Here is a 115,343-nt window from a genome sequence, read left to right as displayed (position 1 = left end):
GTGCGCACCGCCAAGAAAAGCCTGACCGAACTGACGCATCGTGAAGAAGCAACGTTTTCCGACCAACCAACCCCGCTAACCAGCGCGAACTGAGGCTCCCTCAGCAGGAATCTGCCTCACCGCCTCGGAGTGATCTCCAGGCGGTTTTTTTATCCGTCGACTCGATAAAAATCTAACGATCGCAAGCCCATAACGCCGCAAACTTTTTCATTGCGAAAAGAGGGTGCGGCTTTTTATTTTGCAAATACAAATACTGCTGCTGATTATTCAGCTTGCTTAACTGCTTATCTTCATAGGTCTCGATAATTTTTTCAGGTGGCAAGTCACAGTAGACATCTCGACGTTTATTACACTCAGCGACAATTTTCTTTTCTTCCTCAAGCATTTTCTCTTTGAGGTTATCGCATTTCTTTTGCATCTCTGCTTTGTATTCTTGCACCGCCTGTTCTTCCATAGGTGAAGACTGCTCAGGGTTAACATACTCAACGTCGGGCTCCATGCGACGATTAATCTGGCGCGCCTCCTCCACTGCCGCCGGCGTCGGCGCGGCTCTGATTTCCACCTCTGTCTGCGCGGAAGCGCCAGGACAAGGCGTTTCCTGAAAAGCGACTTTCCCTTTGGCGTTCACACATTTGTATATCTGCCCGTATCCCAGGCCTGAATACAAAACTGCAAAACATAGCGCCCCCATCCGCGCTGTTCGTTTCCAGCGCAGACCAGATTCTTTGTCAGCCATTACCCTACGCGCCATAAAACTCAATACCTTATTACCGACGACAAATGCGCCATGTTAAAGGGAGAAGTAAAAGCATAACCAGCGACTGCCAACAGGTTTCACAATCCTTGACGCTTCCCGCCAGGAGAGGTCTCTTAGAACGCACCCAGGCTCAGATATTTGATAATGATATTGTCGATGACGTCATGGGATTTCAGATCATCGATCGCTAGATTGATGCGTTCATCCAGCCCTTTGTTGTCTTCGATAACTTTTCTGGACAGAGCGATCACCACGGGGCGATTGACGACTTCATCGACAATCTCAACATCGTTGAAGTAGCCCAGTCTACGCGCCTGATACATAAAGGTTATGTCTTCCGTTATCGCGCAATCTACGCGGCCGTACAGGGTCAGTTTGACCAACTGCTCGGCGCTGTTCACCTCCACCACGCTCTTGAAACGGGTCATATCCAGATTGGGAAAGCGATAGTTGAAGCCTCGCAATACGCCCGCCTGATGACAGTTTTTCAAGGCCCCGCTATGATCAGCGCCTTCCTCCTCCGCTTTCTTTTTGAGCACAAATGCGGATACCGTTGACGTATATAACGGAGCGGAAAGCCACATGGCGTTGAGGGCGTCTTTGTCGTTATAACCGGTGGTGGTAAGCAGACCATCCAAGTGCCCCTGCCCCAGCATCAGCGTTATACGAGGTCGAGGATAGCTTTTCAGCTCGAAATCCACCCCCGCCCGGGTTAACGCCTCATCGACAATCTCATAATCGATCCCTGTCGCTTTGCCGTCCTCCAAGTGATAGACATAGGGCTCAACTTCCTCGGCGACGGCTAAGGCCAGACGTAGATTTTCGGCGCGACTGTCCTGCAGAGACACCCCCGCCAGGATCAGCAGCGCCAAGCTCTCCAGCTTCATCAAGGACATGTGTATACCGCGTTGCAATGACATGACGCCGGACTCGTCCCTGCCAGCCCGCATTAGAATGACCGTGTTTATAAAGAAGATTAGTAAGCCGCCTCGGGCTTGTCCAACGGCGAGTCGGCTCTCCAGACTAATTTGCCCCTTGCTACACGCTGGATATTTTTTACGCCGCAACTACCCTTAGGAAAAGGCGGTCAAGGCCGCCAGAAGCCGGTCCGCGCGCAACCGAGAGCGCTTCGCTATCAACGATAACATTGCGAGCGCCCATGCAAAGAACCAAGCGGAAGTGGTGATAGTAATAGCTGGAGTCACGGCTGGACTCCGGACTGTCTTTATACGGCAAAGTTCATAAGAAAAACTGACGCCTCAAGGAAAGCAGGGTTCCAACAATGAGAATAAAAGAGTCTTGTATCAGTCTTGGCCTCTCAACGCTGTGTATCGTGAGCCCGGCCCACGCCGACAACGACAGAATTCACTTCAACGGATTCGGCACTATCGTCGCCGCCACTACCTTTGACGATGAAAAACCTTATTTTTCCTACGACGACGATCTTAATTTCAAGAACGAGTCCCTGTTCGGCCTGCAGGTGCGTGGCGACATGGGAGAAAACCTCTCCGCCACCGCGCAGATCATTGCTCGCGGCTCGGAAGATCATGACGCCGAGTTCGAGTGGGCCTATGTCACCTACGCCATCGACAATAACTGGACCGTTAAGGCGGGTCGTTTCAGAACGCCTTTTTTCGAATACAGCGACACCATTGATGTCGGCTACGCCTACCACTGGGTCAGGCCACCCAAATTTGTTTACGTACCCCTGTTTAAAAACCTGGATGGTTTGAACATTACTTACGCCTCGCAAATGCGTCAGTTCGACTCTACCCTGAACTTCTTCTATGGCTCGGTGCAAGAGGACATCCCTATCGGTCAGGTGGACCTGAAATTCGTCTATGGCGGCTCCTGGCGCATCGGCGTTGACTGGATCAGCATGCGCTTCTCCTACTTTCGCTCGAAGCTTTCCATACCCGCCATCGCGCCTGGCCTGGACAGTATCCTGCCTCCGGAAGACCCAAGCGCTCCAGCGCCTTCCGGCCCGACAGTGTCAGAGGAAGTCGCCGACGCCATCCGCGCCAATGACGATCGCGGCGCCTTCGGCAGCATCTCTTTGAAAGTGGAATACGATAACTTTTTCGCCGTGGCGGAAGTCACCAGATCGGAAATTGAAGACAGTATCTTCCCTGATCCGCTGGGGTATTACGTCTCCGTCGGCTACACCATGGGCAAGTTCACTCCCCACCTCACTTATGAGGTTTTCGACACCAGTCCGAGAAGAAGTATTCTCGACGGGGTGTCTGAATCCGATCCTGTTTACTCGACATTGGAAGGCATCATTGAAGGCACGGATCAGGACAACAAAGTCATCACGATCGGCGTACGTTATGACTTTCATCACAGCGCTTCACTAAAGTTCGACTTCAGCAAAATAAACTACGACAAGGACGGAGCTAACCGCATCGACACCCAGTTATTCAGCACTGCGATTAGTTTCGTTTTTTAAGGAGCGCCGACATGTTAAGACTCATTACTATCGTGTTTGCTCTCATCTACCCGCTGCTGCAGGCGCAAGCCGTGGAAGCCGAGGTCGCTATCATCGTTAATCCGAAAGCGAATCTTGATCTGAGCAATGAAGATATCCAGAAGCTGTTCATGGCGAAGCAGGCTTTCTTGCCCAACGGAGAAAAAGCCACCATCGTCTCCATCGACAGCTCCTCTGCATTGTTCGAAGAGTTTTGCGCCAAAGTCGTCAACAAAGGCTCGCGCCAGTTCCTCTCCTACTGGTCCCGGCTGATCTTCACCGGTAAAGCCGCTCCCATGATCACCGCCTCCAGCAATCAGGACATCAAAGAGCTGGTGGCGAAGAATCTCAACTACATCGGTTTTATATCCGCCGCGGACTTGGATGAAACGGTGAAGGCGGTAAAAACATACTAAGACTTATTAAAATGGTCGCCCAACACAACGGTGTAAAACCTCTTCCATACCTTGTGGTGGCGCATAATCCATTCTTGGTTTGAGGCGTCCCAATCAATTAATCAGTATGCCGTTCCTTTTAATTTCTTCTTTGACTCGACAGTCTTCCAGCTCAGGAAGGTATACCGCCAATGGACGGTCAAAATCTCTATCCCCCCCGACTTCAATAACGTCTTCGTCTGGGCCAAGATACGAAGCCGTGTCGAACAGCTCAGACCCAGCCACCTCACAAACGGTCCCTGCGGGAGAGGAGCCTCTAAAACGCTCGACAAGTAAGTGCATGTACTTCATTGGCAAGTAGTACCTGCTATCACCAATAAAGCAGACAGGGCCAGTATATTCGGAGCCATCTTCGCCAGTCTTCTTCCCAAGACAAACACACTCTTTCGTTATTTTGTTAAACAAGTAATACACTTCACTCATATCAACTACCTTTTCCCATCCGGATTGAATATTGGCTGTCGAGGCAATAGTTCGCTTCCTTTGTCGTCATAGATCACAATATCGGTATTCTTATATACCTCCAGTTTTTGAACATTTTCTGGGGTATGATTATTTAGAATAGTCTGCCGATTCCCCCAAAATTTTCCCATCCATCGCGCAGCATCTGTGCCTTCAGGAACCTGAACAAATACCAGGCATCCCTCGGCTTGATTCTGTGCGGCATGAGAAATTTCCTTGTCAAAACCACGTGCGGAGGCGGTGCATTTATTCTCGATTTTGAAAACCTCTCCATCCGGTCCTTTCGTAACCAAATCGGCTCCTTTGCCTCCAGGTCCTGCGACAGCTTCCGGAACAAAGCCTTCTGGCACAAACTTATCCAGTATTATCCTTGCGTTTATTTCAGTTAACGGAAACTTTTTATTACTGTCCTCAATTAAACCGCTAATGACCTGACTATAATCGCTTTCATTCGAAACACTTCCAAAGCCAGCGTTATGAGCTTCGACACTTCTTGTTTCACTGGGCTGGCTCGTCCTCAGCGCTTCTCCAGAAGCGCCAGCTGCTTGAGGATTAACGACAGGCGCTTCAGGTGCGACGGGTTTTGGGCTTGATCCAGCCAGGGGAGAAGTACTTCCAGAGACAGATTTATCAACATCCTGGCGCTCATAGGCTGAGACCTGATGTCCTCGATTAGCATTGATTGCATCCATGACCCGGCAAACCTATACATTCATATATATTTGCATAGGCGGGGCCTCACGCGACCGGCTCAGACCACTTTCTCCGGCGCCGGTTTGGCCGCGCTTAACGGTTTGTATACGCTCTCTCGCCAACGCTGCATCCGCCAAAAACTGATTGAGCAGTTCCTCCAGCTTGTTCGCATGCAGGTTCTCAATTTCATGCCGGTAATGAAGGTAAAAAAATCGACCGCCGGGTTTTATCGAAACGCTGCCCAAAAGACACTCAGGTCCAGGAAAGTTCAGCGTCTGACAAAGTTCGTATAAAGAAAGTAAATCGTCGTTCCGTTCCGGCGCTTCATCCAACTCCGCCAGGAACAGCAGCCAGGGGCTGGCCTGTGGCCACTCTATCTGCCATTTGATTCCAGTCTGAGTCTGCGCTCCGCATACACCCTGAGCGTCCAGTTGCAGCCAGCTAAGGCCATTGCGCTCCCCTATATAGCGAAGCTTTTCATTGATATCTTCAAGCATGCGCGCCCTCCCGCACAGTATTCTCATGAGGAGCGCGAGATGGCTGACGCGAGCCATCCCTGCGCCCAATACCATGAGTAACCCAAGTCGGACGATAGTTTCAGCCTGGGTCTGCGTGTTGCTTGCGATACTTGAGCGGCGATTCGTTAAAGTATTTGGCGAAGACCTCATAAAACCGAGTGACGGAGGAAAAGCCGCTGGCGAAAGCGATCTCAATCACCTGGTCCTGAGAGTACAGCAACAATCGGCGGGCATGATTCACTCGTAAGTCAGTCAGATACTCCAGTACGGACATTCCCACTGCTTTCTTAAACACGCTCATGGCGAAATTCTTGTGCAGTCCGACTCCGTCCGCCACATCAGCAATCGTGATGGGCGTTCGATAGTTGCCATTAATAAACTCCACCATGCAATGCGCATGGTGCAAGTGCCGGCTGCGATATTCCCCACAGCCAGCGCCTTGCCCGGACTTACAGGGATTGCGCATGATCATGCGGCGTAGAAACAGGGTGATCTCGTCCAGCACTAAATCCTGCAGCGGTCCATCCAGACACCGCAGCTCCTGCACCCAACGCTCTACCGCATCAAGGGATAGCAAGCCCGTTGCATTAGCGCGATAAGGCGTCCCGCGAATCAGCAAATGTTTGAACATTTCATTCGCGCACATATCCGTGAGTAGAAACAAAGGCAGGCGTAGCTGCAGCAGCAAGGCGTTCTTGTCCGCCGAAACCAGCTGATGCCGGTGTAATGCGGAAAAACAGATGACGTCGCCGCTTTCCAGCTCATACAACTGATCGAGGTAACTCAGCCTCATGGAGCCGGATAGAAGGATATTGATTTCAAGGTGGCAGTGTTGATGTGAGCCTCCCATGATCTCGGGCTCACCAAAGTGAAAACTGACCAGTCCAGAGGCGTCAGTATGCGTATTGGCGTCATGCCTATCGTGAATAGAAGGACTTTTCATTGCTTTCCCCGTGTTATTTTTATTCAGGAATAAGCGAGACTACTCAGCAGTGTCAGACGAACAGCAAATATATTCCATAAAACCAATAATTGGAATAAATTTTCCACACAAGAAAATCTGACTCGAATATTCTATCTGCCTGAATATCTCTTGCTTACTGCGTTCCGGCTGGGGGCATTTTTGCTTTTGTTGTTTTTTTACTTCATTTTTACAGCGCTTCATTCTAACGCCAGCTTGGACAAAAAAACAACAAAGCATCCTATATTTAGCTAACAACTGGTTTGATACTTCATGAAAAGCATAAAAAAGCCGCTTTTCCCTTTCTCAAGTAAAGCGGCCTTTTTGACATTCACATTTCAAAAAAAGAAATAAATATTACCTATATTTCTGACTGTTCCGTCAGATTGACGAAGCGCGCAGCACGCGCAATGTCTCCAGACAGGCATTCAAGGAGTGATAGTCACACTTCGCGCCAGCCTCACTCTTCTTATCTGTAACTTTGGAGTTATCCGCATTAAGAATTCGATACCAGGCGCCATGATCATGGTCGACAAAATGCGTCCAGGAATATTCCCAAAGACGCTCATACCACCGCCAATAGCCTTCGTCTCCTGTCGCCTCGCCCAGCAACGCCGCCGCCGCGAAGCTTTCCGCTTGCACCCAGAAATATTTATCGTCATCGCAAATACTCTGGTCTGGAGCAAAGCCATAATAGAGTCCGCCGTGACGATCATCCCAAGCGGCTTCCATAGCACGATCAAACAGCTCACGCGCTTTAGCAGCCAACCAGGGTAAATCGCTGTGACGGGCGAGCATCAGTAGCAGTTTGGTCCATTCAGTCTGATGGCCCGGCTGAAATCCCCAGGGCTTATAAAGGTTCTTGGGATCGTCTTTGTTGTAGTCCCAATCGATATCCAGGCCCAGGGTAAAGTGCTCCCACACCAGCCCGTCAGACTTTCCTCCTAGCGCCAACACCACCTTCTCCGCCAGCTCAATGGAGCGGGCCAGAAAACGCGAGTCCGAGGTGGCTTCATAGGCGGCGATCATCGCTTCACAGGCGTGCATATTGGCGTTCTGACCGCGATAGTCAGACACCTGACTCCAATCAGCGCTGATTTCATCCGCATAGAGCCCTTGTTGCGGCTGCCAGAAGTGTTTTTCCATCAGGTCCCAGGCTGCATATAAATCCTCGCGCGCCGACTCTTCTCCGGCGCTGACCGCCGAGGCGAACGCCAGAATCAGAAAGGCGTAGCCATAGCAGTACTGCCGTTGGTCTGCGGGTTGGTAGTCCTTGAAAGTCCACACATAACCAGGCGCATCCACACGCTTGTGCGCCTCACGCAGATAAGCCAGTCCGTGTTCGGCCCAGGCCAGCCATTGCGCCCGCTCTTCCTCGTTGCGCGCGTCCAAAAACTGGTGCGCCTGATAAAAGTTGAACGTCATCCGGCAACTGCTGACCAGATGCTTGTCTCCGTGCGCAAACACGCGGCCATCGTCATAATAGTTTTGAAAATAGCCACCCCGCTCGTCACGGCCCGCGCGTAGATAGAAATCCAATATCTCGCGGCTGTGCGCAGTTAAAAAATCCCTGCTTCTGAAATTCATTCACTCAGCTCCCAAAAACGACTGACTTCAGACCAGTCAGGCAACGCAGGAAAAGCCCCTTGCCGACTTACTGTTAATGCGCCGCACTGGGAAGCGAAACGCACCAGCGCGGCGACCTGTGATTGTGAATTGAGCAGCGCCGCCTGGTCGCCGCATTTCGACAGTCCAAACAATATAGCGCCCATAAATGAATCCCCCGCCGCCGTGGTGTCCACCGCCTTCACTGGCGGTGTCGCCTCCTCTCCAGAAAACGCGAGGGAGACATAACGAATAGGCTTTCCGCCGTCCGTCACCAGGATCAACTTCACCCCCTGTTGCAGCCAGCTCTGGCACAGCGCCTCGGAATCAGCGCCTGCAGCGAGATACTCCAGCTCATCCAGAGACAGCTTTAATAAGTGGGAAGAGGCCGCCAAACGAATGATCACTTCTTTATCCGCATGTCCCGACGCCCACAGATTATGGCGCAGATTCACGTCAAAGCTGATGACGCAGCCAGCGTCTTTGGCTCTTTGCAGCGCGCTCTCAGTGACGGCGGCGATCGAGGGCGTCGTGAGGGTGTTAGAGCAATAATGAAAGACGGAAGCGCCCGCAAACCAAGCCGGAGCGACCTGCTCCGCCTGCAAAACCATATCCGCGGAGCCATCTCGATAAAAAGAAAACGTACGCTCGCCCGAGTCGTCCAGCATCACGAACGCCAGGGCGGTTTTCGCCGTCGGATGAAACAGCAGATGGCTGGTGTCCACGCCATAGGCTTGCAGCGCATGAGCCAGAAAACGGCCGAACTCATCTTCTCCCACCTGCCCCGCAAACCTGGCGTCGCCTCCCAGCTTGGCGATGGCTACCGCCACATTGGCCGGTGCGCCGCCAGGAAACTGTTTGAATTTGCGCAGGCGTAGAGGGGCTTCCTCATCCTGTCCGATATTCAGAAAATCAATGAGGGCTTCACCAAAACAAACGACTGTGCTCATAGTTACTAATCCGCTAACTCATTCCGGGGCTAAACATTATAAGTCGAAGTCGGCGACAGATTTATCGCCGAAAATGCCCTGGTTATACACGTCTTCCTCTCAGTCGTCTCCTACCAAAGCGCAACTTTTCCGATACTTTTGCGGCGACTCGCCAAAGTATTTCGCAAACACTTCGTAGAACCGCGTCACGGAGGAAAAACCGCTGGCGTAGGCGATCTGAGTCACCTGCTCCCCAGTGTATTGCAACATACGGCGGGCATGATGCACCCGCAGCGCGGTCAGATACTCTAGAATCGACATTCCCAGGGTTTTCTTGAACAGCGTCATGGCGAAGTTCTTGTGCAGCCCCACATGGCCCGCCACATCGCAAACGCTAATAGACGCATGATAGTTGTCATTGATGAACTGCAGCATCACAGGAATATGCTGGCTGACTTTGAGCCCCGAAACGCCTGAGATCTGTTGATCAGGCGGGGTGTAACAGGCGTCCTTGAACAGACGCCGCAACAGCAGCGTGATTTCATCCAAAATGAGGTCATCCAGGGCGGGGTCACATAACCGCAGTTCCGCCACCCATCGCGCCAACATAGTATCGTCCACCAATCCAGCGCACCGCGCGCGACAGGGAACGCCATGAAACAGTTGCTGTTTCACGCCACAGGAAAGTTGCAGATTGAACAAGGCGAAAAGAGGGAGTCTAAAGCTGTACGCCACGGCGTCATCGCTCACAGCGCCAAACTGATGAAAGTGCAACGCGGAATAACATAAAAGGTCTCCGGCGAACAATTTCATCGTCTGTTGACCATACAGCATCTCAACACTGCCGCGGGTCAGAATAAGAATCTCCAGATGGCAGTGCTGATGCGCAGCCGCCATAGCTTCCGGCTGGTGGCGTTCGCCTTCCAGCTCAAATCCGTACGGATGGCTTTCTCGGCCATAGGATTGACCAATCATCGCTTCACCCCCTAATTATTTTTATTCAGGTAAAGGCATGCCCGGGGCGCAGTCGCCGAGGCAAAGTCTCAGCGAGCGCCATGAGCTTGATATTTTTTAGTGAACGCAAAAACGCCCGGGTCTGATTCGCAGCAGAGGCTCCGGGCTAAAGGCTCTAGCCGATACGGGCCTGGCTCTCGATATCGAAGAAAACGGCTTTGGACAGATCGAGCATCAGGTTCATCTTTTCACCCAGCTTGCCCGCGCTGTCAGGCGCTACCCGACAGCTCACTTCCGTGCCGTTCAGATGAATGTGCATAACGGTGTCCGGTCCGGTAGGCTCAACCATATCAATCTCAGCCTCCAGCACCATAACATCGGCTCTCTCCACTTCATGCGGATTCACCTGAGTCACCCTTTCAGGACGCAGACCCAGAGTCACCTGCTTGCCGACGTAGTAAGTCAGGCAGGCTCCGCGCTCGCCCAGAGGCAGACTGTAAGTGCGACCGTCACGGGTAGTGACTTTCGCCACCAGACCACCGCCTTCGTTTTGGATCTGCACCGGAATGAAGTTCATCGCGGGTGAGCCCATGAAACCGGCAACGAAAATGTTGGCGGGCTCGTCATAGATCTCTTGCGGGGTGCCAAATTGCTGCACGATGCCGTCTTTCATGACCGCGATGCGGTCCGCCAGGGTCATCGCCTCGATCTGGTCGTGCGTTACGTAAACGATGGTGGTGCCCAGATTCTGGTGCAGCTTTTTGATTTCCGTCCGCATTTCCACCCGCAACTTGGCGTCCAGGTTACTCAGCGGTTCGTCGAACAGATAAATCTTGGGTTTGCGCGCCAACGCCCGCCCCATGGCCACACGTTGACGCTGACCACCGGAAAGCTGGGAAGGCTTGCGGTCGAGCAAATGCTCAATTTGCAGCATTTTCGCCACACGCTCTACTTCAGCCGTGCGCTCGTCTTTTGGCACCTTGCGCATTTCCAGACCGAACGAGATGTTGTCGCGTACGTTCATGCTTGGATACAGCGCATAGCTTTGGAACACCATAGCGATGTCGCGATCTTTCGGGCTACGACCGGAAACGTCTTCGCCGCCGATCAAAATAGCGCCGTCAGTGATCTCCTCCAGTCCTGCGATGCTGTTCATCAGCGTGGACTTGCCACAGCCGGACGGACCGACAAGGATCAAAAACTCGCCCTTCTCGATGCTGATGTTTATGCCTTTGAGGACTTCCGTTTTACCGCCGTAGGTCTTACGAACGTTTTGAATTTCTAATGCAGCCATTTAAATTAACCTCGAAACTGTCTTTGTTCTTGTGTGAAAGGCGGCGGCGCGCCTAGCCTTTCACAGACCCGGCGGTCAGTCCTCTGACGAAGTATTTGCCGGCCAGTACGTAAACCAATAGTGTGGGCAGACCCGCGATAATCGCCGCCGCCATGTGCACGTTATATTCCTTCACGCCAGTGGAGGTGTTCACCAGGTTGTTCAGTGCAACGGTAATCGGCTGAGTATCGCCGCTGCCGTAAACCACGCCGAACAAGAAGTCGTTCCAGATCTGCGTGGTCTGCCAGATGATGGTCACCACAATGATCGGGCCGGAAATCGGCAGCAGGATACGCCAGAAAATAGTGAAGAAACCTGCCCCGTCCAGCTGCGCCGCTTTAACCAGCTCACCCGGAATATTGATGTAGAAGTTACGGAAAAACAGGGTCGTAAACGCCATACCGTAAACAATGTGCACGAACACCAAGCCAGCAGTGGTGTTAGCCAGGCCCAATAACCCCAGGGTCTGCGCCATAGGCAGCAACACTACCTGGAACGGAATAAAGCATCCGAACAACAGCAGGCCGAACAACAGCTCGCTTCCGCGGAATTTCCACTTCGTGAATACATAACCGTTCAAGGCGCCCAGGAATGTGGAGATCAGAACCGCCGGCACAACGATTTGCACGGAGTTCCAGAAGTATCCTTCCACGCCTTCACAGCGAACGCCTGTGCAAGCAGTGCTCCAGGCTTTGGACCAAGCGTCAAAGACAAACTCGGTCGGCCAAGAAATCAGGTTGCCGCTACGGATGTCGTCCATTGTTTTGAACGAGGTCAACACCATAACGACCAAGGGCAGCAGGTAAAACAGCGCTGCGGTCAGCAACACGGCGTAGATAAGCCCGCGATTAATACGACTCCAGTTCATAGATGATTGCGCAGTCTGATTAACCATTACGCGACCCTCTCAATTCTGAGTACAGATAGGGAATCAGGATGGCCAATACGCCGCCCAACATCAGCATTGCGCTCGCCGCGCCCAAGCCAATCTGGCTGCGGGTGAATGAGTGCGCGTACATAAAGGTCGCCGGCAAGTCAGTAGAATAGCCAGGGCCGCCGCCTGTCATCGCCGCCACCAAGTCGAAACTCTTGATAGCAATGTGAGACAGAATGATAAAGGCGCTGAAAAACACCGGACGCAGACTCGGCAGAATAATGCGACGATAGATTTTCGGCAGCGTGGCGCCGTCGATTTGAGCCGCTTGAATAATGGAATTATCGATACCGCGCAGCCCCGCCAGGAACATCGCCATCACAAATCCGGATGACTGCCATACGGCGGCGATCACCAGCGTATAAATGGCCATATTCGGGTCGACAATCCAGTCGAAGCTAAAGCTTTCAAACCCTAGATCCCGCACCACTTTTTCCAGACCCAGTCCAGGATTCAGCATCCACTTCCAGGCCGTACCAGTAACGATGAAGGACAACGCCATAGGATACAGATAGACCGTACGGATCGCGCCTTCCTGACGAATCTTCTGGTCCAGCAGTATCGCCAGGGTCACCCCCAGAACCAGGCAGACCAGAATGAACAGTCCACCAAAAATACCCAGGTTGGTGCAAGCCACCAGCCAACGGTCGTTTTCAAACAGCTTTTCGAATTGAAGCAGGCCGACAAAGTCATATGACGGCAGAAAACGCGAATTGGTCATCGACAGGACCGCCGTCCAGATGATGTAGCCATAGATAAAGACCAGCATCATGACGAACGTCGGAGCCAGCACCATTTTTGGCAGCCAGCGCTCCAACCAGGCAAGACCGCCTTTCGCTTTTGCAGTTGCTTCGGGACGATCGTGTGCGCCCATGGATATCGCCCTCATGGTTCCCCTCGTTAAAGGCAAGTTTAGGATAGAGATGGGGGTTGCGCGCGCGAACTGATCTGTTCGCGCGCGCTAAGCCGATTACATTGCTGCTTTTACAGCCTGCGCCAGCTTGTTGACCGCTTCTTTAGCGGACTGACTGTCGTCATTGAAGAAGTTGGTGACGACATCATAGATAGCGCCCTGGATATAGGACGTGGTGGACATGCCATGCGCCATACTGGGCACCAAATCGCCAGTGGAAGCGGCGGCGTTGAAAGCGTCCATAGATGCTTCCGCGCAGCTGTCGAACTTGTCGCGAGCCATGCCGCTACGTACTGGGATAGAGCCTTTGTTCAGGTTAAAGGTTTCCTGGAAAGTCGGCTCCATGATCAGACGCGCCATAGCGTTCTGTGCTTTCACGTTGTCGTCATTGTTCAGCTTGAACATGGCGAAGCTGTCGATGTTAAACGTGAACTGACCGGAAGTGCCGGGAGCAGGCAGACACATGTAGTCAACGCCAGGCTTTTTACCCGCTGCGGTGAATTCGCCTTTGGCCCAGTCGCCCATTACCTGCATCGCGGCTTTGCCGTTGATGACCATGGAAGTGGCGATGTTCCAGTCACGACCGGCTGCATCTTTGTCGATGTATTTACGCATGCTCTTGAAGGTTTCGAAGATCTTAACCATCTTCTCGCTCTTCAGCGTATCAGCGTCGTGCTTAACAAAGGCTTTGTTGTAGAACTCGCTGCCGCCCATGCCCAAAGCGATGGCTTCGAACAGAGTAGCGTCCTGCCATGCCTGACCGCCGTGCGCCAGCGGAATGAAGCCCGCTTTCTGAATGGCGTCGGCCGCTGCAGGGAATTCTTCCCAAGTGGTTGGGATGCCTACGCCCGCTTTACGGAACACGTCTGGGTTGGCCCACAGCCAGTTCACCCGGTGCACGTTTACCGGAACAGCAACGTAGTGGTTTTCGTATTTCATGACGTTGGAAACGACATCTGGGAGCAGTTTGTCCCAGTTCCCGGCTTTGGCGACGGAGTCCAGGTTCGCCAACAGACCGAGGTTCGCCCACTCCTGGATATCCAGCCCTTTGATCTGGGCTGCTGCAGGTGGGTTTCCTGATACGGCTCGTGATTTCAGAACGGTCATGGCGCTTTCCCCGCCACCCCCGGCAACCGCAAAGTCTTTCCAGGTGTGCCCTTCTTTCTCCAACAAGCCTTTCAATACGGCGACAGACGCCGCTTCACCGCCGGAGGTCCACCAGTGGAGCACCTCAACTTCGCCCGCCTGTGCTGAAGTTGCTGCTGCGATGCCAGAAAGAACGATAGGAGCAAGAGCTTTTTTGATTCGTTTCATGACCAAACCTACTGTTTATTGTTGTTTAAATAAAAGGTTCGCCATTCCCGATTGAACAATCCCTGATGGGATATTTTAGGAAGGCTGAAATCCTCTGATTACGCTCAAAGGTTTACTCAGTATAGGGGTGGAAATACGGGGGCGGGGTAAGATAGAGCAACCTAATGTAACAAAACCTTAAAAACCTTGCAGATTCCCAACGGCCACAATTAAGCGGCCATTGGCTGGCAATGGGCCAGATTCAGACTTCCTGATACTGCCTTGGCAGCCAGACTTCCACGACAAAGCCGCCCTGCTCATGGTTTCTGACCTTCAGCCTGCCGCCGTGAGCATGGATAATATTGCGGGCGATGCTCAATCCCAGACCAGATCCGCCCGTGTTACGATTGCGGGACTTTTCTAACCTTACGTAAGGTTCGAAAATGCGATCCTGCTCCATTTCCGGAACTCCCGGACCAAAATCCCGCACCGCTACGTGCACGCCTTCATTCACATCTTCCAGAAATACTTCCGCCTGATGCCCGTAGAACAGCGCATTATCAATAATGTTGCTGAATGCGCGCTTGAGCGCCAACGGCTTACCCCAGAACGGCTGCTCCAACACGCCGGTCAGCACTACTTTCTTGCGCTGCAGATCCGCGCCTTCGCAAATTTGCTGCAATAAATAGTGTAGATCGATATTCACCGGATTTTCATGGACAGTGGTGTCTTTAACGCACTGCAAGGCGCCATGCACCATGTGATCCAGGTCTTCCAGATCCTGAATGAACTTGCCGCGCAGCTGGTCGTCGTCGAGCATTTCCGCCCGTAGTCGCAGACGGGTGATCGGCGTTTTAAGATCATGGGAGATGGCGGAGAACAGCGTTTCCCGATCCTGAATATAACGTTGAATGCGTTCTTGCATGGCGTTAAAGGTGCGCGCCGCCGCCACAACTTCTGTGCTGCCCTCCTCCGGCAACGGAGGCCGTTCGATGTCCTTGCCTAATTCGTCCGCCGCCCGCGATAGCAACTTCAATGGCCGCGTCAGCCAACGTACTACGACAAACAGCGACAGCACCACCAGAACCACGGTGATTCCCATAAACCAAAGGCGCTCGGCGGGCAAATAATCGCCTTCAATCAGGCCATCCGGCGTGGGCAACAGCGTGGCCAGATACAGCCACTCGTCTTTCTCCAAACCTATCTGCACCACCAGGATCGGAGTCTTTTGCGGGTGTAACAACAGGCTGTGATGCCCCCATCCCGGCGGCAGATCCAGCAGACGAATATCATTGTTAAAAACGTGCAGGGACTCGGCGAAAGAGAACTCGGATATAATCTCCACCTGACGGCCCAGCTCTCGTTGCAGGACAGAATCCACTTCCTCTAACACCCAGCGCTTCAGGTCCGTGTCCTGCGTCGGGCTGATATTGATCAACTCACTGTTGAAGGTGACGAAAAAGCGCGAACCGCCCATGCGCCGCAACTGATCGAGGACGATATGGCGGTATTCCACCGGCAGGGATTTAAAGAAGCGCACAGTGGAAGCGATGCTGAACGCCAAGTGATTGGACATACTCAGCACATTTTCCTGATTACGGGTCTTAATCTGCGCCACCCAAATCAAGCTGGACAGCGCCTGCGCAGCCAATACGGCGATGACCAGAACAATCACCATTCGCGACAATAAAGAACGCGGAGCCAAGCCCGCCAATCCTCGGCGAGCGCCTCTTTTAATCCCCATATTCGCGCTCAACCGGAACCGCTAAAACATAACCGGAGCCGCGCACGGTCTTGATAAGAGTGGGATTTTTGGCGTCATCGCCCAGTCGCTGCCGTAACCGGCTCATATGCACGTCGATGCTACGATCCAATGGCGAGCACTCGCGCCCGTGCAGCACGTCGGAAATTTCGTCCCGGCTTAACACTTCATTGCCCTTTTCCAGAAACAGACACAATAAAGTGTAGTCGGCGCCGCTGATGGCGCTCTTGTCGCCGTTAGGTTGCACCAGCATGCGGGATGTAGTGTCCAGCACCAGATTGCCGAAACGATAGATTTTGGGTTGCCCGGAAGGCGTGCTCTGTTTGGGTTGCACCCGACGCAGAATCGCTTTCATCCGCGCCAGCAACTCCCTTGGATTGAAAGGTTTGGCGATATAGTCGTCGGCCCCCATTTCGAGACCGACGATACGATCAGTGTCATCCGCATTGGCGGTCAACATGATGATGGGAACGGTGGACGACTTACGCAGACGCTGACAGATAATAAAGCCATCGTCGCCAGGCAGCATGATGTCCAGAATAATCAGATCCGGTGTCTCGCCCTCCAGCAGCTTGAACAGCGTCTCGCCATCCTCAGCCGGAGATACGTCAAAACCGTTTTTGGAAAGATACTGGCTCAGCAATTGCCGAATTTCCAAATCGTCGTCCACAACGACTATATGCTTGTTTTTGTGGGTCATCGCTGCTTAAAACTTAACCTCGTAAACTGAGCGCGATCATAACACAAATTTATCGCCGGCCCAGTTGTGATTGTACTTGTGTCGCATGTCTCCAGTTGCGGACAGTCATTACTCACTTTTTGGCCATAATCTGTATAATTCGCGCTCTTTTCGTCAAACCAGCCCTTTGCGGAGCTTCCATGTACGTGTTTCTGGATTTCTTTGGTATCGCTGTATTCGCCATTTCCGGCGCGCTTGTCGCCGGACACAAGAAACTGGACGTTTTCGGCGTGCTTGTGGTCGCCCTGGTAACCTGTCTCGGCGGCGGCACTCTGCGCGACCTCGTGTTGAACGCTCACCCTGTCGTCTGGATCGCCAACACAACCTATCTTGGCGTGGGCATTATTTCCGCCCTCGCCACGTTCGTACTGGTCAGGCTCAAACGCATCCCTCTTCATATGCTGGAAGTCTGCGACGCCATTGGACTGGCTTTTTTCACGATCGCCGGCACGCAAAAAGCGCAGGCGCTGGGCCACAGCTTCGAAATTTGCCTGTTGATGGGCATCATGACTGGCGTTGCAGGCGGTGTTTTACGCGATATTATCTGCAACGAAATCCCGCTGATTTTCCATCGCGAAATCTACGCTACGCCAGCCATCGCCGGCTCATTTCTATACCTGACTTTGAGCTACTTCAGCATAGACTCGGATGTCGCCGCGTTGTCAGGAATGGCGGTCACACTGGCGTCACGGCTTGCCGGCGTGTACTTCAATATCAGCTTGCCCGCGTTTCTTTTTTCTGAAGACGAACAGGAAACGCCCAAACCGGAGTAGGCTCAATATGCTCAGGCTTCAGAAAGGCTTGAATCCGCCGCTCCGGCGTATGATTATGCTTTTCTGATCGCTAGCGCATTCAATATCCAAGGAGTATGCCCATGCATGAGTACTGGACTGAGTTTCTTACCGTCGCCCTCGCCCACCTATTGGCTGTCGCCAGCCCCGGACCGGACTTCGCCGTGGTGATGCGCCAAAGCCTGTGTCGAGGACTGAAACCCGCATTATGGACCAGTACGGGGATTGGCTCAGGCATACTTCTACACATCACTTATTCATTATTGGGTATTGGCCTGCTGATTTCTCAGTCCGTGGTCGCCTTCAACGTATTGAAGTGGATTGGCGCCGCTTATTTAATCTGGGTGGGCTTCCAGTGTTTGCGCGCCAAACCTCAAGCGCCATCTGACGAACCGCTGCAACAAACACTGCCTAGTGAGTCCGCATGGCAGGCGTTTCGTCTGGGCTTTTTAACCAACGTGCTTAACCCTAAAGCCACCTTGTTCTTTGTCGCCTTGTTTTCCGTCGTGATCAGCCCGGACACGCCCAAGTGGATTCAGGGTATTTATGGCGGCTGGATGTTCGTGGCCACTACGCTGTGGTTCTGCGGTTTCAGTTTCTTCCTTTCTGGAGAGCGCGTACGCAGAGTATTCCAGCGCTGTTCACACTGGATTGAGCGAGTGATGGGAGTCGTGTTATTTGGTCTCGCGGCCAGACTGTTCGCCGCGACTCGCGACTAAGAGCGCATTAATACTGCGTAAAGTCCGCTAGAAGAAGCACAGAAAGGCGAGCGGGAAATCTCGCCTCTCTGGCCTCGACGCTACTATTAAGCGCCAAGGCGTACACAGAGTTTTTAATTCCTGATTCTTACTTGGCTGGCAACTGTCCATACAGATCAGTCAGCAAACGTTCCGTTTCATCCCAACCAATGCAACCATCCGTGATTGAGACGCCATACTGCAGCGGTCTGTCAGGATGTACTTTCTGAGTTCCTTCTTGCAGATAACTTTCCAGCATGACGCCCATAACCGTGGAGCTACCTGTTTTCAACTGACGCACGACTTCATTCAGCACTTTGGACTGGTTACGGAAATCTTTCCGGCTGTTGTCGTGGCTGCAGTCCACCATCAAACGCACGGGAAGACCATGTTTTTCCAGCGCTTCGCTGTACTCTCTTACGCTATCTTCATCGTAGTTAGGTTTTCCTCTGCCGCCGCGCAGCACTAAGTGAACGTGGGGGTTGCCGAGGGTTTTGCGCATTTGGGGGCGTCCGCAGGTGGACAAGGTGGGGTAACAGTGGGGAGAGCGGCTGGATTGCATGGCTTGTATCGCCACTTCCACTCCGCCGTCCGTTCCGTTCTTGAATCCGACTGCGGAGGTCAGGCCGCTGGCCATCTCTCTGTGCAATTGACTCTCTGTGGTGCGAGCGCCAATCGCTGTCCAGGACACCAAATCCTGCAAGTAGTCCGACACGATCGGACTCAACGCCTCAGTCGCCAAAGGCAGGCCGAGATGCGCCAATTCAACCATCAGCCTTCTGGCTTTGTCCAAGCCGTAAGCCATATGGTGTGAACCGTCCAGCAGAGGATCATACACCAGACCTTTCCAGCCGACGGTAGTGCGAGGCTTTTCTACGTAGGCGCGCATAACGATTTGCATGCGGTCGTCCAATTGCGGCTTCAGTTCAGCCAAGCGGCGGCCGTACTCCAGCACGCCATCGGTGTCGTGTACGGAGCAAGGTCCGACAACGACCAACAGACGCGGGTCATCGCCGTGCACAATATTATTGATGGCTGTCCGCGCATTCTCCAGCTGTGTGGCCAGGTATGCGTTAACAGGATAGCGGTGCCGAAGTTGATTGGCTGAGGGCAGGATATCGCCCATCGGCTGTATTGGTGGCTCCATATGTTTCAATGTCTCGTCGATAACTGCTCTTGCCTTGATTCCCATCGACTTTACGCCGGATTCTTTGACTGTCGCTGCCTGGTTCATTGGTTCTCTCCCGATATTACTCTGTGTCTGCATTCGATTCGTAAGTTAAAGATTCAGTTTTAAAATCAATAACTAAATCGAGACTGACACCACCATCTAGGCAGAAAGCGACCGCACACATCACTATGTTGAAGCGCCGGCGCCGGTTCCCTGTCCTCTTTAGTATACGACTGATTACCCGTCATGACCTTACCCTGTTGATTACCTGTTTGCTTCAATCCAACTGCCAACGACACCTTGTTGATTCGCAGCTTCCAGTCCCGCGAGGGTATAAAAAAAGCCCCGGAGACGTTTGCCTTCGGAGCTTCTTTGAGAGTTCTTCCGGAAGGCAGCTTCGTTAAACGCGCCTTCCTGTAACCTAAGTATGCGGGGGCTCGTTAACGATGGTTATAAAAATAAAACCAAAAATGCCAACCGCTAAAATACGCACGAACGCCAGCAACCGCTGCGTTGCCGGAGAAAGATTTGAAAATGTTGAGAGTGTTGTGCGTATTCATGGAGTAAATACTAACCTGCGGTTTTAACAAAAAGCAACTGCAAACGGGAAAAAAGTTCGAAGGCGCCAATAACGCCTCCCTTTCGACGCCTTACACCACCTGCCCCAACTGCCTTAACTTCTTCTTCAATGACTCGTTTTCCTCCTGCAGCGCCTCCAGACGCGCCTCCAAGTCCGTAATCCTCGCCTTGTAGGCGGAGATGTTGCCAGAGTCAGAAGGAGTCGCCGTTTCTACCGGCTCTATGTCGCTGCTGAACATGTGCATGTAACGCGACTCTCTCTTGCCGGGCTCACGAGGCAACATCGCGACCAGAGGTCCCTGCTTGTGTTCCAGCAGCCGTTTCAGCGTCGCCTCTACAGCCAGGACATCGGTGAACTCCGCCATTCTGCTGGCGCGTGAGCGCAGCTCTCCCGGCGTTTGCGCCCCCCGTAACAGGAGTTCGCATACCACCGCGACTTGCTGCGCATCCAGCTTAAGTTCGCCAAACTCTGTGTTACAGAAACGATGATGGTACTTTTCCACCCTACTTCCATAACTGCTGCCTTTCACCAGGTCCTTACGCTGCAACGCTTCCAGAGTCTGGCGGACAGTCGCTTCGTCCAGTTCCAGCACCGGATGGCGGTTGCTTTTCTGATTACAGGCGTTCACCAGCGCATTCAGCGACAACGGATATTGGTCCGGCGTAGTGATTTCTTTTTCCAGCAACACCCCGACCACACGGGTTTCATATAATGTCAGATCTTTTTTCATTTCCCCTCTCCTTACCCGTTATCGACCACTGATTTCAAATTATTGGTATCCCTGGCTACGTAGATGGGCCAGTAGTATGCGTTTGGCTTCGTTGATTTTCGCCGCCAGATAATTACTGCCGCCGCGATCAGGGTGAAACTTCTGCATCAATCGGCGATGCGCCTCCACGACCTCATCTTCACTCAAATCATGATCCGTCAGGCCAAGCACGTCTTTGGCGTCAGCCAGCGTCATGGCCTCATCATGGGTTGGTACGTTATCCACATCGTCCACGGAGAACTGGGTCCGCCAATGCACGCCATAGACTCGTTCAAAATAGGTCTCCAGAATCTCAATGGAGTCTTGATAATCTCTCACTGCTGAACGATAGAGAGTCGCCAGACTGCTTACGTCCATCGCTTGCAGGTTCTGCCCGGAGTAACGGCCCGCCAGGACGTCTCCATCCATCTTGCCGCTGCGGTGATCCAGCGTCATGCGCAGCAGGCTGGTTTCGATGCTGGATTGCCCATCGCCTCCCGCCACAGAGTCACGTCCGGCGTTGAAAAGTTTGCGCAGCAGGGGCAACCACTGCAAGACGGAAGGAAGACGCTTGAACAGCAACAGGAGCGCCGCAAACAAAGCTGCGATAAAATTCAACCGGCCGGTCACCACCAGCAATAGAATAACGACTCCGCCAATACCCAGTGCGAGATAGGTCAGATTTTTCTTTCTTTTTTCCGGCGGCGCCTGAAATACATGCTGCAGCAGCCAGAAAAAAATTAAAGCCAGCAAAAACCCCAATATCAGTTGCACTTCTCTTTCCTTATTATCGCCGCCATGTCAGGGCGTTTTGGTATCTATTTTCGGCCCGGGGAGTTGTCGCCTCAATTCCAGCAAACGAGGGCCACCTCGACGACTGTAGGCCTCCAATGCAGGCAGGCCGCCACGCGCATACTCGGCAACAGCGCCGAGCAGCTCCTTTAGCTGTTCTGCGCTACCTTCGTCAAATCGACACCAAGCGCCGCCGGAGAGTCTGGCGATATCTTTGTACACTGCTTCCACGCCCGCATCACAGCCTTCCTGAAACATAAAGACCGGCGCGCCGATAATGCCAAGCTCCCCCGCTTGTCTCAATAATCCGGAAGCATCTTCTTCTAACGCATCGCCGACAAACACCAATGCCTGAACTTTGCGTTTCAAAGACTCTGACTTTCCGTGCGCCAGCACTCGGCCAATCTGTGTTTGGCCCGCCATACAATATACGGAGGTCATTGCCCGCACCAAGGCATTTGCGTCAGTCACCCAATCAGAACAATTAAACTCTTTGAGTCCTCGATAATAGACAAACTGTACCTGCAGCCCCGTCGCGTTTCCGACGCTAAGAAACATTTCCGCCTGCAGTTGACTCGCCTGATCCCAGAGCAGCTGACGACTCATCGTGGCGTCGACTGCGAATATAAGACGCCCGCTCCCATGAGTGTGCGCCAAGGGCGTCGTTTTGACCTTTTGCAGAAAGTGCTGGATCGCCTGTTTGCTGGCTGGCGGCGCATTCGGTCTCGCTGGCGTTTTATTCATATCATTGCCTCCGCAAACCGATTCTCTGTTAAATATACTAAAAAGTATTGCAGGTTAAGCGCTTATGCGGCGACGCCAACGGCAAAATTAATGTTATCCCGGACGCTTCACCCACAAACTATTAGAAAACTGGACGGGAAGTCCTTAGAGTACATGCTTTTCTATTTCCAAGCGCCAACGCACCCGGCGACGCCCCAGGCCTGCGCAGTCAGAGTCAGTCTGAGCACACAGCGTCGCGCTTTTCGTCCGGCACATAATTACGAGGTTCAAGGTGATTGTCTATCAAGGTCATGAGGGCGCTTACTCCCATCTGGCGTGTAAGCAAGTATTTCCCGATCGCGAAGCGCGTGCTTGCGGCTCATTTCGCGCAGCCATGGAAGAGGTGGAGCAAGGCAAAGCGGAACTGGCGATGATCCCTCTGGAAAACTCCACCGCAGGACGTGTGGAGGAGATTTACCGCTTGATTCCACAAATGAGCCTGCATATTCAGGAAGAGCACTTCGAAGCCGTAAACCACTGCCTCATGGCGCTTCCTGGGGCGCGTCTGGAAGATCTGTGCGTTGTCGGCTCACATCCCCAGGCGCTGGCGCAATGCGCCGATCACGTTCGCGAGCTGGGACTGAACCCAGTCGCCACGCTGGATACCGCCGGCGCAGCCCTGGAAGTCAGCCAGAGCGGCGATAAAACCAAAGCCGCCATCGCGTCCAGTCTGGCGGCTGAGCTGTACGGGCTGGAGATTCTGAAAGAGAATTTTCAGGATAAAACCGGCAATACCACTCGCTTTATTATCCTTTCCCACGAAAACAGACTCCCTCCCCTTGAGCCAGGAGTGAAGTACATCACCTCCCTGCTCTTCCGGGTGCGCAATATTCCCGCCGCGTTGTACAAGGCCCTGGGCGGGTTCGCCACCAACGGCGTCAATCTGGTGAAACTGGAGAGCTACATGCCGGGCGGCACTTTGAACGCCAGTCAGTTCCATGTGGACATTGAGGGACACATCGACTCGCCGAACATGAAGCTGGCCTTGGAAGAGCTGACTTTCTTCGCCGAGGATATTCGCATGCTGGGCACATATCGGGCTCACTCCATGCGCGCCAGCCGCAGCTTTCACGACTAACGCTCCCGGCCCGGCGCTCGCCTGCGCGACGGGCCATCCATTACTCTTATCAAGGTGATTGAACACATGACACATTCCCTACACGACATTTCAACGTTCGCGGTGGATCTGGCGTTGCAGGCCGGCGAGTTAATGGAAAAAGAGCAGCGCAATGCAGAATATGAAACCAGCTTCAAAAATCACCAGGAGCTGGTGACTTCCGTTGACCTGAAAGTCGATGAGCTGATACACAAACGCATCCGCGCCAACTATCCAGATCACGCCATTTTGTCGGAAGAGAATATGTCCGACATAAGCAAAGTCGGCGACCTCAACGGCCCATTGTGGGTCATCGACCCCATCGACGGCACCGTCAATTTCGCCCACGGCCATTATCAGGTGGCGGTATCCATCGCCTATTTTGAAAGAGGCGAAGCGCAAATCGGCGTGGTGCACTGTCCGTTTCAGAAAGAAACCTTTCACGCTATGCGCGGCCAGTATTCGCTGCGCAATCACAAGCCTATCCAGGTCAGCGGCGCCACCAATTTACGGCAAGCGCTGGTGGCAACCGGCTTTCCTTACGATAAAAGTCGATTGCCGGAGCTGATTCAACGACTACAGGCGGTGATGATGGAGTGCCAGGATATTCGCCGTATCGGCTCGGCGGCGCTGGATATCTGTTGGGTAGCCATGGGACGTCTGGACGCTTACTACGAAACCGTCAGCCCTTGGGACTGCGCAGCAGCGCGCCTGATCGCCCAGGAAGCGGGCGCAAGTTGCGGCAATTTGACAGTGGCGCCGGAAGGCATGCCAGAAGAGTTAAACAGCAAGGATTTGCTCATCGCCAGCCCGGCGTTGTATCAGCCTTTAGCGGACATTCTGCTAAAAACCCTGTAAACCGTCCGCTTTAATGTTCTTTGCCCGCTGGCGGCTCAGCCCCACCAGCGGGTTTCTCGTAATCCCCATCACGCATGGCGCGCATGTACTGATCCCAAATACCCTCGCGCTTTAACTCGCCCAACTGTTTGTTGAAGACTTTCAATAGCTCAGGACTGGTGGGGTTATCTCGCGGAAAAATAAGGTGCAAGGTTTTAGTATGAATTGGTCTGGGGTGGTGGGTCAGTAACTCTTTCTGATGCGGGTACATGTGACGGACCGTGCTGTAGCCGACTTCTTTGTCCTGAGGAAACAGCTTGATGCGTCCCATCAGCAACAACTGCATGTTTTTTTCGTCACTGGCGATACGTTTCACCATCAGTTCGCCGCTACTCTCCGCCTTTTCAAAAGCCTCTCCATAGTAATAGCCGAGTGTGGCGCCGATTGAATATCCTTTCAGATCAGATAGCTGCTCCCACTGAACAGGCACCTCTTTCAGGTGAAAGAACACCTGCTCGCCGCTAACCAAAGGATTGCTGCAATAGAATTCCTGCTCGCGATCCGGTGAGCAGTAGTAAGGCATGGTCGCATCCCAAACGCCATCCTTGACCAGCTGGTATCCCCTCGCCCAGGGAAAATTCTGAAACTTCACCTGATAACCCGCGCGGTTAAAAGCGGTCGTGATGATGTGACCCAAAGCGCCCCAGTATGGCTGAGTCTCACTGACGTAAGGCAGCCATTCACCGGTGGCGATGCGGACCGTTTTACCTTTTTCAGCAGGCGCTTCCGCACCCATAGCCGGTCCGGCGAATCCCAACCACAAAGCAAACACGCTGCATAGCGCAGCGTGCAATCGATAAAAACCCGTCACTGGCGATTTCCAAAAACCTGTATTTGGTTGTACTTATGGCGGGAGAGTGTACCACGCAGCCCATTACATTCTTGTACAATAGTCTCAGTCCGGCCCAAAGTAATCCATAACCCGTTTGTACTACAAACGAACAATAGGAGCGCTTCAGGCTCACTTTAACATAGTTAAAAGAATAGCTGCTTTCAAACGAACAGGTGTTGGGAGATAAAACCCCAGTGCTCATCCCAGCCTTGCAGTGGATCGATGCGGAAGCCGGAACGGATAAAGCGGTGCATGTTCCCTTCGATCAGACTCAGAAAGAGTTGTGCGCTGTCTAGTTGAGTCAACTGGGTGCGTTGACCATGCAGCACGTCCCCATCCCGCAGCATACTGCGAAACTCGGTTTCCAAACGTTCGAAGAAAGAGGCTGCGCGAGCGCGCAATTTATCTTTTTCTCCTTGCAGCGCATCGCCGAGCAACAGGCGGCACATGCCGGGATTGCGTTGTGCGAAGGTCAGGCACAACAAGACAGATTTATTGATTTTCTGGGCGGTGCTGATTTCCTCAGAACGGATCAGCTTGATGCGGGAAAAAATGCTCTCTTCAATAAACTCAAACAATCCCTCGAACATCCTCCCTTTACTGGGGAAGTGCCGATACAAAGCGGCTTCCGAAACGCCGACGGTCTTCGCCAGCTTGGCCGTGGTAATGCGCTCCCCCGGCTCGTCCTGCAGCATTTGCGCGAGGCATTGCAGAATTTGTTCTTTACGATTGTTCCGATCTTTACTCATTTTTCCCAGGTTCTCCTTGGTCAAATACAACACAACCAAACTACGGATCTAGATAGCGCGGTGCGTTGGTTCCCTTATAACGCCCGCTCACGCCTGCCCCATTTCAGGCGTATCGCTTCAGCTCCCCAAATCAGCCATCCCAGAATAAAGGCCATGCCTCCGGTGGGTATGAATCCATTGGGGAAACTGAACTGCAATAAAGTCTTGGCGTACAGTCCGCCACAGAACAAAACCAGCCCTGCGGCGAAAAAGGCCGCCACAATACCATAAGCCTTACGCGACCAAAATCCCCGTGACAGCGCCAGAATGATCAGTCCCATCGCATGGAGCGAGTGGTAGCGCACAGCCGTTTCAAAACTGCCTGTCGCCTCTGGATGAAAATGCGCGACCAAATGCGCGCCGACTGCGCCCATGGCCACTGACAGCCCCATCAGAATCAGGCCGGCCGCCAGAATACCCGAGCCGCCATGTTTATCTTCCTCACGCATGCGCCACCTCTGTCATTTCCATTGTGTCCAGATTGACGGCGCGCAGGGTTCCTCCCCATACGCACCCCGTGTCCAAAGCCACAAACCGGGCCCGTCCGGTATGTCCTTGCAGCGCCGCCCAATGGCCAAACAGGATCGTTGTGTCGTCTTGCCTTGGATAGCTGAACCAGGGCGCATACCCCGGCGGGGCGGTTTCAATCTTTTCTTTGTGCTTGAACTCAAGGCCGCCGTCTGCATCCAGAAAGCGCATGCGCGTGAAATAGTTGGTAATACAGCGCAAACGCTCCAGCCCAGTCAGGTCATCCCGCCAGCAGGCCGGTTCATTGCCGTACATATTTTGAAAGTAGGATTTAGCGTCAGGTCCGCGTAACGCCTGTTGCAATTCCTCCGCCAAGGTTAACGCCTGGGAGACGTCCCATTGCGGCGGCAAGCCGGCATGGCTCATAAAGATATTACGGGCGGAGTCATAGTAGGCGAGCGGATGACGTAACAACCATTGCATCAGCTCCTCGCAGTCCGGCGCTTGCAGGATACTTTGGAAAGTATCTTTGCGTTTTACCTTTTCACCGCCGTAATACACCGCCAGGGCATGCAGGTCGTGATTGCCAAGCACGCTAAGCGAGCTGTCGCCCAGGCTTTTAATGTAACGCAGACATTCCAGAGACTGCGGCCCCCGGTTGATCAGATCCCCGGCAAACCAGAGCGAATCCACTGCGGGATCAAAGCTCAATTTATCCAGTAAGCGTTGTAAGGGCTCAAAACAGCCCTGTATGTCTCCGATTGCATAAGTCGCCATAACCAGGAGTCACATCTGTGTCGTTGTTTAAGGAAGCCCTTTGAACGGCGCAAGAGCGCCTAATGCAGAACGCGGGGCGCGGCGAGTATAAAGCGGGGAATCTCCGCGTTGAACAGATGACCATCGTCAGCCAGCATCTCGTAATGCCCTTCCATCGCGCCAACTTCCGTATCCAGTACGCAGCCGCTGGAATATTCATAGCTCGCGCCCGGCTGAATCACCGGCTGCTGTCCCACCACGCCGTCACCGGTGACTTCCTGCTCCTTGTTGTCGCCATCGATAATCAGCCAACGCCGCCGCAACAGCTGCGCCGCACGCGCGCCTTCATTAAGGATCGTGATGTGGTAAGCGAACACAAAGCGGTTATTGTCCGGGTCGGATTGTGACGCGATAAACTGCGTGCGCACAGTTACCCGAATATCGTACAAAGACGTCTCACTCATCTGCCTGGTCCCTTATGCCCAGCGGATTACACGCTGGCGCTGATATTCTTATGATTCGTTTTCCAGCGGGTGATCATATACATAGTCCGCGATTCTCACAAACTCGGGCAAACCCAGTCGTTCCGGCCGGAGTTGTGGGTCAATGTCCAGCGATTGCAGCGCGTCGACGGTAATCAACTGCTTGAGCGTATTGCGCAGGGTCTTACGGCGCATCGCGAACGCCTGACGCACCACCAAGGTCAGCGTCCCGACATCCTTGCAGACCAGCGGCGGCTCCGTGTAAGGCGTCAATCTGACGATAGCCGACCAGACCTTGGGCGCGGGCTGAAAGGCGCCTGGACCAACGTTAAACAAAGACTCCACTTTGCAGTAATACTGCGCCATGACGCCTAGACGTCCGTACGCGTCCTCGCCCGGCTTCGCAGCCAGACGATCCACCACTTCCTTCTGTAGCATGAAGTACATGTCCTGCACTAACCCACGAAAAGTCAGCAGATGGAAAATCAGCGGCGTGGAAATGTTGTACGGCAGATTGCCGACCAGGCGCATTGGTCGTTCCGGCGTGGCCAGTTGCGTGAAGTCGAATTTCAGCGCATCGGCCTCAATAACATTGAACTGCGGATAATTAAAAAACTTTGTACGCAGAATGGGCGTCAGGTCCCGGTCCAGCTCCACTGCCGTCACGGAACCGCCGCTTTTCAGCAGCTCTTCCGTCAAGGCGCCCAGCCCCGGCCCGATTTCCACCAGATTTTGATCTGGCTTGGGATTAATGGACCGCACGATGCGATCAATGACACCCCGATCATGCAGGAAGTTCTGCCCAAAACGCTTACGCGCCTGATGCCCGATGTTCTCGTTATGCCTTCCCATGAATGTTTCCCCGACTGCGCTCAACCATATTAATTGCGTATTCCAAAGCGGTTTCCAGACTGCCGCCGTCCGCCTTACCCGTCCCGGCAAGATCCAGCGCGGTGCCGTGATCAACGGAAGTACGGATAAAGGGCAGGCCCAGTGTAATGTTCGCGGCGCGCCCGAAGCCCTGGTACTTCAACACCGGTAAACCCTGATCGTGATACATGGCCAGCACGGCGTCGCCCGTCTCCAGGACTTTCGGCGTAAACAGGGTATCCGCCGGCAACGGGCCAATGAGGTTCATCCCCTGGCTCCGTAAACGCTCCAGCGCTGGCTGGATAATGTCAATTTCCTCGCGCCCCATATGACCGCCCTCACCCGCATGGGGATTAAGGCCCGCCACAATGATGCGCGGATCAGCAATGCCGAACTTGTATCGCAGATCTTTGTGCAGGACGGTGATCACCCGCTCCAGGCGTTCGTCCGTAATACTGCGGGCGACCTGCGACAATGGCAGATGGGTTGTAACCAGCGCCACTTTCATGGCGTCCGAGGCCAGCATCATCACTACTTGCGACACATTGCTGAGCTGCTGCAGGTACTCGGTGTGTCCAGAAAAGGCGACGCCAGCGTCATTGATGACACCCTTGTGCACGGGCGCCGTGACCATGGCGTCGAACTCCCGCTGCAGGCAGCCCGTAATGGCCCGACGCAGGGTATTCAATACATATTGGGAGTTGGCGGGATTCAGTTCGCCTTGAGTCACTGGCGCGCCGCATGAGACGGGCGACACCAGCGCAGATCCCGGCTGACGAGCATGAGGCGGACTATCATCCCCCGGCGAATAGATGGCCACTTGCAGCGGCAACCCTAGGCTTTCAGCCCGCTTGAGCAGCACTTCCGGGTCGCACACAAACACCAAATCGGCCGGCCAGCTCTTTTGCGCCAGGGCGACGCAGATATCCGGTCCGATGCCCGCCGGTTCTCCCGGGGTGATCGCTATTTTCAACGTCTGGCTCCTGTCCGTCGCCGTCAGTAGCGCCTCCCTGGGAGAGGAAGCGCAGGGTCAATGTGTTAAAGCTTGAGCTGAATGAATGCTTCGTCGCGAATTTCGTTCAACCAGTTCTGTAACTCTTCTTCATACTTACGGCGATGCAGGACCTGTCTGGCCTGGCTGGCCATCAGCCGGTCGCCGATATCCGCCTCGCGGCGATCCTGCACCTGCAGGATGTGCCAACCAAAAGTGCTCTGGAATGGCTTACTAACAGCGCCGACAGAGGTTTCACGCATCATTTGGTCAAACTCAGGCACCATATCGCCCGGGCTCACCCAGTCCAGGCTGCCGCCAGCGGCTGCGCTGACAGCGTCATCGGAATAGGCCTTGGCCAGTTCTGCGAAATCTTCGCCTGCCTGCACTTTGTCATAGATTTCTTCAATCAGCTTTTTCGCAGCGATTTCGTCGCGCAGCTCATTTTGCTGCACCAGAATATGCCTGACCTTGGACTGCTCAACCACTTTGCTGACGCCGCCGCGCTTTTCCAGCATGGCGACGAAGTGCACGCCGCTGCTGTTGCGAATGGGTTCAGATGTCTGGCCTGGAGCCAGTTTGGGGGCGACGTCGGCAAACAGGGACGGCACCTGATCCGGCTTGCGCCATCCCAGGTCTCCCCCTTCTGTGGCGGTCGACGCGTCGGAATAAGTGACCGCCAGCTGTTTAAAATCCACGCCCTGGTCAAGCTGGCTGCGGATCTTCTCTACCTTGCTCTCCGCCTCTTTGCGCTGAGCTTCAGACGCGTTTTCCGACAAGGCGATCAGGATATGGGCCAGGTGATATTCTTCCGCGCGCTGCTGTTTGGCTGAAGCGGATTTAAGAAAGTCGTTCACCTCTTTCTCTGTCACCCGCACACGGCTATCCACGCTGCGTTGTTGAACGCGGGAGATGATCATTTCGCGGCGGATCTGCTCACGGGCGTTTTGATAGGTCACGCCTTCTTCACTCAGCGCCTGCTGGAACTGATCCAGGGTCATGCCGTTCTGCTTGGCGATATTCTGCATGGTCTGGTTCAGTTGCGAGTCGCTGACCCGGATGCCTCCGCGGTCCGCCATCTGCATCTGGATGCTTTCCAGCACCAGCTGATCCAGCACTTTTTCCTGCAATACCGACTCCGGCGGCAAGGAGGTCTTTTGTTGACGCAATTTGTCCTTGATACGACTGGCGCGGTCTTGCAACTCGGAGTACAGCACGATGTCGTCATTAACCACCGCCACGACGCGATCAAGCTCCTGCACCTGAGCGTGGACCAAACATCCCTGAAGCAGTAACAGCGCACCCAGCGCGTTGAGTACGGCGGATCTGAAATTAAGTCTTAGCGTTTTCATGAAACCCTGTATATCTGAATAAAACTGTACTTTGATCAACTCTGTTCATCGCCGTCCGTCACTACGGCGGGAGGTGGGACCGCTATGCGGCCCTACCATTGATAACGCTCCGTGCGGTAAGTTTCGCGCTCGTTGAAATTGCGCATTTCCTTAGCCATCACATCTTCGAAGCGGCTGCCTATGTTGCCCAGGCCGCGCAATTGGAAGCGCAGAAAGACACCATGATCCATCTCACTGTTTTCGGTATCGTCCGCATCTTTCAGGAAGCTTCTGGCGATAACCTGAAAGCGCCAGCAGCAATCGTTGTATTCTACACCGGCCATAGTACCGATGGTACGGTGGTTGACCAGATCAAAAAACCAGCGACCCAGCACGCTGACGGAATCCGTCACCGGGAAAAGCACGGACACGTCCGACTGTTCCAGATCGTTATGAGTATATCTATGACTCAGGTTAAGCAGCTTGCGATACTCCGGATCATGGAACGCCAACGTGGTGGCTCCTTTCTCAGTCTGACGCTCCTGCCAGTCCCACAGCCCTTCTACTTTGAAATCAAATCTGTCGTTCGGACGCCAGACCAGTTCTCCCGCCCAAGGCGACTCGCTTTCATCACTGAGGCCTTCCGTCCCCAGCCCTACCTGTTGATCCTCATAGTAGAAGATCTGACCAACGCTGGCGCGCAGACGCTCGGCGCCGGTGGCGCGGTCGTTGAAACGGGAGGTGACGCCCAGAGTTAGACGATTGTTATCGCCGATGCGGTCGCCGCCCACGAAGCGGTCTTCTTTGTAAAGCTGGGAATAACTGAAGGTCGCCACGGAGGTATCGAAGTCAGGAATATCGTCCTGGTCCTGCTCCGGGGAGTAGACATAAAACAAACGCGGTTCAAGGCTCTGATTGTACTCGTCGCCGAACAGCGTCAGCGTGCGATCAAAATAAATGCCCGCATCCAGGCTGTAGAAAGGCACGGTTCGGCTGATGGACTCATCCAGCCCGGTAGCGCGCTGCTCCAGCTGATAGTCAGTGTGGTCAAGACGCAGTTTTGGCGTCAGGTAGCCCCAGGTTGTAGACAGAGGCAGCTTGAGACTGGGTTGCGTACGCCAGCGCGCGCCCACCACTTGCTGATCCTTAGCCGGATCGAGGTTTTCGTCGTCACGCCAAAAATAGGTGAACTCCGATTCCAGACCAAACGCCACCGGATCAAAGTCGCGCTCCCAACCAAAAGACAGCTGCGGCAGCAACATATAAGGGCGGTCGTTATCCACGATATCGTCGTCGACCGTCTGATAACCCTGCACGTGGCTCTTGAAACTGTATCCGCCGCCTAAATAAGTGACATCCCAGGAACGCTTGATGTGGGTTTCCTGCTGAATCTCCAAGGTGCGGTTCAAGTCGTTGAGATAGTCTTTGTCACTCACCACATTGTAATCGATCGTGGAACGCCAGTTCTCGCTCACGTCATAACGGTTAGTGAAGTCCAACGCCCAACGACGGCCGCTTTCATCCGGGTTCTCTTTGCTGAACTCGCTATCATGGGCGATATAGCCAAGACGCAGTTCGCTGTACGTGTCTTCTGTCAGCCAGCGCCCTTCCAACTCAGACAGCAAACCACGACCATGCATATATAGAGGCGAATAGGTCGCGTCATAGTCAGGCGCCAAGTTGAAGTAGTAAGGAATGCCGAAAGACATGCCTCGTCCGGTGTTCGACGTACCGATGGTGGGATACAGGAAGCCGCTCTTGCGGCGGTCATCGATAGGAAAGCGCAGATAAGGGAAATACATCACCGGGACATCTTTGACCCGCAATGTCATATGCTTGGCGGTCCCTTCGCCTTGCTCACGATCCAGAATGATCTCGCTGGCGGCGATAGACCAGTCGTTATGCATTGGATCACAGGTGGTATAGCTGCCGTCTTCGATACGCACCAGTTGTGCGTCGGCGCTGCTTATCCGCTCAGCGTCGCCGCGGGCGTGGCGCTGGTGTATCAGGTAACTGGCGTCGGACAGGCTAAAATCTTTGCTGTCCAGGTTGTAGCGGGCCGTATCTCCGTGCAGCAGCAGCCCGGGAGCCCGGGCGGCCTTCAGGCCCTGTAAATCCACTACATTGGTCTGGCGATCCAGCTCGACCTGATCCGCTTCAAGCCACCAGGCGCCTTGCTGCGCTTTGACATTACCTTGCAGACGCATGGCGGATTCGCTGGGTGAGACCAGAGAGTCGGAACGCGCCCTGAGCGCTTCGTTATCAGAAGTAGAGGCAGTAGAAGGAGCATTGACGAAGCCGTACTCCGGCTCAACATAGGTTCCTCTGCATTGAGGCTCCAATGTCGTCATTTGCTGTGGGGTCAGGAACTCACGCATTCGCCAGTCCAGCGTGGCTGCGGACTGCGGTGCGGAATCCGCACGCGAGGACCCTGTCGAAGCCACACCGACCACTCCGGCGAGCATGTAACAATAGCCGGCGCGCAGACGCTTCCGCCCTTCCTTCATAAAACCCCTTGATTCATTTTTGGAAATGCCCGCCGTCCAACGATATCCCCAGATGACGGCAGCTGTAATTTGGAACCGGACATGATAGCGGCGCAGGCAACGCCAGTACAGCCGCAATATTCGTTAAGCCGGCGAGTGTCGCGGCGTCCAACAAAACCTTAAAGATAGCATCCAGATGCATTGTGTTATGCTAATTTCTAAGCAACGGACAAAAACAAACAACCATACGTTTAGGGGGCGCTGTGTCTCAAACCTCACAAACCGCAGGCTTGGTGTTAACCGGCGGTGGAGCGCGAGCAGCTTATCAGGTAGGGGTATTGAAAGCCATTTCCGATCAGTTACCGGATCTTCATTATCCGTTTCCGGTCATTTGCGGCACCTCCGCCGGCGGCATCAACGCAGTAGGCCTCGCCAGCAGCGGCGATATTTTTCGGCACAGCGTCGAACGCCTGGAGAATTTGTGGAGCGAGTTACGCACGGAACAGGTGTATCGCTCCGACTTCTGGGGCATGGCCAAGCGCATGGGGCACTTTGTAAAGTCGTTTCTAAGCGGCGATGATAAAGAGATCCCCGCCTCCATGCTGGATAACGCCCCTCTGCGGGATTTCCTGGCCACACACACGGACTTCAACCGCCTGCGGGAAGCACTCGCCAGCCCGGAAGGCATTCGCGCGGTTTGTCTCACCGCCTGCGGCTATCGCAGCGGCCAAAGCGTCAGCTTTTTCGAAGCGCCGCCTGACGTCCAGGGCTGGCATCTGGGGCAACGGGTTGGCGTGCGTTGTGAGCTGGGAGTCGACCACCTGCTGGCGTCTGCCGCGATCCCGACTATTTTTCCTCCTGTAAAAATCAACCGTGAGTACTTTGGCGACGGAGTGGTCCGCAATATGGCGCCGCTTAGCCCGGCAGTGCATCTGGGGTGTGACCGCATACTGGTCATCGGCGTCAGCGCCAACCGGGTCTGCGCGCCCGTGCGCCGCACAAGCGGCAAATATCCGTCCCTGGCGCAGATCATGGAGCACATGCTGAATGGCGCGTTCATCGACACCATGGAAAATGACATCGACCGCGCCCTCATTATTAATCAGCTGTTGAAACTGGCTCCAGAGGAAAGCTTACGCGAGGCCGGCATCAGCATGCGTCCTCTGGAGATGCTGGTGATTTCCCCCAGCCAGCCTATTGATGAAATCGCCGCCCGGCATGCGGGAGAGTTGCCCAAAGCAGTGCGTCAGTTTCTGGGTCAGGGCAAACCTAATCAGGAGGGCGGCGCCAGCCTCGCCAGCTACCTACTGTTTGAAGGCCCGTTTATGCGGGACCTGATTAAACTCGGCTATCAGGACGCCCAGGCCCATGCCCGGCAGATTGAAAATTTTTTCAGTCAGTAAGCGCCGCCAGTTGCAGCCGCTCGGAAAAGCGGCATAATCTGGAGCCTTTGGCCTGCATGCCCGGTAGCAGTTGTACACCTTTAGAACTTCAAGAGATTCCATGACCCAGCGTCCTGACCTAATCCGCCACTGGCTCGCCACCTACTTCGGCGACGACCAGTTCGACGTCAGCTTTTTATCCGGCGACGCCAGTTTCAGACGTTACTTTCGCGTTACCCGCGAACAACGTGTGTTTGTTTTAATGGACGCCCCTCCGGCGCAGGAAGACTGCCGCCCATTCATCGCCATCGCCCGCAGCTGGCGCGCCGAAGGCATTCGGGTTCCTGAGATTTATGCGGAAAACCTCAAAGACGGCTTCCTATTGCTGGAGGATTTTGGCGACCACCTGTTCGGAAACGCCATCGCAGACGCGCCGGCGTTGCAGGTAGACCAGTTGTATCGACAGGCGATTGACGCCCTGCTTCCTATACAGAAAGCCGCAGACATAGAAGGTTACACGCTCCCCTCTTATGACGAAGCCATGCTGCGCTTTGAAATGAGCATATTCCGCGAGTGGCTGCTGGAGAAAAAACTGGGCTTCAACCTCGACCCCACCGAAACGGAATACCTCGACCACTGCATGAACCGTCTGGTGGAAAGCGCTCTGGAGCAGCCAGTGGTGGTCACTCACCGCGACTACCACTCCCGCAACCTGCTTGTATCCGAGCAGGGAGGTCTGGGGATCATCGATTTTCAGGGCGCAGTCAAAGGCCCCCTGGCTTATGACTTGGCCTCACTGCTGAGAGATTGCTACGTCAAATGGCCCAGTGAAAAAGTGGAGGCTTGGAGCCGCTATTATTACGACCAAGTCGATCCCGCTTTATTAAATGGCGCGGATTTCGCCACCTTCACCCGCTGGTTTGACTGGATTGGCGTGCAACGCCACCTGAAGGCCGCCGGTCTTTTCGCCCGCCTCTCACTTCGAGACGGCAAACATGGCTATCTGGCCGATATCCCGCGCACGCTCAACTATATAATTGAGGTGGCGAGCAAATACGACGAGTTCACCGAAATCAACGAATGGATCCAGGAGCGTCTGGTTCCCGCTGTCAGACTACTGGAAAGCAACCCGGAGGTTGTTCTATGCGCGCAATGATTCTAGCCGCAGGTCTCGGAACGCGCATGCGGCCATTGACCGAAAATCTACCCAAACCGCTGTTACAGGCGGGAGATAAAACTCTGATCGAGCACATTATCGATGCGTTGAAGCGCGCTGGCGTCACCGAGCTGGTTATCAATCACGCCTGGCACGGAGATAAACTGGAGCAGTTTCTGGGAGACGGGGCCGGCTTTGGTGTAAGCATTCACTACTCCCCAGAAGGTTCGCCTTTGGAGACCGCCGGAGGCATCAAGAAAGCCTTACCGCTATTGGACGACGGCGCGGACACTCCATTCGTGGTGGTGAACGGCGACATTTGGAGCAACTACAATTTTTCCGGCCTGGTTAACCGCGAGTTTTCGAGCGAAGACCTTGCTCATCTGGTGCTGGTGGAGAACCCTCCCCACAACCAAACCGGCGATTTCCAACTGGGCGACGGCGAGCGGGTTCTTCCCCGCGGACCAAGCAAACTGACCTTCTCAGGCATAGGCGTATACCGCCCCAGCCTGTTCGCCAGCGTACCCAATGGCGTTTATCCATTGGCTCCCGTTCTGCGCGCGGCGATCGCCAAAGGCAAAGTCAGCGGCGAGCGTTTCAATGGATTATGGTTTGATATCGGCACGCCAGACCGCCTGCAATGGCTGGATGAACAGTTGACGAAAGCCGCTCTTTAACCGCATTCTGCACAAACACTTTTAGAGGATTCATTCAGGCGAAGCTGTAAACGCCATAACCGCAATCACGCACAGGAGCGGACGATGTGGTGGGGTAAGTTTTTCGGCAGTGTAATGGGATTTATGTCTGGCGGCCCGTTCGGCGCCGCCTTCGGTATCTGGCTGGGGGATAAGTTCGACCAGACCATGCAACCTTTCGCCCCCGGATGGCGAATCAATTTTAATGATCACGACAGCGCCAGAGTGCTGAACGGTCTGTTCCGCATATGGGGAAACATCAGCGCGTCGACGGAAGCGCATAAAGACGATCTGCAGCCCCTACTGGAAGCCCGCGTGGTGAGTCTCGCCCATTTTCTCGACCTGGATGAAGTTCGCCAGAAACGCTGCCGCGAGGCCTTTTTCAAAGGCGCCTCCCAAGACTTCAACTTAATGGGGGAAGTGCGCGAGTTTCATCAGGCTAACCGTTTCAGACCTTACAACATCGCTTTATTGCTGAACCTGGCCATCCAGATATCGATTGCAGAGGGCGAACCGGGGCCCGCCACGCGCAACGCCCTGGAAATACTTCGCCAGGGCCTGGGAGTCAGTCGCAGCGAGTTTGAGTATATCTTTCAGGAAATTCTCAAGGCGCGCCGCCAACAAGGCTATTCACATAGAGCCCCTCTAAGCGATGCGTATCGCACCCTTGGCGTCAGTGAAAACGCAGACGCGCAACAGATCAAGCAAGCCTACCGCCGCCTGATGAACCAGTTTCATCCCGATAAATTAATGGCGCGCGGAGCATCGATGAAGGAAGTAGAGCGCGCCAAAGAGGTCGCACAACAAATACAGCAGGCCTACGCGCAAATAAAAAGTACGCTCAAAGCCGTTTAGCCTGCTTCTTCATCCCCGGCGCATGGAAGGTCAGCCAACTCTCTACTTTACGGGTGACCTGACCGTCCTCCGACGATGGAATCAGGCTCAAGCCGCTCATCCCCTCCACGCGATAGCCTTGCATGCTGTTGCGACGCGCGAAGTCCCGCCGCTGCATAGCGTTTCGGCTTTGCAGGTCCAAAGTGGAGTCATACAGATCAAGCACTTGCAGTGAGAAAAAGTCCGGCGCCTTTTCTTTAATTTCTTCCAACAGCCCCTCACTGACCTCGGCATTGATCCATACCATGGACAACCCTGACGCCATACTCTGTGGATTCGTCAATACATAACGCAGCATAGCGTCAACGCCGCTGCCGACACCCAGCAGCACTTTGTTTTCCTGCCCAAACGCGCTGAGCTGTTGCATGCCCAGCTCGATCCTTTCGGTATTTCCAACCGTCGCTTCCGCAGTTTTTTCGGCGGCGTCAGCAGTCGTATCCCCTTCCCCGCTGACATCAATATCCACGCCTTCAGACGCCTGCTGCTGTTCCAGCTGCTCAGTGGCCTCATTGGTCTCCGCCAACTGCTCTGGCGTTAACGTTTCCAATTGACTTGAACCGGTTTTCGCTGGGGCGTCTCCGGCCGCCGGCTTCTTCGGCGCATAAGGGAATTCTTTATCACTCGCGGATAACAAAACACGCTTGGGAGTTTTAGCTTCAGCCGGGGGAGTCAGTGCAATAGACAGCGTGTGCCAGCCTTCATCCGGCAACTCGTTTCGCAAGGAATGGATAAACTGCGGCCAGTCTGGATGCTGTCCGCGATCATGCAGCAACATGACCGCGCCTTGCTGCTCCGCCACATTTGCTGGCTTATATAAAGCCAGCATGGCGCTGGCGTCGCCCTGTTTGCCGTTGAGCCATAACACCTGACTGCCAGGAAGGTCTTTCGCCAGAGAAAGCAGCATACTGACCTGCGGGTTTAACGCCGGTTTCCTCTGTGGCGCAGGTTCAGACGCAGTCTGCCCGCCGCTCTCAGCGGCAGCTTTTTCCTCCGCCTGCGCGGGAACTACGCTCAGAAGCAGGCATCCCACAATAATTCCAGTAATGATTCTCGCCATAAAACAGCGCTCATACGCCTATTAGCACATTTCAGTCGGAACTCCGCGCCGACCTGGGTTTTAAAAGCATAGCACGATACAATACCCCGCATTTCAAGCGACCGCGACCGGACGCCAATGCGGCGACGGCGCCTCAATCATACCGGAGACTTTCCCCATGGCTGATCCATTGATCGCTCCTTCGATTCTGTCCGCAGACTTCGCCAGATTGGGCGAAGAAGTTGTCAACGTGCTGGAGGCGGGAGCAGACATCGTGCACTTCGATGTCATGGACAATCACTACGTTCCGAACCTCACTATCGGCCCGATGGTGTGTTCAGCCCTAAGGAAACACGGCGTGACGGCCCCCATCGACGTGCACTTGATGGTCAAGCCGGTTGACGCCATGATCGCGTCATTCATTGAAGCCGGCGCCACTTATATCACCTTCCACCCGGAAGCTTCCGAGCACATTGATCGCTCCCTGCAATTGATTCGTGACGGCGGCTGCAAAGCCGGACTGGTGTTCAACCCCGCCACTCCTTTGCACTATCTGGATTACGTGATGGATAAGGTGGATATGGTGCTGTTAATGTCCGTCAACCCAGGCTTCGGCGGACAGGCTTTCATCCCCGCCACCCTGGATAAATTGCGTGAAGCCCGCGCCAAGATCGACGCCAGTGGATTACCGATTCGCCTGGAAATCGACGGCGGCGTAAAAGTGGACAACATTCGCGAGATCGCAGCAGCAGGGGCAGACACCTTCGTCGCCGGCTCCGCCATCTTCAATACTGACGACTACGCAGCGACCATCGCAAAAATGCGCGACCAGATCGCCTTGGCGCGGTCCGTTTAACCCTAAAACAGCAAGGACATTACCGAAGCATGCCAGACCTTTTGATCCCCAGCTACGAGAACGGTCTGCCACAATTGGCGTTGTTCGACCTGGACGGCACGTTGATCGATTCCGCGCCTGATTTGGCGGATGCGGTGGATTACATGCTGGAGCAATCCGGTTTCAGGGCGGCGGGAGAAGCGTTAGTACGGGAATGGGTCGGAAATGGCGCGCCGATGCTGATCAAACGCGCACTGGCATACGCAATGGAGCTGGAAAACACGCAAAATGTCGCGGATTCACAGTTCCAGGCAGCGGCGACGATCTTCTATGATCGCTATGACGAATACTGCTGCGTGCGCACTCGCATTTATGCCGGCGCGGAAGAGTTGTTGCAGCATTGGCGCGATCAGGAGGTAACGATGGGGGTGGTCACCAACAAGCCCGCCCGCTTCACCCAGCCGATATTGCAGGCCCTCAACCTGGAGCAGTACTTCGCTATCAGTTTGTCCGGCGACTCCCTGCCCGTCAAAAAGCCAGACCCAACGCCGCTCTTGCATGCATGCGAAGCCCTACAGGCTCAACCGCAGACCACGCTGATGATCGGCGACTCCATCAATGACGTCCAGGCCGCCCGCCGCGCGGGAATGAAAATCGCCTGCGTCACCTATGGCTACAACCATGGCGAAGACATCCGCGACGCCAATCCAGACTGGGTCATGGATTCACTCATTGAGTTGAAGTAACTCAGGCTAAGATTCTCGATCAGAAAAGCAAAAGGCCGTCCATGCTGCATTAGCAGAGGACGGCCTTTTTTATTTGCAGTTAGCCGAGAGAAACAGGCGCTAAAGCGCCTGTTTCAAACGAGACGGATCAGGAAGACTGCCCTTCCCCCCTAACAGCATGTCTGTGCTTTTCAGGCCTTTCGTCTATATAGCAGTTAGAAATATTTCATCCATATACCGCTAAAAAACCAGTCAAGAAGATGAATAAATGATTCAGTACACAGACCAAGTCAACATAACTTCATCTTCTCCCCTAGGCGCTTCCACATAAGTCGCCAATGTACTTTTTAGCGTTTTCCATACCCCTAACTCTTGACCGACTTTCTCTTTGGATCCTGGTGAAATCCCGACATAACGAAAGTTATCATCCAAATAAGACTTAAGGTCTCTGTGCTTTTCCACATCGAACGTTACTCTAAGGAAGCGATACCTGTCATCTCGAAAGAAAAAAGCAATGTCCTTGGCAGGAACGCCATTGAGAGAAGATATGCGCGTCCAGCATACCCGATCTCCCAAGTCTGAAGATTCCTTCTGACAAACAAGATAAAGGTGGTCAAATTGCTGAACTAATAGGTTCTCCGTCCATCCTGGATCCGCACTAAGATTTATATTAACGGTTGAATCAAATAGTATTGAGTCAGCGACAAAATCCAGAAACCAATCTGGTTTTTCCTCAGTTACTTTATTCCAAGCGAAATGCGCAACACCCGTCAAGATAAGGATTAATACCAAGTTTCTCATACCATCTCTCTTCTAAACCATTTAAATCACATCGCAGCAATGGCGATGGGAAGCTCTCATTCAATCGTCATCAGCTAAGTTTATTTTCACTAGTTACGGACACTTTAGAGTCTATCAAGAATCAATAATCCTCCCTAAAGAACAATCACCCCTTTCTTAAAACTGCATATATCAGCACAACAAAAAAACTTAAAAACAATGTTAGAGTCACCCACAATCCGCCTAGAATCGCCAAAAATCCAAAAACGGATGCATTTGCACAGTATTTTCTACAACTACCTGGATCAACACCTGAAAATTGGGTTGCCAGCATAAGTAAAATAGTCATGATAAGGGTTAGAAAAATAAGTTTTCGCCCCTCTCTAGAACCAGCCAAGTTTATAATCTTTTCTTTTCGCGACAGGTTTCCCATAAAAATAAATAGCATCGTCATTGGCATCCATACATATAAAAACGAGAAAAATCCACTTACTGAACCATCAAAACTCTTATTAGATTCGAATGACTCAAGTATTGGCATCAGGCCATAAAAAAAAGAATTAATAACTTTAAAAGCAGAATAGCTAGAAACGTCAACTCCACATCTCAACAGAAAGTAGCCAAAAACAAAGGGGGATAAAAACAGCCAACCAAACATCCTTGAATAGAAGCTCCCTTCCCAATTATCACCATTCATATACACATTCCAAATTAAATATTTATTCTACAAACTCAATAAATATGCCCCTCAAAACAACCCCCTCCGTTTTGTTTCCTTCATACACATATAACTATTGGGAGCTTTGGACAATCATCTTCATCGATATTTTCGAGACGATCTAAACTTAGGCTCAATTCTCTAATAGCAATAGGCTCATACAAAGTTTATGGGGGCTCACCTCTCCCCCAAACTCTCCTGCTTATACCGCAACAGCGGAGACAGGAAGTATTCGATTAATCGTCTTTGACCGGTTTTAATTTCACTGGTGACGGACATGCCGGGGCTTAGGCGAACGTATTTGTTTTCCACCGTCAGTCCATCCTGTTTGAGTTTGAGTCTGGCTTTGTAAACCAAGCCGAGGTTTTCGTCCTGAATGGCGTCGTCGGACAGGTCGACGAGTTCCGCGTCGATAATTCCATACTTGGTGAAATTGAAGGTATCTACTTTTACTTCTGCGGATTGCCCTTCCTGAACGAAGCCAATGTCTTTGTTAAGCACTAACGCCTCGACTTCCATTTCGCTGTGTTCAGGTACGATTAGCATTAATTCCTGAGCCGGAGTCACAACGCCGCCAACCGTATGCACCGCTAATTGCTGGACGGTTCCATCAATGGGTGTGGTCAGGCGGGTTTGACGACTACGCTGTTCCGCCTTGATGCGTTCTTCCTGCAGCGAGGCGGCGCGGGTATCCGCTTCCCGCCATTGCGCCAGCGTATTTTTATACTGTTCATGCAACAGGGTTTCTTGCTGAGCTTCATTGGCGGCGAGAGATGCGCCAAGCTGCTTCAAACGCGCCTGCTGCACCGCCAGATCCTGTTCGACTTCGATTAATTCCTGTTTCAGCTCCAGATACTGAACACGCGAGCCTAGCTTGCGATTTTGCATGATATCCAAGGCATTCACCCGCTCCCGCAGCACTTCCAGAATACGGCTTTGCTTGGTGATCTCGGCCACGGTCATGTCATGCTCCGCATTCAGCCGGGCCGCCTCGCGCTCCAGGGCGTTCAAACGGGCAATAAACTCGGCCGCTTCCTGTTGCAGCAAGTTGCGATGTTGCTGCTGCAGCCATGGCTTTATAGCGTTGCGCCTGTTCAGTAAAGGCGTTTTCGTGAGTACCGAAGTGGTGTTGAATCTGGGCGGGATCGGCGGCGACCTGGTGAAACCGGGCCAACATCACCAACGCAGCGAGGCCGGTATCCAACCTCCCTGTGGAATTTGTTTCAGACATCCTGACTACCATGACAACTAACGATGGGTGAGCGGGGGCGGATTATATTTTGATCACCCGCCTCTATCAACCATAAAAATGACAAACTGCAACGGCGTTCCCGCCGTCAATTTCATTGCTATGAAGAGACGAAATTATGCCAGAGTAAAACGACAGGTGTTGACGACTGTGTGACAGGATTAAAGCAATGAAGCCAGCAGGAAACAGGCGCGGCTAATGCACCGCGCCATGGTTTTCCTCTTCTTCTCCGCCTAGGTCAAGGTCCCAGGGCAGCTTCACCCAATAGCTGTCAGGATTGACCGTCTGACGTCGCAGCAGATTGAAAAACTTTGTCATATGCTCATCACTGGCGTCGGATTGCCAGTACATTCGCCCGACGACGTATCCCAGGCCCATTTGCCGCCAGCTATGATACATGCTCTGCACGGCGCGCGAGGCGTGAAGGATGCGCTCCCAGGCCTCCTCTTCGGACATCATGCCTACCAAATACCCCCAGCGGCACAGGGATATGTAGCGCGCGATATCCCAGGAGGCGATGCCAGCTTCGCCCAATGCGTTTGAAAAACGGCGGATAATTTTCATATTAGCGCGAAGCGCTTCATCTTCATTCGCTTCCCAAGCGGCTTTGTATTGCTCCGCCGTCAGCGGCATAACCTGCTCGCGCAGCTTATCGAAGCCCGCCCGATGGCCGCCTTCCAGTAAAAAGTCCAGTGTTTCCAACAGGCTGTCTCTGTCCGTCACCGACCACCATTCCTGCAGCCCCTCCTTCCAGGCCTGCACGCTTTCCGGCGTCGCTACTTCGCTGCCAAGCAAGTCATGCCTGGCCCGGTTGAACTCCGTCAGAATGGCGGAAACCGCCAATCCCCAGAGTTGAACGTCAGACAAGGGATTTTCAGAGGGTGTTCTGCGCGGGGACTCATTGCCGCCACCCGGGGCTGCGTTGGTGAAAACGCGCCAGTCTCCATCAGGGTGATGCGACCAAAGCGCCTCTATCGGCCCGAGAAATCGACCGAGGCCTTGTGGCGTGAGTCCGTCCATCGTCCAGGCCCAATGCCGCATATCCGTCGCCAGCCATTCTTCTTCACCTGCGTCGCGACGAAAGCGAAGATGCTCCGCCACAGTTTCCAGATCGCAATGCGTCCATAAAATGCAGCCCATGGTCGCGTCACTGCTCAAACATTCCTGAAATAAAGCGCCATCCACCCGTAAAGGCAGCAGATAGTACTGCCCTTTTTCCAGGTTGTATTGCCAGCGGATTGTATGCAGACCTAGCGACATCTGCGCCACTCGCTGATAGGGAATATTTTCGGCTGGACACACCAGCCAATAGGCCTGAAGCAGCGGATCATCCACAACTCGCTCAATAACCGTTTCGCTGATTTGGTTGTGGTTTATCATTGCAGCGTTCCCTTGTACTGTTGCGACATCGCCCGCCAAGTATCGTCGGACAGGGCCTCAAACATCTGGTTCAGGTTAAACTCATACACTTGCCCACGCTCTCGGGCCTGATGGAACTCCGCCAATTGCAACATGTAGGGATAGCGAAAAGGACTGCCCTCCGCCAATTGCTGAAACAAGGTTAACGCCTGATAAAAAATCGTCATGCCCTCATCTTCCGGCAAATCACCGGCATGGGCCACCAACCGAGTTAATTGAGCGAACAGCGTATTCGCTACGCCAGGAGAATGGGTTACCGTCTGCTTCAATTCGTCAACCTGTCCATGCATACTGCCGAGCAACACAGGCAAGGCTTCATCCTCCGGCGCGAACAAGCGTTCTACGACTTCCGTCAGCCAGGTTTCAGACGCATCGCAACGGGCGGCAAGCTCAATTAATGAAGCAGGAGCGTTTTCCTGCGTTTCTTCCTCGCAGGCCGTCTCTTCAATCGAATCTTCAACAGGCTCTTCAACCGGCGTTGCCTCCACCGCCTGCGGCTGAGACGCCATCCATGCCTCTCCCCACTCCGCCCAAAAGTCTTTGAGCACATACAACAGACTTGAGTTAACCGCTGGATGCTCCATTAATGCCTGAGTCATGTTGCCGCAAGTCTGCGGATCTTGCTCCGCAAGCCTGCGCAGCGAGCGGGCCAGCATATTTTCCATGTAGTAATGCATGTCTGAAGTGATATCCGGCAACGTCGACAACCGCCAGATGAGTTCTTCCGAGACATAACTTTCATCAAAGGCTTTTTGCGTGGCGCGACTGAGGTAATTGCGCCAGTGTGAGTTGTCTTCATCCAGATCTTTGAAGCGCAGCAGATTCAGCGCGGCGCACATAAAGTAGATAGCAGCGTTGGGACGCTCCGCCAGCAATGTCGCCAGATAGTTATCCTCGTCTTCTCGCACTACTTTCTCCACAAACCAGGCGGCGGAGATAGACGGTTGCGGCGCATAAAACAGATTGATCAGGCTTTGCAGGAAGTGGCCTTCATCATGAAACATATCCGCGATCCACTGCGCGCTGAGCCTGCAAGGGCGCTCTTCGCCATCAGGGGAAATTCGGTAGCGGTGCAAGGACAACGAAAGGTTACGCGCCCATCTCGCTGCGCGACGGGTCAAGGTTGAGGACTCATAGGTCAGCGCCATCGTCAGCAACGTGCGCAGGACATGATAAGACCCCACTCCACGCCGATAGGCCTGATATTCAGCAAACTTGGCTAACGCGCGATCCGTCTCTTCATTTTCCTGGGTTAAGGCGAATTCAAAGATTTTTTCCACCATTCTGGCGGAATACTCCCCACAATCTTCGCCGTCCATAATTGCTTCCAGATTGTTGGCGTCGACGCTCAATTTCTCCAATGCTGTGACCAGTGGCGAAATAACGCCGTTTGGCGCCTGAAATATAAATCTGGCGATCTTTCTGCGATCATAATCTCCATGACCAGCTCGGCCCACCAGTTGCCTGGCGAGTTGCTCAAGCAGCATATGTTTGGAGGGCGTAATGTGCATCCAGATACTACCCTGGACGCCATCGAACTTAGAACGATCCAACTGTTCCAGCGCCCAATTCCACACAAGCATGTCTCCAGCCCTGGCGATGAGCTCGCAGAACATGGTGGCGAACAGGTCTGCGGAGCCAAAGAAGTGGCGCGCGAATTCAGGCCCCATCTCTAACTCCGTCATAGAGCCGTCTTCGGGCGAACGATAGGTCATGCGCGTTCCCGCTGAATCGCGCAACAACTGGAAACAGGCGTTTGCATACAGAGGGGCTTTGGCGTTAAAGCTCTGCTGTAATATAAAGCGCAAACACAGAAAGCCTTCATGACCGTCCAGATTAATCTGACCACACAGAATCTGTCCCAGGGCTTTGCTGTATTGATCCAACGTTCCGGCGCCAATCGCTTCCAGCGTAAATTTGCGCCAAGCTTCGATCATATTCAGTGGCATAGGCGTGCGGGATGCGGCGTAAGCGATGGCCTCCAGATACTGCGGCTGTATCGGATACTCTCCCATCGCCTCCAAGGCGCAGCGCTGAGCGCCTGCGTCGCCAATAGCCAGCATCGTGTACAACCCATCCAATATCTGGCTACGCTGACAAATCGCAGCTATACGCGAGTCATCCCGCTTTTCCTGTGGTAGCGCCAAGAGTATCTGAATAGCGTATCGACGCGAGTGTTCCCCTACGGTGTCGTCTTCCAGCAGCCCCCAAAGGGACAGTGTTAGCGCCGCCGGCAAAGCCGGAAGTCTTTCTTCAATCAAACGCCACAACAGAAACTCACAGTGAGCGCCGCGACGGGAAACATAAGAAGCCAGCGAGGCTGAGCCTTGGCGCGCCAATACGACAATTGCTTTGCAGACAAGGGAGGACAGCGGCGAATTGAGGCATTCGGCAAGCACTGCTGGATCCTCTAGCAACAAAGCGGCCGAACAACGAAGATCCGCCTCCGCAGACGTCAAGGCCTCGTTAACCTGGGAAATAACCTCTTCCTGCTCAGCTTGCGGCAGATTCAACTCGCAGAGTCTGGAAAAGTGCAAAAGTGCGCAGGCCAGCCAGGGGTTTCCAGTGCCTGACTGCGTCTTCCATAATCTGAACATAGCCTGCAGACATTCCTGCGCGCGCTCAGGCTGCTTTAGCGGCCCAGACTCGGCCAGATGTCCCTGCGCCCGCCAGTGACCGAGGACACTAAACGCCTCCGCGGCAATGACGCCGCCGGCCTGAATAGCCGCTAATACTGCGTCAAACCAATGGCTTTCCAACTCTTCATTGATTTCAATTGTCGGGCAGCGCACCCACGCGATGAAAGCGAGGATTCGGGTAGAGGACAAGGGACTTGCAGCCGCGATCTCGGAAAGTCGTTCAATCTGATTTTCGAATGGACCTTGCGGCCCGGACTTCATCAGGGCGGTCTGTTGGTCATTCCATGGCAAATGGCCGATCAGCTCATTTTCCAGATTAAAAACATGCTCTTTGAACGTCAGATAACGCTGACATAGACGCAGCTCATCGATGCGATTCAGAGCCAGGGTGAGATGCTGATTGTACAGGCTGTTGTAATGGTCGATACGATCCTGCGGCAGGCTCAGCAAACGCTCCCTTAACTGCAGTTGATCCACCCCGGCCTGCTTCAGCATACGAGCGACGCCGTAATGCTCCGCGTCAGTCATTTCAAAGCCGCATTGCCGACAGAACTTGCCCGGTGCGGTCAGTTTCGCGCACCAGCCACAGCGCACATCGGAGCGCACAACGCCGCCGCATTCCACGCAACTGTCGCCGGCGCGCCAGTCATTGGGTTGCTTCGCATGACATTGCTCGCAATACATTACATCCATTGGAAACACCTGTACTGAATCATGACGCAGCCCGCTTCACGTCAATCGAAGATGCAAATAAACACGCAGCGCGCATTGACGCTGCGTAGCAAGCGGGATGACTAGCGTTTAAGAGTGACCGCGCAGACTGCGGATTCGTCCCCACAGGGTGTCTTTTTCATCTGCGGACATGTCTCGGACTCGCTGTGCAATCTGATCTTTGGCGACGCCTTCTCGCTTGAGCAATACCGCGATTTCAAAATCAGCCACCGGCACGAACTCTGCGCCGCAGGAGCGGCAGAAGTTGCCGGGGCCGGACGCCGCGCACCAGTGGCAGGTGGCGAAGCGCTCAACCTGACGTCCGCAGGACACGCAAAGGTCGCCGCTTTTGTAGTCTTTAGGCTGGCGATGCTGGCAATGAGCGCACTTCACGATGTCCGCGCTTTCAACAACAACGGAAGGGTTTAATACAGATGCGGAAGAAGTTGAGGAAGAGGAGGACGTAGAGGCCGCTTGAGGGCCAACCGCCCAGGCCATGACTTCGGCGGCGACACTGTGTTCAAGGCCGGACAGTGCGGCCAGCGTGCCGGCGTCGCCAACGGTTTGGAAGTCCTGTTTGCTTTCTATCCCTGCGTCCACTAACGCCTGAATGTTGTCTTCGCTGAGGCCTTTCGCTTTCAATATGTTCTGTTCAAGTTTGGAAAACGCCATAACTTCTCATCCGTTGGTCAAGGTAAAGGAGGGAATGTTTAGAAAGAGCATGTCTAAACTTAGCAGAGCCCTATCGTCAAACATAGGCTCTGTTTTGCATGTCGATACGCCCTACGCATTTTTAGGCGATAGCACAGCCAAACCAAGCGGCGTTTTTATTCATAACCCGTCATCCGCCAGTGCGTTCCGGGATCCCCGCCTCTTCCCAGCGCCTTAGACACAATCCTTGCAGACAAGCCAAAGGCCCTTCCATGGCGCGCTTTTTCGGATACGCCAGACCAATTTCCAGCTCTAATTTAACATCGACCAGAGGGCGCAATACGATGTCCTTACGCTCACGGGTTTCCGGCCAGTCCGGCGCCAGCGCAGCGCCTACGCCAGCGCTGACCAGACCCAAGGCATACTCAATCGTGCGGATATTCGCCCGTGTCAGGAAGCTGATTTTGCGATGCCGTAATTCCTGCTGCAGGCTTTCCAGGGCGTCACATGGGCTGCGATGAATAAAGGGCAGATTATCCAGCTCCTCCAATGTCACCTGTTCCTGCAGACTGAGCGAATGCCCCGCCGGCAGCGCCAACAGATAGCGATCTAGCCAGATAGGTTGAAAGCGTTCGTCTTCACGCAAGTAGGCCGGCGTGATAATGCGGGCGTCGCAGGGCTCCTCGGGGTTCATCAGGCTCAGCTCTAGCGACTCCACCGACTGAATCAGCTCTTTCAGCAAAAAACTCATGCGCTCCGCCCCCAAAGACCGCATCAGGCCAAGGGAAAAAGGCATAGGCTGAGGCTTGTTGCGAAAGAGTTGGGATATCGCCTGCGCCTCGCCAGTGAGCTTTTTCGCCAGGGGATACAGACGCTGCGCTGAGTCACTGGGATAAACGCCTTTGCTGTGACGGGAAAACAGCAGCGTATCCAGATGCGCCTCCAAATGCTGAATAGCGGCGGAGATAGAAGGTTGCGCCACATAACAACGCCTTGCAGCGGCAGAGATGGAGCCCAGCTCATACACCGCAATGAAGTACCGCAGTTCTCGTAAATCCATAGTGGGCGCCCCGGCTTTTGATATAGGAATTAACTATATCACATGCATATAAATAATATTTCTACTTTACCAACAGCGCTCGTATGCTAGACCTAAAATGGCGCGCGTATGGCGCGAATCCAATTCAGGAAAAGGTGATCCAATGAGCGCAAGCAAACCCCAATTCGACTGGAGCGATCCGTTTCTGCTGGAGACCCAGCTGACCGACGACGAGCGCATGATTCGGGACACGGCGCGCAACTATGCGCAGGAAAAACTGATGTCTCGCATCCTTGAAGCCAACCGTAAGGAGATCTTCCACCGGGAGATCATGAGCGAGCTGGGTGAATTGGGTCTGTTGGGCTGCACTTTGCCCGAAGAATACGGCTGCGCCGGCGCCAACTATGTCAGTTACGGACTGGTGGCGCGCGAAGTAGAGCGGGTGGATAGCGGCTATCGCTCCGCCATGAGCGTGCAATCTTCACTGGTGATGCATCCTATTTACGCCTACGGCAGCGAAGATCAACGCAAGAAATACCTGCCCAAGCTGGCTTCCGGCGAGTGGGTGGGCTGCTTCGGCCTCACTGAGCCTGACTCCGGCTCTGACCCCGCCAGCATGCGCACTCGCGCTGAACGCGTCGCCGACGGTTACCTGCTGAAAGGAACCAAAATGTGGATCACCAACTCCCCTATCGCCGATGTGATGGTGGTATGGGCGAAGCTGGATGGGGAAATTCGCGGCTTCATTATGGAAAAAGGCATGAAAGGCCTGACCGCGCCGAAAATCGAAGGCAAGTTCTCCCTGCGCGCGTCGATTACCGGCGAGATCGTGATGGACGACGTCTTCGTTCCTGAAGCCAACATGCTACCCAACGCTTCCGGCCTGAAAGGCCCCTTCGGTTGTCTTAACAAAGCTCGCTACGGCATTGCCTGGGGCGCTTTGGGCGCGGCCGAATTTTGCTGGACCCAGGCGCGTCAGTATTGCCTTGACCGCAAACAGTTCGGCCGTCCGTTGGCGGCGAATCAGATCATTCAGCTGAAACTGGCCAACATGCAGACGGAAATCAGTATTAGCCTGCAAGGCTGTTTACAGGCCGGCCGTCTGATGGACGAAGGCCGCTGCGCGCCGGAACTGATTTCTCTGATCAAACGCAACTCTTGCGGCAAAGCCCTGGATATCGCCCGCGTCGCCCGCGATATGCACGGGGGCAACGGCATCGCCGACGAATTCCATGTCATACGCCATGTGTGCAACCTTGAAGCAGTTAACACTTACGAGGGCACGCACGATATCCACGCCCTGATTTTGGGACGTGCGCAAACCGGCATCCAGGCATTCACCGGCGCGTAAGCGCCGGCTCCCCGCCATCAGGATATAAACAGCTTTTCCAAGAACTGAATCAGGCTGAGGTAGCTCTTCATGCAAAACCGGGCTGAAGTGGTGGAACAAAACTTTCTTCGTCGCGTCAGCGCAGGGGATCTACCCGCCCCGCTGTCCGACACCTCGCCGCAACAGGCTGGCTTAAGTCCGGCGCAGGCGGCGGCGATATTCGAATCCCAGGTGCTCTCGCGCATTCTGGATCTGCACTCGCGCAAGTTGCAGGCGCGGGGAGAAAGTTTCTACACCATTGGCAGCTCCGGCCATGAGGGCAATGCCGCCATTGCTGCGGCGTTCCGGCACAACGACATGGCCTTTCTGCATTACCGGGACGCCGCCTTTATGATTCAGCGCAGCAAACAGGTTCCAGGGCAGACTATCGCCTGGGACTTCCTGCTCAGTTTCGCCGCGTCTGCGGAAGATCCTATCGCCGGCGGACGACATAAAGTGCTGGGCTCGAAATCGCTGTTTATTCCGCCGCAAACCAGCACCATCGCCTCGCACCTGCCGAAAGCGGTGGGCGCGGCATACAGCATCGGCCTCAACCGCCGCCTCAAGCTCAATGGCGAAATGCCTGACGACGCGGTGGTTCTATGCAGTTTTGGCGACGCGTCGCTGAACCACTCAACCGCGCAGGGAGCCATTAACACCTCATGCTGGACTGCTTACCAGCGTGTACCGCTGCCCTTGTTATGGGTCTGCGAAGATAACGGCATCGGCATTTCCGTACGCACCCCCCAGGGCTGGGTGGAAGCGAATATGAGCCGCCGCCCTGGTTTGCACTATCTGCGTTGCGACGGACTGAATTTTGCGGATGTCTACGCCACAGCCCACCGTGCTGAGAGCATTGTCAGAAAACGCCGCGAACCTGCATTTCTGCATATGTCCTGCGTACGCCTGATGGGGCATGCAGGCTCCGACGCCCAGCAAGCTTATCTGAGCATGAAAGAAATCGAAGCTCATGAAGCGCAAGACCCCTTACTGCACTCAGCGCGCATTCTCATTGAACATGGGATATTGAGCGCTCACGACATGATCGAGATGTATCAGAGCACAACGGAGCGCGTGATGAAGGTGGCGGAGGAAGCCATCAAGCGCCCCAAATTACTGACCAGCAAATCCGTGATGGCCAGTCTGACGCCGCCACGCCGCGTCGCAGCGCCGCAAACGGAATACGACGACGCTTACCAGGAAGCGCGCGAGCGCATATTCGCCCGCGAGCGTGTGCAGATGGAGTCGCCGCAACATACCGCCCGCCTGATTAACTGGGCGCTCAGCGACTTGATGCTAAGCCACACCGACATCATCCTCGCTGGTGAAGATGTCGGCCGCAAAGGCGGCGTATACGGCGTCACCCAGAAGCTGCAGGAGAAGTTCGGTTCTCACCGCGTCATCGATACGCTGTTGGACGAGCAAAGCATTCTCGGCCTGGGCATTGGCGTGGCCCACAACCGTTTGCTGCCTATCGTGGAAATCCAGTTTCTCGCATATGTGCACAACGCCGAAGATCAGCTGCGCGGGGAAGCCGCCACCCTGAGCTTTTTCTCGCAAGGTCAGTTCACTAACCCCATGGTGGTGCGCATTGCGGGTCTGGCCTACCAGAAAGGGTTTGGCGGACACTTCCATAACGACAACTCCTTTAACGTATTTCGCGATATCCCCGGCCTGATTGTGGCCTGTCCGTCCAACGGCTGGGACGCGGTGTCCATGCTGCGCGAATCCGTCCGTCTCGCCCGCGAAGAACAGCGTGTGGTGATATTCCTAGAACCCATCGCCCTGTACATGACCCGCGATTTACATGAAGAAGGCGATGGTCAGTGGACTTACCCCTACTTACCACCACAGGAAAACCAGCACATTAGCTTCGGGCAAGTTGGCCAATGGGGAAAAGGTAAAGATCTGGCGATCATCACCTACGGCAATGGCTACTACCTGAGCCGTCAGGCGGCGAAAGCGCTGGAGCAGGATGGCGTCCGCCTGCGCATCATCGACCTGCGCTGGCTGCTGCCACTGCCGGAAGAGGCGTTATTAGAAGCCATTGCGGGCTGTGAGCGGATTTTGGTGGTGGATGAATGTCGGCGCACCGGATCTGTCAGCGAGGAAATCATGACCCTTCTCATGGAATCCGGCTGGGATCGTACGCAAGTCAGCCGCCTATGCGCGGAAGACTCCTTCATTCCCCTGGGTCGCGCCGCCACCTGTACATTGCCTGACAGAGACGGCATCGTCGAGGCGGCCAGGGCCCTGCTCGGCCATATCCTGTTAGCCAAAGCGGAATAACCGGACGAAAGCAGAATAACTCGCAGAGACGATTAACAGCGTGCGGAACATAAGATGAAAGAAAGAATCGCCATAGTCTGCCCGGGTCGCGGCACCTACAACCAAAATGAACTGGGTTACCTGAAACGCAATCATGGCGACCGATTCGCCCTGCTCAGCGAATTCGACGCCTACCGCGCGCAGCAGGGGCAGCCGACACTTAGTGATCTGGATGGTCGCGACAAATACTCCCTGAAAGAACACTCGTCCGGAGACAACGCGTCCGCGCTAATCTACGCCTGCGCCTATGCAGACTTTCTCAGTATTGATCGCGATCGCTACGATATTGTCGCCGTCACCGGCAACAGTATGGGCTGGTACATCGCCCTGGCCTGCGCCGGCGCGCTGGCGCCCATGGATGCGCTGCATCTGATCAATCATATGGGCGTGGCGATGCACAACGCGCTTATCGGCGGTCAGCTGGTTTACACCCTGCTTGACCCACAATGGAATCCGCTGCCCGGTCGGCGCGAACAGGTTCTGGCGCTGCTTAATGACATCAATGACGAGCTGGGCGCAGAAGAAGCCTTTGTCTCCATTGAGCTGGGCGGCATGCTGGTGCTGGCCGGCAGCGATCGCGCCTGCAAAATGATGATGGCGCAACTGCCCCCGGAGCAGGAGCGCTTCCCGCTGAAACTGCACAACCACGCCGCGTTCCATACGCCTTTGCAGAACCCCGTTATGCAGCAAGCCCGCCAGGAACTCGCCTCCGCGCCGTTTCGCGCGCCCCAGACGCCGTTAGTAGACGGACGCGGCGTCATCTGGACGCCCTGGAGTACAGACACACAGGCATTGTGGGATTACACGCTGGGCCATCAGGTCGTTGAAACCTATGATTTCACCAAAGCCGTGGAAGTCACGCTGAAAGAATTCTCCCCGGATCGCGTTATCGTACTCGGTCCCGGCGACACCCTGGGCGGTTCAGTGGCGCAAACCATGGCGCGCATTCACTGGCGCGGCGTCGAGGATAAACACAGCTTCTCCGCGAGACAAAGCGCCAATCCGGTTCTGCTGGCCATGGGACGTGATGAACAAGCGGCTCCCCTGCGTAAAAAATAACGCCGGGGATTTTGCCTGTTGATTCACCGCCAGAGCTTTTGTAAGCTACTGGGCGGTTACGATACTGTTCATGCACCAGAGACCCAGGTTTCAGTGAATATAAAAAACGTCCTGAACATCTTTCTTCCCTCCTCCGTCTGGACTCGATGGCGCTAGGCGCCGCACATCTTTTTTTGCCGTTTCATCGGCATGCCTATATTTCAAATCTTTGTATTTTAGTGCTTAGCTTATTCGAGCTCGGAGGCGAGATTCATCATGACACCCGAACAATTGGCCGCCTATCATCAGGCGGGATATAACCGCGTACCGGTCGTCCGCGAAGTAATGGCGGACCTGGACACCCCGCTGTCCACCTATCTGAAACTGGCCAACGCGCCCTATACCTACTTACTGGAATCCGTTCAGGGCGGCGATAAATGGGGGCGCTACTCCATCATTGGTCTGCCCTGTCGCAGCGTGTTGAAAGTTCATGGGCATCAAATCAATTTCTATGAAGACAATGCGCTCGTCGAGTCCACCGAATGCACAGACCCGCTGGCCTATATCGAAACCTTCCAGCAACGTTTCAAAGTGCCGGATGTAGACGGCCTGCCCCGTTTCAACGGCGGACTGGTGGGCTACTTCGGCTACGACACCATTCGCTACATTGAACCGAAGCTGGCTAAAAGCACGCCGCCGGACCCGCTGGGCACGCCGGATATTCTGTTGATGGTGTCGGATGAGCTGGTGGTGTTCGATAACCTGAGCGGCCGTCTGATGCTGATTCATCATGTCGATCCCGGCGCAGCGGAAGCCAGCGAACGCGCCCAGGCCCGTCTGGATGAACTGGAAACGCTATTGCGACGCCCCATTCCCGAGCACAACCTGCATGTCCAGCAAGACCTGCAGATTGCCGAGGAGGATTTCGCTTCCGGTTTCACGCAGCCGAACTTCGAAGCCGCTGTGGAGAAGATCAAGGAATACGTACTGGCGGGAGACGTCATGCAAACAGTGATCTCCCAACGCATGTCCGTCCCCTTCACCGCCGAGCCCATCAACCTGTATCGTTCTCTCCGCTGCCTCAACCCCTCTCCTTATATGTACCACCTGGATCTTGGGGATTTTCATGTAGTCGGCTCCTCCCCGGAAATTCTCGCCCACCTGGAAGACGGCGTCGCCACCGTGCGGCCTATTGCAGGCACTCGTAAGCGGGGCGCCACCGAGGCGGAAGACAAGGCGTTGGAAGAAGAGCTGCTGGCTGACCCCAAAGAACTCGCCGAGCATTTGATGCTGATCGATCTGGGCCGCAACGATGTCGGCCGCGTCAGCGATATCGGCAGCGTCGAACTGACCGACAAGATGGTGATCGAGCGTTACTCTCATGTGATGCATATCGTCTCCAACGTCACCGGCAAACTACGTCAGGGCTTGAGCGCCATTGACGTACTGCGCGCCACCCTGCCCGCCGGCACGCTGAGCGGCGCCCCAAAAATCCGCGCCATGGAGATCATCGACGAACTGGAGCCAGTTAAGCGCGGCGTCTACGGCGGAGCCATCGGATATCTGTCCTGGAACGGCAACATGGATACCGCCATCGCCATTCGCACAGCGGTTATCAAGGACAAGACGCTTTATATTCAGGCCGGGGCCGGCGTTGTCGCCGATTCCGTGCCGCGCCTGGAATGGAAGGAAACCCTCAACAAAGGCCGCGCCGTGTTCCGCGCCGTGGCTATGGCGCAAAAAGGGCTATGAGCCTGCGATCACATGACGGCGAATACACAGACAGAATTTTGAGGGTTTGAACATGTTGGTGATGATTGATAATTACGACTCCTTTACCTACAACGTCGTGCAGTATCTGGGCGAGCTGGGCGCCGACGTGCGCGTCTATCGCAACGATGAAATCACGATAGAAGAAATTGAGGCGCTGCAACCGCAGCACCTGGTGATCTCCCCTGGGCCCTGCACGCCCAATGAAGCGGGGATATCCGTCGCGGCGATCAAACATTTCGCCGGTAAACTTCCTATCCTGGGCGTATGCCTGGGTCATCAAAGCATCGGCCAGGCGTTCGGCGGCGAAGTGATTCGCGCCGGCAAAGTCATGCATGGCAAGACCTCCAAGGTGTATCACAACGACATCGGCGTATTCAAAGGTCTCAACAATCCGTTTGAAGCGACCCGCTACCACTCACTGGTCATCCGCGCGGACAGTCTCCCGGATTGCCTGGAAGTCACCGCCTGGACCCAGAATGAAGACGGCGGTCTGGAAGAAATCATGGGCGTGCGTCACAAGGAACTGGCGATAGAAGGCGTGCAATTCCACCCGGAGTCCATTCTCACGGAACAGGGCCACGACTTACTGCGTAACTTCCTGCAGCAATCGGTCAGCCGCTAAGTCGGATATCAGCCAACGGCGTAAGCTTAGGTTTAATTGCGCGCCGGATAAGAAAACAACATAGTCTAAAAACTACGAGGAATTGCGCCATGGATATCAAAGCCGCTATCGCCAAAGTTGTCGATAGAAAAGACCTCACCACCGAAGAAATGATTGAGGTCATGCAGCAGATCATGACCGGACAGGCCACTCCCGCACAGATTGGCGGGTTCTTGGTGGCGCTGAGATTCAAAAGCGAAAGCGTCGGCGAAATCACCGGCGCCGCCCAGGTCATGCGCCAGCTGGCCAGCAAAGTCGATATCGACGATCCGCATCTGGTGGACACCTGCGGCACCGGGGGCGATGGCTCCAATCTGTTTAACGTCAGCACCGCCGCCGCCTTTGTCGTGGCCGCCGCGGGCGGTAAAGTCGCCAAGCACGGCAATCGCAGCGTCAGCAGCCGCTCCGGCAGCGCCGATGTGCTGGAAGCCGCCGGCATCAACCTGGACATGAGCTCCGAGCAGGTCGCCCGCGCAGTCAAAGAAATCGGCGTCGGCTTTCTGTTCGCGCCCGCCCATCACAGCGCCATGAAGCACGCAATCGGGCCGCGCCGGGAAATGGGCATCCGCACCATTTTCAACATGCTGGGGCCTCTGACCAATCCCGCTGGCGTGACCAAGCAGGTCATCGGCGTGTTCAATCCATTGCTGTGCCTGCCGCTGGCGGAAGTACTGCAACGACTGGGCAGCACTCATGTCCTGGTCGTCTCCGCTGCGGATGGCCTGGACGAAATCAGCCTCGCCTGTGAAACCCACGTGGCGGAGCTGAAAGACGGTAAAATCTCCGAATACACGCTTACTCCAGAAGACGCAGGAATCATGCGCCGCTCTCTGGACGGCCTGACCGTGACCAGCGCAGAGGAAAGCCTGAAACTGATTGAAGCAGCGCTGACCAAAGCGACGGATCAAACGTCACAAAAAGCTCGGGACATTGTCGCCCTGAACGCTGGGGCGGCGATTTACGCCGCAGACCTGGCCCGCTCCTTCCAAGAAGGCGTGGAAATGGCCCAGGATGCGATTGGTTCCGGGCTGGCCTTTGCTAAACTAAAAGAGCTGGCCAGTTTTTCGGCCTGCTTTAAGGAAGAGGAATAAAGGTCAACCTATGAACGACACGCCTACGATTCTGAGAAAGATCATTGACCGTAAAAAACAGGAAGTGGAAGCGCGCAAGATGCGCCAGCCTTTGTCCGTTCTGAAAGACAGCCTGCACCGGGCCGGCCCCGTGCGCGGTTTCGCCCGCGCCATTGAAAAGCGGTTTCAGCACAATGCCCCGGCGGTGATCGCGGAGATCAAGAAGGCCTCCCCCAGCAAAGGAGTAATTCGGGAAAACTTCGATCCCGAAGCCATCGCCAAGAGCTATGAGCAAGGCGGCGCAGCCTGTCTTTCCGTCCTCACCGATATTGATTTCTTTCAGGGTGCCGATCAGTACCTGATTCAGGCTCGCAACGCCACGTCTCTGCCGGTGCTGCGCAAAGATTTCATCGTGGATGAGTATCAGGTGTATGAAAGCCGCCTGCTCAATGCGGACTGTATTCTGTTAATCGCGGCGGCGTTAACGCCCCAACAGATGAAGAGCTACTGCGCCAAAGCCAGAGAAATCGACCTGGACGTGCTGGTGGAAGTGCATAACGCTCAGGAGCTGGAATACGCCCTGGAGTTGAATACGCCATTAGTAGGCATCAACAATCGCGACCTGCACACCTTTGACGTTTCCCTTGATACAACGATCAATCTGCTGGATCGCATCCCGGAAGATCGTATCGTCGTGACGGAGAGCGGCATCCATACGCCAGAAGATGTGGCCTTGATGCAGCACCACCGGGTCAATACGTTCCTGGTGGGCGAGTCCTTCATGCGGGCGGACGACCCCGGGGCGAAATTGCGCGAGCTGTTTCTCTAAGCCCAGCCACGCTCGTTTCTTATCTGTTACGCGCCGCCTTGCTGCGGCGCTGACGCTGCATCAATCTCCTGTTGCAACCATTGCGTGAAATGCCTTAACGCCGCATTACCCCGCGAACGTGTAGGCATGACCAGTAAATAGCGCTGATCTATCTGCAAACTAAAATCGAACAGCTTTACCAGACGTCCCGCGCTCAGCTCTTCCTGCACCAGTATCCTGCGCACCAAAGCGACCGCCTGTCCCGCCAAGGCAAGACGAATCACCTGACTTGAGTCAGAGATGATGATACGGCGGCGCGGCTCCAGATCAGAATGTCCCGCAGCTTTCTTCCAGGCGCTCCAGTTGAAGCTGTCCGGCGCATCTGAATCCACCAGCACATGATCTTTCAACACGCGAAGGTCGTTGCCAATACCTTTGGCCAGCTCCGGGCTCGCGGCGAGAAAGATTTCCTCTCCCGCCAGGTCTTTCACGATCAGTTCGGGAAAGGTGCGGGAGCTGAAACGTATGCCCGCGTCCACATCGGCGTCACGAAAGTCCACGACGTCATTGGACATGGTGATGCGGATATCAATGTCGGGAAACTCTGCGTTGAACTTATGCAATCGGGGAATCAGCCAAGCGCTGGCGAAAGACGGCAATACGCTGACGGTAATCTGGTTGCAGCAGCGGCGAATCGCCTCTACGCCCTCCTCCAGGTGATCGAACCCCTTGCGCAGGTGCGGGCCCAGTCGTAGCGCGGTTTGCGTTGGCGTCAGACTCCTCGCGCCACGCTCAAACAAAGGACCGAACTCCGCCTCCAACGCTTTAACATGCTGACTGACCGCCGACTGAGTCACATTCAGTCTTTCCGCCGCCGCGGTGAATGAGCCTGTGCGCAACACCACATCCAACACCCACAGGGACTTCAACTGATGAACCAACCTACTCATAAGTTTTACTAATCCATGAATTAGGACATATCGTTTTAACGCCAAGTCTAGCCGCCGTAATATTTCTACAACACAGGAGGCCATATATGAAAACCGCAATCAGATTAGCACAGAACGCACAGCAAGCAGAGTCATTAGATTTCCTAACCAGACTGAAAAATTTAACACAGCGATGGATAAAGCAGGCGCGAACCCGGCGCGAGCTGGCCAATTTGAATGACCACCTGCTCAGGGATCTGGGAATTACCGAAGAGGATCGCCGTCAGGAAACCAGCAAGCCCTTCTGGAGAAATTGAGCCTTGTCGATTTCCCACTCACCGGCGAGGGAACGCCGGACTCATTGACGCTGCGTCAATGGAAGCCGCCTGTCACTGACAGGCTCAAAAATAACTCTATTGCAGACAGGCGACTACCGTCTCCCCAGCAAAATTTAGCGCATTTTTTAACCGATTCACTGCAGAGCGCCTATACTTACTATTTGTCAGGCAAGCGCGCCGTGCTTGTTTGCATCAATAACTATAACGACTCTTGTTGGCCCTTCCGCGTCAACGCTTTACACCGCGCTATTAATAAATGCCTTTGAAGGCGTCTGTTTTATTAGGGAGTGCAGTGACAATGAAAACCAACCTCAAAGCCTATGTGGCGACCTCCGCGCTGTTCCTGTCGGCGACCGTGACGCACGCGGCGATGATCAATCAGGTGGATTATTTCAGCCTTTCCGGCAATGTCCTCATTGATTTTGAATCCGTCGCTGGCGGCGGCGCGCCAGGAACAAACTACGACGGCGTAATTGACTTGGTAGGCGCCTCGTTCGCCGAAAAGTTTGACGGCCAAATACTTTCCACCAGCGGCAATTCGGATATTCTCAGCGGCACGCCGACCGGCGGGGCGTTGACCTTATCGGTCGGAGCCGCCGGCCGTAATCTCAACGTGTTTACTTACGGCGCCGACGGCAATGTTCTCACCGGTCTCGGACGTCTGGGATGGCCCAACTTTGACGCCATCGGCGAAGGCGCCGTCGCCATCCTGTTCGACAACGATCAGTCCGAATTCGGATTCCAGTCGGTGGGCGGCAACCTCGGATCAGCCGTGTTTGAATTCTGGGCCCGCGATGGTTCGCTCCTGGACACCATCATGCCCACCAGTCTCGGCACGGACTATTTTGGCTTCGCCCGTGAAGGCGGGCTTCAGGATATCGCCGGGATTTCTATCTATAACACTGATCCGGCGGGCATTGGCTTCGACGACATTATCTTTGACGTCCCCGGCCCGGACGATCCTCGCAATGTTCCCGAGCCCCCCGCACTGGTTCTTCTATTGCTGGGACTCCTGGGTTTACGCTTCTCCGCCCGTCGTACAAAGACGTGATAGAGAAAAGGCTAAGCGAAAAAAAACGGCGCATTGCGCCGTTTTTTGTAGTTCCAACTGACTGAATAGAATTACCGGGTGCCGTATACCACCATGGTTTTCCCTTTGACCTGCACCAGCCCCTGATCTTCCAGCGCCTTCAGCACGCGGCCGACCATTTCCCGGGAACACCCCACGATGCGCCCAATTTCCTGACGGGTGATTTTGATCTGCATCCCGTCCGGGTGCGTCATCGCGTCCGGCTCCTTACACAGATCAAGCAGGGTGCGCGCGACCCGGCCCGTCACGTCGAGAAACGCGAGGTCGCCCACTTTCCGGGTGGTCTGGCGTAAGCGCGAGGCCATTTGCTCGCCGATGAAATACAGTACGCGGGGGTCTTCCTGAGCGATTTCACGAAATTTCGTGTAGCTGATCTCCGCCACTTCGCACTCGGTCTTGGCTTTGACCCATGCGCTGCGGGAGCCCATTTGATCCTGATCGAACAATCCCATCTCGCCAAAAAAGTCTCCGGCGTTCAGATACGCCATGATCATTTCACGACCGTCGTCGTCTTCGATGATGACCGTCACAGACCCTTTGACGATGTAAAACAGTGAATCGCTCTTATCGCCAGCATAAATAATGGTGCTTTTGCTGGGATAGCGGCGACGATGGCACTGCGACAGGAAGTAATCCAGATGTTTGGTTTTATGCTCGACCGGTTTAGCAATCGTGACCATGTTAATGTCCCATTCATTACCTTTGGCGCAGAAACTTATCCGCCTTGGATGTTTCGCTGAGTTCGGTATAACGTTTTTCTAATTGTTTAATAACCATCACAGGCGTTTCGACTCGGGTATCCGGCGCTTTGGAGTCGCTCCGAAGCCGATCGGCGCTTGGCCGCAACCGCTTAATTATCAAGATGTTCCTTAAATTAAGCACGAATAATCACTTTAGGCAAGAGACGCCCCGCCCTTCCCCCTGCGCCTGATGGAGGTCATGGGGCGTCAATGCGGCCTGCATCACATAAGTGTGACTATCTCGCCGGCCAGTCTTCTTTCTTTCAGTGTTTCAGTTATCCAGACGCCAGCTGTTTCGTTTCACCGTGATGCGGCGATCAGACGTAAATATCCGCCTGCAGGCGTTTTACTGCGGGTTACTACCCACAGTATAGACCATCTTTTGTGAAATATTTTCCACGACAAGGAGTTATGCTACTCTGACCGCCCCGCGCAGTTGCGGCTATTGCGAGTCTGAAAATCCAGTGGGAGTATGAGATGAAAGCGACCATTACCTGGGGCGGCGACGCCAAGTTCATCGGAAAGACCGGCTCCGGCCATGACGTGGTGATGGACGGCCCTCCCGATCACGGCGGTCAGAATCAAGGCCCGCGTCCGATGGAAATGCTGTTGCTGGGACTTGGCGGCTGCACCTCTTTTGACGTCATGAGCATCCTGACGAAAGCCCGCGCCGACGTCACCGACTGTGTGGCGGAAATCACCGCGGAGCGCGCCGACGCGGTTCCCGCTGTCTTCACCAAGATTCATATTCACTTCGTCGTCACCGGCAGAGATTTGCGCGACCCCGTGGTGAAACGCGCCGTGGACCTGTCCGCCGAGAAATACTGCTCCGCCTCCATCATGCTGGAAAAAGGCGGCGTGGAAATCACCCACGACTTTGAAATTCGCGCCCCTGAGGGCGCCCAGTAAGCAGCTTTCAAAAAACTCCACCGCCCTCAAATATTTACACTGTCAGCATCGATTACTCTTTAAACGGGCGCAATAAGCCGCCCGTTTAATGAAGTTGATAATCGCTCGCCCGGTTTTAATAAGAAAAACTCATAAACGCGACATTAAATTGCACTATCCAACGGCTATCTTAGCCTGCATAATATGCGGCTTTTCCGCAGCCGGGACATATGCCGTCCGGGACCTCTTTTCCGGGCAGTCGTCCGGCGCATTCTCCGGTTTCGCCGGATTGTCTGAAGAGCAGGTCTGAACACTGTGTGAATGTAGGCGCCGGATCTTCCGGCGATGTGTTGAACAGCAAATCTACTGAGGGTCTGAGATGTCTGAAAAGCTCAAACTCCACGGTTTCAACAATCTGACGAAATCGCTAAGTTTCAATATTTACGACATTTGCTACGCGCAATCGGAGAAACACCGACAGGAATATATTGCTTATATCGATGAGCAATATAACGCCGAGCGCCTCACACAAATTCTGACCGACGTTGTGGAAATTATCGGAGCCCACATTCTTAACGTATCCAGGCAGGATTATGATCCACACGGCGCCAGCGTCACCATGCTGATCGCCGAACACGAAGTGCCCCCGCCGGCCGACTCCAGCGAAGAGTCGCCCGGACCGCTGCCCGATGCAGTGGTTGCTCACCTGGATAAAAGCCATGTGACCGTGCACACCTATCCGGAAAGTCATCCCGACAACGGTATCAGCACATTCCGCGCGGACATCGATGTGTCCACCTGCGGTCTGATCTCTCCGTTGAAGGCGTTGAACTACCTGATTCACAGCTTCGATTCCGACATTGTCACCGTCGACTACCGCGTACGCGGTTTCACCCGTGACATCGACGGCGCCAAGCTGTACATCGATCACGACATCAACTCGATTCAGAACTTCCTCAGTGAAGACACTCAGGAAGCCTATCAGATGATCGACGTGAACGTGTATCAGGAGAACCTGTTCCACACCAAGATGATTCTGAAGGAATTCAACCTGGATAATTATCTGTTTGGAACCGGTATCAGCGAGCTGACCGCCAACGAAGCCTCCAATATCAGGGAACGTCTGCAAAAGGAAATGCTGGAGATCTTCTATTCTCGCAATATGCCTTATTGATCAAGTCTTCAAGACAGGCGTATACATTCGACGGAACAGGCATAAATGACTAATCGCGTTTCTTTATCCCTGACGTTGAACAAGATTGGGCTGCTTTTCGCAGCCCTTCTTGTTTTAATGCAAGTCATCTCTCACTGGTACGGCTATCTGCTCAATTTCAATCGCCCGGAAATCATGAGCGGCGATTATTGGCGTTTGATCAGCGGCCATTTCGTGCACCTGAGTTGGGTTCATCTGGCCCTGAACGCTGTTGCGGCCTACCTGATTTACGACTCTTTCGACCACAATTTAAAAAACTGGCGTTTTCCTCTCTATCTGGGACTTCTAAGTCTTTTGATATCCATCGGATTATTGCTGTTTTACAAGACCACCCGCACCTATGTCGGCCTATCCGGCGTATTACACGGACTGCTTGTGCTTGGCGTGTTGGGGGGAGGACGCTTTCCTCGCTGGGTGTTGGTCGTGCTGTTCGTCGGCGTCACCAGCAAGATTATCTGGGAGCAGACGCCTTATTATGATGAAGGCCAGATTGCGCATCTGATTGGCGGTCCTGTCGCGGAGCAGGCCCACTTGCTCGGTTATTTCAGCGGTGTGATCATCGCCGTGGTCGTACGCTTTCTCGGGAAGTTTCGCTGAGAGACAGTCACCTCTGGAGCGCTTTCAGAGCTAGGTCCGACTGCGCTCGATCATCTCCAGCACCATGGGCCGGATAATCAGGTCGATGGCCAGCGCCAGCTTGTTGCCGGGCACCACCAGGGTATCGTGACGGGACGCGAAGGCGTTGGCGATCATGTTGATCAGATAAGGAAAGTCCACTTCCCGGGGGTTGCGGAAACGGATCACCACAAAACTTTCATCATGACTGGGAATCTCCCGCATGATGAAGGGGTTGGATGTATCCACCGTCGGCACCCGCTGGAAGTTGATATGGGTCTGGGAAAACTGCGGTACGATGCAACGCACGTAGTCCTCCATCCGATTGAGAATCGTCGCCACCACCGCTTCCTGGCTATAACCGCGGTCATGGGTGTCGCGATGAATCTTCTGAATCCACTCCAGATTCACAATCGGCGTCACGCCGATCAGTAAGTCCACATGGCTGGCGATATCGTAATCGTCAGTGCTGACGCCCCCATGCAGTCCTTCATAAAACAGACAGTCCGTCTGCTTGGGCAGCGATTGCCAGGGAGTAAACGTGCCCGGCGCGCCGCCGCCCCGGATCAGGTCCATATCGTCGTCATGAATATAATGACGAAAGCGACCCTGGCCGTTCTGACCGTAATCGCAGAACAGCTCTTCCAGTTTATCGATATGGTTGGCGGCCAGAGAAAAGTGATTCCACTGACCATAGCGCCCCTGCTGGGCCAGCTCCGCCATCTGCTCGCGGGTATAGCGATGAAAGCTGTCGCCTTCCACAATCGCGACGTTCACGCTCTCTTCCACGAAGATCTTTTGCATGGTGCGGCTGGCGGTAGTGGTGCCGGCGCCGGAAGATCCGGTCAGAGCGATAATGGGGTGGCGGGCGGACATGAATGCGTATCCTTCTACGGCTTCCAATCGGAGAGCCTTATACGTGACTGTTTCCGTGCGTTTACTGAACTGGCTGCGCGCGGCGGTTCATGCCGGGGCTGGGGCTATGGTAATCTTGCTTTCAGGACAAACACAACCTTGACGACACCGCAGAGAGCAGAGGCGCCTATGCCCGAAGTACATGACCTGGGACTGATGATTGATTCCCGAATCCCCCTGATAGTGATTCAAAGCCATGAAGAGACCCGGGTGCTGGACACCGTCACCCGTCTGGCGATCAAGAAAAGCCTGCCGCTGTTCGCCTGGACCGTCACGGACGGCCTGAAGCGGATGGGTTTCGGTTTTGATCTGGAGCAGGAGGATAAGCTGAAAGATCCGGAAAAGATTCTGGAGCACATTAAACGCAGCCATACCGCCAGTATTTTCGTGCTTTGCGACTACCACCCTTACCTGGATGACGAGCCCAAGCACATCCGCCTGCTCAAAGACATCGCCCTGACTCACCGCAATAACGGGCATACCGTCATTCTCCTGAGCCATACAATGAACATCCCTGGAGAGCTCAAACACCTGAGCGCCAACTTCAAGATGCGTCTGCCCAACGCAGATCAGTTGATCAACATTGTACGAGAAGAAGCCGCGCGCTGGTCGCAGCAGCACTATGGCGAAAAGGTGAAAACCGACAACAAGACGCTGCAGCAATTGGTCCGCAACATGTCCGGGGTCACCTTCGAAGAGGCTCGCCGACTGGCGCGGGGCGCGATATTCGATGACGGAGCCATCACGCAATCGGATATACCTGAAGTGAACCGCGCCAAGTTCGAACTGATGGAAATGGAAGGCGTGCTGAGTTTTGAATACGACACCGCCAAGTTTACCGACGTAGGTGGGCTGGAGTCCCTGAAGAAATGGTTGCAGCAACGCCGGGTCACCTTCGTCGAAGGCAAGTCGGAAGCGCAGCTCGATCCGCCCAAGGGCATTATGCTGCTGGGCGTACAAGGCGGCGGCAAGAGCCTCGCCGCCAAAGCCGTCGCAGGAATGTGGGGCTTGCCGCTGCTGCGCATGGACATGGGCGCGCTATACAACAAGTTCTTCGGTGAGACCGAGAGAAACATGCGCGAAGCGCTGCAACTGGCGGAGTTGATGTCTCCCTGCGTACTGTGGATTGATGAAATCGAAAAAGGCCTGGGACAGGACGGCAATGACCAAGGCGTCTCCAAACGGGTGCTGGGCACGCTGCTTACCTGGATGTCGGAGAACAAACACCCGGTCTTCCTGGTCGCCACCGCCAACAATATCAAATCGCTGCCGCCGGAGCTGATGCGCAAGGGCCGTATCGACGAAATCTTCTTCGTGGATCTGCCTACTCTGGACGTGCGCCAGATTATTTTCGACATCCATTTACAAAAACGCGGCCTCTCCCCCGCCAACTTCGACGCCAAGTTGCTGGCGGAGTCCACCGACGGCTTTACCGGCGCCGAAATCGAGCAAGCGGTTGTCTCCGCCCTCTACTCCGCCGCCGCCCTAGGACAGCCGTTAACGACCGAATTGGTGCTGGAGGAAATCAGTAACACCCAACCTCTCTCCGTCGTAATGGCGGAAGACATGCTGGCCCTACGCGCCTGGGCCGCCGCCCGCTGCGTCCCAGCAGACTGAGCCCTTTCACGATACCGATATGGCGGCGGCCAACCAAGGCCCGCCGCCTTTGCTTCGAATCCCCCTACACCTCAACCCGCTCGATTAAAACCAACCGAGAACGCCAGAGAGCACCGCCCCACTCCGTTCGCCCTGAGCCTGTCGAAGGGCGTTATGCAATACAGACGTATCAATGGTTAACCCGCTGAAGTAGGTCTGGCGTTCTGGGAAGTCCTTCGACAAGCTCAGGACGAACGGGTGGAATTTAGGGGCTGCGGTCCGTTTCGGGTCTCACGTCTCGCCAATTCAGGTTTCAGAAATAGGATCCGGCGTTCTGGGAGGTCCTTCGACAGGCTCAGGACGAACGGGGGTAGATTGAAGGAGTGTTGTGTCCGCCAATTTTGCCTTTACTGAGTCATTTTCCGCCAGCTCTCCAGAGTTCATATTCACAAAAACCTCCCGACTAAAACCAATCAGAATGCCGACGGATAGCGTTGATAACACGCCCCTGATATCAACCGAAAGCCGCCAGTGAGTTTTGCAAACACTCACCCCGTTCGCCCTGAGCCTGTCGAAGGGCGCTAGGCAATGCAGACGTATCAATGGTTAACCCACTGAAGTAGGTCTGGCGTTCTGGGAAGTCCTTCGACAAGCTCAGGACGAACGGTGGAGAATAAGAACGGATTGGGACGGTTTTTTCTTTACTGGGTTACTTCACGCCAGTAAATGATGCGGTCGTGGCCCCGGTATTGTCCGAAAGTGGCGGTGGCGGAGGGGTTGTCGAGGGCGTTGTCGCCGTCCCAGTCGAAGCGTAGCCATAGATCGGTGTTGTAACGCAGCCCCACCGTCCCTTCGTTGCCGATGCCGGGACTGGTCAGGTAGACCTCCTGTCCGTCCGGGTATACCGCTGAAGCGAAGGCGCCGCCGGCGCCGGGGTTGCCGGCGACTTCCGCCCGGGTTTCGCCGGAGTTGAGATTGCCGCTGTAACTGCTCATCGCCAGGGTTGCGGGGCTGCTGCTGTAGCTGGTGCAGCTATCTGAGGCGTTCTCGATGAAGCGGGCGCCATTCCAATGCTCAATGTACATGGGCAGTTCCAGGCTGGACGTTTCCGGCCCATAAGCGTTTTCCATGCGCAGACGACCATAACGGATTTCCGTTCCAGCGATACCGGTGATGGAGAAATCCAGACAGGCGTCCGCATCGCTGGTTTTGTAACAGGCGCCATCGCTGTCCTGCAGGTCCGCTGCAGCGAAGGTCAGGTTTACATTGGCGGCGAACGGATCGTCATCCGCCAGGGGCGGTGAGTTGGTTTTCTGGTAGGTAAACGCGTCGCCGGACAGGGACAAGGTTCCAGAGCCGTCATAGGCCGCGCCGGTGTTCAATGACAATGAGGCGCCGCTGCTATCAAAGCTGAGTGTTGAACTGCGCCCGCTGGCGTCGCTGTAGCTTCTATTGCTTTGCAACGTGTTGCTGAATTTAAAGTAGGCCGCGTCATAGTTCAGTGTCGTGGCCCCCGCAACGTTTTTGCCAACCAGGGTCAACACTGGACTCACGTCATAAGGGAAACTCTGATCCTGATAGGTGAACGCGCAGGCCCAGGGCGGCGTGAATGTAGGCGTGTTGGAGGACGCCGCCAGATAGGCGGGGTAAAAGCGTCCGATATCGCCGCTGGCGCCGCTGATTTTCGCGGTTCTGGCGGAGCCGGCGCCCAAATAGTTACTGTCGTCGATGACAGCGCTCAGATTAATAACGCCCACCTCACTGAACTGGTAAGCGCCGCTGGCCTGGCCGCCGCTGAATAAGGTTGAGCCTCCCGGCAGACTCAAATCTCCAGACAATGCGCCATTGGTCGCCGGCGCAATGCTCGATACGGACAGCTGCACCGTTTCCCCTTCATTGCCAAACGCAGGAGCCAGCCCATTGCCGGACAGATCCGCGCCAGCGTCCGCCTGTCCATCGCCATCCAGGTCATCCGCCGCCTGATACAAGACGCCGCCCACATTCAGCGTAAAATCCGCCCCGGCTTTGCGATAAGCCCCGCCACTGGGCCCGGCGGCGGCGGGATTGCCCACCGCGTCGACACGAATGACGAACGGTCTGACAATCCAGGGCGCAGAGGCATTGTCGCTGGCGATAGTCAGAGGATTATCCGACTCGTCCAGAATCAGCCCGCTGCTGTCATCCCGCAGATTCAACACATAGGCGCCCACATCGGACGTATCCCATGCAAAGGTCGCTTCGCCGTTAGTGAAGCTGAGGTTGAGATTAGCGCTGGCAGGCTGACTGTCAGGAAGCGTCGCGGTGGTATTGCCCACAATCTGCGGCGCTACGCCCGCCGGGTCAGCGCTACTGCGCGTCAACCAGGCCTTCAGGTTGACGCCGCCATCGTATTCCTCCACCGGTCCACAACTCCCCGCTCCATCGGGGTCCTTGGCGATCAGGGAGACTTTGAAATTATGGCGACGTCCCGCAATCAGGTCGTAATCGAGACTGTCGTTCTCCTCGATATACAGAATATTGTCGAGGAACTGAATCGGGCCGCCTGCGCCGCTGATGGAAGCGTCCGCATCCGTCGCCGTCAGGGTCAACGACTCCGCCAGATTGTTGCTCAGCGTCAATTGCGCCACACCGGCGTCCGCCACGGAGAATGTGTAGGCGGCGGAGCCATCGTCGCTGCTGTCGGGGTCCGGCGATAAGGTTCCTGCGCCGGTCTGCACCGCCCATACCCCACGAGAACGAGAGGTGCTCAGCGCCACCGTGCCGGCGTAGGTCGATAAGGTGGCGCCGCTGGAATCCTGGGCTTCGATGCGCACCGTATGCGGCAGGCAGGTGCTGGCGGTGGAGCCGGTGGTGATGATAAAACGGTTCAAAGCGCCGACACTGCACAACGCGCCATAATCCAGCGCGGACACACTACCGGAATTGTAGGTGACGTCTACATCGCTGTTGCTGCTCACATCCTCCGCCGTGATCGCGCCGTAGATCTTGTTCTGATAACCCAGACTCACATCGCCAGCGCTATAGAGCACGCCGGAGAATGTCACCGCGGAGCTGAATGTCACATTGCCGTAGGCGTACAGCAACAATCGGCTGGCGTTGGAAGGACTACCTCCAGCGGCGTTCAGGTAGTCCTGGTAACCAATTGACAAGGACTGATTGACGAAGAGGCGCGCCGTCCCTGATCCCGCCACATTGATTTCCACTTCACTCCCCAACGTAAGCTGATTAACCCAGTAGTCGCCCGGCTGCAGGTTAACCTTACCCTGATAGCCAATGCTCAATTGATTGATAAAGTACTCGGAATAAGCGCTCGATACGTTCATGACCGAAGCGTCGCTGACGGAGACCGTGCGATATTGATTGGTGGCGCCGCCCAAGGTTCCCGCCCCGCTCACACTCAAATCCGTCACATAGACGCTGGTGTCGGGAAAGGTTCCCGGATTCAGCGTATCCACGGCGCCACCGGAAGCCACGCAGGTGGTGGAAGTGCAACTCAACACCGAGGAGCTGCCGGTCACCGTCACGGTTCCTGCTTCCAGGATATTATCGGGACTATCGATAACCTGGGAGTTATAGCCAAAGCTGATGGTTCCAGTGGAATGACTGGAGATGGCGTCCGGGAATGTTCCAAGACAGGCGCCGCTGCCCTCACAGGGGTGTGTTTCGACATAAAGATCACCAACGTCTGTTGCGGACAATGTCTTGTTGTATATCTGCACTTCGTCGATACGCCCGCTGAAGTAGCGCACGGAGTAGCCCTGGTCCTGTCCGATTTGCAGCGGGTCGGAGTTGGTCAACAACGTCCCGGTATAGGAAGAGGAGCCGCGCACCACGCCATCCACATAGACTCTTTGCGCCCCGCTTTCATAAGTGATGACCACATGACGCCAGGCGTTGGCGACCATATTGGCCCCGCTGGTGGTGATCGAACGCGACGTTCCGCTGCTGTCGTTCCACCACCAATAGATCTCCCCGGAACTATCGATATGGAACTCGTAGTTTTCATCTTTGGAAAGAATGGTTTTCAGTTCCGAAGTGGGGATCTGCGTGGGGTATACCCAGGCGCTAACAGTCAGGTTATTGGTAATGTCCAGCAGGTTGTTATCAGCGATCTCGATATACTGCGAGCTGCCGTCAAATTCAGCGTAGGCGCAGGTGCCGGGATCGCCGGCGATCGCCGGGGCCGTATCCAATGTCTGCGCGCCGTTATAGGCGCGGCCGCTCAGGTTGTTGCCGCTGGCGTCACTGACTTCGCCGGCGGAGCCATTCCAGACTTCATCTTCCATGCGCCAGATGGCGATGGCGGAAAATCCGCACGCACTGGGCGCTCCACGGGCGGCGATGGTCACGTTATCGATGTACATGAACTCATCGTAGTTGTTGTAATTACTGCTGATGCGGAAGCGAATGCGGGTATTGGCGGAAAGATAAGGCGTTAAATCAATCGTCGCGGTTCCGCTCGCCTCATTGGAATAAGACGCCACCACCGTATAACTGGAGCCGCCGTTGGCGGAAACCTCCACGCCAAAGCTGTCCGAACCTTCCAGATTGTTGGTGGTGCTGTAACTGTAGGTCAGCGTCGCTGACGAATAGGACGAAAGATCCACTTCCCGGTATAACCCGGGATAGCCGAAACTGAAATAACCATTAAAGCGGGCTGCGCCTCCGCTAACCCGAACAAAGCCAGAACTGGCGCTGCTGTTGTCATCCACTTCCTGCCAGCTGCCGCTCCAGGCTCCAGAGCCGCCGCTGTAGCCGCCGGAGCTAAAATCGTCGCTAAAATCTGCGCTGGTGGGATCGTCCAGACTAAAGGACAGGCTCTGAGTGGGATAGGTGGTTTGCAGCGTATAGGTAACGCCCAGGCTCAACGAACTAGTGGTGAGCAGCACCGTATCTGAGTCCACCAGAGACGCGCTCAATACCGACGCGCCGTTGTCCAGGCTGTAATTGGATACGTCGACCGCACGCGCCGGCGACACCGGAGCGGCGAAATCCACCGTGACCTGGTTGGGCGTCGTACAGCTGGCAGCCGCGGCGGACAAGGCGGGAAACTCCCGCCGCCATAGCAAATCTGTGGCGTCGTTGACGGAAACCGTGTCAAAGGAGTATTGGGTGTAATCGGAGTTATCCACCTCGATGCCAATGGTGGCGCTGGCGCCATTAGTGTTGCCGGCGCCGTAGCGAAACAACACATTGCCGTTCTCATAGAGCACAATCTGGAGGGAGTAGCTGGTGCCTGAGCCGTTATAGCGGGGAACGCCATTCCAAGACGCTACGAAACGCCGGTTGGGCGCAGTACCGGATGTTCCGTAGGTAACGCTGCCTCCCAATGACGGTTCCAGGTCATCCCAGTAGCCCAATATGGCCCTGTCGGCGGGTTCTTCATAACCTGGACAAGTGCCTGTGCAAGCGCCTTCGATCGGCAGCGCTTCATTGGTGTAGTCTTTGTAAAACCCCTGATCGGCGCCAAAGTGCAGTGCGCCGTTGGAGAGAATACGCACCTGGGTGTAGCCGGTCTGCCCCAGGTAAAACGTGAAGCCGATATTCACCAGTTGGAAGTCGTCGTCACGGGGATAACCAGTCAATGAGCTGTCCCGATTCCAGGTGACGGTCGACGAGGTGGAATCAAAGGCCGTGCCGGATACGGTTTCCACGACATAGGCGGCAAACGCGCCCGCACTATGGCCGCCCAGACACACCAGCGCCGTCAGCGTTAACAGAATCCGGCGCAGCCGATGCATCAGTGCGCCCTCACTTCAATGGTGCGCGAGGCGGTTTCATCTCCGCCACCGCAGCTTCCCGTGCTACGCAGGGTGAAGTAGTCATCACCGCCAGCTGAGTCCGTCAGGCACACCACCGACGCGGAACATCCCGTCAGGCCGTCTGCGGTGAAATTTAAATCTGGAAATCCCACGGAACAATTGTTATCTGCGCCACCGGCGGGAAACAATCGCCCCAACGCCGCCTGCGCCCCGGTTTCCGCCGCATAGAAAGCGCGCGTGGAGAGAATGTCCATCGAAACGCCTTCCGCCGTGGAGCGCTCCAACTCAGTGATCGCCACCACCAACAATCCCAGAATCACGATGACGAACAACGCCGCAGGCAAACCCAGGCCCGCCTGTCGCTGGCGATGTATCGGATGCATGAGGCGACGATCAGGGCACATTGCGAATGTTCACCTCCTGCTGAATATCGAAGCTTTCGCCTCCATTGGAGACCCGGAAGCTCATCTGCACCACGGCATTACGCACCAGCGACGCTGGCGTGTAATTGAAGTCCGTCGTTCCCGTGGCCACCAGATTGATCAGCATTTCCTGCACCGCGCCGCTCGAAGGCGGCAGGTCTGGTGTGGCGTTGAAACCGTAATTCACATAGCGATAGATCGCCGTACCGGACTGGCAGAACGCCATCGGCGTTCCCACCACATATAATCTGCGCACGGGAGAATCCGTGGGAAACTGGTGATTCGCCGATAAAGTGACGGTGACGTCATCGGAGCCCGTGGGGAGCTGCGCCAGCGCCTCGGACAAAGAATTCGGACCTGGGCTCTGCGGATCGTAAAGCTCAGCTTGATCAATGGGATAAATAGCCGCCCGCCCAATGACTGCATTGTCCAGACGAGCGCCCACCGCATCGATACTGGCGGCGGGACTGGAGATGGGAGCGCTGACGTAGTCCGTGCCGGCGAGCACGGGAATAAACTCGATACAACCACTGGCGACCCGCACTGAGTTGGGCAGCGCAGAACGGATCGCACGCGACATTTTTTCCGCTGCGATCAACCCCGCCGTCGCCATTTGCTGACGTTCCGCCGTGTCCACATAACCTCCCACGGTCGCGGTGATAAAACGGGTCACGCCTACCGCCAGCACGCTGACGATGACAATGACCATCACCAATTCGATCAATGTAAACCCGTGGGAGCGTCCTGTCTTCATACTACGCCTCAAAAATTGGCCCGATAGGCGGAAAAGGTCATCGCCGGACCGGAAGGCGGCGTTATCGTCACCCTCACCAGCTTGGCGTTCGACGCCGACAAGCCAATGTCCGCGCCCGCGCAGGTCACCGACACGCTCACCAGATAGCCGGGATAGTTATTAAAATCCGCATCGGTCTGCGAGCGCGGCGCTTCATTGACGATGCCATCGTAGTCGTCCACATCATCGTACTCGTCGCGACTGCCCTCCTCGGTGACGATATTGCAACTGGTCACTGGCGGAACGCCGCCGGAGGGAGTCGCCTCGTCATAACGTTTACCCAGAATTTCATCCAGATACGCCTGCGCCAACTGAATGGTGCGATTGCGCAACAGTACATCGCTGCTGCGGCCGATACTGCCGCTCATGGCGGTGACGATCGCCACCAGAGCGATGCCGATCACGATAATGGTGATCACCAGCTCCACCAATGTGACGCCATGCTGCCGGTCAGGATTCGCAAAAGCCTTCATAGGCGTATCCCAAAGTGGTGACGCAAATCGGGTAAACCGTATCGCCGCTGACGCAGATAAGCGTGTTGGTGGTTCCGCTGGTGGCTGGATTGATCACGTCGCCATCCTGATTAAAAGTGATGGTCGCCGGCAAAGCGCTTCCTGCACAGGAGGTAGTCGCACTCTGGCTCCAGTTGATGCTGACGCCGGAAGCATCGACATTGCGCTGTGAAACATAGCCGCCCTGGGCCACCACGCCGGCAAAATCGGAGCCGGACAGTGAAAGAGTCAGAGTGGTAGTAGTGGCGGCGCGGCGTCCAAGGGCGATTTGCTCCGCCAGACGCGCCTGAGAGAGAATTTGGTCAGCGACCACACGGGCCGAATAAGCGTCCCGTGTGGCGAAAAGACTGATGGCCGTAACCGAAAGGATTCCGAGCAGAATCATCACCATGATCATTTCGATCATGGTGAAACCGCTATTGAGAGTTTTGCCTCCCCATCGCTGTCGGAATACCTTCACACACGGACCTGACTCAGCTTAAGGTAACGATCAAGGGCAAGTGGTTGTACCGCCAATAACAGGAGCGGTATTTGCCGCCGCGGATTGCGCGTAAGTGACAGTACAGTTGGTCGCGACAGTAACGGTAGTAGTGCCGCCTGAGTGAGCGACAGAGACATTTCCGCCATCAACTTGCGATGCGGCTTCTATTCCCGTCGCGGTGCCAGCCGGATATCCAAACACGACATCAATCGCGGTTCCGTCTACAGTCACCGTGCTGGTTGCAGCCTGATCGTCGCAAGTCGTGGTAGCCAGACAGGCGGCATGAATAATCGCCGATGCCGACCTCACTGAGCCCTCTATGCCGGAACGGGTCGCCGCCTCGGCCTGTGAAGATAAATTCGCAAATTTCGGCAACGCAAACGCCGCCAGTATTCCCAGTATAACGATAACCATGACCAGCTCTATCAGCGTAAAGCCCGACTGCTGTGTCTTTATCCGCTTTTGCATAGTTGTCCCTCCACGAGAACATATAAGCTTTTAATCAAGTATAGACGCCAAGTTATTCTTCTGTTTGTAAAATAGTTAAATATTTCAATCGTTATCAGCGCTTTTACGTTGTATGGACAGCCTCACTTCGCCGCTTTCGGCGTTATACAGCAATGAAAAAAAATCCTTCCCCTGTACGCCGACCTGATAGGCGCAAACCGTGCCTACCGCCAATGCCTCCACCTTCTCCTGCAACGCCGCCTCTGTAGCGCCGCTGCGGCGCAACAGCAGTGAGGAATACAATCGCCGACAGCTTTCGTCCGTCATCGCCGCCGCTATGGGATAGCTATCGCCAACGTCTACCGGCCACCCTTGCGCGTTCATTCTCAATACGCCGCCGCCCTGCTCCTGAAAATCTTCGGGACTGAAGTCAGATCCCGCCGCCAACGTCCCTAACTCAACTGAATCTGAGCGCCCCCCATTCGCCAGCCAGGCCGTATGAGCCAGCCGCAGGCTGGTGAGAAACGCAGTCTTCAATTGTTGCGCGCGCACCTCGCCGGCGTTATCCACCAGGTTATCCATGGAGCGCAGAAACACCGCGATCAGCACTGCGATCAGCGCCCCAATCAACCATATCTCCACTCGCAGAAACTGGCTCAGCCAACGTCCCGCCATGTTTATTTACCCAGCGCCGCCTGACCCAGACTCCACATGGGCAGAAACACGCCCAGCGCCAGAATCAGCACCATCACGCCCATCACCACCAACAGAATGGGCTCAATGGATTCGGCCAGTCGTTTAAGGGAGTATTCGATTTCCTCGTCATAGAAATTCGCCACTTCCACCAGCAGACTGTCTACTGAGCCGGTTTCTTCTCCCACCGCCAGCATCTGCATGACCAATGGCGAGAACATGTTGGTGGCCCGCGCCGTACGCACCAGCGTGTCGCCGCGCTCAATACCATTGCGCATGTCGGCAATAGCGGACCCTACATATTTGTTGTCCACCGCTTCCGCCACCAGCGTCAGCGCAGAAGTGACCGGCAGCCCCGCCGCGAGCATCATGGAGAAATTGCGGGAGAACCGGGATAACGCCACCAATTCAAACAAAGGACCGACGATAGGAATGCGCAGCTTGAAGCGGTCCCAGCGATAGGCGCCCTGAGGCGTTTTTTTCCAGCGGATGAATCCGTAAATCGTCGCCGCCAACCCCGCCGCCACAAACCAGCCGTAATTGATCAGAAAGTTGGACGTCGCCACCAAAATCTTGGTGGGCAGCGGCAGGTCGGCGCCAAACTTGGCGAACACGCCAGCGAAGGCGGGAATCACGAAAAAGTTAACCACCAGCAGTGCGATGGTGATCGCCACCACCACCATGATGGGATATCGCACCGCCTGCGCCACCCGCTTACGGGTATCTCGCTCCAGCTCGATATTTTCCCCCAGCTGACGAAATGACTCTTCCAGTTGCCCGGTGTTTTCTCCCACCAGAATCATGGAAACGAACAACTCGTTGAAGGTGCGGGGATGAGCGCGCATGGCGGTGGCCAGATTCACCCCGCCCTCCAGACGCCGCGCCACATCGTCCAGCACTTCCGCCAAGGTCTCGGAGCGTGTTGACTCCGCCAACCCGCGTATAGCGCGAATAATAGGAATACCGGCGCGACTGAGCGCATGCATCTGACGACAGAGAATCACCAGCTCATCCAGCGTCACTTTTTTACGGAAGATAGGCAGTTTTTTCAGCCATAGCAGCACATCGGTTTGCGCTTCCTGCTCCTGAATGCTGGTGGGCGTCACGCCTTTGCGCAGCAGTTCATTGGCCAGCGCTTCCCGGTTGACGGCCTCCTGCACGCCTTCTATCAGCGCGCCCTTGCTGTCCCGCCCTTTGAATGCAAAATTCGCCACGTCAGCTGAACTCCAGATGGCTCGGTGAGTGCGGCAGATCGCCCAGCGACGCCGAAATGCGGAACACTTCATCCAAGGTGGTGACGCCTTCCCGCGCATAGTCCAACGCACTCAGCGCCAACGGGCGATAATGCAGCGAGCGTCTGGCGGCGTGAGTAAAAGCGCTTTGGTCATTCTTACGCAGCGCGTCCAATAACGCGTCGCTCATTTCCAGTAATTCGTAGACCCCGATACGACCGCGGTAACCGGAGTTGCCGCATTGATAACAGCCTGCGCCTTTGAAGAAATGCGCAGGCAAGGATTCCTGCGTCATGGCGTGCAGCCAGATTTTCTCCTGTTCACTGGCCTGATAAGGCTGCTTGCAGTTATCGCAAATGCGTTTCACCAGACGCTGCGCCACCACCGCCGTCAACGCGCTCGCCACCAGATAGGGTTCAGCGCCCATATCGATGAGGCGCATGGCGCTGGAGATGGAGTCGTTAGTGTGCAATGTGGAAAGCACGAAGTGGCCGGTCATGGCGGCGCGTAATCCGATTTCAGCAGTTTCCTGATCCCGCATTTCCCCCACCAGCACTACATCCGGATCTTGCCGCAACGCCGCGCGCAGCACTGACGCGAAGTCGAGTCCGATTTTAGGATTCACCTGCACCTGGGTCACCCGGGGCAGGCGGTATTCCACCGGATCTTCCGCGGTGATGACCTTCACTTCCGGCCGATTCAGTTCCGTCAAGGCGCCGTACAGCGTGGTGGTTTTACCGCTACCGGTAGGCCCGGTCACCAGCAGAATCCCATGGGGCCGTTTGATCAGAATGCGTAGCCTGTCCAGCAGCTTTTTCGGCATTCCTGTGGCTTCCAGGTTCAACATGCCTTCGGTCTGATCCAGCAAACGCATTACCACCGACTCGCCATACTGCACCGGCATGGTGGACAGACGCACATCAATGGAGCGGCCTTTCACCCGCACGTTAAAACGGCCGTCCTGGGGCAGACGTTTTTCGGAAATATTGAGGCCGGACATCAGTTTCAGGCGCAACACCAACGCGGCGTTAACGCGCCTTTCCTTCATCACCTGTTCGTGCAGTACGCCGTCGATACGCTGGCGTAAACGCACCACGTTTTCGTCCGGCTCAATATGGATATCCGAGGCGCGCGCCACCACGGCGTCTTCAAATATGGATTGCAGCAGGCGCACCACCGGCGCCTCGGTGTCATCGCCTCCCGCCGCCAGTTCCGCCAGGTCAAAGGCGTCTTCGCCCAGCTCATCTTCCAGCTCGCCGGCGATACTGGCGATTTCCTCCGTGCGCCGATACACCAGATCCAGCGTGTCCAGCAGCTCGCTTTCGCGCACAACCGCCTGACGCATGGGTTGTTTCAGCACCCGCACCAGTTCGTCGTAGCCGAAGATATCCATAGGATCGGACATGCCTACCAATAACTCGCCTTTTTCTTCCGACAGCACGATGGCGCGGAAACGGCGCGCCGCGGTTTCCGGCAGGCGTTTGATCAGTTCCTGATTGAACTGGTAATGGCGCAGTTGTACAAAAGGAATGCCCATTTGCTGCGACAGGAAACGCAGTAGGCTGTCCTCGTCCATATACCCCAGGTCAATCAGGGTGCGGCCGAGCTTGCGGCCAGCCTTTTTCTGCTCGCTCAGCGCCGTCATCAATTGCTCTTCCGTGATGACGCCGTTTTGCACCAGCAAATCGCCCAAACGTATTTTCTTTTTCGGTTCGACCATAATTACTCTCTACCTCTCCGCTGCGCTTGCGGTGTCAGCCGCCCCCGCCGCCCGGCTCCAACTGTTGGATGCGGCGGCTGGCGTACTGCGCCAGAGTCGTCTGTAATTCCGGATCGCCCACCGCCTGACGGTAGGCTTGTAATGCGGATTGGCTGCGCCCGGTCTGATCCAGAGCGATGCCCAGGCCCGCCCACCAGTCGCCTTTGTGGGGATGGGCTTCGATCAGAGCGGCGTAGGAAGCGATGGCGTCTTCATAACGACGCGCCTGTTGGTAAAGGCCAGCCAGCAGGCTGTGATAATCCGGCGCCGCCTCTACTTTTGGGGCCTCGCTTTCCAGCAGCGCGATGGCCTGCGCCGCCATCCCCGTCGCCGCCAGAGTGCGCGCTTTCATCAACTTAAAGTCCACGCTGCTGTAGGCGTCAACGCTCTGCATTACTTGCAGCGCCTGAACGTAATCGCCGCCGCCGATCAGCCAGGTCGCCAGCTGAAAACGGCTGGCTTCATGTTCAGGCATCGACGTCAGCAACTCCCGCAAACGTTGTTCAGCCGCCTCAACCTCTCCCTGGCGATAAGACTCCCGCGCCTGCTGCAGAGCGCGGGCGGCGATTGCTTCCGGGGTTTGCGAGGGCGCGATATTCATGGCGGCGGCAGAAGGCGCGACCTCTTCAGCCGAGGCAGCGGCGATATCTATGTGGCGCGTTAGCGTAGCCGGCTTTTCCGGCGCCAGTTCCGGTCTCACCGCCAGCGGCTCAGGCGTATCCAGTGTATTGCGAGAAGTCCTCACCGTTCTGGCTTGCGCCTTGGGTTCGGTATCAGTCATGGCGTTATTCGTCGTTACTTCACCGACGACCGGGCTTTCCTGCTTGACGGTGGGAGGCGCTTTTTGCGTCATCATGGGTTGCAGTGGATCTTTTTCGACGATCACGACTGGTTCTTGTTTGGGTTGCGTTTGTCGCGCCGGTTCCTGAGCATATTGCGGCGTCGCAACGACAGGCTGGGAAGCAGGTTCCGGCAGCGTTTCTCTGATCGGCGTCGCAACCTCTGCGACGACAGGCGTATCCAATTCCGTCACTTCCGGTGGAGCTGGAGTCTCTATCCTGTGATCTGGCGGACTTGGCTTCTCGTCCTGCGCCGACAACGTATTCACCATCGCCACCTGAGACACCACTTGCCTCGGCGGTTCCGACGGGTCTTTCATCCACCAGTAACCGCCGGCCAGTCCCGCCGTCACCAGGGCCAACGCAAGCACGCCTGGCCAATGCCGGGTCGCGCTGGGGGGCGTCTTCTGTAGGCTGTGAGGCACTGACGTCCGCGGCGCCGACTCCCGTTTATCCAGATCTCTGAGCACATCGTTGAGTAAGCTCACGCCCAACCTCCCAGCCAGGCGAACCGGAGCGGACGGGCGCTTTCCGTATCTTTCACCGCACGCCGCACATGGCCGGGCGCTACAGTTTTATCGCCGTCGCCGTAGGCGGCGAGCATGGCCTTATGCGCCAGTACGTTCACCAACCTGGGGACGCCTCCGCTGCCGCGAAATATGAGCTTGGCGGCGTCGGCGCGAAACAGGCTGTCGCCGTTGTAGCCGGCGGCCATCAGGCGATGCCGTAGATACTGCTCCACCGAATATTTATCCAGCGGGCGGATATATTCCTGAAAAGTGATGCGTTGCTTCAGCTGCCGCAATTGCGGCTGCGACAGCATGACGTCCAGTTCCGGCTGACCGAACAGCACGACTTGCAGCAACTTTCGCGATTCGGTTTCCAGATTGGTCAGTAAACGCAGCGCCTCGATTGTCTGCTCGGGCATCGCCTGCGCTTCGTCGATCACCAGCACAACACGCCGGCCTTCCGCGCAATGAGCGATCAGCTGTTCGTTGATGAGCTTCAGCAATTGATGGCGACCGCCATTCAGCTCGCCCAGATCCACCTGCAGTTCTTCCGCCAGGGCCAGATACAGGTCCTGTGGCGACAGACGCGGATTGGGGATGTAAGCAGAGACATAATCGCCATCGAGAAAATTCAGCAAGCGGCGGCACAGCAGAGTTTTCCCCGTGCCCACCTCGCCGACCACTTTGATAAAGCCTTCCATGCTCTCCAGCGCGGCGCGCACCGTTTCAAAGGCGTTACGGTGAGTGGACGCGTCCAGATAAAAATGCGTATTGGGCGTGAGGGAAAACGGCGCCTCGCGCAATCCGAAATGTGTTTCGTACATACGCCCTCCTTTCGCCGGTCAGAATTGCTCGCTCGCCCGGTGTTGCAGTTTTTCCATGCGCTGGCGACTGCCGCGCAGATCCTGACGGTAGCTTTCGCTGTCGGCGATAATCGGCCGGATCAGGATCACCAGTTCGCTCTTGAGTTCGGTATCGCGTTTCTGTCTGAACGCCTGCCCCAGCAGCGGGATATCCCCCAACAGCGGCACTTTCGCCTGCGTTTTTTCCGTCATGTTGCGAATCAGGCCGCCAATCACCACCACTTGTCCATTGCGGGCCTTGATCACACTGTCGGTCTCCCGCACGGAACTGAACGCCAGCGGCAGCACCAGATCATTGGAGCCCAGAGAGATGGTCTTGGTCTGATCCTCTACGTCGCTCACCGTCGGATGCACATGCAGCGTTACGTCGCCGTTCTCGCCAATCTGTGGCGTAACGTCCAGGGCGATGCCGGAGAAAAACGGCGTGATCTCCACTTCCGAAATAAGGTTGCTGGTCCCACTGGTGGTGGTGGCGTCGTTAGTCTCGATACCCGTGACGAAGAACTCGTCATCCCCCACCTTGATCACGGCTTTCTGGTTGTTGATAGTGGAAATGCGCGGGCTGGACAGCACCTGCACCGTACCCTGCTCGCCCAGCAACTGCAGCAGCGTCGTGAAGTCGTTAATGCGCAGCGCTGCGCTGAAGACGCCCTCAAATCCCGGGTTAGTGACGCTTCGGGAAGTCTGCCCCAAAGTCAGGCTTTTGGTGGGATTGCCGGAAGCGTCCACTTTGGAAGTGAATTCATCGAAATAGGACCAGTTCACGCCTTGCTCAAAGCCTTTGTTCAGCACCACTTCCAGAATTTTTACTTCCAGAACCACCTGCCGCTGCATAATGAGCTGAGCTTTATCTAGATACTCCTCCACCGCCGTCAGTTCGCTCGGCGTCGCCCGCACCACCACAATGCCTGCGCCGCCGTTCGTTACGACTTTGCGGCCCTCTTCATTACCGACGATCGTAATCAAAGTCTCCTGCAAGGCGGTCCAGAAATCCGAATCCGTTTGAGTAGTGATGCGCGACAATACGGCATTGGCGGAGCCGCCGGAATTATTGCTGTTGTTACTATTACTGTTGCTGGAGCTGCTAGAAGAAGAGCCCGAGGAGTTGGACAGCTGCCCGGAACTGACCATGATGTCCGACGCGCCCTTGCGTTTGACGTTCAGGTAATTGATCTGAAAGATGCGGGTTTGCACGCCGCCGGGCAGAACTTTGAACAGATTGCCCTTGCGCTGGTATTCAAAGCCGTAGAGCTGCTGGACGATTTCCATCACTTCATCCAGGGTGACGTTTTTCAGGTCCAGGGAAATCGACCCTTCCACTGCGGGATGCACCACCATGTTGTAGCCGGTGCCTTTCACCAGTCCCATGAAGAAATCTCTGGCCGGCGCGTTATTGACGGTGATGTCAAAGCGCTCCGCCGCCTGCATCGTCTCAGCCGCCGGCATGGTCGGCAGCAGCGCCTGCATGACGTCCGGCGGCGGCGCGGGCTGCTGCGCCTGCGCCATGGTCTCTTCGGCTGCCTGCATCGCCTGCCCGATCGCCTGCGCGCTGGTCGGCGGCGGCTCGGGTTCATCCTTCTTGGGCGTAGCAGGCTGACTGGCGCACGCCGCCAGGCCGAAGCCGACCCAAACTGACAACAAGGTCCGCCAAAGACTTCTCATTCTTATCTCCGAATAGTCAGCGCATCCTGGGACGCGCCTTGCACACTTTCGTACCAGCGCTGACCGCGCCAGTCCAATAACACCCTGCGCGCTTCGATTTTCACCACGCGCACGGAGCCGGTTTGCTGTCCTTCCGCCAGGGCGACGCCGTTAATCGTCGTCACCTTGCGGGAGGAGGAATACAGGATCGAATCCACACTGATCGCCGGACGACTGGGCGCCCCGCTGACCATCACGCCATCTGCGCGCCATCCCATGGGCCGGGTGGGGTCCGCCAGCACTTCGCCATCCGGCAGCCGGAAGCTCTCTGCGCGGCCAAACATCGCAACGCCCAACAGCAATAGACCCAGCGACCATTTTTTTACGTCAAACACCCAGCCACCTCTCATCCAGCCCCAGAGTCTCGAATTCCAGCGTCACTTCCGCCCTGGGATAGGCGTCCACCTTGTAATCCATGTCCACAATGCGTAGACGGGATTCATTGCGCTCAATCTTTTGAATGTATTGCAGGGTGTCGAAGTAGCCGCCGGTGAGCACTACTTTCACCCGGTGACTGAACAACACCGCGGCGGCCTCGCCTTCGCCATGCTGAATTTTCCGCGGCGGCAGCTTGGCGACGGCGACCACTTGCAAACCGGGGTGCTTGCGCAACAGCTCCATCAGTAACTCAGGCATTTCTTCCGGGGCCACCAGTCGGGAAAGGCTTTGCTTTAATCTTTCCTGGCGGGCATTGAGCTGGTTGCGCAAACGCTCGTTCTCTTTGCGCAGCGCGGCGTCCGGGTCTTGCGCTAATTGCTTGCGCAGCACGTCCGCCTGAGCGCTAAGGTCCAGCAGCTCCAGATTGGCGGCGGCGATCGCCTGCTCCGCCGAGCGATTGCTGCGCCACAGCGGGTCCCAGGCGAACTGGGCGTACAGCAATATCAGCGCGACAATGACTGTCGCCAGCAGGATGGCTCTTTCCCGCAAGCTGAAGCGGTTCACCCGGGAGGTCCATTTCTTCATCATGGCTGTTTGCCTCCCGCGCTGACCACGGGTTGATTCAGCGTACGGCCGCCCGCCGCAGGACGGGACGCCTGCGCTTCCGGCTCAGGCGTCTCCACATAGGTGTCCACTTCGAATAACCGGGCGCTGGCGCTTTCCTGTTCCGGTTTCAAGGTCAGCATATTGAAGGCGCGACCGCGTAACGCCGGCTCATCGCCCAGCGCCTGCAGATAAGCGGGAAGTAAGTCCGGTTGCACGGTGGTCCCGCTGAAAATCAGACGTTCGCCTCCTTGTTGAATCCGAATCCGCTGCAACCACAAAGGTTCCTGGCGATGCCGCGCCAGAGCGATCATCAGTTCACTGTAAGACATGGCCCCGCCGTCCGCTTTCAGGCCGGATTCCAGCGCCGCCAGCAGCGCCTCAGTGTTCTGCATTTGCAGACGCAGACGGTCATTGTCCGACTGCAGACGGGTATCTCTGGCGCGAGCTTCGAGTTGCTTGCGCATGCTGTCTATTTCCACCCCCAACGCCTGCTTGCGGGATTCGGCGGTTAACTGGCTCATGGTCACGTCGGCGCTGCGCCATACCAGATAGCCGGTGTAACAGCCGCATAACACCATTACCGCCACCACAGCGGCAATCATCACAGGGATGGAGAGCGGATCTCGCCGCGGGCGAAACTCTTCTACGTATAAGTTGACCTGCTGCATCAGACGCTTTTCCTTCCCCCGCCGGCTTTGCGCATGGCGCCGCCGCAGGCCACCCAGTGAATGGCCGATGCAAGTTGATCGTCCGGCAGTCCGACTTTGTCCTCCTGCAAGGTCTGCACGGTCAATCCGAGCGCTTCATCCAACTGCGACAAAAGCTCCGCCTCATTCACCACGGAGCCCGCCATCAGTCGGCGGGGGGGCGCCTGACCCATCTGGCTTTCGAAATAGTCAAAGGAGCGCTGCACTTCCAACGCCAGTTGCTGCCCCACCCAGGATTTACGCTCAGGGTCGGCCAGCGCTTCCATGTCCGCATCGAGACGACGGGACAGGTAGACAGAGCCGTTTTTGATTAACAGCATAAGGCCGGTGTTTTCCCGCATCATCATCAGACCAAGGGATTTGCCGTCTTCTTCGAAAGGCTGCGCCAGATTGCGCAGCGCCAGCTCCGTGATATCGATGGAGGACAACACCAGACCGCTGTCGTTGATGACGCGGATAAGTTCTTTCAGCAGGGATTTACGGGCGGTCACCACGTTGATTTGGGCGGGTCTGCCGCGCAGGGCGTCGCTGGGATATTCGAAAACATCGATAATGGCGTCGTCGATGGCGTAATCCAGCAGGTCTTTCACCTTCCAGCGCACCGCTTCCCGCAGTTCGCTTTCCTCAACGCTGGGACGTTCGATTTGATGCAGGGCGTACATTTCCGGCGGCAACACCAGATTGCAGGCCATTTTTTCCAGTTTGCGCTCGCTTACGAAAGCCTTGAGCGCGGCCGCCCGCTGCGCAGCGCGGGCGTCCAGATAGTCGATGACGCGGATTTGTGATTGCCCGCCGGCCGGCTCCGAGACAGCGATAGCCATTCCGTCCGGCCTTACTTCAATGCCGACCAGCCCTTTTTTGCCTTTGGAAAAGGAAAGCCATGAAAGCAATCTAATACCTCGTTTTAAGCGCCAACAGCCGCATCACAGAGTGATATTTAACGGCCGGTATCCTTACAACGGGCACACTGATCCTAGTTTTTACATAACTTCAGCTTAGACCACTAACTTATTGTTGCAAATGTAAAAGTGTAAAAAAGGATTTGACAAAAACGGCGCTTTCCGGGCGTCACGAACAGTGAAATGCGACGTCATTTAAGGGCTTTCAGGCAGGTGAAGAATGCGCGTTTTGAACCCACTTTGCGATGACCGTTTCACCGCGCGCCATCCACAGAACGTTAGGCTTCGCCGGCGGCCTGCAGACGGCCATGAAGGCCTGCGCACCGGAGCCGCAACAAAAAAGGGGCGCCGCCGCGCCCCTTGAAAGCCCTTACGGGCGAAGATGCAAACAAGAGTTCTTACTGCCAGGCCGACAGATTACTGCCGGTCAATTCGGCGACGAATTTCTTCTCGCCGGAGTAGTAGCTGCTGAGCACTTCCCGGCTGTCCGGGTCGATTTTCGGCAGCGGTTTGGAACTCACATTCAAACGTCGCAACAGCTCAGGCACGCCGGTGCGTTTGATAACTTCCGTCAGACGGGTGTAGCCGGATTTGGCCAGCATTCGATAGGTGCGCACCATGATGTTTTCCAGAAACAGAAAACGGTAGGAACGCGCCTGATTTCTGCGCTGCTCCACGCCTTCGGGCAGGAAGTTCACGTCCTGACAGCCGAGGAACTCGTAGACTTCACGAAAGCCTCTGGCGTAATCCTTGTTGAAATCCTCCAGCACGATGATTTTGATCTGCTCCTTGGGGAAGCTCGCAAAAAAAGGCTCCAGGTACTGGGTGTAACAACCGAACTTCAGGTGCTCTTCATTGCGGATAAACTCCGCGAAAGAGGTGCTGCCGGCGATATCGCCTTTGCGGATAGCATGTAGGTAGTCGGAAAACGTGCGCTGCACCGGATCACGCACAATCGCAATGATCTTGGCCTCTGGAAAATGGCGGCGTATGCGCTCCGCCGTTCCCGGCCGATACATGTACGTCACCGAGAATTCTCCCTTCAACAGGTGGTCATCGCTGCCTTTGAACTGCGACTCATACCAGGCGAATTCATGCTGATCGTACAGGTCACTGAAATAGTTAATTTCTTTCGGGTTGCCGTCGAATATTTCCGGGTGTTGCACCAGATTTTCGAAAAACCAGGTGGACCCGCATTTTCCAGAACCGATGCCGATAAAGTCGACGTTGAATGGTTTAGCCATGTTGCGCCATCCTCTCCTTGGGCTCTTCCACTTTTTCCTCAGTCTTCATGGGAACGATACGCGCGGGGTTGCCAATGGCGATTGAGTTGGCGGGCACGTCCGTGATCACCAGGCTGTTCGCGCGCACCACTACGTTATCGCCGATAGTGACGTCGCCCAGCACCTTGCATCCAGGCTCCAGAGTGACGTTGTCGCCAATGATCGCCAGACGCGGTTTGCCGCGAATATTGCCGACGGTCACGCCCTCATACACGGTGAAGTTCTCGCCGATCTCCTCCGCCAATACAAAGATGCCGGAAAAATTGCACACCACCATGCCCTTACCGATCCTCGCGTAGCTCTGGATGCTGATGCCGGTGAACATTTGCACCAGATAAAACAACACGAAGTACGCTACTTTCAGCAGCAACGACAAGGGTTTGAATTTGATAGCGCCCGCCTGCCTCCCGAAGCGATACACCATCCCCGCGAGCGTCCCTCTGTGCGGCAATGCGCGCAGACAATTGGCGGTGGAGGCGTCGCCGTATAGCAGCTCCGCCTTGCGCCTCACATCCTGTTTAATGTTCGTTATCATGTTCCGTCTTCAGTAATTAACCACCTTCTTGCCTTCCCGCTTCTCCGCCATCCAGTTGGTTTCCCGGGAGATAATGCGGGCGGGGTTTCCCATCACCGTGCAGTTGTCCGGCACGTCGGAGATCACCACCGAGTTGGCGCCGACCACGACGTTATCGCCGATCTTCACACTGCCCAACACTTTGGCGCCGGCGCCGAGAAACACATTGTTCCCCAGCTTCGGCGGCTCCGGCTGTTCACGCAGGTGCCCCGTGGTCACACCCTGGAACACGATGCAGTTGCTGCCGATTTCGCCTTCGCTGATGAAGATGTTGGAAAAGTTGTGAATGACGAATCCCGGGCCGATTTTGGCCTTGGAGGGAACGTAGATGCCGAACCCCAGCACCACCAGAACCTTGCCGAGGGCGTAGGGAATATACAGAGGAATGCGCAACAGAGCGGGCTTGATGGTGCGCGCCCAGCTCCCGTAACGATAGACGATGACGGCAATGGTGCCCGGCTCCAGAAATACCCGCACGTTACGGGTAAACCAGCTTTTCTGGCTGAGAAACCATTGCTGCTTGAATTTGACGTCCGCCTTGATCAGGCTGAAAAGTCCCATCTTTTGCATAAGTCCTTTTGCTGTCCGTTGCTCAGACGCCGGCGGATTCCGCTACGCATCCCGCCACATAGGTCGCCATGGCGCCGAAGGTGTCAAACGTTTCCGGCTCCAGACTTTCGCTGTCGATCTCGATATCGAACTCCCCCTCCAACGCCACAATCAGTGAAATGCGCTGAATGGAATCCAGATTCAGGGGTTCGTCGAGACCCACTCCTTCATAATCGACGCGGGTGACGCCGCCTACGACTGACTTCAAGCGTTCTAGCGTATCCGATTGGCTCATATTATTTTCTCCATGTTCACTTCCGTTTAAGCCTTTGTTTCCGTAACCCTTTCTGCGGACTGCGCGGTGAAGCGTCAGCCCTTTTTGATATACAGGCGGTAGGGGAATTTCTCCGTCACCTGGATCACCGGGTTGTGACCGACATAGATATAGTAGGTGCGGCAGATCAGTTCTCCGCAGTAGTAGCTGGAGCTGCCCGGGACCACTTCCTGTTTAATTTCGCGGTAGATGTCCGCGACCTGACGATAGGTTTCCAGGCCCATTTCCCGCAGCAGCTCGCCAATACCGATTTTACCCTGCAGTAATTGATCGCTGATTTGCTCGGGAAGGTCTTGCGTTTTGATGATTGAGGTGGCGTAGGCGTATATGTCGCCGCTGTCCACGCCGCGGATGCAGACGTTGCGTCGCAATACGGTGTCGCCCTTGTAGCAGGACATTTCCTCCAGATCGTCTTCCAACGCCTGTTCGCTCTGGCCGAGTTGCTCGACCATCAACGGCTCCCAATAATAGGCTTCCAGTGTTTTGGTCACAGTGCCGTCGGTGACCAGAAGCGTCCGCAAAATCGGCGGCATCGCAGCGATGTCGAGACTCTCATCGCGCTTGTTGGTAATGATGCCGCCAGCAATATATCCCTTTGCTTTAAAACAATCTAACATGCTCTCCACCTTGTACTTAACTTTGCGGATTAAAGATACTTCCTGAGCACTTTGCCCAGAGGACTCTTTGGAATTTCGTCTACGAATTCGATAATTTTCGGCGTTTTGTAGGCCGCCAGACGCTCCGCGCAGCAGGCCGCCACCATCTCCCTGGTGACGCCGGCGCCGGCCTTCACCGCCACCTTGACCATCTCGCCGTACATCCCGTCGGGTTTGCCCAAAGCCACCACTTCCAACACGCCGGGAATACGCCGGATCACTTCCTCGACATCCGCGGGATCGACTTTATGACCGGCCACATTGATCATCAGTTTTTTGCGTCCAACGATGACCAGATTGCCTTCCTCATCCAGCCGCCCCAGGTCTCCCGTATGGTAACCATCTTTGCGGAAGGTTTCCGCACTTAATTCCGGCAACCCCCGGTACTCATGGGTCATGGCTGGGGAGTCGATCACCACTTCGCCTTCCTGGCCTGCGGCCACAGGCTCTCCCTCATCGTCGATCAAACGGATAACGGAGCCAGACACCGGCTTGCCGACGGAGCGAAAGTTAGCGGCCGAAACATGCGCATTCACCGCCGCGGCGCCGGTTTCCGTAGAGCCATATAACTGCCCCAGAGGAATACCGAAGGCCTCGCGGAAGCCGGTGAATATGTCTTCCTCCAACGGCGCTCCAGCCGTATACGCCAAACGCAATCGGCTCAAATCCGGCGCCTGCCTGAATGGCGTCATCGCCATCATTTTGCACATAAACGGCACGGAAGGCAGCAAGGTCGCCTGATGTTCCGACACCAGCCGCATCATTTTTCGCGCATTGAACTCGCCGTGATGAATCAACAAGGTTCCGCCATTCATCAACGCCGCCAGGAAACAGTTGCCAAAGCCATGAGCGTGAAACAGCGGCACGCTGCAGGCGATAACATCTTCATGGGTGATGCTCAGCGTCACGGCGGAGCCCTCCACTTCCGCCAACACCTGCGCCTGCGTGCGCACTACCTGCTTGGGCGCGCCGGTGGAGCCTGACGAGAACATAATGACGGCGTCCGCCGCTCCTGGATAACGGACTTCCGGGGCGGCCTCATCCGTCACTGGCAACCCGTCATCCAAGCCAATCACGCAACGGGCCATCTCAGCGGGCAGCTTCGCTTCCGCTTCAGGAACGACAAAGGCGAAGCGCACTCGGGCGTTGTCGAGGTACAACGCAGTTTCCTCCTGCGTGTACGCCACGTTTAACGGTAACAGTACGCCGCCGTTAGCCCAGACCGCCAGCGAGGTCGCCACAAAGTAAATGGAGTTGGGAACCAGCGCCGCCACCGCTTCGCCGGGACCGACGCCGGCCGCCCGCAACGTGCGGGCGTATCCGGCGGCGGCGCTGATAATTTCGCGATAACTATAGGAAGCCTCGCGCCAGACAACGGCTTCCTTTTCGGGAAACCGTTGCGCCTGCTCAACAAAACGTGCAAATAACATATGTTTACGACTTCACTCTATGCTTTGGTTTGCAGCTCTTTATAGCCGGTGGCCTTCAATTTGCCGTAGAGATTGAACAGCTCCACAAACGCCTTGAAGATGACTAACGGATTGGCGCCGGTGGCGGAGCCTGACAACCTGGGATAGTGACTCACGGGCACCTGCTTGATCGTACAGTGCATCATGCCCGCCTGAGCCAGAATCTCGGTGTTGATCATGGCGCCTTCCGCCTCAATCCGAATACTCTGGATAAAATCGCGCCGGAAAATCTTGAAGGCGCAATCAATATCCCGCACCCGAATACCGAACAGATAGCGCACCAGGGTTCCCCAACAGTAAGCGTTCAGCTTGCGATGCCAGGGATCGGCGCGCTGCGCCCGGTAACCCACCACGATGTCGTAATCGTTGATGTGCCGCAGCAGCAGGTCGACTTCCTCCAGGTCGAACTGGCCATCGGAATCCGAGAAGAAGATAAAATCCCCTCGCCCCGACTTCAGACCGGTCCTGACTGCGCCGCCATATCCCTTGTTCTGCACATGGTGAATGGGGCGCACTTCCTCATGCTCCTGACGCAGGCGTTCGAGGATATCCCGCGTGCCGTCGGAGCTGCCGTCGTTGACGACAATGATCTCTACGGTTTCAAAATGCCTTTTAAACGCTCCTATCGCCTTCAGGACCGTCATTTCTATATTCGTTTCTTCGTTATAGGCGGGGAATACGACAGATACGCTAGATAATTTTTTATTTTGCGCGGAAACCGAAGCTTCCGTCTGGGCATCCTCTGTGGGCGCCTTATCCACCTTACGTAATATGATGTCCGCTTCCATTGAACTGTCCTTTGTTTCGCTGGGTTATTCCATTCCGGCGTTTACTTAACCACCCGTAAATCACGCAGCCAGAAATTTGTCCTTGGTGAACACCGTTTGCGGCGTTCGCAGCTCACGGGAACTGCGCCAGGACTGCACGCCAGATAGTTCAAAGTTGAAAGACATCACTTCCACGCCGGCTTTCACCAGCGCTTCCATCACCCGACGTTTACGGGTGGACTCACAATAGAACATCATGAAGCCGCCGCCGCCCGCGCCGCTGACTTTACCGCCCAGGGCGCCGGCTTTAATCGCGTCTTCATAAATCTGGTCGAGTTGACCGTTGGAAATGGTCGCCGCCATTTTCTTCTTCTCTTGCCATGCGTAATCCAGCAGCTTGCCGAATTCATCCGGACGACCGGTCAGCAGCGCTTTTTTCATCTCCACTGCATGCGCCTTGAGGTTGTGCATGGCGTTCAGGCTCGCCTGGTCGTTGCGCTCTACGTTCTTGACCTGAGACTCAATGATGCGCGAAGACAACCGGTTCTTTCTGGTGTACGCCAGAATCAGGTTGTATTCGAGTTCATGAATAACCCAGGGGTCGATGCGCAGCGAGTTGACGATGACATGGTCTTTCTGGAACTCCATGAAGTTAAAGCCGCCGAAAGCGCTCGCGTACTGATCCTGCATGCCCCCCAGAATCCCCAGATCGCCGCGCTCGATTTCGCAGGCGCGTCGGGCGATGTCGTAAGGGCTTAACGCCAGGTTTTTGAGTTCCCGGAAAGCGCCGATCAACGACACCACCATGGCTGACGAAGAGCCCAGACCGGACCCTGGCGGGGCGTCATTGTGGGTGACGATGCGTAAACCGGCGGAACCTTCGTAAAAGCGCTTGATCACGCCTTTGGCCAGGTCGCTCTCGCCATTGAATTGAAGGTCCTTGTTGGCTTTGATGCGAGTGATGCTTTCGAAATCCTGCGAGTAGATTTCTATTTGCGGAACTTCCCGCAATTCCAGATGGGTGTATGCGTATTTGTTTATGGTGACATTCAGAACATTGCCGCCATATATGTCGGAGTAGCTGGCGATATCGGTGCCGCCTCCGGCGAAGCTGATCCTTAGCGGAGCTTTTGATCGGTAAAACATAAAGTAGTCCTTTCCCTAGTTTTGTAACCTAATCATCTTGAATACGTCCAGTTACAACAAACTGCAGTCCTTGCGCTCAGGAAGCGCGATACAGTGTTGCGTCCCTTTCAACAATAAATTGCTGTGCAATGAGATAACCGATAACCCTCTCCACGCATTCGGACAGGGATACTGCATCAGTATTCAGAGTCAATTCCGGATTGACTGGCGGTTCATAAGGAGAATCAACGCCGGTGAACTTTTCAAGGCGGCCTGCGCGGGCTTTCTTGTACAAGCCTTTGGGGTCGCGCTGTTCACAAACGTTGAGAGGCGTCGAAACATGGACCTCGACAAATTCGCCGGGCTCCAGCATTTGACGCACCATTTTTCTATCTTCGCGGAAGGGGGAGATGAAAGCGCTCAGAACGATCATGCCGCTGTCGACAAACAGCTTGGCGACTTCGCCTATTCGGCGGATGTTCTCGACCCGGGATTCGTCGGAGAAACCCAGGTCTTTGTTCAGCCCATAACGGACGTTGTCACCGTCCAACAGATAGGTGTGGCGCTGCAAGTCAAACAACTGCGCCTCCACTGCATTGGCGATCGTGGATTTGCCTGCTCCGCTAAGGCCGGTGAACCACAGTAGACAAGGCTTTTGCGTCTTAATGGACGCACGCTGGGATTTACTGATTTTATGCTGATGCCAGACAATGTCGGCGCAGACGTCATTCCCAGACTTTATTGTATATTCCTTAGCCACCGTCGTACTCCTGAAGCCATGTGCGAAACGCAAATCCGCGTTCATTTCCTTATCCGTGGGAGCAATCTCAGCAGAGTAAAGCAGCAGCCCAATGTCCTCAGCGAGGCAAAAAGCATGCCCGAGCAAGGCGCAAAACAGGGAAAAAACGCAGATGACGCTTATATGACAGTCAGAGGAAATCGCGAAGCCGACGGGCGCCGGTTACGACCTGAACAAATAAAGAGCTGTTTTATCTTCCACTTAAGACCGGTTTAACGATGGCCTACGCGGGAAGAAGTCGAGATAGGAGATCACGACTTTGAGCCTCCGCCTCCGTATAAAACACCGAAAAAAAATGAATTTTTTCTCACGTACCGGAATGAAAACAGCCCGATTTTTACCTCAATTTTTGATTCATTTGAGGGCGCCGATAGAGAAAAAAGGGCAGCCGCTTATGCGCTAGGTGTAAAGAAAATAATAAGATGAATGTCGATTCAGTTTACGCTTTGGCCATTTTCTCTGTTCACTTATTAATCTCTGTAAACTATCCCAATACTTTTAACGACAAACAAAACCGGAATCGTCAATATATTTTACACATTGTTTTTGCACCACTTTTGACCACCCGGTCAGCTTATTCGCGATATCCCGCGCCACTAAAGGGTTTCCGGGCCATAGCCTCTATACATCGGGTATTTCGGCGAGAAAAAGCCGGCGTCAAAAAGGAGAATTTGCGCTCATTTATCGTCATCACCACGGGTTTTCATTTTACAAACCTGTCATCCTGCCCCTCCTCCTTTGGCTCGAATATTGCCTTTTTCGGAGTTAATAGCAGGTTAAACCTGTTTGCTTTTCAGCCAGGATCTACGTCACTTTTAGAAGGAATGCATACAAAGTGAAGCCAGAAAAAAGGAAATTTAAAATCGCCATGGTGGCGGCCTGCCCTTTCCCCGCCAATCATGGATCGCCAGCCTCCATCAGGGAAATGTCGGAAGCGCTGGTGAACCTGGGCAATGAAGTCCATATCGTCACCTACCCTATTAAAGAGGACATTCCCGTTGTCGGGCCGCACATACATCGGGTGCGGGTTCCGGGTTTCAAGAAAAACGCCATACGGGTTGGCCCTTCCCCGGAGAAGTTTCTGTTCAACCCGCTGATGGTGTTCAAGCTCATACGCGTCATCCTCAAATACGATATCGACATTATTCACGCTCACAATTATGAAGGCGTGCTGATAGGCTGGCTGGCCAAACTGATCACGCGCCGGCCGTTGCTGTATAACGCGGTCAACAGCATGACCGACGAGTTGCCTACCTACGACTTCTTCAAAAACAAAGATTTCGCCCGCAAGCTGGCGACTTTTCTGGACAAAACCCTGCCCTTCAAAGGCGACCATGTCACTGCAGTGTCTGATGATCTCAAACACTTTCTGGTGGAACTGGGCGTGGACGCGGACAAAATCACCGTACTGCCCGCCGGGGTCGTACCGGAGATGTTTGATAACCCCAATCCGGAGCGCATTTACGCCCGCCACCAGTTAAGCAAAGACGACCACTATCTGATTTACACAGGCAGTCTAGACGCCTTTCAGCGAATCGACTACCTGCTGGAGACAATGGCGCGAGTAGCCGCCCGCCGTAATGACGTGAAGCTGTTATTGGTCGGCAATATCTCCAACCCGGAAGCCCACCGCAAATACCAGCGCATGGCGGAGGAACTGGGCATCGCCCATCAGGTGTTGTTCTGTGATCAGGTGCCATTGGACGAGCTGCCGGATTATCTGGCGGTCGCCGATGTGGCGGTGATTCCTCGTCCGGAGTGCCCGGGACATCCGGTGAAGGTCTTGAACTACATGTCCGCCGGCGTCGCCATCGCCGGATTTCGCGGCGGCGCGAAAGGACTGACTCATGAGAGCAATGCGCTGATCGTGGACAACCATGACTGCGACGCGCTCGCCGACGCGGCGATTCAATTATTGGACGACGACGCCAAACGCCAGCGTCTGGGACAAGCCGCCCGTCAGGTCGTAGACAAGTTCTACACCTGGCGACAATTGGCGCAAGGCATTGAAGTGCTGTACGAACATTTGTATACGGGAGGAGAACGCGCGCCCAAGGAAAAGCTGCGTGAGTTCATTCTGGAGACCTACTCTCCAAACGACGTAAGATCTTGAAGTGTATAAAAGGAATGTAGTGCGGCAAGGGAGCGAACCGTCCTTTTCCAACGTCATTGAAACGCTGGCGCGAATGCGCGGATTCTGGCAATCTGCGCATTCGCCCACATGCAACGGCGAAGCCGGCGTCCGCGTCACGCCGGTGGGGCCTGGCGTCAGCGCCAGCCCAGGGAACAGGCTCTTGCAGCCGATTTATATGGAGGTTAGGTAACCATGGCCGGTTTACTGGCGGCGGATATCCGCAGGAAGCGTTCACACTATGTGCGCATCGACAATTTCGTCAACAAGTACCTGAAAATCACGTTCCAGCTGGGCACGCTCTATCTGTGCTCGTACCGTCTGGGACACTACGCCGCGCGCACGCGCAATCCCTTGTTGAAGCTGGCGGCGTGGCTGTTATATTTCCCGACCGAGTTTCTGCTGGGTTCCATTACCGGCATTCGCATTCCTCCCCGGGTCGCTATTGGCCCCGGTCTGGTCATCCATAATTTCTCCGGCGTTTTTATAGACGCAGAAATCGTAGGCGAAGACTGCACCGTCAACCAATGCGTCACCGTCGGCCCTGACTATCAACGCAAAGGCCGTCCCCGACTGGGCGACAATGTCTTTATCGGCTCCGGCGCCAAGATTCTGGGAGACATCACCATCGGCGACAATGTGGTAGTCGCCTCCAACGCGCTGGTGATCGACTCGGTGCCGGATAACTGTACTGTCGTCGGCGCACCGGCCCGGATCGTTTCGCGCAACAACACCAGCAGTTATCTGAAGTTCAAGCAGCCCAAGAGTTGACGGCGTACTTATGGCGACCACAGTGGCCCACGCACTTTGCGGTATCGACTGTCTCCTGGCGGCCCATGCGTTGCGCGGCGGCGCGCCTATGCCCGGAGCCGCCGCGCTGGCGTTTTTCGCTCTGCTCGGCAATGCGCCGGATCTGGATATGCTGGTCGGATATGTCATCAGCGGCGACCATCTCGCTTACCACAGTCGCGCATCTCACGCGCCAGCGACGTTACTGGCTGCAGCCGCCTTATTGGCGTGGCCGCGCTGGAAACTGCTGGCGCTCTGGCCTGGCTACACGCAACGCTTCGCAGTAATCGCCTGCGCCCTGCTCAGCCACACCTTGCTGGACTTTTTCACCGGCCCGCAACGGGGGCTGCACAGCAGCTTTGGCGCCCCCCTGCTTTGGCCGTTAAGCGATACGCGCATCTCCGCGCCGTTCACTTTATTGATTGGACCTCACCACGACACCCTGGCCCGCTTTATCGGCTGGCGCAATGTGTGGGCGGTGGCGTCCGAGTTATTGCTGTTCGCGCCGCTCACCTGGTTGCTTTGGCGCCAGGCGCGCGGTGCCCGCAACACCATAGAAGGATTCAAATGACTGGACGCATGCTGAACATCATGAAGCGCAATTTCGTATTTTCCATCTTCATCGTGGCGATCGTCGGATTGATCGGCTTCCTGCTGCTGTCCGCCAAAAAGCATATGGAAATCACCAACACGGAAATCGCCCGCAATGTGGGGAACGCCGCGCCAGTAGAGCTGCACAAAGTCGGCGCAGGCGACGTCACCTCCCGCTTCGCCGCCACCGCCGTCGCCACGGAAGGGGTTTCCGTCGCGATACGTCCGCAAATCGAAGGCGCTATCAGGGCGCAGCCGGTCAAACTGGGCGATCTGGTGGTCGAGGGCCAGGAGCTGTTCCGGCTGGACGACACGCTCTACAAATCCAATTACACCCTGGCGAAATCCCTGGTGGAAAACCGCAAAACCTTGCTGGACTACTACAGCGCCAACCTCAGTGAAATGAAGAGTCTGCTGGAAGGCGAATACGTTTCTCAGGAGCAGTATAAGACCGCGTTTCTCAACTTCACCCAGTCGCAAAGCAGCCTCGCCGAAGCCACTCATCAGTTTAACAACGCCAGCCAGGAGCTTAAGCAAACGCAAGTGGCCTCGCCGATATCCGGCGTCGTCAGCGAAGTGAAGAGTTTTCCCGGCGTCTATATCAAGAAGGGCGAGGAAGCGCTGGTCATCAATTCCATCGACCCGATTCTGTTCAAGATTCTGCTGCCGGAAAAAGAACTGGGCAATTTCTCACTGGGCAAAGCCGTGGATATCCGTCTGTCGGCATTCACCAGCACCACCCTGCACGGAACAATCTATCGGGTGGACCCCGAATTGGATGAAAGCCAGGGCGCCGCCCGGGTCTATGTGCAGGCGCCCAATCCCGAGCTGATCGTGAAGCCCGGCATGACTGGCACGGTGTATCTGGAGCAGAACAAAAACACCGTGCGCATTCCTTCCATCGCCCTGATCAATCGCTTTGACGACGACGCGGTGGTGTTTCGGGTCAGCGAGTCCGGAGCCGCGGAATTGACCCCGGTGAAAGTAGGCATCTCCGGCGACGGCTATGTGGAAATCATTGAAGGTCTGCATGTGGGAGATGAAATCGTGGTGGCGGGACAGCAGAGTCTTAAAGCCGGCGATAAGGTAAAAGGATAAGGAATTCATGATGTCAGCCAGGTTGTCGCTATCGCTCGCCGCCGGCGTCTGCATGACGTTGAGTGCGGGAGTTTGTCATGGCTTTGAAGACCGCCCCGAGTTTAAGGCCCTGTTGAGTAAGATGTGCCGCACCAGCCCGCAATTGCAGGTGCAGCGTCTGGAAATCGCCTCTTTGCGCAAAGAGTTCGAATACACATCCGGACAGGCATGGTATCCAGAAGTGACTCTGAGCGCAGGGCCGCAGTACTACGAAGGCGAATCCGTGGGGAACTTCGCCTTCGAGCAGAATCAGAGCGCCTTCATCGACTCAGACAATGAAACCTCCGTCAGCGGACGCCGCACCGGGTTTGTGAATCAGGCCAAGGTGGCGCTGGACGCGCCGATCTACCGCAATAGCCGCTGGGTGGGACAGGAAACCGACGACGCCGCGATTCTGCGGCAGCGCATCGAGTATGAAACCGCCAAGCATCAGAAGCTGTTTCAGGAAAGCCTGCTGGAACTGGTGGAAGTGCTGGTCTCACTGCAACAGGCGCAACAACAGGAAATTCTGCTACGGGAACTGCTGGCGGACGCCCGGTCGCAATTGGACATCGCGCGCAATGCCGCCCGGGCCCGCCTGATTGAACGCTCAGATCTGCTGGAAGCGGAAGGCGCCGTCGCTGAACTGGAAGGCGAGCTGCAACAAACCGCGAATAACCGTGACTATCTGAGCCAGAAGTTCGCATTCCTGGCGCAAACCGCCGACGCCATGCCGACGCCGGACTTCAAACTGGAATCCCTGCCCCCCGCCGGGGACCTGGAGCCCCTCGTCAATGCGGCGGAGAACAGCAGCATCGACGTCATCCTGCAGCAAACCCAACTCGCCATCGCCCGTCGCCAGTACGATCAGGCGCGCCATGATAACGGCGTGGCGTTCGGCTTGAGCGGTTCCGTCCGCGGGGTGGCGGACGAAGACTTTAGCGAGAGCAAGCATCTCACCACAGTGGGAGTCAGTCTTGAGGTGAAGCTGCAAGACACCCTGCGCGCCAGCGGCAAGTCTCGCTATTGGGCGCTGCAGGTGGAAAAAGAACAGAGGCAGTTGGATCTGATCAGGGCGAATCAACGCATCGTCACCCTGCAAAATTATCGGGACTATCAACAGCAATTACTGACCCTGAAAAACTCGCTCAGCGCCCTGGATCGCGCCAGATCCGAACTGGAGAAGAACCAGGAGCTGTTTCGACTGGGCAAGGTGGGCGTCAGTGAGGTGATCGAATCCCGTTCCGATATCCGACAAATTGAGCTGGGCAAATTGGACGCCTACGCCAAGCTGTGGCTGCTGCAATTCCGGCTGACGCCGGGCGCGCGATGGTCCTGCTCCGTAGAGGGAGATTAATCAATGTCTTCGAATAAGAAGATTTTCCGCAATATCATCGCCACCCTGCTCGGCGAGGGCGTGGGCGCGCTGCTCAACATCTACGTCATCGTCTTGATCGCCCGCACCCTGGGACCGGAATCTTTCGGCGACTTCGCCTTCATTCTGGCGTTTGTCGGCCTGTTGCAGCTGGTCACCGACATGGGCGTCACCAATCTGTTGGTGCGGGAAATTGCGCAGAAGGCGGAGCAATACAAGCATTTCTTCGGCAATGTGCGCCTGCTGGCCTGGGCGGTCACCCTGGTGGCCACCGCGCCCACCGCCGTTGTCTGTCTGCTGATTCTGGAGGACCGCGACTTCGGAATGAGTCTGTTCATTATGACGGTCGCCGCGTTGATCGTGTTTCACAGCGTGATCTATGGCGCGCTGTTTCGCGCCTTCGAACGCATGGAGTTCAACGCCGCCATTTTCGTCATACACAAAGTGATTCTGTTGGCGCTCACCCTGTACTGGCGCGACCACGATCCCAGCATTCTGGCGCTGTGCGGTTACTATTTGCTGGCGAATGTCTGTCAGTTCCTGCTGTTTTACGCTTGCAGCCTGGCGGTTTTCAAACGCATTCCCTGGCGCTTTGATCCCGGTCTGTGGAAATACGTGCTGTTCGAGTCCGTTCCCATCGGCTTATCCATGATGTGTCGACGCGCCACTCTGCATGTGGACACCCTCATCCTGAAAGCGATGGCGGCGCCGCTCGCCCTGGGGTTGTTCAACGCCGCCTATCGGGTGATACAGATCATTGAAATGCTGCCGTTCACGCTGTCTATTCCGATCTATCCCAAACTGGCCCGCCTGGCGCTTGGCGATAAAGCGGAATTCAGTCGTTTTCTCAATCAGGTGTTGAAGTTCTACGCCATTCTGTCGCTGCCCATCGTGGCGTATGTGTTCGTCTTCGCCGAGGACATTATTGGGTTGATGTATACGCCGGAGTTCGCCTCTTCCGCCAATATTCTGCAAGCGCTGGCGGTGGCGATCTTCTTTATCTTCCCCTCCTCCATCATGATTTACGTGTATTCCGCCATGGGACGGCAGCGCCTGTTCACGCTGATCTCCCTCGCCACCCTGGCCACCAACGCTATCCTGGATATTTTGCTGATACCACATCTGCACGCTTTTGGCGCGGCAGTGGGTACAGTGACCGCGGAAGCTTTATTTATCGCCGGATCGCTCTGGTTCCTGTATCGCCAGTCTGTGCCCGTGCAATGGGTGCGCATGTCTTACAAGCCGTTGCTGGCGGCGCTGCTGGCGGGCTACGCGGTGAACGCGGCTTTCGCGTCCCCGGGTCTGCTGCAGTTTATCCTGGCGTCCTTGCTGTTCGCCGTCGCCTATCTGATTCTGATTCTGGTCAGCAAAACGCTGGATCAGCGCGAGCTGGCTTTCCTGGCGGCGCTGATCAGGCGTCGTCCTGTCGGCAAAGGGGTGCAATAAGTCCATGAAGATGCTGGCGGGGATACAGGCAAGTCTGATTCTGGCGATGCTGGGCGCGTTCCTTGCTCCCTGGATCAACCTGCCCTTCGCCGGCGGCGAGTCTGGCGTCCAGTACGCCGCGTCAATGGCGCTGTCTCATCCTGATATGCTAGGCCCCGCCTTATTGCTTTTGATCGCCGCACCGTTGCTGGCGATCAGCGTCCATTTCAACAAGCCGAATCTTGCTTTGGTGAGCGCCGCCTTCGCCCTTGCGTTCCTGGCGTGCGTTCCCGGATATCTCGTCGCCCTCGACCCCCATACATTGCCAACCTACGCCGACAATATTGAGGATTACCGCACGTTGAAGCGGTTCTTCAATTCCTTCTTCACGCCCAATAAAGGCCAGGCCATCGCACTCCCCGACACCGCCAACTTTGATTCATTGGGCGGTCGTCTGGAGCTGGCGTTTCTGTGTCTGGAATGGGGCTGGTATATCGCCACGGGCGCCGCCGCCATTCTTTTCATGATGACGTTGTCCAAAGCGCGCCTGCGCTTTTATCCCATTGCGCTACTCATTCTGATCACGCCGCTGGCGCTGACGCTCTACCCGACCCTGCAAGCGGCCAAATACAAACAGGATGCACAATGGCGGTTGACCGAGGGCGCGCCGGCGTCCGCTTTTGGCTCCATGGTCATCGCCTTCAAGCTCGACCCACTGCTGACTTACTCCGAGCAGGCCAGCCGGCTTTTCTCACAATTGAACGCGATGGTGTTCAAACCGGAAAACCCCGCCGCTGCGCTCTATCAGTCGGCGCAGTTGGAGACCGCAGGCAAGCGCCAGGAGGCGCTGGACACGCTGCATGCCGCTCTGCAACACCGGCGCGAAGACGAATTCTTTCCTTATGTGGCGCACCACACCAAACGCCGGCTCGCCATCCTGACTGACCGGGTCATCAGCCGCAATTACCGTCACGAGCAATGGGATGAGGCCTTGCTGGCGTTGCAGGAAATGCTGCGGGTCTATCCAGAAAGCGACACTCTGCGGGCGATGGCCAGTCTCGCCTATATCCGCCAGGGCGTGCCGGAAAGCTGCCTGTCCAGCGTTTCCGCCTCGCTCGAACGAATTCAAGGCTCCAGCCTGCGCGCCGACTTGCTGGCGACCCAGGGAGAATGCCTGATGATGATGGGGAAAGTGGATCAGGCGCGGGAGTCATTCCAGCTTTCCATTGATGCGGACAACGTGCGCAATCTGCGCGCCGTGCGCGGACTTAGCGGGTCATGACCATGCTATGGCGAAGCGCGCGACAGGGACTGCGGGCGAGCCGCAAAATCTTTCCGGCGTTGCTGGCTTTCTCTCTGTTGCTGGGACTGATGACCACCTACGCGCTGGAGCTGAAGAATCAGCAAGGCGTGCGCCTGAACTGGGACGGAGCCCAGTGGATCACTGCGCCAGACGCCCGCGCCGTCAGCTATTTCCGCAAAATATTCATCGTGCGCGCAGCGCCCTATAAAGCCTTCTTGAAGCTCGCAGGCACAGAGAATTACAAGCTCTATATCAACGGCGTGGAAGTTGCTGTGAAATCCGCCGCCACCTCTGAGCCCATCTGGCTCGGCGCAGTGGAGTCATACTTACGCCCCGGCAAAAACGTCATCGCCGTTCGGGTGGAAAAGTCCACACTCGGCGGCGCGCCAGCGATGATTCTGTCCCTTCGGGTCCAGGACAGCCAGGGACAGGAACAGCGTCTGGTCAGCGATAACGCCTGGAAGGCATCCTTCACCCCAGCCAATGGCGGCGCCGACGCCCGGGTTTGGTATCAATACGGGTTTTATGACGAGGACTGGCGGGCGCCGCAGTTAGCCAATGGGTTAAAGCCGCCTGCGATTAGCGGCAATGTGGATTACGGCTATTTTCTGTGGAGCCGCACCAGTGCGCTGCAGCCAGTCTGGCGCAGCGGAGCAGGCGACAAAGCGTCGGAAGCCCGTTTTGTGCTGACATTGCCCTTCTCCCGCACCGCGCTGCAAAACGCCTGGTTGATGGCGCAATGCAACGGCTCCTTGAAGGTTAACGTCAATCAACGCCGCCTGGGCGACTACGCCAGCGATTATCCGCAAATCAAAGTCATTAACTTGTTTCAACCACTGGGCGCCGCGCCCGCCAACCAGATTGAAGTGTTCGCGGATTGCGACCCGGCCCTGGGTATGGGCTTGCAGGCTGTCGTACAGACCGAGGAAGATCGCTTCATCAGTTTTCCCGGCATAGATTGGCGCGTCAGTCCGGTCAGCGCCACGGATGCGCCGGCGCAGTACGAGCGCCCCGCCTATACGCCACATATCCGTCAGGTAGCGACGGAGCCAGCGGAAAGCGCGCCAATTCGTTTCGAAGACCCCAGCCTGGAGGTCATGCGGCAAGTCAGTTACCCCGAATTGATTTTGCGCGCGTTGAAATGGTGTGCAATCTGGTTGCTGCTCAACGTTCTTACCAGCGCAGGACTGTTGTTGGCGCTGGCAGGTCTGCCCCGTCTTGTCGCGGCGATCAATCTGCTGCTGACCTCTCTTACCTGCTTCGGCGCCTTGCTGTGCGCCCTCGCCCTGGATGCGCGCCTGCTTACTACCAGCCTGTTTAATCTGGGTGTCGTCACCGCCTTGTTCGGCGCTGCACTCCTGGCCCAAGCCCTGTCCGCGCTGCAGTTGCGCTCGTCACGCTTTGCAATCGGACGCGAGAGTTGCGCAACCGCTTATGTCGGCGGAGCAGCCAAAATTCTGGAGGAAAGCTTATGAACAGCCGCGCCGAGTCACCATGGGTGAAATGGCCGCTGATGCGCGCCAAGGCTAATTCCTTTCCAGTGATCATGCTGATCGCCACCGCGCTGATTGCTCTCTCTTTCAGTCTGCGCGTCGGCGGCCTGGAGGCGCGCGCGCTCACTATCGACGAAGCCACTATCGCCAGTTTTGTAGAGGGCGTGTTGGATAAGGGCTATCCCTATATCTACGTCAGCACCATGGAAGTGCCCTTGGCCACCTACGAACTGGTGCCTTACTTTTTGGCGTTATCGGTCAAGTTGGGCGGCTTTTCCGAATTCACTTTACGTCTGCCGGCGCTGCTATTCTCCACTGGCGTATTGAGCCTGATTTTCTGGATCAGCCTGCGCCGCTTTGGCTTGGCGGCGGCGATTATCGCGGGGCTCTTATACAGCCTTTCAACCTGGTCTATCTACTGGTCGCAGAACGCATTTCACCCGGCGCAGACGCAGTTCTTCACTCTGCTCACCGCCACGGCGGTCTACCATCTGCTGCAGCAGGAACGGGTTCGACTACGATTCGCGTTGCTGGTCTGGGCGCTATTCACTGTGACCTATTTAAGCTGGGAAGGCTCCGGGTTTCTGCTTCCTGTGATGGGCGTCATCGTGCTTATCTTCAAACGGGATAATCTGGCCTGGATCTTCCAGCGCAATCTCTGGGTGATGTATCTACTGGTGATATTAACGCTGGTCGCCCAAGGCGTGCGCCGGGTGGTGCTGCAACAGCCGCACCTCATGCTGGGCTCCGGCAAAGGCGATGTCAGTCTGCCGCAGCTGGGCTTCCTGAAAGACAGTTGGGAGCCAGGGTTTTACTTCATCAACTTCTTTGGCATGGAAACCCACCTCATCACCGGCGCTGTTTTCCTGCTCGGCGCCTACTACGCCTGGAAGCGTCCAACGCTGCGCTTTTACTATCTGGTGTTCCTCATTACGCTGCTGTGCCTCAGCAACTTTTTGCTGTTCTACAACGCCCACTATGTGTTTTTTATCTACCCGTTTTTCATCATCAGCGTCGGCGCCATCCTGACTTTTCTGATTGAGGACGTAACACGTCTTACCGCCCGGGTTAAGGCCCCAGCGGCGACAACGGTCGCCAGCTTCAATCTCGCGGCGCTCTTATTGATGGCGGTGATGTCAATGAACTCCAACCTGGTCCATTTTTATAGCATCGGCAACCTGGGACACCTGGGTTTTCGCTCGGATTACCGGGACGGTTTCGCCGGCGTGGACTACCGCAAGGTGTCCGCCACGTTGAAACAGGGCTATCGGGAAGGCGATAAAGTCATCAGCATGGCGCCGATGCCAACCAAGCTGTATTCCGGCATTACGCCGGATTATTTCCTGCAGACCATTACCGATCGCAAGATCGTCTACGACCGTAACCTGGACTCGCCCTTCTATCGGGACAAATTCCTGGGCACGGTGGTGCTTCGCAGTGACAGGGAGCTACAGGACGTACTGAACCAGAATAATCGTGTCTGGTTGGTGGCCTCCCCCTGGAATGCGATGACGCTGGTCATCGACGCGGACACCTTGCAATTCGTCCAACGCAGCATGCGCGTGGTGGATGAGAGTTACGACGCCAGACTCTTTTTATGGCAGAAATAAACAAGGGGAATGAAATGAACATGGAAGCTAGAGCAACGCATGTACGTTGCATCATTCTTGCCGGTGGGAAAGGCGCCCGGCTGCGCTCGCGGGTCGCGGACCTGCCCAAACCCATGGCGCCGGTGGCTGATCGCCCGTTTCTGGAGCTGCTGCTGGATCAGCTGGAGCGCCAGAATATCCACGATATCGTGCTGTCTCTCGGCTACAAAAGCGAGCACATCGTCCGCTATTTTGAGGAGCGTCCCCGCGCCACCCAGCGCCTGAATTTCGTAATTGAAGACGCGCCAATGGGCACTGGCGGCGCTATTCGCATGGCGGCGGAGCAACATCCCGCGCCCTATTATCTGGTGCTCAATGGCGACAGTTTCTGCGACACCGATTTGCAGGACTTTATTTCCTCCGTCTATCGCAGCGAATTCACCAACGGCATGCTGGCCGCGCTGCAACCCGACTGCTCTCGTTACGGCAAGCTCACCGTGCACAAACACAGCGGCAAAGTAATCATGATCGAGGAGAAAAAGCCGAACGCCGGCCCGGGCCTGATCAACGCCGGCGTCTATTTCCTCAGCGCCGAGTTCTTGCATAAACACTGTCCGCAACAAGGCGCGTTTTCCTTCGAACAAACCGCCTTTCCGGCGCTGGTGGGCGGAGGGTTATACGCCTATACCAAAGCCGGCCCCTTTATCGATATCGGCATACCCGAAGACTACGACTTCTTATGCGCCCACACAGAGCAGTTCTTTCCCCAGCGGGAAGCAACCCTTTCTGCGCTCAGTGACTGAGCCCGGACAACCAGGAGGATGACCAATGAACATTGACATGGATTATGTAAAAGAACGCATCAGAGATTCGATTGCAGTCAAACAACGCCTGCTCGCGGACGAGCCATTGATGGAGAAAGTGCTCCGTCTGGGTCAAGTCTGCGTGGAGGTTTATAAAAGGGGCAACAAGGTTATCCTGGCGGGAAATGGCGGCAGCGCGGCGGACGCGCAGCATATCGCGGCGGAGTTCGTCAGCCGCTTTGAATTCGATCGCCCCGGTCTGCCCGCACTCGCCGTGACGACGGATACGTCCATGCTCACGGCCATCGGCAATGATTACGGCTACGAGCGGGTTTTCGCACGCCAAGTAGAAGCAAACGCCAAACCCGGCGACCTGTTCATCGGCATCACTACATCCGGTAATTCCAAGAACATATTGGTCGCTCTGGAAAGCGCCAAAGAAATGGACCTGATCACCGCCGCCTTCGCCGGCTCCGGCGGCAAAGTGCAGGAGCTGGCGGAGCACGTCATCAACGTGCCCTCCACGCATACGCCAAGAATTCAGGAATGCCACATCATGATCGGACACATTATCTGCGGTATCGTGGAAGACGCGATTTTTGGCGAAGCCGCCGCCTGAACTGGAACTCACAACCACTGACAAGGACACGATTATGTTGGACATACCGCAACTCCTCTCCCGAGTGAAGCTGTTCCGTAAAAAGGCCGCTGTGCGCTGCGCCATGTGCTCAATGGGCGGCGTCGGCTCCACCGCCCTGGCGCGCCATATCGGCTCCATCTCCGATAAAACCATCCGCGAACACGCCTATACGCCCGCCGTGTATGACGATGAAGTCGACATCCGACTCGGTTACATGTTCGGCAATCCTTACGATGCGGTGCTCTCACTGTTTCGTCGCAATTATCAGGACATGCACGCAAAAGCCATGAACGTGAACAGCCCCACTCCGGCGCGTTCGCTACGCGGCATGACGCTGGAGGAGTATTTGGAGAGAGGCGTGGATGAGTTCAATATCGAGCGCCAGTTTGATAACTGGGTCAGTAATCTTTCTCCCAAACACCCGACCATCCTGATCAAGTACGAGAGCCTGGGATCGACCATCGATAAGGTGCTGGAATTTTTCCAGTGTGAGGAGCCATTCGAATTGAAGCGTCGCAACTCTTCCTGGGTGGATCAGCCTTCACGCATCATTGAAGGGCTGCAGCTGATTTACGGCGATGTGGCCGCCAAGATAGACGCCATGCCGCCACTGAAAATACTGCTGCCGGAAAGCGTTCACACCCGTACTCTGAACGCCGTCACCAGCTAATTCCAGTACAGCTCCCGGAGGCTCAGCCTCCGGGTTGACCGCTTACTTGATCGCATTGTTGACGCTGGTGTGAAAGCCGCCCATTTGAGGCGATATATCCGTATTCAACAAGTCCTGATTCCAGACTTCGATATAGTAAATGCCCGATTGCAGCGCAAACTTAATGGCGTCGAGCAAATCTTCCCGGGTAATTTCGTTATATGCCCGGGTGGAAGCCGTGCCGACCAATTGCACGCCGGCAAAGCTGGACGCCGCGCCGGACAACAGCAGGTTATACATTTCCGGGTACGCCACCTCCGCATTGCGACGACTCCACCAAGCTCCGAATACGCCAAAGCGCGCGCCAATAGAGGCTTGCCCATAGGCGACAACCTGTTCCGCCACCGTCGGTGAACCCAGTACCGGATGCACGTCCAGATCCATGCGGGTGTCGTCAAAGGCCTGGTTGTATGCATCCAGAATTCGCTTCCATGAATTCACTAACGCAGTCTCGCTGTATCCTTTTGCGTAGAAGTCCGCCTCCGCTTGAGCGTCAAAAAAGTACTGCATTTCAAAGCCATTGGTGGTGGAGTTGGTCATATGCACCAACTGCAATGCCTCCTCGCCGCTATAGCGAGCGCCCAAGGCCGCAATAAAGTTTGTCAGGTAACGCAGATAGGTTTCATCCCAGGGAATCGGCAGACGCCGGGGAATGTCCCCGCGAAAGATGTAATCCAGCATGTCCGCGCCTTCGGATTCCAACCAGGCTGGCGCGGCATATCCATTCAGCAGCGCGAAGGTGACATGCAACCCCTGCGTTTTGGCTTTAACCAACTGCTGATCCAGCAATGACCAGTCATAGACGCCGGGAGACGGCTCCATTTCCGCCCAGGGAATACGCACCAATACACCATCCAAATAAGCCGCTTCTTCGATATTGTTAAACACTGAGGAGGAGGTGCTGGTAGTGGGCCCGCAACTGCAATAGATACCGGCAAGTTCGTAGGTTTTAGGTGACTCAGGCTCATCAGGATCGTCGACGATGTCGTCCTGACCATCTTCGCTATCCCCAATGCCTGTTGGTTCCGGGTCATCTGGATCAATGCTGGTCGAAGGATCGCTTTGGGTATCTACAACCTCTCGATTTGAGTCGGAGCCGTTATCTGTACTTCCGCCACCGCCGCCACAAGCGCATAGAGTCAAAAATAGAGCCGCTAATAATAATCTAGCCGTCATGAGGCCTGTTCGTATCAGAACGACAGGCCACGGATAAGTTCGCAACAACATAGTTCATCCCATCACTTCAGCGCCGGATCTACCGGCAAACATGCAATCCATCGCCCGCAACTGCCTGAACACGGACACTTGGCGAGGGCATCATATAAGGATGAAACTGATCAAAAAAGAAACGGTTTGTAAAAACGGGGGGTATAGCGGCGGCTGTAACCATATTCCAACAAACCGCAATAAATTCATCAGGATATGTTGCAACGAGTGAGTCACAGTCTTCTTTTATAAAGATATGCAACGCTAAAATAGCCAATAGAAAGTATGCCTGTCGTCCAGCAACAACGAAGCGCGGGAAGCCTCAAACCACACCAAGGGAAGACAATATGAAAAGCATAGTAAAGCTGGCGCTGGCCATCGCCTTGAACACCAGCATTCTGGGTTGCGCCACATACTCTCAACCTGTTCGCTTCTATGACGCATCCTCTTGTGAGTATCGAATCACCAGTCTGCGGCAAGACATCCATACCTGTTATGGGGAAGCATTTCCGATTGAGTATGCGGTATTGGTCGCAGCGCAAAGCGACAGTCAGATTTTTCGTGAGCAGTTGAAAACGTTGGCGGGCTTCGACTGGGAAAATGAGCGCGTCATCCTCATTACCGCGCTAGCCGAGAAAGCCAATAACGATGGCTATCACACCAATGTGAAAACTGCTCAGGATGTACTGGCGGGGCGCCCTTTCATGATTCAACTGTATTCTCATGAGGGAGACTTATTGGCGGAGTCCAATGAGCCAGTGAATTTGCGTTGGATTCAGGCACATCAGAGGTAGGGGAGCTTTACAGAGATCAGCGAAGCGCCAGACTGCACCGCTTCGCCTTGGGGTCTCGAATCGACTTACCAGGGATAAGCCGCTTCTTTCACTTCCGGTGTGGGTGAAGAAGTGACTTTCAGCGCCAACGTCAATTTCGCCGGGGCGCCGCCTTCGAGCACGATCTTACCTTCTGAAAAAGCGTCGTCATCTTTACCCCGTTTGCCGATGAGGACTTCTTCAGCGCCATTTTTGGAGGCATGATAAAGCGCTTCTTCCATATCGATCTGAAAGACTCTACCCAGAATCGTACGCGTCCCTCTCGCTCTTTCCCATACTTCCAGACACGGCGAAGGCTTACCATTTTTAGAGCCTTCCTTAGTGATCAATTCAACTTGATATTCCGTGCCGGTCTCAAAGTCCTTTTTTGCGATATCCAAAATTGTAGTCATATCCTACTCCCTTGTTTCTGCCGTTAATTTTTCTAATCAGACCGTCGTACCTTGACGGCCTGTCTTCAGCATTATGACACACTATAACGATAGATTTGGCCGCATGCTCCCCACCTGGATTCGCCACAGTTTCGCTAAGTGCTTAACGCACGGCGCCGCGGCAGATTCGCTCCAGTAGCTCGGGAAACTCAATACCGGCGGCCTTCGCCGCTTGCGGCAATAGACTATTCGCCGTCATCCCTGGCAAGGAGTTCCCTTCCAGGCACCACACTGCGCCGTTATCTTCGACACGAAAGTCGATCCGGCTGTACACGCCCAGCTTCAGCGCCGCATGAGCACGTAATGCAATTTCCTGCATGACGACGGCGTCAGCCTCGGCAATATCCGCAGGGAATATTTCACGGGCGCCGCCCACCTGATATTTAGCCTGATAATCAAAAATTTCGTTAGGAGCGATAATTTCGCCAACCGGCAACGCCTGTCCTTCCAATATTCCGACCGTAAATTCTCGTCCAGAGACAAACTTCTCGATCATCACTTCATCGTCGTATTCGCTTGCAAGCGCTATCGCCCGCGCCAGTTCAGACGCTTCGCGCACCACACTTAAACCAACGGTGGAGCCTTGTTTGCTGGGTTTGACCACCACTGGCCAGCCTAACTTTTCTGCAACCTCATCACTGCTTGCCGGCGCCATCAGCCAATCCGGCGTGGGTACGCCCGCGGCCCGAAATAGACGCTTACTCAGGTCCTTATCCATGGCCGCCGCGCTCGCAATATGATTACTGCCGGTATAGGCAAGTCCCGCCAGGTTCAGCATCGCCTGAATCCGACCGTCTTCTCCGGGGCCGCCATGCAACGCAAGAAAAACGACATCGACGTCACGGATATTGAAAGCCTCCGCAGACAAGGCAATGGCTCGCCCCCTCACATCGGCGATAACCGAGGTCGACGGCGGCTCTGGTCCCACACCGGCTTGTAAAAGACGCGCTTCGTCTGCTGCAGACAGCTGCCCAGTAGCCGTATCCACAGAAAACACTTCATGCCCGAGACTACGCAGCGCCGGAATAATTTGCGCGGCGCTGGCGATTGAGACATCCCGTTCCTCACTCGTGCCGCCGAATAATACTGCGATTTTCATGGCCCAAATTCTCCTCACCCCAAACGTAAAAACAAAAAAGCCCCAAAATAATGGGGCTTTCAAGTCAGGCTGTCACAGCTCTATATCTTAAATATTCTTTAGCTTCCAAATAAAAAAGGCAGTTCTTATAAAAACGAACAACACCATCCCAATCCATTGAAAAAATTGGGCTTTCGAGAAGACTTACCAAAACTGTAAAGGTAAGCCCCATATTTTAGGGAATTTGGGCAGGACGTCTAGAAGTTAGCCCTAAAGCGACAAATAAATCTTCACACTTTCAACGACCACAACCAGATAAATCAGGCTTACCTGCCCCCAACATTTAGTCCAACCGGCTATTAGTAATGTCCGTGGTTTTTGATTCGTTTTTCTCTTTCTCGTCGGTAGCCGAACCGGCTGCGTTTCAGCGCAATGCTTTTGATACGTTCCTTCAGTGTCTGTTCATCTGAGGAACACTGAGACTGATAGCACATCGTTGCGCGGAATAACCCAACGAGCGAACAAGCCCTGCGCTCAGGTATCGTTGTCTCCAACAACATGATGCGCACGATCTTTCGCCAGTCCTCGACGGTCAGTACTTTTGATTTAATGCAGCTTTAAGGGCATCAGAATCCAGCATGGATTCTGCCAGCAACTTCTTGAGCCTAGCATTTTCTTCTTCCAAGGCTTTTAGTCGTCGAGCTTCAGAAACCGCCAAGCCTCCGTACTTCTTACCCAGGTGTAGAAAGTCGCATCTGAAATGTTGTGTTCACGGCAGAGTCCTTTCACTGTAAGTCCTGCTTCGGCTTCCTTCAGAACGGCTAAGATCTGCTCGTTAGTGAAACGTCTTTTCATGTTCATCTCCCTCTCTGGTGATGAACATTACTAAGTTCAGAACGGATTAAAAAGTAGGAGGCAGGTCAGCTACCTCAAACTTCGCGTAATTTTTCACTTGCACGGATCGACATCAATACTCTTATGTTCTCTGAAACCAAGACGGGACACTTCCTCAAGAATGGCTACTCCATATTTTGCCTGTTTAACGCTTACACTGCCAGATCGACTAATAAGTTTACCGAGGGAGAATGCAAGACTTCGTTGCCATGGCTGAAGGTTGTTAGTTTCCTTAGACCATTTGGAGATCTGGAACCATGTACCAGCCTGTACAGCTATAACTTGGTCTATCAGGCTTTGTTCATGCTGATTGGGAGCACTTAGGCCCTGATTTCCATGTATTTGATTTACCCCTCGAGATATATCAATGAGTTCATGCACTAGCGCCGGATCCAGACTGAGATTCAGATCCTTAATTTTTTCCCAGCACTCTTTGCGTTTGCACCACTCCGTAACGTTTTTTCCGTTGGGGGGGGTGACAATGACGCGATGAACCGCTACCGATACATCTCTAATTGTATTGTGAAGGGCTACGGATATATCTTGACTCTTCCAGATTTTATCTAGGTCAATCCGCTGAGATGTGTGATTGGATATAAAGGCTATTGTATATGTCACAATATTCGCCTTGTATCCACCAAAATTCTGGTCGCGCACAATACGATCAGCTCTACTGAAAATAATAGCTTTAGCTATCAGGTGCTCAAAATACCGAGTGTCGGTATCAACGCGTCCGCGCCCCTTCAATCTGATGGCGAAGTCATTAAAGTTTTTCTGCGCCCCAAGACTGACGATGTGCGGGAGCTGCATCCATGTATTTTCGTATTTCGCTAAATCTGTCTTCGTAAACTTTTGACGGGTTGGGAACGTCGCATCAAATTGCCGTTTTCTAGCTGGCGTGCCCTCTCTAGCTTTTGCGTCGAGATACTGTCCTCTTGCCCGTTCGTAAAACCACTTGGACTGTCTGCTGGAGCCATCAACCGCTGGAGCCCAGACCGTCCTAGAGAGGCCTTCGATTGCTATATGGAATGGGTCGTTAGCATAGAAGTCAGCATCGTTAACTTTGTTCTGGCTGTTGGCAAATCGCGATATAAGCGGAACTATATGCTCAAGATGTTCTTCAGGAATTACAGATATTTTTGCCTGAACAAAAATCCCTCGGAGATTAGCTTTGTCCTTTTTGGCCGTATAGTAAAGAGAGGCGGTAGTCTGACCACCGTTCACAATCTGCAGATTGCGGATTTTAGAAATTGAATAGCCATTATCTTTGTCGAACTCAATGTTATCTGCGGTTGCGGAAACACCATTGTTGTAGGCAAAGAAGCGATGAGGCTCCTCAAGAATAGTTTTTCTGATCCCTTTATTTACGCTCCCCCTAGCTTGCAGGAATGATCTAACATTTCGCTCCAGTAAACGAGCCCCATATTTTTCATAGATTCCAGCAAGAATATCTCCGGGAATGACAGCGAGATAACCTTTGTAATCTAATTTAGGGTCAGCAAGAGAAAGACAAGGAATATTCTGGCCAAATTCTTCATAGAAATTAATTTCAATCGGCTCGTATTTCCTCCCGGAGCTGACTAGGCGATATAGCCGTGCAACGTCCCAAACATGCAGCGTTACTGTAATGCCACTGCTTTCCTCAAGGTGAAAAGCACCCTGACTTACGACTCCATCGGTCAATAGGAAAATTCTGCAACTGACAAGACTGTCCTTAAGTTCATGAATTCGCTGAAAAGCATCATAGCTTTCTGACGATTCTTCGAGCGTACTGTGAAACCCCGAAAGTCCCTTGCGCAGGCAGGTTTCCGCCTGCCTGAAAGCTGCTTCACATTGAGCCTTTGTAACAGTGACAGGAGGCGTCTGCTGATTAAAAACGGATACAAATATGTCTAAACAATCTTCATCCTGGCTTACGTTGTAACCGTTGAGCTGCATTCCCCTAGCTTTATAAAAGCAGATGTTTACGTCTTCGATTTCACCGGCATCTATAAGATAGTCCGCAACCAATCGCGTAAACTGGTCTACCTTGAAGCCACCATCATCCGGATCATCTGTCCCTGCGAGAACTTCCTGTAACAGGTCATCGCAGAATGAGCTAACTCCATCTTTTTCACTCATAAGCACGCCTCCCCAATATTTACAGAAAGCTCTGAAATGGGAACTTCATAGTTTTTGCATTGCGCTACGGAGATGGAGTACTTCACGTCGCCTACACCTATGCGAATATCACTCTCACGAATTCTTGGAAAATCAGTCCCCACTAGAAAAGCTGCGGCTTCCCTAATCGAGTATCCGGTGAGGTCGTATTTGGCTCTGTGCGAGTGGGCATATCCTGCTTCGATCAGCAAATTATCAAACTCTGAGAGAGCACCCAACTGGGGTGAGAGAATGGCCCTGATGTCATCAATAAGGGCCGGCAATGTATCAGTCCCACCTTCGATGAGCGCAACTGAAAGATAGTAAAGGTAGAGGTTTCCAACAGTTGTCTCGTCAAGCTGCTGCTCATTTGCGATCTGAAGCTTCTGATGCTGTTTTGAGGCACTGGTCTTGACTTCCACAGCTACTTCGCCAAACTGAAAGTCGTGCTGCCTACTTCTGGGGCCAGTCCACGCGACCACCGCTTTCTCTAACCTCACTGCAGCAGGAAGAACATAGTCTTTGAGAAATCTGAGTTCGCCGTACAAGCCACGCTGCGCCTCATCTGAGAGCCCCTCATCACCCTGTTTTTCAAAGAAAACCTGCCAAAGTCGGACACGAGCGAGGAAGCTAGCAATAACCTCCTTTCTTCTGACGAGGGGATGAAGTTTGCTGTAAAGATCCTCCGCGATAGAGGCAAATATCTCGTTATACCCGACTGCAGAGGATGAAATTATCAAGCTTACATGATCCTGCAGTATTTCATTTCCCGTAATCTGAACGGTGAAATGGAGCCCCCTTGATACACGGATGATATCGGGCAACGGCGCGCTGTCCCTTGGGACTTCAAGAATGAAAATACGCAGCATTCCGGGTGCCTTAACCCCAATGAACATAGGGCATATAGCATCCAAGCCTACTAAGCGCCTGGCAGAACCCGGTCCAGTTTTATGGCTCGCAGATACTTCAAGATCAGACCATAGATCCTTAAACATCGTCTTCGTCGTCCCCATAGCGATCATGCCAATACTTAGTGTTGACCTGATATTCAACAGTGGTCCTTTTACTGCTGGCAGGGAAGCTCATAGCCATACCAATAATGGGCATGTCTGTATACCGTTCCCCATCCAGAAGCACGTTGCTGGAGTCCAACGGATAAATCAGCAGCAAACCTCGCTGGGGACTTCTTGCTCGGCGAATGAAGGGGCCGCTGGGCGAAGCGGGTTCGTCCTTGTGTCTTGTCTCACCTTTTTTCCAGGCGTCCACCGTGGACGCGAGAGCTGACGTAACTTGGGTCTTGGCAAGGTCAATGTACTGATCCTCAGGACTAATAATGTTGGCCTTTTGCAGCCAATAAAGATCTTTATCCTGTTGGACATCCTTACGTTCGGTTAGTCCAATCGTATATCCGCCGACGGCGTACTGGGTTTTGGCAGTACTGCTTGATATCAGAGCAACTGTCCATGAAGTAAGCTCTCCAAAGTCATTGACCTTTTCGATGTATTTGCTGATGAGCTCAGGGTCGGCTCCCCGCGAGAACGGGTGGACCTTAAAGCCTGTTAAAAGTGCGTGAATTTGATCTGGTTTGATGTTGCTCCACAAATAATTATTCTTCTTTTGGCCGTCAAATGCCCCAAGACCTTCAATCCACTTATCAACATGCCTGTAGTTATTTTCCTGCGTGTCTTTCTTCTTATCGAAGACTGTCGTCTGAGCTAAGCTATCGGAGAAGGTGACCTGCATTTTTTTGCCGCTTCTGATCTTGTTGGCGGCAGTGATACTCAAGCCATTCGCATGTGTTCTGACTTTGAGCCCATAATCCTCAGGCGTCAGACTGCTGAGCTCCATAAGCTTGAACTCACGCTTCAACTCTTCAGTTGCGACTGCAATATGCTGATACCAACCCTCAATTTCTTCCGCATTCGCGCAGTACAGCAAGTCCAGGCGGGAGAAAGCCCGGAGGCG

Annotated in this window: 112 protein-coding genes (1 of these 112 running past the window's edge); 41 read left to right on the top strand and 71 right to left on the bottom strand. The window is 54.9% G+C overall.

All coding sequences use genetic code 11. The annotated features are described in order from the left end of the window. Positions 1–93, top strand: partial view of a hypothetical protein gene (locus tag ONV78_RS21135; RefSeq protein WP_279506159.1) — the 3' end only. It extends 753 nt beyond the left edge of the window; only the last 93 of its 846 coding nucleotides appear in the window; its start codon lies off the left edge, out of view; its stop codon occupies positions 91–93. Positions 94–172: 79 nt separating this feature from the next. Here ONV78_RS21135 and ONV78_RS21130 read toward each other — a convergent pair whose 3' ends face one another. Next, positions 173–691 (bottom strand): DUF4124 domain-containing protein, encoded by a 519-nt coding sequence (locus ONV78_RS21130; RefSeq protein WP_279506365.1) that lies wholly within the window; start codon positions 689–691, stop codon positions 173–175. 179 nt (positions 692–870) lie between these two features. Beyond that, a complete protein-coding gene (locus ONV78_RS21125) occupies positions 871–1,653 on the bottom strand; it encodes a transporter substrate-binding domain-containing protein (RefSeq protein WP_279506158.1) in 783 nt (260 codons plus the stop codon). 386 nt (positions 1,654–2,039) lie between these two features. Between ONV78_RS21125 and ONV78_RS21120 the strand changes: the two genes are divergently transcribed. Together ONV78_RS21120 and ONV78_RS21115 are read left to right on the top strand one after the other, a co-directional pair. Next, positions 2,040–3,206 (top strand): hypothetical protein, encoded by a 1,167-nt coding sequence (locus ONV78_RS21120; RefSeq protein WP_279506156.1) that lies wholly within the window; start codon positions 2,040–2,042, stop codon positions 3,204–3,206. Positions 3,207–3,217: 11 nt separating this feature from the next. After that, a complete protein-coding gene (locus tag ONV78_RS21115) occupies positions 3,218–3,640 on the top strand; it encodes a hypothetical protein (protein ID WP_279506155.1) in 423 nt (140 codons plus the stop codon). Positions 3,641–3,733: 93 nt separating this feature from the next. Here the strand turns inward: ONV78_RS21115 and ONV78_RS21110 are convergent, their stop codons facing one another. From ONV78_RS21110 to ONV78_RS21050, 13 genes are all read right to left on the bottom strand, one after another. Beyond that, entirely contained in the window at positions 3,734–4,102 is a 369-nt protein-coding gene (locus ONV78_RS21110) for a hypothetical protein (protein WP_279506153.1), read from the bottom strand. 5 nt (positions 4,103–4,107) lie between these two features. Next, positions 4,108–4,833: a hypothetical protein gene (locus ONV78_RS21105; protein WP_279506151.1), complete on the bottom strand. Its 726-nt coding sequence runs from the start codon at positions 4,831–4,833 to the stop codon at positions 4,108–4,110. A gap of 12 nt (positions 4,834–4,845) precedes the next feature. Beyond that, positions 4,846–5,331: a CesT family type III secretion system chaperone gene (locus ONV78_RS21100; RefSeq protein ID WP_279506150.1), complete on the bottom strand. Its 486-nt coding sequence runs from the start codon at positions 5,329–5,331 to the stop codon at positions 4,846–4,848. A gap of 100 nt (positions 5,332–5,431) precedes the next feature. Continuing rightward, complete coding sequence (locus ONV78_RS21095; RefSeq protein ID WP_279506149.1) at positions 5,432–6,295, bottom strand: helix-turn-helix domain-containing protein; 864 nt, start codon at positions 6,293–6,295, stop codon at positions 5,432–5,434. 399 nt (positions 6,296–6,694) lie between these two features. Next, positions 6,695–7,900, bottom strand: coding sequence for an AGE family epimerase/isomerase (locus ONV78_RS21090; protein ID WP_279506147.1), 1,206 nt, complete (start codon positions 7,898–7,900; stop codon positions 6,695–6,697). After that, positions 7,897–8,868: a carbohydrate kinase gene (locus ONV78_RS21085; protein WP_279506145.1), complete on the bottom strand. Its 972-nt coding sequence runs from the start codon at positions 8,866–8,868 to the stop codon at positions 7,897–7,899. The genes ONV78_RS21090 and ONV78_RS21085 overlap by 4 nt, the downstream gene beginning before the upstream one ends. 99 nt (positions 8,869–8,967) lie before the next feature. Then, on the bottom strand, positions 8,968–9,822 hold the full coding sequence (locus tag ONV78_RS21080) for a helix-turn-helix domain-containing protein (RefSeq protein WP_279506143.1): 855 nt from the start codon (positions 9,820–9,822) through the stop codon (positions 8,968–8,970). 154 nt (positions 9,823–9,976) lie between these two features. Continuing rightward, positions 9,977–11,095 carry a sn-glycerol-3-phosphate ABC transporter ATP-binding protein UgpC gene (gene ugpC / locus ONV78_RS21075; protein WP_279506142.1) on the bottom strand — a complete coding sequence of 373 codons (1,119 nt, stop codon included), beginning with the start codon at positions 11,093–11,095 and terminating at the stop codon, positions 9,977–9,979. Positions 11,096–11,147: 52 nt separating this feature from the next. After that, positions 11,148–12,029: a carbohydrate ABC transporter permease gene (locus ONV78_RS21070; RefSeq protein ID WP_216737636.1), complete on the bottom strand. Its 882-nt coding sequence runs from the start codon at positions 12,027–12,029 to the stop codon at positions 11,148–11,150. Then, positions 12,022–12,942, bottom strand: coding sequence for a sugar ABC transporter permease (locus ONV78_RS21065; protein ID WP_253938412.1), 921 nt, complete (start codon positions 12,940–12,942; stop codon positions 12,022–12,024). The genes ONV78_RS21070 and ONV78_RS21065 overlap by 8 nt, the downstream gene beginning before the upstream one ends. 96 nt (positions 12,943–13,038) lie before the next feature. Next, positions 13,039–14,295 carry an ABC transporter substrate-binding protein gene (locus tag ONV78_RS21060; protein ID WP_216737638.1) on the bottom strand — a complete coding sequence of 419 codons (1,257 nt, stop codon included), beginning with the start codon at positions 14,293–14,295 and terminating at the stop codon, positions 13,039–13,041. 241 nt (positions 14,296–14,536) lie between these two features. Next, positions 14,537–16,018 carry an ATP-binding protein gene (locus tag ONV78_RS21055; RefSeq protein WP_279506140.1) on the bottom strand — a complete coding sequence of 494 codons (1,482 nt, stop codon included), beginning with the start codon at positions 16,016–16,018 and terminating at the stop codon, positions 14,537–14,539. Beyond that, positions 16,008–16,736: a response regulator gene (locus ONV78_RS21050; protein WP_279506139.1), complete on the bottom strand. Its 729-nt coding sequence runs from the start codon at positions 16,734–16,736 to the stop codon at positions 16,008–16,010. The genes ONV78_RS21055 and ONV78_RS21050 overlap by 11 nt, the downstream gene beginning before the upstream one ends. A 179-nt stretch (positions 16,737–16,915) precedes the next feature. Between ONV78_RS21050 and ONV78_RS21045 the strand changes: the two genes are divergently transcribed. Next, a complete protein-coding gene (locus ONV78_RS21045; RefSeq protein ID WP_216737641.1) occupies positions 16,916–17,548 on the top strand; it encodes a trimeric intracellular cation channel family protein in 633 nt (210 codons plus the stop codon). A 101-nt stretch (positions 17,549–17,649) separates the two neighbouring features. Continuing rightward, on the top strand, positions 17,650–18,285 hold the full coding sequence (locus ONV78_RS21040; protein ID WP_279506137.1) for a LysE family transporter: 636 nt from the start codon (positions 17,650–17,652) through the stop codon (positions 18,283–18,285). Positions 18,286–18,412: 127 nt separating this feature from the next. Here the strand turns inward: ONV78_RS21040 and ONV78_RS21035 are convergent, their stop codons facing one another. The 4 genes from ONV78_RS21035 to ONV78_RS21020 form a co-directional block, all read right to left on the bottom strand. After that, the gene (locus ONV78_RS21035) at positions 18,413–19,537 is read right to left on the bottom strand and encodes a 3-deoxy-7-phosphoheptulonate synthase (RefSeq protein WP_253938413.1); all 1,125 of its coding nucleotides are present in this window, start codon (positions 19,535–19,537) and stop codon (positions 18,413–18,415) included. Between the two features lie 587 nt (positions 19,538–20,124). Next, a complete protein-coding gene (locus ONV78_RS21030) occupies positions 20,125–20,784 on the bottom strand; it encodes a DUF480 domain-containing protein (protein WP_279506136.1) in 660 nt (219 codons plus the stop codon). A gap of 39 nt (positions 20,785–20,823) precedes the next feature. Beyond that, positions 20,824–21,576 carry a molecular chaperone DnaJ gene (locus ONV78_RS21025; RefSeq protein ID WP_216737644.1) on the bottom strand — a complete coding sequence of 251 codons (753 nt, stop codon included), beginning with the start codon at positions 21,574–21,576 and terminating at the stop codon, positions 20,824–20,826. A 27-nt stretch (positions 21,577–21,603) separates the two neighbouring features. Next, positions 21,604–22,338 carry a VWA domain-containing protein gene (locus tag ONV78_RS21020; RefSeq protein ID WP_279506134.1) on the bottom strand — a complete coding sequence of 245 codons (735 nt, stop codon included), beginning with the start codon at positions 22,336–22,338 and terminating at the stop codon, positions 21,604–21,606. A 271-nt stretch (positions 22,339–22,609) separates the two neighbouring features. On the opposite strand from ONV78_RS21020, the gene ONV78_RS21015 reads away from it, so the two are divergent. Next, entirely contained in the window at positions 22,610–23,455 is an 846-nt protein-coding gene (locus ONV78_RS21015) for a prephenate dehydratase (RefSeq protein ID WP_279506132.1), read from the top strand. A 66-nt stretch (positions 23,456–23,521) separates the two neighbouring features. Then, on the top strand, positions 23,522–24,331 hold the full coding sequence (locus ONV78_RS21010) for an inositol monophosphatase family protein (RefSeq protein ID WP_279506129.1): 810 nt from the start codon (positions 23,522–23,524) through the stop codon (positions 24,329–24,331). A 10-nt stretch (positions 24,332–24,341) separates the two neighbouring features. Here ONV78_RS21010 and ONV78_RS21005 read toward each other — a convergent pair whose 3' ends face one another. The 9 genes from ONV78_RS21005 to ONV78_RS20965 form a co-directional block, all read right to left on the bottom strand. Beyond that, positions 24,342–25,181: a transporter substrate-binding domain-containing protein gene (locus ONV78_RS21005; protein ID WP_279506127.1), complete on the bottom strand. Its 840-nt coding sequence runs from the start codon at positions 25,179–25,181 to the stop codon at positions 24,342–24,344. A 182-nt stretch (positions 25,182–25,363) separates the two neighbouring features. Beyond that, positions 25,364–25,951 carry a nucleoid occlusion factor SlmA gene (slmA, locus tag ONV78_RS21000; protein ID WP_011399804.1) on the bottom strand — a complete coding sequence of 196 codons (588 nt, stop codon included), beginning with the start codon at positions 25,949–25,951 and terminating at the stop codon, positions 25,364–25,366. A gap of 74 nt (positions 25,952–26,025) precedes the next feature. After that, positions 26,026–26,439, bottom strand: a complete 414-nt coding sequence (locus ONV78_RS20995) for a DUF423 domain-containing protein (protein ID WP_216737648.1) — start codon at positions 26,437–26,439, stop codon at positions 26,026–26,028. Next, positions 26,432–27,235, bottom strand: a complete 804-nt coding sequence (locus ONV78_RS20990) for a symmetrical bis(5'-nucleosyl)-tetraphosphatase (RefSeq protein WP_279506124.1) — start codon at positions 27,233–27,235, stop codon at positions 26,432–26,434. The genes ONV78_RS20995 and ONV78_RS20990 overlap by 8 nt, the downstream gene beginning before the upstream one ends. A 59-nt stretch (positions 27,236–27,294) precedes the next feature. Continuing rightward, entirely contained in the window at positions 27,295–27,678 is a 384-nt protein-coding gene (gene apaG, locus ONV78_RS20985) for a Co2+/Mg2+ efflux protein ApaG (RefSeq protein WP_216737650.1), read from the bottom strand. Between the two features lie 48 nt (positions 27,679–27,726). After that, the gene (rsmA, locus tag ONV78_RS20980; protein ID WP_279506122.1) at positions 27,727–28,548 is read right to left on the bottom strand and encodes a 16S rRNA (adenine(1518)-N(6)/adenine(1519)-N(6))-dimethyltransferase RsmA; all 822 of its coding nucleotides are present in this window, start codon (positions 28,546–28,548) and stop codon (positions 27,727–27,729) included. After that, on the bottom strand, positions 28,535–29,539 hold the full coding sequence (gene pdxA, locus ONV78_RS20975; RefSeq protein WP_279506120.1) for a 4-hydroxythreonine-4-phosphate dehydrogenase PdxA: 1,005 nt from the start codon (positions 29,537–29,539) through the stop codon (positions 28,535–28,537). Before pdxA ends, rsmA begins: the two co-directional genes overlap by 14 nt. A gap of 65 nt (positions 29,540–29,604) precedes the next feature. Continuing rightward, entirely contained in the window at positions 29,605–30,909 is a 1,305-nt protein-coding gene (locus ONV78_RS20970; RefSeq protein ID WP_279506118.1) for a peptidylprolyl isomerase, read from the bottom strand. Positions 30,910–31,001: 92 nt separating this feature from the next. Continuing rightward, complete coding sequence (locus ONV78_RS20965) at positions 31,002–33,395, bottom strand: LPS-assembly protein LptD (protein WP_279506116.1); 2,394 nt, start codon at positions 33,393–33,395, stop codon at positions 31,002–31,004. A gap of 242 nt (positions 33,396–33,637) precedes the next feature. Here ONV78_RS20965 and ONV78_RS20960 point away from each other — a divergent pair, with 242 nt between their 5' ends. The 4 genes from ONV78_RS20960 (at position 33,638) to djlA (ending at position 37,462) form a co-directional block, all read left to right on the top strand. Beyond that, positions 33,638–34,777: a patatin-like phospholipase family protein gene (locus tag ONV78_RS20960; RefSeq protein ID WP_279506114.1), complete on the top strand. Its 1,140-nt coding sequence runs from the start codon at positions 33,638–33,640 to the stop codon at positions 34,775–34,777. Between the two features lie 100 nt (positions 34,778–34,877). Continuing rightward, positions 34,878–35,912, top strand: a complete 1,035-nt coding sequence (locus ONV78_RS20955) for a phosphotransferase (protein ID WP_279506111.1) — start codon at positions 34,878–34,880, stop codon at positions 35,910–35,912. After that, entirely contained in the window at positions 35,900–36,589 is a 690-nt protein-coding gene (gene murU / locus ONV78_RS20950) for an N-acetylmuramate alpha-1-phosphate uridylyltransferase MurU (RefSeq protein ID WP_279506109.1), read from the top strand. Before ONV78_RS20955 ends, murU begins: the two co-directional genes overlap by 13 nt. A gap of 84 nt (positions 36,590–36,673) precedes the next feature. After that, positions 36,674–37,462 carry a co-chaperone DjlA gene (gene djlA / locus ONV78_RS20945; RefSeq protein WP_279506108.1) on the top strand — a complete coding sequence of 263 codons (789 nt, stop codon included), beginning with the start codon at positions 36,674–36,676 and terminating at the stop codon, positions 37,460–37,462. Here the strand turns inward: djlA and ONV78_RS20940 are convergent. Then, positions 37,449–38,558, bottom strand: a complete 1,110-nt coding sequence (locus ONV78_RS20940; RefSeq protein WP_279506105.1) for a DUF3530 family protein — start codon at positions 38,556–38,558, stop codon at positions 37,449–37,451. The two genes, djlA and ONV78_RS20940, sit on opposite strands and share 14 nt — an antisense overlap. A gap of 157 nt (positions 38,559–38,715) precedes the next feature. Between ONV78_RS20940 and rpe the strand changes: the two genes are divergently transcribed. After that, complete coding sequence (gene rpe / locus ONV78_RS20935; protein ID WP_279506104.1) at positions 38,716–39,393, top strand: ribulose-phosphate 3-epimerase; 678 nt, start codon at positions 38,716–38,718, stop codon at positions 39,391–39,393. A gap of 29 nt (positions 39,394–39,422) precedes the next feature. Continuing rightward, positions 39,423–40,118 (top strand): phosphoglycolate phosphatase, encoded by a 696-nt coding sequence (locus tag ONV78_RS20930; protein ID WP_279506102.1) that lies wholly within the window; start codon positions 39,423–39,425, stop codon positions 40,116–40,118. Positions 40,119–40,370: 252 nt separating this feature from the next. On the opposite strand, the gene ONV78_RS20925 is transcribed toward ONV78_RS20930, so the two are convergent. From ONV78_RS20925 to ONV78_RS20915, 3 genes are all read right to left on the bottom strand, one after another. Further along, positions 40,371–40,898 (bottom strand): hypothetical protein, encoded by a 528-nt coding sequence (locus tag ONV78_RS20925; RefSeq protein WP_279506100.1) that lies wholly within the window; start codon positions 40,896–40,898, stop codon positions 40,371–40,373. A gap of 145 nt (positions 40,899–41,043) precedes the next feature. Continuing rightward, positions 41,044–41,574, bottom strand: a complete 531-nt coding sequence (locus tag ONV78_RS20920) for a hypothetical protein (RefSeq protein WP_279506098.1) — start codon at positions 41,572–41,574, stop codon at positions 41,044–41,046. 198 nt (positions 41,575–41,772) lie between these two features. Next, complete coding sequence (locus ONV78_RS20915; protein WP_279506363.1) at positions 41,773–42,663, bottom strand: HlyD family type I secretion periplasmic adaptor subunit; 891 nt, start codon at positions 42,661–42,663, stop codon at positions 41,773–41,775. Positions 42,664–42,706: 43 nt separating this feature from the next. Between ONV78_RS20915 and ONV78_RS20905 the strand changes: the two genes are divergently transcribed. Further along, positions 42,707–42,847: a hypothetical protein gene (locus ONV78_RS20905; protein ID WP_279506373.1), complete on the top strand. Its 141-nt coding sequence runs from the start codon at positions 42,707–42,709 to the stop codon at positions 42,845–42,847. Positions 42,848–43,039: 192 nt separating this feature from the next. Here the strand turns inward: ONV78_RS20905 and ONV78_RS20900 are convergent, their stop codons facing one another. The 4 genes from ONV78_RS20900 to ONV78_RS20885 all read right to left on the bottom strand — a co-directional run bounded on the left by ONV78_RS20900 (position 43,040) and on the right by ONV78_RS20885 (position 49,324). Next, positions 43,040–44,224, bottom strand: coding sequence for a DUF1266 domain-containing protein (locus ONV78_RS20900; RefSeq protein WP_279506096.1), 1,185 nt, complete (start codon positions 44,222–44,224; stop codon positions 43,040–43,042). After that, positions 44,221–47,595, bottom strand: a complete 3,375-nt coding sequence (locus ONV78_RS20895) for a zinc ribbon domain-containing protein (RefSeq protein WP_279506094.1) — start codon at positions 47,593–47,595, stop codon at positions 44,221–44,223. The genes ONV78_RS20900 and ONV78_RS20895 overlap by 4 nt, the downstream gene beginning before the upstream one ends. Before the next feature lie 108 nt (positions 47,596–47,703). Then, on the bottom strand, positions 47,704–48,285 hold the full coding sequence (locus ONV78_RS20890) for a zinc ribbon domain-containing protein (protein ID WP_216737667.1): 582 nt from the start codon (positions 48,283–48,285) through the stop codon (positions 47,704–47,706). A 169-nt stretch (positions 48,286–48,454) separates the two neighbouring features. Next, complete coding sequence (locus ONV78_RS20885; RefSeq protein WP_279506092.1) at positions 48,455–49,324, bottom strand: LysR family transcriptional regulator; 870 nt, start codon at positions 49,322–49,324, stop codon at positions 48,455–48,457. 142 nt (positions 49,325–49,466) lie between these two features. Here ONV78_RS20885 and ONV78_RS20880 point away from each other — a divergent pair, with 142 nt between their 5' ends. From ONV78_RS20880 to trpC, 7 genes are all read left to right on the top strand, one after another. Then, entirely contained in the window at positions 49,467–50,654 is a 1,188-nt protein-coding gene (locus ONV78_RS20880; protein ID WP_279506088.1) for an acyl-CoA dehydrogenase, read from the top strand. Positions 50,655–50,723: 69 nt separating this feature from the next. After that, positions 50,724–52,961 carry a thiamine pyrophosphate-dependent enzyme gene (locus ONV78_RS20875; protein WP_279506086.1) on the top strand — a complete coding sequence of 746 codons (2,238 nt, stop codon included), beginning with the start codon at positions 50,724–50,726 and terminating at the stop codon, positions 52,959–52,961. 54 nt (positions 52,962–53,015) lie between these two features. Further along, the gene (locus ONV78_RS20870; protein WP_279506084.1) at positions 53,016–54,059 is read left to right on the top strand and encodes an ACP S-malonyltransferase; all 1,044 of its coding nucleotides are present in this window, start codon (positions 53,016–53,018) and stop codon (positions 54,057–54,059) included. Positions 54,060–54,314: 255 nt separating this feature from the next. Then, positions 54,315–55,790, top strand: a complete 1,476-nt coding sequence (gene trpE / locus ONV78_RS20865) for an anthranilate synthase component I (RefSeq protein WP_279506082.1) — start codon at positions 54,315–54,317, stop codon at positions 55,788–55,790. Positions 55,791–55,842: 52 nt separating this feature from the next. Further along, positions 55,843–56,433, top strand: coding sequence for an aminodeoxychorismate/anthranilate synthase component II (locus ONV78_RS20860; protein WP_279506081.1), 591 nt, complete (start codon positions 55,843–55,845; stop codon positions 56,431–56,433). Positions 56,434–56,522: 89 nt separating this feature from the next. Further along, on the top strand, positions 56,523–57,563 hold the full coding sequence (gene trpD, locus ONV78_RS20855; protein ID WP_216737674.1) for an anthranilate phosphoribosyltransferase: 1,041 nt from the start codon (positions 56,523–56,525) through the stop codon (positions 57,561–57,563). A 10-nt stretch (positions 57,564–57,573) separates the two neighbouring features. After that, positions 57,574–58,371 (top strand): indole-3-glycerol phosphate synthase TrpC, encoded by a 798-nt coding sequence (trpC, locus tag ONV78_RS20850; protein WP_279506079.1) that lies wholly within the window; start codon positions 57,574–57,576, stop codon positions 58,369–58,371. Positions 58,372–58,397: 26 nt separating this feature from the next. On the opposite strand, the gene ONV78_RS20845 is transcribed toward trpC, so the two are convergent. After that, a complete protein-coding gene (locus ONV78_RS20845; RefSeq protein ID WP_279506078.1) occupies positions 58,398–59,300 on the bottom strand; it encodes a LysR substrate-binding domain-containing protein in 903 nt (300 codons plus the stop codon). Between the two features lie 86 nt (positions 59,301–59,386). Between ONV78_RS20845 and ONV78_RS20840 the strand changes: the two genes are divergently transcribed. Then, complete coding sequence (locus ONV78_RS20840) at positions 59,387–59,596, top strand: DUF1127 domain-containing protein (RefSeq protein ID WP_216737676.1); 210 nt, start codon at positions 59,387–59,389, stop codon at positions 59,594–59,596. 319 nt (positions 59,597–59,915) lie between these two features. Then, positions 59,916–60,668 (top strand): hypothetical protein, encoded by a 753-nt coding sequence (locus ONV78_RS20835; protein ID WP_216737677.1) that lies wholly within the window; start codon positions 59,916–59,918, stop codon positions 60,666–60,668. A gap of 71 nt (positions 60,669–60,739) precedes the next feature. Here the strand turns inward: ONV78_RS20835 and crp are convergent, their stop codons facing one another. Further along, positions 60,740–61,387, bottom strand: a complete 648-nt coding sequence (gene crp, locus ONV78_RS20830) for a cAMP-activated global transcriptional regulator CRP (RefSeq protein WP_011399839.1) — start codon at positions 61,385–61,387, stop codon at positions 60,740–60,742. Positions 61,388–61,924: 537 nt separating this feature from the next. Here crp and ONV78_RS20825 point away from each other — a divergent pair. The 3 genes from ONV78_RS20825 to rrtA all read left to right on the top strand — a co-directional run bounded on the left by ONV78_RS20825 (position 61,925) and on the right by rrtA (position 64,145). Beyond that, entirely contained in the window at positions 61,925–62,356 is a 432-nt protein-coding gene (locus tag ONV78_RS20825; RefSeq protein WP_279506075.1) for an OsmC family protein, read from the top strand. Positions 62,357–62,714: 358 nt separating this feature from the next. Then, positions 62,715–63,509 (top strand): adenosylmethionine decarboxylase, encoded by a 795-nt coding sequence (speD, locus tag ONV78_RS20820; RefSeq protein WP_279506073.1) that lies wholly within the window; start codon positions 62,715–62,717, stop codon positions 63,507–63,509. Between the two features lie 45 nt (positions 63,510–63,554). Next, positions 63,555–64,145 carry a rhombosortase gene (rrtA, locus tag ONV78_RS20815; protein ID WP_279506072.1) on the top strand — a complete coding sequence of 197 codons (591 nt, stop codon included), beginning with the start codon at positions 63,555–63,557 and terminating at the stop codon, positions 64,143–64,145. Positions 64,146–64,175: 30 nt separating this feature from the next. Here rrtA and ONV78_RS20810 read toward each other — a convergent pair whose 3' ends face one another. After that, positions 64,176–65,039, bottom strand: a complete 864-nt coding sequence (locus ONV78_RS20810) for a phosphoribulokinase (RefSeq protein ID WP_279506070.1) — start codon at positions 65,037–65,039, stop codon at positions 64,176–64,178. 168 nt (positions 65,040–65,207) lie between these two features. Here ONV78_RS20810 and ONV78_RS20805 point away from each other — a divergent pair, with 168 nt between their 5' ends. Beyond that, positions 65,208–66,695, top strand: a complete 1,488-nt coding sequence (locus tag ONV78_RS20805) for an AAA family ATPase (protein ID WP_216737682.1) — start codon at positions 65,208–65,210, stop codon at positions 66,693–66,695. Positions 66,696–67,375: 680 nt separating this feature from the next. Here the strand turns inward: ONV78_RS20805 and ONV78_RS20800 are convergent. The 25 genes from ONV78_RS20800 to cysC all read right to left on the bottom strand — a co-directional run bounded on the left by ONV78_RS20800 (position 67,376) and on the right by cysC (position 92,794). Further along, positions 67,376–72,415, bottom strand: a complete 5,040-nt coding sequence (locus ONV78_RS20800) for a LamG domain-containing protein (protein WP_279506069.1) — start codon at positions 72,413–72,415, stop codon at positions 67,376–67,378. Further along, positions 72,415–72,840: a hypothetical protein gene (locus tag ONV78_RS20795; protein WP_279506068.1), complete on the bottom strand. Its 426-nt coding sequence runs from the start codon at positions 72,838–72,840 to the stop codon at positions 72,415–72,417. Before ONV78_RS20795 ends, ONV78_RS20800 begins: the two co-directional genes overlap by 1 nt. Continuing rightward, positions 72,830–73,612 carry a type II secretion system protein gene (locus ONV78_RS20790; RefSeq protein WP_279506066.1) on the bottom strand — a complete coding sequence of 261 codons (783 nt, stop codon included), beginning with the start codon at positions 73,610–73,612 and terminating at the stop codon, positions 72,830–72,832. Before ONV78_RS20790 ends, ONV78_RS20795 begins: the two co-directional genes overlap by 11 nt. Before the next feature lie 8 nt (positions 73,613–73,620). Continuing rightward, on the bottom strand, positions 73,621–74,124 hold the full coding sequence (locus tag ONV78_RS20785) for a type II secretion system protein (RefSeq protein ID WP_279506064.1): 504 nt from the start codon (positions 74,122–74,124) through the stop codon (positions 73,621–73,623). After that, complete coding sequence (locus tag ONV78_RS20780) at positions 74,102–74,623, bottom strand: prepilin-type N-terminal cleavage/methylation domain-containing protein (RefSeq protein ID WP_279506063.1); 522 nt, start codon at positions 74,621–74,623, stop codon at positions 74,102–74,104. Before ONV78_RS20780 ends, ONV78_RS20785 begins: the two co-directional genes overlap by 23 nt. Before the next feature lie 30 nt (positions 74,624–74,653). Further along, complete coding sequence (locus ONV78_RS20775) at positions 74,654–75,112, bottom strand: type II secretion system protein (RefSeq protein ID WP_216737688.1); 459 nt, start codon at positions 75,110–75,112, stop codon at positions 74,654–74,656. Positions 75,113–75,196: 84 nt separating this feature from the next. Beyond that, positions 75,197–75,766, bottom strand: coding sequence for a hypothetical protein (locus ONV78_RS20770; protein ID WP_279506060.1), 570 nt, complete (start codon positions 75,764–75,766; stop codon positions 75,197–75,199). 2 nt (positions 75,767–75,768) lie between these two features. Continuing rightward, the gene (locus ONV78_RS20765; protein ID WP_279506058.1) at positions 75,769–76,998 is read right to left on the bottom strand and encodes a type II secretion system F family protein; all 1,230 of its coding nucleotides are present in this window, start codon (positions 76,996–76,998) and stop codon (positions 75,769–75,771) included. Position 76,999: 1 nt separating this feature from the next. Beyond that, the gene (locus ONV78_RS20760; RefSeq protein WP_216737691.1) at positions 77,000–78,736 is read right to left on the bottom strand and encodes a GspE/PulE family protein; all 1,737 of its coding nucleotides are present in this window, start codon (positions 78,734–78,736) and stop codon (positions 77,000–77,002) included. Between the two features lie 34 nt (positions 78,737–78,770). After that, positions 78,771–80,102, bottom strand: coding sequence for a tetratricopeptide repeat protein (locus ONV78_RS20755; RefSeq protein ID WP_279506056.1), 1,332 nt, complete (start codon positions 80,100–80,102; stop codon positions 78,771–78,773). Continuing rightward, on the bottom strand, positions 80,099–80,947 hold the full coding sequence (locus ONV78_RS20750) for an AAA family ATPase (RefSeq protein ID WP_279506053.1): 849 nt from the start codon (positions 80,945–80,947) through the stop codon (positions 80,099–80,101). The genes ONV78_RS20755 and ONV78_RS20750 overlap by 4 nt, the downstream gene beginning before the upstream one ends. 18 nt (positions 80,948–80,965) lie before the next feature. Next, on the bottom strand, positions 80,966–82,648 hold the full coding sequence (mshL, locus tag ONV78_RS20745) for a pilus (MSHA type) biogenesis protein MshL (RefSeq protein ID WP_279506052.1): 1,683 nt from the start codon (positions 82,646–82,648) through the stop codon (positions 80,966–80,968). A 2-nt stretch (positions 82,649–82,650) separates the two neighbouring features. Beyond that, positions 82,651–83,022 (bottom strand): general secretion pathway protein GspB, encoded by a 372-nt coding sequence (locus ONV78_RS20740; protein ID WP_279506050.1) that lies wholly within the window; start codon positions 83,020–83,022, stop codon positions 82,651–82,653. Next, positions 83,015–83,653, bottom strand: a complete 639-nt coding sequence (locus tag ONV78_RS20735) for a hypothetical protein (protein WP_279506048.1) — start codon at positions 83,651–83,653, stop codon at positions 83,015–83,017. The genes ONV78_RS20740 and ONV78_RS20735 overlap by 8 nt, the downstream gene beginning before the upstream one ends. Next, positions 83,650–84,339: a hypothetical protein gene (locus ONV78_RS20730; RefSeq protein ID WP_279506046.1), complete on the bottom strand. Its 690-nt coding sequence runs from the start codon at positions 84,337–84,339 to the stop codon at positions 83,650–83,652. Before ONV78_RS20730 ends, ONV78_RS20735 begins: the two co-directional genes overlap by 4 nt. Then, positions 84,339–85,268, bottom strand: coding sequence for a hypothetical protein (locus ONV78_RS20725; RefSeq protein ID WP_216737698.1), 930 nt, complete (start codon positions 85,266–85,268; stop codon positions 84,339–84,341). Before ONV78_RS20725 ends, ONV78_RS20730 begins: the two co-directional genes overlap by 1 nt. A 407-nt stretch (positions 85,269–85,675) precedes the next feature. Then, entirely contained in the window at positions 85,676–86,521 is an 846-nt protein-coding gene (locus tag ONV78_RS20720) for a sulfotransferase (protein WP_216737699.1), read from the bottom strand. Continuing rightward, on the bottom strand, positions 86,514–87,095 hold the full coding sequence (locus tag ONV78_RS20715; RefSeq protein WP_279506044.1) for a serine acetyltransferase: 582 nt from the start codon (positions 87,093–87,095) through the stop codon (positions 86,514–86,516). The genes ONV78_RS20720 and ONV78_RS20715 overlap by 8 nt, the downstream gene beginning before the upstream one ends. Positions 87,096–87,104: 9 nt before the next feature. Next, positions 87,105–87,704, bottom strand: a complete 600-nt coding sequence (locus ONV78_RS20710; protein WP_279506043.1) for a serine acetyltransferase — start codon at positions 87,702–87,704, stop codon at positions 87,105–87,107. A 22-nt stretch (positions 87,705–87,726) separates the two neighbouring features. Then, a complete protein-coding gene (locus tag ONV78_RS20705; protein WP_011399865.1) occupies positions 87,727–87,978 on the bottom strand; it encodes an acyl carrier protein in 252 nt (83 codons plus the stop codon). A 74-nt stretch (positions 87,979–88,052) separates the two neighbouring features. Further along, entirely contained in the window at positions 88,053–88,634 is a 582-nt protein-coding gene (locus ONV78_RS20700; protein WP_216737701.1) for a chorismate lyase, read from the bottom strand. A gap of 29 nt (positions 88,635–88,663) precedes the next feature. Then, positions 88,664–90,103, bottom strand: a complete 1,440-nt coding sequence (locus tag ONV78_RS20695; protein ID WP_279506040.1) for a class I adenylate-forming enzyme family protein — start codon at positions 90,101–90,103, stop codon at positions 88,664–88,666. 17 nt (positions 90,104–90,120) lie between these two features. Next, the gene (locus tag ONV78_RS20690) at positions 90,121–90,930 is read right to left on the bottom strand and encodes a glycosyltransferase family 2 protein (RefSeq protein WP_216737703.1); all 810 of its coding nucleotides are present in this window, start codon (positions 90,928–90,930) and stop codon (positions 90,121–90,123) included. Between the two features lie 60 nt (positions 90,931–90,990). After that, positions 90,991–92,055 (bottom strand): GHMP kinase, encoded by a 1,065-nt coding sequence (locus ONV78_RS20685; protein WP_216737704.1) that lies wholly within the window; start codon positions 92,053–92,055, stop codon positions 90,991–90,993. 76 nt (positions 92,056–92,131) lie between these two features. Further along, positions 92,132–92,794, bottom strand: coding sequence for an adenylyl-sulfate kinase (gene cysC, locus ONV78_RS20680; RefSeq protein ID WP_279506036.1), 663 nt, complete (start codon positions 92,792–92,794; stop codon positions 92,132–92,134). Positions 92,795–93,255: 461 nt separating this feature from the next. Between cysC and ONV78_RS20675 the strand changes: the two genes are divergently transcribed. From ONV78_RS20675 to ONV78_RS20615, 13 genes are all read left to right on the top strand, one after another. Next, positions 93,256–93,672: a hypothetical protein gene (locus tag ONV78_RS20675; protein WP_279506034.1), complete on the top strand. Its 417-nt coding sequence runs from the start codon at positions 93,256–93,258 to the stop codon at positions 93,670–93,672. Beyond that, entirely contained in the window at positions 93,669–94,946 is a 1,278-nt protein-coding gene (locus ONV78_RS20670; RefSeq protein WP_279506028.1) for a glycosyltransferase family 4 protein, read from the top strand. Before ONV78_RS20675 ends, ONV78_RS20670 begins: the two co-directional genes overlap by 4 nt. Before the next feature lie 213 nt (positions 94,947–95,159). After that, positions 95,160–95,735, top strand: coding sequence for a serine acetyltransferase (locus ONV78_RS20665; RefSeq protein WP_216737708.1), 576 nt, complete (start codon positions 95,160–95,162; stop codon positions 95,733–95,735). A 10-nt stretch (positions 95,736–95,745) separates the two neighbouring features. Further along, complete coding sequence (locus ONV78_RS20660; RefSeq protein ID WP_279506026.1) at positions 95,746–96,324, top strand: metal-dependent hydrolase; 579 nt, start codon at positions 95,746–95,748, stop codon at positions 96,322–96,324. Further along, positions 96,321–97,442, top strand: a complete 1,122-nt coding sequence (locus tag ONV78_RS20655) for an efflux RND transporter periplasmic adaptor subunit (RefSeq protein WP_216737710.1) — start codon at positions 96,321–96,323, stop codon at positions 97,440–97,442. Before ONV78_RS20660 ends, ONV78_RS20655 begins: the two co-directional genes overlap by 4 nt. 7 nt (positions 97,443–97,449) lie before the next feature. Continuing rightward, complete coding sequence (locus tag ONV78_RS20650) at positions 97,450–98,817, top strand: TolC family protein (protein WP_279506024.1); 1,368 nt, start codon at positions 97,450–97,452, stop codon at positions 98,815–98,817. Positions 98,818–98,820: 3 nt separating this feature from the next. Further along, the gene (locus ONV78_RS20645; protein WP_279506023.1) at positions 98,821–100,281 is read left to right on the top strand and encodes a flippase; all 1,461 of its coding nucleotides are present in this window, start codon (positions 98,821–98,823) and stop codon (positions 100,279–100,281) included. 4 nt (positions 100,282–100,285) lie between these two features. Continuing rightward, complete coding sequence (locus ONV78_RS20640) at positions 100,286–101,542, top strand: hypothetical protein (RefSeq protein ID WP_279506022.1); 1,257 nt, start codon at positions 100,286–100,288, stop codon at positions 101,540–101,542. Between the two features lie 2 nt (positions 101,543–101,544). After that, positions 101,545–103,038: a hypothetical protein gene (locus tag ONV78_RS20635; RefSeq protein WP_279506020.1), complete on the top strand. Its 1,494-nt coding sequence runs from the start codon at positions 101,545–101,547 to the stop codon at positions 103,036–103,038. Further along, the gene (locus ONV78_RS20630) at positions 103,035–104,666 is read left to right on the top strand and encodes a glycosyltransferase family 39 protein (protein WP_279506018.1); all 1,632 of its coding nucleotides are present in this window, start codon (positions 103,035–103,037) and stop codon (positions 104,664–104,666) included. Before ONV78_RS20635 ends, ONV78_RS20630 begins: the two co-directional genes overlap by 4 nt. A 20-nt stretch (positions 104,667–104,686) precedes the next feature. After that, complete coding sequence (locus ONV78_RS20625) at positions 104,687–105,448, top strand: nucleotidyltransferase family protein (protein ID WP_216737715.1); 762 nt, start codon at positions 104,687–104,689, stop codon at positions 105,446–105,448. Positions 105,449–105,473: 25 nt separating this feature from the next. Then, positions 105,474–106,067: a D-sedoheptulose 7-phosphate isomerase gene (locus ONV78_RS20620; RefSeq protein WP_216737716.1), complete on the top strand. Its 594-nt coding sequence runs from the start codon at positions 105,474–105,476 to the stop codon at positions 106,065–106,067. 34 nt (positions 106,068–106,101) lie between these two features. Then, entirely contained in the window at positions 106,102–106,758 is a 657-nt protein-coding gene (locus tag ONV78_RS20615) for a hypothetical protein (RefSeq protein ID WP_216737717.1), read from the top strand. 42 nt (positions 106,759–106,800) lie between these two features. Here ONV78_RS20615 and ONV78_RS20610 read toward each other — a convergent pair whose 3' ends face one another. Next, positions 106,801–107,973: a beta-galactosidase gene (locus tag ONV78_RS20610; protein ID WP_279506015.1), complete on the bottom strand. Its 1,173-nt coding sequence runs from the start codon at positions 107,971–107,973 to the stop codon at positions 106,801–106,803. Positions 107,974–108,350: 377 nt separating this feature from the next. Between ONV78_RS20610 and ONV78_RS20605 the strand changes: the two genes are divergently transcribed. Further along, positions 108,351–108,797 carry a hypothetical protein gene (locus ONV78_RS20605; RefSeq protein ID WP_279506013.1) on the top strand — a complete coding sequence of 149 codons (447 nt, stop codon included), beginning with the start codon at positions 108,351–108,353 and terminating at the stop codon, positions 108,795–108,797. 65 nt (positions 108,798–108,862) lie between these two features. On the opposite strand, the gene ONV78_RS20600 is transcribed toward ONV78_RS20605, so the two are convergent. The 6 genes from ONV78_RS20600 to ONV78_RS20575 all read right to left on the bottom strand — a co-directional run. Beyond that, positions 108,863–109,228, bottom strand: a complete 366-nt coding sequence (locus ONV78_RS20600; protein WP_279506011.1) for a hypothetical protein — start codon at positions 109,226–109,228, stop codon at positions 108,863–108,865. Positions 109,229–109,370: 142 nt separating this feature from the next. Beyond that, positions 109,371–110,366 carry a D-alanine--D-alanine ligase gene (locus tag ONV78_RS20595; protein ID WP_279506006.1) on the bottom strand — a complete coding sequence of 332 codons (996 nt, stop codon included), beginning with the start codon at positions 110,364–110,366 and terminating at the stop codon, positions 109,371–109,373. 669 nt (positions 110,367–111,035) lie between these two features. Continuing rightward, a complete protein-coding gene (locus ONV78_RS20590; protein ID WP_279506004.1) occupies positions 111,036–111,200 on the bottom strand; it encodes a transposase in 165 nt (54 codons plus the stop codon). A gap of 93 nt (positions 111,201–111,293) precedes the next feature. Further along, on the bottom strand, positions 111,294–113,360 hold the full coding sequence (locus tag ONV78_RS20585) for an AIPR family protein (protein WP_279506002.1): 2,067 nt from the start codon (positions 113,358–113,360) through the stop codon (positions 111,294–111,296). Continuing rightward, positions 113,357–114,373 (bottom strand): PD-(D/E)XK motif protein, encoded by a 1,017-nt coding sequence (locus ONV78_RS20580; protein WP_279506000.1) that lies wholly within the window; start codon positions 114,371–114,373, stop codon positions 113,357–113,359. Before ONV78_RS20580 ends, ONV78_RS20585 begins: the two co-directional genes overlap by 4 nt. After that, the coding region (locus tag ONV78_RS20575; protein ID WP_279505999.1) for a Z1 domain-containing protein at positions 114,366–115,343 on the bottom strand (978 nt) is incomplete at its 5' end. The genes ONV78_RS20575 and ONV78_RS20580, both read right to left, overlap by 8 nt.

Origin of the sequence: Hahella sp. CR1, from assembly GCF_029813005.1 — a bacterium.
In the GTDB taxonomy this organism is placed as follows: Bacteria; Pseudomonadota; Gammaproteobacteria; order Pseudomonadales; family Oleiphilaceae; genus Hahella.
Note: the sequence above shows the minus strand (reverse complement) of the source record. Positions and strands in the feature narration are given on the sequence as shown.

Coding starts and splice junctions, on each gene's coding strand:
- ONV78_RS21130 (WP_279506365.1), bottom strand. CDS start 691: ATGGGGGCGCTATGTTTTGCAGTTTTGTATTCAGGCCTGGGATACGGG.
- ONV78_RS21125 (WP_279506158.1), bottom strand. CDS start 1,653: ATGTCCTTGATGAAGCTGGAGAGCTTGGCGCTGCTGATCCTGGCGGGG.
- ONV78_RS21120 (WP_279506156.1), top strand. CDS start 2,040: ATGAGAATAAAAGAGTCTTGTATCAGTCTTGGCCTCTCAACGCTGTGT.
- ONV78_RS21115 (WP_279506155.1), top strand. CDS start 3,218: ATGTTAAGACTCATTACTATCGTGTTTGCTCTCATCTACCCGCTGCTG.
- ONV78_RS21110 (WP_279506153.1), bottom strand. CDS start 4,102: ATGAGTGAAGTGTATTACTTGTTTAACAAAATAACGAAAGAGTGTGTT.
- ONV78_RS21105 (WP_279506151.1), bottom strand. CDS start 4,833: ATGGATGCAATCAATGCTAATCGAGGACATCAGGTCTCAGCCTATGAG.
- ONV78_RS21100 (WP_279506150.1), bottom strand. CDS start 5,331: ATGCTTGAAGATATCAATGAAAAGCTTCGCTATATAGGGGAGCGCAAT.
- ONV78_RS21095 (WP_279506149.1), bottom strand. CDS start 6,295: ATGAAAAGTCCTTCTATTCACGATAGGCATGACGCCAATACGCATACT.
- ONV78_RS21090 (WP_279506147.1), bottom strand. CDS start 7,900: ATGAATTTCAGAAGCAGGGATTTTTTAACTGCGCACAGCCGCGAGATA.
- ONV78_RS21085 (WP_279506145.1), bottom strand. CDS start 8,868: ATGAGCACAGTCGTTTGTTTTGGTGAAGCCCTCATTGATTTTCTGAAT.
- ONV78_RS21080 (WP_279506143.1), bottom strand. CDS start 9,822: ATGATTGGTCAATCCTATGGCCGAGAAAGCCATCCGTACGGATTTGAG.
- ugpC (WP_279506142.1), bottom strand. CDS start 11,095: ATGGCTGCATTAGAAATTCAAAACGTTCGTAAGACCTACGGCGGTAAA.
- ONV78_RS21070 (WP_216737636.1), bottom strand. CDS start 12,029: ATGGTTAATCAGACTGCGCAATCATCTATGAACTGGAGTCGTATTAAT.
- ONV78_RS21065 (WP_253938412.1), bottom strand. CDS start 12,942: ATGGGCGCACACGATCGTCCCGAAGCAACTGCAAAAGCGAAAGGCGGT.
- ONV78_RS21060 (WP_216737638.1), bottom strand. CDS start 14,295: ATGAAACGAATCAAAAAAGCTCTTGCTCCTATCGTTCTTTCTGGCATC.
- ONV78_RS21055 (WP_279506140.1), bottom strand. CDS start 16,018: ATGGGGATTAAAAGAGGCGCTCGCCGAGGATTGGCGGGCTTGGCTCCG.
- ONV78_RS21050 (WP_279506139.1), bottom strand. CDS start 16,736: ATGACCCACAAAAACAAGCATATAGTCGTTGTGGACGACGATTTGGAA.
- ONV78_RS21045 (WP_216737641.1), top strand. CDS start 16,916: ATGTACGTGTTTCTGGATTTCTTTGGTATCGCTGTATTCGCCATTTCC.
- ONV78_RS21040 (WP_279506137.1), top strand. CDS start 17,650: ATGCATGAGTACTGGACTGAGTTTCTTACCGTCGCCCTCGCCCACCTA.
- ONV78_RS21035 (WP_253938413.1), bottom strand. CDS start 19,537: ATGAACCAGGCAGCGACAGTCAAAGAATCCGGCGTAAAGTCGATGGGA.
- ONV78_RS21030 (WP_279506136.1), bottom strand. CDS start 20,784: ATGAAAAAAGATCTGACATTATATGAAACCCGTGTGGTCGGGGTGTTG.
- ONV78_RS21020 (WP_279506134.1), bottom strand. CDS start 22,338: ATGAATAAAACGCCAGCGAGACCGAATGCGCCGCCAGCCAGCAAACAG.
- ONV78_RS21010 (WP_279506129.1), top strand. CDS start 23,522: ATGACACATTCCCTACACGACATTTCAACGTTCGCGGTGGATCTGGCG.
- slmA (WP_011399804.1), bottom strand. CDS start 25,951: ATGAGTAAAGATCGGAACAATCGTAAAGAACAAATTCTGCAATGCCTC.
- ONV78_RS20995 (WP_216737648.1), bottom strand. CDS start 26,439: ATGCGTGAGGAAGATAAACATGGCGGCTCGGGTATTCTGGCGGCCGGC.
- ONV78_RS20990 (WP_279506124.1), bottom strand. CDS start 27,235: ATGGCGACTTATGCAATCGGAGACATACAGGGCTGTTTTGAGCCCTTA.
- apaG (WP_216737650.1), bottom strand. CDS start 27,678: ATGAGTGAGACGTCTTTGTACGATATTCGGGTAACTGTGCGCACGCAG.
- rsmA (WP_279506122.1), bottom strand. CDS start 28,548: ATGGGAAGGCATAACGAGAACATCGGGCATCAGGCGCGTAAGCGTTTT.
- ONV78_RS20970 (WP_279506118.1), bottom strand. CDS start 30,909: ATGAAAACGCTAAGACTTAATTTCAGATCCGCCGTACTCAACGCGCTG.
- ONV78_RS20965 (WP_279506116.1), bottom strand. CDS start 33,395: ATGAAGGAAGGGCGGAAGCGTCTGCGCGCCGGCTATTGTTACATGCTC.
- ONV78_RS20955 (WP_279506111.1), top strand. CDS start 34,878: ATGACCCAGCGTCCTGACCTAATCCGCCACTGGCTCGCCACCTACTTC.
- murU (WP_279506109.1), top strand. CDS start 35,900: ATGCGCGCAATGATTCTAGCCGCAGGTCTCGGAACGCGCATGCGGCCA.
- djlA (WP_279506108.1), top strand. CDS start 36,674: ATGTGGTGGGGTAAGTTTTTCGGCAGTGTAATGGGATTTATGTCTGGC.
- ONV78_RS20940 (WP_279506105.1), bottom strand. CDS start 38,558: ATGGCGAGAATCATTACTGGAATTATTGTGGGATGCCTGCTTCTGAGC.
- rpe (WP_279506104.1), top strand. CDS start 38,716: ATGGCTGATCCATTGATCGCTCCTTCGATTCTGTCCGCAGACTTCGCC.
- ONV78_RS20930 (WP_279506102.1), top strand. CDS start 39,423: ATGCCAGACCTTTTGATCCCCAGCTACGAGAACGGTCTGCCACAATTG.
- ONV78_RS20925 (WP_279506100.1), bottom strand. CDS start 40,898: ATGAGAAACTTGGTATTAATCCTTATCTTGACGGGTGTTGCGCATTTC.
- ONV78_RS20920 (WP_279506098.1), bottom strand. CDS start 41,574: ATGAATGGTGATAATTGGGAAGGGAGCTTCTATTCAAGGATGTTTGGT.
- ONV78_RS20900 (WP_279506096.1), bottom strand. CDS start 44,224: ATGATAAACCACAACCAAATCAGCGAAACGGTTATTGAGCGAGTTGTG.
- ONV78_RS20895 (WP_279506094.1), bottom strand. CDS start 47,595: ATGGATGTAATGTATTGCGAGCAATGTCATGCGAAGCAACCCAATGAC.
- ONV78_RS20890 (WP_216737667.1), bottom strand. CDS start 48,285: ATGGCGTTTTCCAAACTTGAACAGAACATATTGAAAGCGAAAGGCCTC.
- ONV78_RS20885 (WP_279506092.1), bottom strand. CDS start 49,324: ATGGATTTACGAGAACTGCGGTACTTCATTGCGGTGTATGAGCTGGGC.
- ONV78_RS20880 (WP_279506088.1), top strand. CDS start 49,467: ATGAGCGCAAGCAAACCCCAATTCGACTGGAGCGATCCGTTTCTGCTG.
- ONV78_RS20875 (WP_279506086.1), top strand. CDS start 50,724: ATGCAAAACCGGGCTGAAGTGGTGGAACAAAACTTTCTTCGTCGCGTC.
- ONV78_RS20870 (WP_279506084.1), top strand. CDS start 53,016: ATGAAAGAAAGAATCGCCATAGTCTGCCCGGGTCGCGGCACCTACAAC.
- trpE (WP_279506082.1), top strand. CDS start 54,315: ATGACACCCGAACAATTGGCCGCCTATCATCAGGCGGGATATAACCGC.
- ONV78_RS20860 (WP_279506081.1), top strand. CDS start 55,843: ATGTTGGTGATGATTGATAATTACGACTCCTTTACCTACAACGTCGTG.
- trpD (WP_216737674.1), top strand. CDS start 56,523: ATGGATATCAAAGCCGCTATCGCCAAAGTTGTCGATAGAAAAGACCTC.
- trpC (WP_279506079.1), top strand. CDS start 57,574: ATGAACGACACGCCTACGATTCTGAGAAAGATCATTGACCGTAAAAAA.
- ONV78_RS20845 (WP_279506078.1), bottom strand. CDS start 59,300: ATGAGTAGGTTGGTTCATCAGTTGAAGTCCCTGTGGGTGTTGGATGTG.
- ONV78_RS20840 (WP_216737676.1), top strand. CDS start 59,387: ATGAAAACCGCAATCAGATTAGCACAGAACGCACAGCAAGCAGAGTCA.
- ONV78_RS20835 (WP_216737677.1), top strand. CDS start 59,916: ATGAAAACCAACCTCAAAGCCTATGTGGCGACCTCCGCGCTGTTCCTG.
- crp (WP_011399839.1), bottom strand. CDS start 61,387: ATGGTCACGATTGCTAAACCGGTCGAGCATAAAACCAAACATCTGGAT.
- ONV78_RS20825 (WP_279506075.1), top strand. CDS start 61,925: ATGAAAGCGACCATTACCTGGGGCGGCGACGCCAAGTTCATCGGAAAG.
- speD (WP_279506073.1), top strand. CDS start 62,715: ATGTCTGAAAAGCTCAAACTCCACGGTTTCAACAATCTGACGAAATCG.
- rrtA (WP_279506072.1), top strand. CDS start 63,555: ATGACTAATCGCGTTTCTTTATCCCTGACGTTGAACAAGATTGGGCTG.
- ONV78_RS20810 (WP_279506070.1), bottom strand. CDS start 65,039: ATGTCCGCCCGCCACCCCATTATCGCTCTGACCGGATCTTCCGGCGCC.
- ONV78_RS20805 (WP_216737682.1), top strand. CDS start 65,208: ATGCCCGAAGTACATGACCTGGGACTGATGATTGATTCCCGAATCCCC.
- ONV78_RS20800 (WP_279506069.1), bottom strand. CDS start 72,415: ATGCATCGGCTGCGCCGGATTCTGTTAACGCTGACGGCGCTGGTGTGT.
- ONV78_RS20795 (WP_279506068.1), bottom strand. CDS start 72,840: ATGTGCCCTGATCGTCGCCTCATGCATCCGATACATCGCCAGCGACAG.
- ONV78_RS20790 (WP_279506066.1), bottom strand. CDS start 73,612: ATGAAGACAGGACGCTCCCACGGGTTTACATTGATCGAATTGGTGATG.
- ONV78_RS20785 (WP_279506064.1), bottom strand. CDS start 74,124: ATGAAGGCTTTTGCGAATCCTGACCGGCAGCATGGCGTCACATTGGTG.
- ONV78_RS20775 (WP_216737688.1), bottom strand. CDS start 75,112: ATGCAAAAGCGGATAAAGACACAGCAGTCGGGCTTTACGCTGATAGAG.
- ONV78_RS20770 (WP_279506060.1), bottom strand. CDS start 75,766: ATGGCGGGACGTTGGCTGAGCCAGTTTCTGCGAGTGGAGATATGGTTG.
- ONV78_RS20760 (WP_216737691.1), bottom strand. CDS start 78,736: ATGGTCGAACCGAAAAAGAAAATACGTTTGGGCGATTTGCTGGTGCAA.
- ONV78_RS20750 (WP_279506053.1), bottom strand. CDS start 80,947: ATGTACGAAACACATTTCGGATTGCGCGAGGCGCCGTTTTCCCTCACG.
- mshL (WP_279506052.1), bottom strand. CDS start 82,648: ATGAGAAGTCTTTGGCGGACCTTGTTGTCAGTTTGGGTCGGCTTCGGC.
- ONV78_RS20735 (WP_279506048.1), bottom strand. CDS start 83,653: ATGATGAAGAAATGGACCTCCCGGGTGAACCGCTTCAGCTTGCGGGAA.
- ONV78_RS20730 (WP_279506046.1), bottom strand. CDS start 84,339: ATGCAGCAGGTCAACTTATACGTAGAAGAGTTTCGCCCGCGGCGAGAT.
- ONV78_RS20720 (WP_216737699.1), bottom strand. CDS start 86,521: ATGGCTAAACCATTCAACGTCGACTTTATCGGCATCGGTTCTGGAAAA.
- ONV78_RS20715 (WP_279506044.1), bottom strand. CDS start 87,095: ATGATAACGAACATTAAACAGGATGTGAGGCGCAAGGCGGAGCTGCTA.
- ONV78_RS20710 (WP_279506043.1), bottom strand. CDS start 87,704: ATGCAAAAGATGGGACTTTTCAGCCTGATCAAGGCGGACGTCAAATTC.
- ONV78_RS20705 (WP_011399865.1), bottom strand. CDS start 87,978: ATGAGCCAATCGGATACGCTAGAACGCTTGAAGTCAGTCGTAGGCGGC.
- ONV78_RS20700 (WP_216737701.1), bottom strand. CDS start 88,634: ATGTTAGATTGTTTTAAAGCAAAGGGATATATTGCTGGCGGCATCATT.
- ONV78_RS20695 (WP_279506040.1), bottom strand. CDS start 90,103: ATGTTATTTGCACGTTTTGTTGAGCAGGCGCAACGGTTTCCCGAAAAG.
- ONV78_RS20690 (WP_216737703.1), bottom strand. CDS start 90,930: ATGGAAGCGGACATCATATTACGTAAGGTGGATAAGGCGCCCACAGAG.
- ONV78_RS20685 (WP_216737704.1), bottom strand. CDS start 92,055: ATGTTTTACCGATCAAAAGCTCCGCTAAGGATCAGCTTCGCCGGAGGC.
- ONV78_RS20675 (WP_279506034.1), top strand. CDS start 93,256: ATGAATGTCGATTCAGTTTACGCTTTGGCCATTTTCTCTGTTCACTTA.
- ONV78_RS20665 (WP_216737708.1), top strand. CDS start 95,160: ATGGCCGGTTTACTGGCGGCGGATATCCGCAGGAAGCGTTCACACTAT.
- ONV78_RS20660 (WP_279506026.1), top strand. CDS start 95,746: ATGGCGACCACAGTGGCCCACGCACTTTGCGGTATCGACTGTCTCCTG.
- ONV78_RS20655 (WP_216737710.1), top strand. CDS start 96,321: ATGACTGGACGCATGCTGAACATCATGAAGCGCAATTTCGTATTTTCC.
- ONV78_RS20650 (WP_279506024.1), top strand. CDS start 97,450: ATGATGTCAGCCAGGTTGTCGCTATCGCTCGCCGCCGGCGTCTGCATG.
- ONV78_RS20645 (WP_279506023.1), top strand. CDS start 98,821: ATGTCTTCGAATAAGAAGATTTTCCGCAATATCATCGCCACCCTGCTC.
- ONV78_RS20640 (WP_279506022.1), top strand. CDS start 100,286: ATGAAGATGCTGGCGGGGATACAGGCAAGTCTGATTCTGGCGATGCTG.
- ONV78_RS20635 (WP_279506020.1), top strand. CDS start 101,545: ATGCTATGGCGAAGCGCGCGACAGGGACTGCGGGCGAGCCGCAAAATC.
- ONV78_RS20630 (WP_279506018.1), top strand. CDS start 103,035: ATGAACAGCCGCGCCGAGTCACCATGGGTGAAATGGCCGCTGATGCGC.
- ONV78_RS20625 (WP_216737715.1), top strand. CDS start 104,687: ATGGAAGCTAGAGCAACGCATGTACGTTGCATCATTCTTGCCGGTGGG.
- ONV78_RS20620 (WP_216737716.1), top strand. CDS start 105,474: ATGAACATTGACATGGATTATGTAAAAGAACGCATCAGAGATTCGATT.
- ONV78_RS20615 (WP_216737717.1), top strand. CDS start 106,102: ATGTTGGACATACCGCAACTCCTCTCCCGAGTGAAGCTGTTCCGTAAA.
- ONV78_RS20610 (WP_279506015.1), bottom strand. CDS start 107,973: ATGACGGCTAGATTATTATTAGCGGCTCTATTTTTGACTCTATGCGCT.
- ONV78_RS20605 (WP_279506013.1), top strand. CDS start 108,351: ATGAAAAGCATAGTAAAGCTGGCGCTGGCCATCGCCTTGAACACCAGC.
- ONV78_RS20600 (WP_279506011.1), bottom strand. CDS start 109,228: ATGACTACAATTTTGGATATCGCAAAAAAGGACTTTGAGACCGGCACG.
- ONV78_RS20595 (WP_279506006.1), bottom strand. CDS start 110,366: ATGAAAATCGCAGTATTATTCGGCGGCACGAGTGAGGAACGGGATGTC.
- ONV78_RS20590 (WP_279506004.1), bottom strand. CDS start 111,200: ATGAAAAGACGTTTCACTAACGAGCAGATCTTAGCCGTTCTGAAGGAA.
- ONV78_RS20585 (WP_279506002.1), bottom strand. CDS start 113,360: ATGAGTGAAAAAGATGGAGTTAGCTCATTCTGCGATGACCTGTTACAG.
- ONV78_RS20580 (WP_279506000.1), bottom strand. CDS start 114,373: ATGTTTAAGGATCTATGGTCTGATCTTGAAGTATCTGCGAGCCATAAA.